Origin of the sequence: Enterobacter sp. PGRG2 (assembly GCF_030291195.1) — a bacterium.
Taxonomy (GTDB): domain Bacteria; phylum Pseudomonadota; class Gammaproteobacteria; order Enterobacterales; family Enterobacteriaceae; genus Enterobacter_D.
Map to the genome: position 1 here is coordinate 2,817,606 of NZ_CP127837.1, position 112,341 is coordinate 2,929,946.

The 112,341-nt window shown below is 55.7% G+C and carries 113 protein-coding genes, 3 tRNA genes, 1 other RNA gene and 2 pseudogenes (1 of these 119 cut by a window edge); 65 read left to right on the forward strand and 54 right to left on the reverse strand.

What is annotated here, in order from left to right; genetic code table 11:
- Positions 1-4: 4 nt before the first annotated feature.
- From ssuB to ssuE, 5 genes are read right to left on the reverse strand one after another with little or no spacing between them, the layout of a single operon-like run.
- On the reverse strand, positions 5-772 hold the full coding sequence (ssuB, locus tag QRD42_RS12395; RefSeq protein WP_072568051.1) for an aliphatic sulfonates ABC transporter ATP-binding protein: 768 nt from the start codon (positions 770-772) through the stop codon (positions 5-7).
- A gap of 3 nt (positions 773-775) precedes the next feature.
- Positions 776-1,558, reverse strand: a complete 783-nt coding sequence (gene ssuC, locus QRD42_RS12400) for an aliphatic sulfonate ABC transporter permease SsuC (protein ID WP_318376028.1) — start codon at positions 1,556-1,558, stop codon at positions 776-778.
- A 9-nt stretch (positions 1,559-1,567) separates the two neighbouring features.
- Entirely contained in the window at positions 1,568-2,713 is a 1,146-nt protein-coding gene (ssuD, locus tag QRD42_RS12405; protein ID WP_321987249.1) for an FMNH2-dependent alkanesulfonate monooxygenase, read from the reverse strand.
- The gene (locus tag QRD42_RS12410; RefSeq protein ID WP_072568054.1) at positions 2,710-3,684 is read right to left on the reverse strand and encodes a sulfonate ABC transporter substrate-binding protein; all 975 of its coding nucleotides are present in this window, start codon (positions 3,682-3,684) and stop codon (positions 2,710-2,712) included. Before QRD42_RS12410 ends, ssuD begins: the two co-directional genes overlap by 4 nt.
- Positions 3,677-4,252, reverse strand: coding sequence for an NADPH-dependent FMN reductase (gene ssuE / locus QRD42_RS12415; protein ID WP_321987250.1), 576 nt, complete (start codon positions 4,250-4,252; stop codon positions 3,677-3,679). The genes QRD42_RS12410 and ssuE overlap by 8 nt, the downstream gene beginning before the upstream one ends.
- 238 nt (positions 4,253-4,490) lie before the next feature.
- Between ssuE and pyrD the strand changes: the two genes are divergently transcribed.
- Positions 4,491-5,501, forward strand: coding sequence for a quinone-dependent dihydroorotate dehydrogenase (pyrD, locus tag QRD42_RS12420; RefSeq protein ID WP_318364413.1), 1,011 nt, complete (start codon positions 4,491-4,493; stop codon positions 5,499-5,501).
- A 166-nt stretch (positions 5,502-5,667) separates the two neighbouring features.
- Positions 5,668-6,210, forward strand: coding sequence for a cell division protein ZapC (gene zapC, locus QRD42_RS12425; protein WP_321987251.1), 543 nt, complete (start codon positions 5,668-5,670; stop codon positions 6,208-6,210).
- Here zapC and QRD42_RS12430 read toward each other — a convergent pair.
- The gene (locus QRD42_RS12430) at positions 6,207-7,316 is read right to left on the reverse strand and encodes a YcbX family protein (protein WP_321987252.1); all 1,110 of its coding nucleotides are present in this window, start codon (positions 7,314-7,316) and stop codon (positions 6,207-6,209) included. The genes zapC and QRD42_RS12430 overlap by 4 nt on opposite strands.
- A 100-nt stretch (positions 7,317-7,416) precedes the next feature.
- Here QRD42_RS12430 and rlmKL point away from each other — a divergent pair, with 100 nt between their 5' ends.
- The 6 genes from rlmKL (at position 7,417) to rmf (ending at position 15,352) form a co-directional block, all read left to right on the forward strand.
- Complete coding sequence (gene rlmKL / locus QRD42_RS12435) at positions 7,417-9,534, forward strand: bifunctional 23S rRNA (guanine(2069)-N(7))-methyltransferase RlmK/23S rRNA (guanine(2445)-N(2))-methyltransferase RlmL (protein ID WP_318364410.1); 2,118 nt, start codon at positions 7,417-7,419, stop codon at positions 9,532-9,534.
- An 11-nt stretch (positions 9,535-9,545) separates the two neighbouring features.
- A complete protein-coding gene (locus QRD42_RS12440) occupies positions 9,546-11,453 on the forward strand; it encodes an ABC transporter ATP-binding protein (protein ID WP_318376023.1) in 1,908 nt (635 codons plus the stop codon).
- Positions 11,454-11,467: 14 nt separating this feature from the next.
- Positions 11,468-12,721, forward strand: coding sequence for a membrane integrity-associated transporter subunit PqiA (gene pqiA / locus QRD42_RS12445; protein WP_321987253.1), 1,254 nt, complete (start codon positions 11,468-11,470; stop codon positions 12,719-12,721).
- Between the two features lie 4 nt (positions 12,722-12,725).
- Positions 12,726-14,366 (forward strand): intermembrane transport protein PqiB, encoded by a 1,641-nt coding sequence (gene pqiB, locus QRD42_RS12450; protein ID WP_318364407.1) that lies wholly within the window; start codon positions 12,726-12,728, stop codon positions 14,364-14,366.
- Positions 14,363-14,929, forward strand: a complete 567-nt coding sequence (gene pqiC, locus QRD42_RS12455) for a membrane integrity-associated transporter subunit PqiC (RefSeq protein WP_321987254.1) — start codon at positions 14,363-14,365, stop codon at positions 14,927-14,929. Before pqiB ends, pqiC begins: the two co-directional genes overlap by 4 nt.
- Positions 14,930-15,184: 255 nt before the next feature.
- The gene (gene rmf / locus QRD42_RS12460; protein ID WP_072568064.1) at positions 15,185-15,352 is read left to right on the forward strand and encodes a ribosome modulation factor; all 168 of its coding nucleotides are present in this window, start codon (positions 15,185-15,187) and stop codon (positions 15,350-15,352) included.
- 56 nt (positions 15,353-15,408) lie between these two features.
- Here rmf and fabA read toward each other — a convergent pair whose 3' ends face one another.
- Both fabA and QRD42_RS12470 read right to left on the reverse strand, forming a co-directional pair.
- Positions 15,409-15,927, reverse strand: coding sequence for a bifunctional 3-hydroxydecanoyl-ACP dehydratase/trans-2-decenoyl-ACP isomerase (gene fabA, locus QRD42_RS12465; RefSeq protein ID WP_072568065.1), 519 nt, complete (start codon positions 15,925-15,927; stop codon positions 15,409-15,411).
- A 69-nt stretch (positions 15,928-15,996) separates the two neighbouring features.
- The gene (locus tag QRD42_RS12470; protein ID WP_321987255.1) at positions 15,997-17,757 is read right to left on the reverse strand and encodes a Lon protease family protein; all 1,761 of its coding nucleotides are present in this window, start codon (positions 17,755-17,757) and stop codon (positions 15,997-15,999) included.
- A gap of 185 nt (positions 17,758-17,942) precedes the next feature.
- On the opposite strand from QRD42_RS12470, the gene matP reads away from it, so the two are divergent.
- Entirely contained in the window at positions 17,943-18,395 is a 453-nt protein-coding gene (gene matP / locus QRD42_RS12475; protein WP_321987256.1) for a macrodomain Ter protein MatP, read from the forward strand.
- 74 nt (positions 18,396-18,469) lie between these two features.
- Here matP and ompA read toward each other — a convergent pair whose 3' ends face one another.
- Positions 18,470-19,528: a porin OmpA gene (ompA, locus tag QRD42_RS12480; protein WP_072569430.1), complete on the reverse strand. Its 1,059-nt coding sequence runs from the start codon at positions 19,526-19,528 to the stop codon at positions 18,470-18,472.
- Positions 19,529-19,883: 355 nt separating this feature from the next.
- Positions 19,884-20,393: an SOS-induced cell division inhibitor SulA gene (sulA, locus tag QRD42_RS12485; protein WP_072568068.1), complete on the reverse strand. Its 510-nt coding sequence runs from the start codon at positions 20,391-20,393 to the stop codon at positions 19,884-19,886.
- Between the two features lie 218 nt (positions 20,394-20,611).
- Here sulA and QRD42_RS12490 point away from each other — a divergent pair, with 218 nt between their 5' ends.
- Positions 20,612-21,241 (forward strand): TfoX/Sxy family DNA transformation protein, encoded by a 630-nt coding sequence (locus QRD42_RS12490; RefSeq protein WP_321987257.1) that lies wholly within the window; start codon positions 20,612-20,614, stop codon positions 21,239-21,241.
- On the opposite strand, the gene yccS is transcribed toward QRD42_RS12490, so the two are convergent.
- On the reverse strand, positions 21,226-23,352 hold the full coding sequence (yccS, locus tag QRD42_RS12495; protein WP_321987258.1) for a YccS family putative transporter: 2,127 nt from the start codon (positions 23,350-23,352) through the stop codon (positions 21,226-21,228). The genes QRD42_RS12490 and yccS overlap by 16 nt on opposite strands.
- An 18-nt stretch (positions 23,353-23,370) precedes the next feature.
- The gene (locus tag QRD42_RS12500) at positions 23,371-23,817 is read right to left on the reverse strand and encodes a YccF domain-containing protein (protein ID WP_321987259.1); all 447 of its coding nucleotides are present in this window, start codon (positions 23,815-23,817) and stop codon (positions 23,371-23,373) included.
- A gap of 122 nt (positions 23,818-23,939) precedes the next feature.
- Here QRD42_RS12500 and helD point away from each other — a divergent pair, with 122 nt between their 5' ends.
- Positions 23,940-25,994, forward strand: a complete 2,055-nt coding sequence (helD, locus tag QRD42_RS12505) for a DNA helicase IV (protein ID WP_321987260.1) — start codon at positions 23,940-23,942, stop codon at positions 25,992-25,994.
- Positions 25,995-26,027: 33 nt separating this feature from the next.
- On the opposite strand, the gene mgsA is transcribed toward helD, so the two are convergent.
- Together mgsA and csgI are read right to left on the reverse strand one after the other, a co-directional pair.
- Positions 26,028-26,486 carry a methylglyoxal synthase gene (gene mgsA / locus QRD42_RS12510; protein WP_072568073.1) on the reverse strand — a complete coding sequence of 153 codons (459 nt, stop codon included), beginning with the start codon at positions 26,484-26,486 and terminating at the stop codon, positions 26,028-26,030.
- A gap of 111 nt (positions 26,487-26,597) precedes the next feature.
- Entirely contained in the window at positions 26,598-27,260 is a 663-nt protein-coding gene (gene csgI / locus QRD42_RS12515; RefSeq protein ID WP_321987261.1) for a curli synthesis inhibitor, read from the reverse strand.
- Between the two features lie 171 nt (positions 27,261-27,431).
- Here csgI and QRD42_RS12520 point away from each other — a divergent pair, with 171 nt between their 5' ends.
- Positions 27,432-27,845, forward strand: a complete 414-nt coding sequence (locus tag QRD42_RS12520) for a CoA-binding protein (protein ID WP_072568075.1) — start codon at positions 27,432-27,434, stop codon at positions 27,843-27,845.
- 28 nt (positions 27,846-27,873) lie between these two features.
- Here QRD42_RS12520 and hspQ read toward each other — a convergent pair whose 3' ends face one another.
- Together hspQ and rlmI are read right to left on the reverse strand one after the other, a co-directional pair.
- Positions 27,874-28,191 (reverse strand): heat shock protein HspQ, encoded by a 318-nt coding sequence (hspQ, locus tag QRD42_RS12525; protein WP_072568076.1) that lies wholly within the window; start codon positions 28,189-28,191, stop codon positions 27,874-27,876.
- Positions 28,192-28,251: 60 nt separating this feature from the next.
- The gene (gene rlmI, locus QRD42_RS12530) at positions 28,252-29,442 is read right to left on the reverse strand and encodes a 23S rRNA (cytosine(1962)-C(5))-methyltransferase RlmI (protein ID WP_072569431.1); all 1,191 of its coding nucleotides are present in this window, start codon (positions 29,440-29,442) and stop codon (positions 28,252-28,254) included.
- Between the two features lie 181 nt (positions 29,443-29,623).
- Between rlmI and QRD42_RS12535 the strand changes: the two genes are divergently transcribed.
- Complete coding sequence (locus QRD42_RS12535) at positions 29,624-30,289, forward strand: hypothetical protein (protein WP_318377556.1); 666 nt, start codon at positions 29,624-29,626, stop codon at positions 30,287-30,289.
- A gap of 56 nt (positions 30,290-30,345) precedes the next feature.
- Positions 30,346-30,636: an acylphosphatase gene (gene yccX / locus QRD42_RS12540; RefSeq protein WP_072568078.1), complete on the forward strand. Its 291-nt coding sequence runs from the start codon at positions 30,346-30,348 to the stop codon at positions 30,634-30,636.
- Here yccX and tusE read toward each other — a convergent pair.
- Together tusE and yccA are read right to left on the reverse strand one after the other, a co-directional pair.
- Positions 30,633-30,962 carry a sulfurtransferase TusE gene (tusE, locus tag QRD42_RS12545; RefSeq protein ID WP_072568079.1) on the reverse strand — a complete coding sequence of 110 codons (330 nt, stop codon included), beginning with the start codon at positions 30,960-30,962 and terminating at the stop codon, positions 30,633-30,635. The two genes, yccX and tusE, sit on opposite strands and share 4 nt — an antisense overlap.
- Positions 30,963-31,049: 87 nt before the next feature.
- Complete coding sequence (gene yccA / locus QRD42_RS12550) at positions 31,050-31,709, reverse strand: FtsH protease modulator YccA (protein ID WP_072568080.1); 660 nt, start codon at positions 31,707-31,709, stop codon at positions 31,050-31,052.
- Positions 31,710-31,982: 273 nt separating this feature from the next.
- Here yccA and QRD42_RS12555 point away from each other — a divergent pair, with 273 nt between their 5' ends.
- Together QRD42_RS12555 and QRD42_RS12560 are read left to right on the forward strand one after the other, a co-directional pair.
- Complete coding sequence (locus tag QRD42_RS12555; protein WP_321987262.1) at positions 31,983-33,611, forward strand: ABC transporter substrate-binding protein; 1,629 nt, start codon at positions 31,983-31,985, stop codon at positions 33,609-33,611.
- 131 nt (positions 33,612-33,742) lie between these two features.
- Positions 33,743-33,830 (forward strand) — tRNA-Ser (locus QRD42_RS12560).
- 171 nt (positions 33,831-34,001) lie between these two features.
- On the opposite strand, the gene QRD42_RS12565 is transcribed toward QRD42_RS12560, so the two are convergent.
- Together QRD42_RS12565 and QRD42_RS12570 are read right to left on the reverse strand one after the other, a co-directional pair.
- Positions 34,002-34,364, reverse strand: coding sequence for a hypothetical protein (locus tag QRD42_RS12565; RefSeq protein WP_415877741.1), 363 nt, complete (start codon positions 34,362-34,364; stop codon positions 34,002-34,004).
- A 244-nt stretch (positions 34,365-34,608) separates the two neighbouring features.
- Complete coding sequence (locus QRD42_RS12570; protein ID WP_072568083.1) at positions 34,609-34,848, reverse strand: DinI family protein; 240 nt, start codon at positions 34,846-34,848, stop codon at positions 34,609-34,611.
- A gap of 397 nt (positions 34,849-35,245) precedes the next feature.
- Between QRD42_RS12570 and agp the strand changes: the two genes are divergently transcribed.
- Positions 35,246-36,487, forward strand: coding sequence for a bifunctional glucose-1-phosphatase/inositol phosphatase (gene agp / locus QRD42_RS12575; protein WP_321987263.1), 1,242 nt, complete (start codon positions 35,246-35,248; stop codon positions 36,485-36,487).
- Positions 36,488-36,525: 38 nt separating this feature from the next.
- Here agp and QRD42_RS12580 read toward each other — a convergent pair whose 3' ends face one another.
- Together QRD42_RS12580 and wrbA are read right to left on the reverse strand one after the other, a co-directional pair.
- A complete protein-coding gene (locus QRD42_RS12580; RefSeq protein ID WP_072568085.1) occupies positions 36,526-36,753 on the reverse strand; it encodes a YccJ family protein in 228 nt (75 codons plus the stop codon).
- Positions 36,754-36,772: 19 nt separating this feature from the next.
- On the reverse strand, positions 36,773-37,390 hold the full coding sequence (gene wrbA, locus QRD42_RS12585) for an NAD(P)H:quinone oxidoreductase (RefSeq protein ID WP_072568086.1): 618 nt from the start codon (positions 37,388-37,390) through the stop codon (positions 36,773-36,775).
- Positions 37,391-37,775: 385 nt separating this feature from the next.
- On the opposite strand from wrbA, the gene QRD42_RS12590 reads away from it, so the two are divergent.
- The gene (locus QRD42_RS12590; RefSeq protein ID WP_072568087.1) at positions 37,776-37,955 is read left to right on the forward strand and encodes a general stress protein; all 180 of its coding nucleotides are present in this window, start codon (positions 37,776-37,778) and stop codon (positions 37,953-37,955) included.
- Positions 37,956-38,058: 103 nt separating this feature from the next.
- Here the strand turns inward: QRD42_RS12590 and lysS are convergent, their stop codons facing one another.
- Together lysS and QRD42_RS12600 are read right to left on the reverse strand one after the other, a co-directional pair.
- Positions 38,059-39,561, reverse strand: coding sequence for a lysine--tRNA ligase (lysS, locus tag QRD42_RS12595; protein WP_321987264.1), 1,503 nt, complete (start codon positions 39,559-39,561; stop codon positions 38,059-38,061).
- 117 nt (positions 39,562-39,678) lie between these two features.
- A complete protein-coding gene (locus QRD42_RS12600) occupies positions 39,679-40,215 on the reverse strand; it encodes a helix-turn-helix domain-containing protein (RefSeq protein ID WP_321987265.1) in 537 nt (178 codons plus the stop codon).
- Between the two features lie 193 nt (positions 40,216-40,408).
- On the opposite strand from QRD42_RS12600, the gene QRD42_RS12605 reads away from it, so the two are divergent.
- The 5 genes and pseudogenes from QRD42_RS12605 to rutR all read left to right on the forward strand — a co-directional run bounded on the left by QRD42_RS12605 (position 40,409) and on the right by rutR (position 43,146).
- Positions 40,409-40,669, forward strand: a complete 261-nt coding sequence (locus QRD42_RS12605; RefSeq protein ID WP_321987266.1) for a helix-turn-helix domain-containing protein — start codon at positions 40,409-40,411, stop codon at positions 40,667-40,669.
- A 95-nt stretch (positions 40,670-40,764) separates the two neighbouring features.
- Positions 40,765-40,920 (forward strand): annotated as a pseudogene (gene potE / locus QRD42_RS12610) (putrescine-ornithine antiporter); the annotation flags it as partial.
- Positions 40,902-41,497, forward strand: a pseudogene (locus QRD42_RS12615) (hypothetical protein); the annotation flags it as partial. The pseudogenes potE and QRD42_RS12615, both read left to right, overlap by 19 nt.
- A gap of 117 nt (positions 41,498-41,614) precedes the next feature.
- Positions 41,615-42,511 (forward strand): DMT family transporter, encoded by an 897-nt coding sequence (locus QRD42_RS12620; protein WP_321987268.1) that lies wholly within the window; start codon positions 41,615-41,617, stop codon positions 42,509-42,511.
- Positions 42,508-43,146 (forward strand): HTH-type transcriptional regulator RutR, encoded by a 639-nt coding sequence (gene rutR, locus QRD42_RS12625; RefSeq protein ID WP_321987269.1) that lies wholly within the window; start codon positions 42,508-42,510, stop codon positions 43,144-43,146. The genes QRD42_RS12620 and rutR overlap by 4 nt, the downstream gene beginning before the upstream one ends.
- Here the strand turns inward: rutR and QRD42_RS12630 are convergent.
- Together QRD42_RS12630 and putA are read right to left on the reverse strand one after the other, a co-directional pair.
- Entirely contained in the window at positions 43,143-43,538 is a 396-nt protein-coding gene (locus QRD42_RS12630; RefSeq protein ID WP_321988759.1) for a lysozyme inhibitor LprI family protein, read from the reverse strand. The two genes, rutR and QRD42_RS12630, sit on opposite strands and share 4 nt — an antisense overlap.
- A gap of 224 nt (positions 43,539-43,762) precedes the next feature.
- The gene (gene putA, locus QRD42_RS12635; protein ID WP_318364389.1) at positions 43,763-47,725 is read right to left on the reverse strand and encodes a trifunctional transcriptional regulator/proline dehydrogenase/L-glutamate gamma-semialdehyde dehydrogenase; all 3,963 of its coding nucleotides are present in this window, start codon (positions 47,723-47,725) and stop codon (positions 43,763-43,765) included.
- 424 nt (positions 47,726-48,149) lie between these two features.
- Here putA and putP point away from each other — a divergent pair, with 424 nt between their 5' ends.
- From putP to phoH, 5 genes are all read left to right on the forward strand, one after another.
- Complete coding sequence (gene putP / locus QRD42_RS12640; protein ID WP_318364388.1) at positions 48,150-49,661, forward strand: sodium/proline symporter PutP; 1,512 nt, start codon at positions 48,150-48,152, stop codon at positions 49,659-49,661.
- A gap of 233 nt (positions 49,662-49,894) precedes the next feature.
- Positions 49,895-50,728 (forward strand): iron uptake transporter permease EfeU, encoded by an 834-nt coding sequence (efeU, locus tag QRD42_RS12645; RefSeq protein ID WP_072568098.1) that lies wholly within the window; start codon positions 49,895-49,897, stop codon positions 50,726-50,728.
- Between the two features lie 51 nt (positions 50,729-50,779).
- The gene (gene efeO, locus QRD42_RS12650; protein ID WP_321987270.1) at positions 50,780-51,907 is read left to right on the forward strand and encodes an iron uptake system protein EfeO; all 1,128 of its coding nucleotides are present in this window, start codon (positions 50,780-50,782) and stop codon (positions 51,905-51,907) included.
- A gap of 6 nt (positions 51,908-51,913) precedes the next feature.
- Positions 51,914-53,194 (forward strand): iron uptake transporter deferrochelatase/peroxidase subunit, encoded by a 1,281-nt coding sequence (efeB, locus tag QRD42_RS12655; protein ID WP_321987271.1) that lies wholly within the window; start codon positions 51,914-51,916, stop codon positions 53,192-53,194.
- Between the two features lie 522 nt (positions 53,195-53,716).
- A complete protein-coding gene (gene phoH / locus QRD42_RS12660) occupies positions 53,717-54,505 on the forward strand; it encodes a phosphate starvation-inducible protein PhoH (protein ID WP_318364384.1) in 789 nt (262 codons plus the stop codon).
- Between the two features lie 106 nt (positions 54,506-54,611).
- Here phoH and QRD42_RS12665 read toward each other — a convergent pair.
- From QRD42_RS12665 to QRD42_RS12675, 3 genes are all read right to left on the reverse strand, one after another.
- Positions 54,612-54,699: transfer RNA gene (locus tag QRD42_RS12665), tRNA-Ser, on the reverse strand.
- 200 nt (positions 54,700-54,899) lie between these two features.
- Positions 54,900-55,037, reverse strand: a non-coding RNA gene (locus tag QRD42_RS12670) — RtT sRNA.
- Between the two features lie 45 nt (positions 55,038-55,082).
- Positions 55,083-55,170: transfer RNA gene (locus tag QRD42_RS12675), tRNA-Ser, on the reverse strand.
- A 280-nt stretch (positions 55,171-55,450) separates the two neighbouring features.
- Here QRD42_RS12675 and ghrA point away from each other — a divergent pair.
- From ghrA to QRD42_RS12695, 4 genes are all read left to right on the forward strand, one after another.
- The gene (ghrA, locus tag QRD42_RS12680) at positions 55,451-56,389 is read left to right on the forward strand and encodes a glyoxylate/hydroxypyruvate reductase GhrA (RefSeq protein ID WP_321987272.1); all 939 of its coding nucleotides are present in this window, start codon (positions 55,451-55,453) and stop codon (positions 56,387-56,389) included.
- A gap of 83 nt (positions 56,390-56,472) precedes the next feature.
- The gene (locus QRD42_RS12685; protein ID WP_072568103.1) at positions 56,473-57,210 is read left to right on the forward strand and encodes a phosphatase; all 738 of its coding nucleotides are present in this window, start codon (positions 56,473-56,475) and stop codon (positions 57,208-57,210) included.
- Positions 57,211-57,231: 21 nt separating this feature from the next.
- Complete coding sequence (locus tag QRD42_RS12690) at positions 57,232-57,786, forward strand: molecular chaperone (RefSeq protein WP_321987274.1); 555 nt, start codon at positions 57,232-57,234, stop codon at positions 57,784-57,786.
- A 101-nt stretch (positions 57,787-57,887) separates the two neighbouring features.
- Positions 57,888-58,370, forward strand: a complete 483-nt coding sequence (locus tag QRD42_RS12695; protein ID WP_321987275.1) for a DUF1097 domain-containing protein — start codon at positions 57,888-57,890, stop codon at positions 58,368-58,370.
- A 44-nt stretch (positions 58,371-58,414) separates the two neighbouring features.
- Here QRD42_RS12695 and csgG read toward each other — a convergent pair whose 3' ends face one another.
- Genes csgG through csgD form a run of 4 tightly spaced genes read right to left on the reverse strand, consistent with a single transcriptional unit; the run spans position 58,415 to position 60,762 of the window.
- A complete protein-coding gene (gene csgG, locus QRD42_RS12700; RefSeq protein WP_072568106.1) occupies positions 58,415-59,248 on the reverse strand; it encodes a curli production assembly/transport protein CsgG in 834 nt (277 codons plus the stop codon).
- Positions 59,249-59,274: 26 nt separating this feature from the next.
- A complete protein-coding gene (gene csgF / locus QRD42_RS12705; protein ID WP_072568107.1) occupies positions 59,275-59,691 on the reverse strand; it encodes a curli production assembly/transport protein CsgF in 417 nt (138 codons plus the stop codon).
- Between the two features lie 26 nt (positions 59,692-59,717).
- Positions 59,718-60,107 carry a curli production assembly/transport protein CsgE gene (csgE, locus tag QRD42_RS12710; protein ID WP_072568108.1) on the reverse strand — a complete coding sequence of 130 codons (390 nt, stop codon included), beginning with the start codon at positions 60,105-60,107 and terminating at the stop codon, positions 59,718-59,720.
- A 4-nt stretch (positions 60,108-60,111) separates the two neighbouring features.
- Positions 60,112-60,762, reverse strand: coding sequence for a biofilm master transcriptional regulator CsgD (gene csgD / locus QRD42_RS12715; RefSeq protein ID WP_072568109.1), 651 nt, complete (start codon positions 60,760-60,762; stop codon positions 60,112-60,114).
- 747 nt (positions 60,763-61,509) lie between these two features.
- On the opposite strand from csgD, the gene csgB reads away from it, so the two are divergent.
- The 5 genes from csgB to QRD42_RS12740 all read left to right on the forward strand — a co-directional run bounded on the left by csgB (position 61,510) and on the right by QRD42_RS12740 (position 64,891).
- Positions 61,510-61,965 carry a curli minor subunit CsgB gene (csgB, locus tag QRD42_RS12720; RefSeq protein WP_072568110.1) on the forward strand — a complete coding sequence of 152 codons (456 nt, stop codon included), beginning with the start codon at positions 61,510-61,512 and terminating at the stop codon, positions 61,963-61,965.
- 42 nt (positions 61,966-62,007) lie between these two features.
- On the forward strand, positions 62,008-62,445 hold the full coding sequence (gene csgA / locus QRD42_RS12725; protein ID WP_072568111.1) for a curli major subunit CsgA: 438 nt from the start codon (positions 62,008-62,010) through the stop codon (positions 62,443-62,445).
- Positions 62,446-62,505: 60 nt separating this feature from the next.
- Positions 62,506-62,829 (forward strand): curli assembly chaperone CsgC, encoded by a 324-nt coding sequence (gene csgC, locus QRD42_RS12730; protein ID WP_072568112.1) that lies wholly within the window; start codon positions 62,506-62,508, stop codon positions 62,827-62,829.
- Between the two features lie 99 nt (positions 62,830-62,928).
- Positions 62,929-63,471, forward strand: a complete 543-nt coding sequence (ymdB, locus tag QRD42_RS12735; RefSeq protein ID WP_321987276.1) for an O-acetyl-ADP-ribose deacetylase — start codon at positions 62,929-62,931, stop codon at positions 63,469-63,471.
- Positions 63,404-64,891 (forward strand): phospholipase D family protein, encoded by a 1,488-nt coding sequence (locus QRD42_RS12740; RefSeq protein ID WP_072568114.1) that lies wholly within the window; start codon positions 63,404-63,406, stop codon positions 64,889-64,891. Before ymdB ends, QRD42_RS12740 begins: the two co-directional genes overlap by 68 nt.
- 23 nt (positions 64,892-64,914) lie before the next feature.
- Here the strand turns inward: QRD42_RS12740 and mdoC are convergent, their stop codons facing one another.
- A complete protein-coding gene (mdoC, locus tag QRD42_RS12745) occupies positions 64,915-66,060 on the reverse strand; it encodes a glucans biosynthesis protein MdoC (RefSeq protein ID WP_321987278.1) in 1,146 nt (381 codons plus the stop codon).
- 270 nt (positions 66,061-66,330) lie between these two features.
- Between mdoC and mdoG the strand changes: the two genes are divergently transcribed.
- Genes mdoG through QRD42_RS12760 form a run of 3 tightly spaced genes read left to right on the forward strand, consistent with a single transcriptional unit; the run spans position 66,331 to position 70,684 of the window.
- Positions 66,331-67,866 carry a glucans biosynthesis protein MdoG gene (mdoG, locus tag QRD42_RS12750; protein WP_158684913.1) on the forward strand — a complete coding sequence of 512 codons (1,536 nt, stop codon included), beginning with the start codon at positions 66,331-66,333 and terminating at the stop codon, positions 67,864-67,866.
- Positions 67,859-70,387 (forward strand): glucans biosynthesis glucosyltransferase MdoH, encoded by a 2,529-nt coding sequence (gene mdoH, locus QRD42_RS12755; protein ID WP_321987279.1) that lies wholly within the window; start codon positions 67,859-67,861, stop codon positions 70,385-70,387. Before mdoG ends, mdoH begins: the two co-directional genes overlap by 8 nt.
- Before the next feature lie 51 nt (positions 70,388-70,438).
- Entirely contained in the window at positions 70,439-70,684 is a 246-nt protein-coding gene (locus QRD42_RS12760; RefSeq protein ID WP_412176332.1) for a YceK/YidQ family lipoprotein, read from the forward strand.
- Here the strand turns inward: QRD42_RS12760 and QRD42_RS12765 are convergent, their stop codons facing one another.
- The 3 genes from QRD42_RS12765 to QRD42_RS12775 all read right to left on the reverse strand — a co-directional run bounded on the left by QRD42_RS12765 (position 70,685) and on the right by QRD42_RS12775 (position 73,452).
- Complete coding sequence (locus QRD42_RS12765; protein WP_072568119.1) at positions 70,685-71,059, reverse strand: MysB family protein; 375 nt, start codon at positions 71,057-71,059, stop codon at positions 70,685-70,687.
- A 90-nt stretch (positions 71,060-71,149) separates the two neighbouring features.
- Positions 71,150-72,370, reverse strand: a complete 1,221-nt coding sequence (gene mdtG, locus QRD42_RS12770; protein ID WP_321987280.1) for a multidrug efflux MFS transporter MdtG — start codon at positions 72,368-72,370, stop codon at positions 71,150-71,152.
- A gap of 161 nt (positions 72,371-72,531) precedes the next feature.
- A complete protein-coding gene (locus tag QRD42_RS12775) occupies positions 72,532-73,452 on the reverse strand; it encodes a Kdo(2)-lipid IV(A) acyltransferase (RefSeq protein WP_321987281.1) in 921 nt (306 codons plus the stop codon).
- A gap of 222 nt (positions 73,453-73,674) precedes the next feature.
- Between QRD42_RS12775 and QRD42_RS12780 the strand changes: the two genes are divergently transcribed.
- Positions 73,675-74,724: a rhodanese-related sulfurtransferase gene (locus QRD42_RS12780; protein ID WP_072568122.1), complete on the forward strand. Its 1,050-nt coding sequence runs from the start codon at positions 73,675-73,677 to the stop codon at positions 74,722-74,724.
- Positions 74,725-74,769: 45 nt separating this feature from the next.
- Here the strand turns inward: QRD42_RS12780 and QRD42_RS12785 are convergent, their stop codons facing one another.
- The 10 genes from QRD42_RS12785 to mdtH form a co-directional block, all read right to left on the reverse strand.
- Positions 74,770-75,345, reverse strand: coding sequence for a YceI family protein (locus QRD42_RS12785; RefSeq protein ID WP_321987282.1), 576 nt, complete (start codon positions 75,343-75,345; stop codon positions 74,770-74,772).
- 2 nt (positions 75,346-75,347) lie between these two features.
- The gene (locus QRD42_RS12790) at positions 75,348-75,914 is read right to left on the reverse strand and encodes a cytochrome b (RefSeq protein ID WP_318374569.1); all 567 of its coding nucleotides are present in this window, start codon (positions 75,912-75,914) and stop codon (positions 75,348-75,350) included.
- Between the two features lie 268 nt (positions 75,915-76,182).
- Positions 76,183-76,299, reverse strand: coding sequence for a YceO family protein (locus QRD42_RS12795; RefSeq protein WP_072568125.1), 117 nt, complete (start codon positions 76,297-76,299; stop codon positions 76,183-76,185).
- Between the two features lie 54 nt (positions 76,300-76,353).
- Positions 76,354-77,475: an N-methyl-L-tryptophan oxidase gene (gene solA / locus QRD42_RS12800; RefSeq protein WP_321987283.1), complete on the reverse strand. Its 1,122-nt coding sequence runs from the start codon at positions 77,473-77,475 to the stop codon at positions 76,354-76,356.
- Between the two features lie 116 nt (positions 77,476-77,591).
- Positions 77,592-77,846, reverse strand: a complete 255-nt coding sequence (bssS, locus tag QRD42_RS12805) for a biofilm formation regulator BssS (RefSeq protein WP_072568127.1) — start codon at positions 77,844-77,846, stop codon at positions 77,592-77,594.
- A gap of 284 nt (positions 77,847-78,130) precedes the next feature.
- Complete coding sequence (dinI, locus tag QRD42_RS12810) at positions 78,131-78,376, reverse strand: DNA damage-inducible protein I (RefSeq protein ID WP_072568129.1); 246 nt, start codon at positions 78,374-78,376, stop codon at positions 78,131-78,133.
- 74 nt (positions 78,377-78,450) lie between these two features.
- Positions 78,451-79,497 carry a dihydroorotase gene (gene pyrC, locus QRD42_RS12815; RefSeq protein WP_321987284.1) on the reverse strand — a complete coding sequence of 349 codons (1,047 nt, stop codon included), beginning with the start codon at positions 79,495-79,497 and terminating at the stop codon, positions 78,451-78,453.
- A 137-nt stretch (positions 79,498-79,634) separates the two neighbouring features.
- Positions 79,635-80,195, reverse strand: a complete 561-nt coding sequence (locus QRD42_RS12820; protein WP_072568131.1) for a lipoprotein — start codon at positions 80,193-80,195, stop codon at positions 79,635-79,637.
- Between the two features lie 126 nt (positions 80,196-80,321).
- Positions 80,322-80,969: a glutaredoxin 2 gene (gene grxB, locus QRD42_RS12825; RefSeq protein WP_072568132.1), complete on the reverse strand. Its 648-nt coding sequence runs from the start codon at positions 80,967-80,969 to the stop codon at positions 80,322-80,324.
- Positions 80,970-81,033: 64 nt separating this feature from the next.
- Positions 81,034-82,242, reverse strand: coding sequence for a multidrug efflux MFS transporter MdtH (gene mdtH, locus QRD42_RS12830; protein WP_321987285.1), 1,209 nt, complete (start codon positions 82,240-82,242; stop codon positions 81,034-81,036).
- A 232-nt stretch (positions 82,243-82,474) separates the two neighbouring features.
- Here mdtH and rimJ point away from each other — a divergent pair, with 232 nt between their 5' ends.
- From rimJ to murJ, 3 genes are all read left to right on the forward strand, one after another.
- The gene (rimJ, locus tag QRD42_RS12835) at positions 82,475-83,059 is read left to right on the forward strand and encodes a ribosomal protein S5-alanine N-acetyltransferase (RefSeq protein ID WP_072568134.1); all 585 of its coding nucleotides are present in this window, start codon (positions 82,475-82,477) and stop codon (positions 83,057-83,059) included.
- Between the two features lie 76 nt (positions 83,060-83,135).
- Positions 83,136-84,059, forward strand: coding sequence for a Gfo/Idh/MocA family protein (locus tag QRD42_RS12840; RefSeq protein WP_318374564.1), 924 nt, complete (start codon positions 83,136-83,138; stop codon positions 84,057-84,059).
- 114 nt (positions 84,060-84,173) lie between these two features.
- Positions 84,174-85,709: a murein biosynthesis integral membrane protein MurJ gene (gene murJ / locus QRD42_RS12845; protein ID WP_072568136.1), complete on the forward strand. Its 1,536-nt coding sequence runs from the start codon at positions 84,174-84,176 to the stop codon at positions 85,707-85,709.
- Between the two features lie 60 nt (positions 85,710-85,769).
- Here the strand turns inward: murJ and flgN are convergent, their stop codons facing one another.
- From flgN to flgA, 3 genes are all read right to left on the reverse strand, one after another.
- Positions 85,770-86,192, reverse strand: a complete 423-nt coding sequence (flgN, locus tag QRD42_RS12850; protein WP_072568137.1) for a flagella biosynthesis chaperone FlgN — start codon at positions 86,190-86,192, stop codon at positions 85,770-85,772.
- Positions 86,193-86,196: 4 nt separating this feature from the next.
- Positions 86,197-86,490, reverse strand: a complete 294-nt coding sequence (gene flgM, locus QRD42_RS12855; protein WP_318364540.1) for a flagellar biosynthesis anti-sigma factor FlgM — start codon at positions 86,488-86,490, stop codon at positions 86,197-86,199.
- Positions 86,491-86,583: 93 nt separating this feature from the next.
- The gene (gene flgA, locus QRD42_RS12860) at positions 86,584-87,243 is read right to left on the reverse strand and encodes a flagellar basal body P-ring formation chaperone FlgA (RefSeq protein ID WP_072568139.1); all 660 of its coding nucleotides are present in this window, start codon (positions 87,241-87,243) and stop codon (positions 86,584-86,586) included.
- A gap of 172 nt (positions 87,244-87,415) precedes the next feature.
- Between flgA and flgB the strand changes: the two genes are divergently transcribed.
- The 11 genes from flgB to flgL all read left to right on the forward strand — a co-directional run bounded on the left by flgB (position 87,416) and on the right by flgL (position 97,313).
- Positions 87,416-87,832 (forward strand): flagellar basal body rod protein FlgB, encoded by a 417-nt coding sequence (gene flgB, locus QRD42_RS12865; RefSeq protein ID WP_072568140.1) that lies wholly within the window; start codon positions 87,416-87,418, stop codon positions 87,830-87,832.
- Positions 87,833-87,835: 3 nt separating this feature from the next.
- Positions 87,836-88,240 (forward strand): flagellar basal body rod protein FlgC, encoded by a 405-nt coding sequence (gene flgC, locus QRD42_RS12870; RefSeq protein WP_072568141.1) that lies wholly within the window; start codon positions 87,836-87,838, stop codon positions 88,238-88,240.
- 11 nt (positions 88,241-88,251) lie between these two features.
- Entirely contained in the window at positions 88,252-88,932 is a 681-nt protein-coding gene (gene flgD / locus QRD42_RS12875) for a flagellar hook assembly protein FlgD (protein WP_072568142.1), read from the forward strand.
- A gap of 24 nt (positions 88,933-88,956) precedes the next feature.
- Positions 88,957-90,231, forward strand: coding sequence for a flagellar hook protein FlgE (gene flgE / locus QRD42_RS12880; protein ID WP_321987286.1), 1,275 nt, complete (start codon positions 88,957-88,959; stop codon positions 90,229-90,231).
- 20 nt (positions 90,232-90,251) lie between these two features.
- A complete protein-coding gene (locus tag QRD42_RS12885; protein WP_072568144.1) occupies positions 90,252-91,007 on the forward strand; it encodes a flagellar basal body rod protein FlgF in 756 nt (251 codons plus the stop codon).
- 15 nt (positions 91,008-91,022) lie between these two features.
- Complete coding sequence (flgG, locus tag QRD42_RS12890; protein ID WP_072568145.1) at positions 91,023-91,805, forward strand: flagellar basal-body rod protein FlgG; 783 nt, start codon at positions 91,023-91,025, stop codon at positions 91,803-91,805.
- A 56-nt stretch (positions 91,806-91,861) separates the two neighbouring features.
- The gene (locus QRD42_RS12895) at positions 91,862-92,560 is read left to right on the forward strand and encodes a flagellar basal body L-ring protein FlgH (protein ID WP_099458759.1); all 699 of its coding nucleotides are present in this window, start codon (positions 91,862-91,864) and stop codon (positions 92,558-92,560) included.
- Between the two features lie 12 nt (positions 92,561-92,572).
- Complete coding sequence (locus QRD42_RS12900) at positions 92,573-93,670, forward strand: flagellar basal body P-ring protein FlgI (RefSeq protein WP_072568147.1); 1,098 nt, start codon at positions 92,573-92,575, stop codon at positions 93,668-93,670.
- Positions 93,670-94,626 carry a flagellar assembly peptidoglycan hydrolase FlgJ gene (gene flgJ, locus QRD42_RS12905; protein ID WP_072568148.1) on the forward strand — a complete coding sequence of 319 codons (957 nt, stop codon included), beginning with the start codon at positions 93,670-93,672 and terminating at the stop codon, positions 94,624-94,626. Before QRD42_RS12900 ends, flgJ begins: the two co-directional genes overlap by 1 nt.
- A gap of 75 nt (positions 94,627-94,701) precedes the next feature.
- Positions 94,702-96,345 (forward strand): flagellar hook-associated protein FlgK, encoded by a 1,644-nt coding sequence (flgK, locus tag QRD42_RS12910; protein WP_072568149.1) that lies wholly within the window; start codon positions 94,702-94,704, stop codon positions 96,343-96,345.
- Between the two features lie 14 nt (positions 96,346-96,359).
- Positions 96,360-97,313 carry a flagellar hook-associated protein FlgL gene (flgL, locus tag QRD42_RS12915; RefSeq protein WP_072568150.1) on the forward strand — a complete coding sequence of 318 codons (954 nt, stop codon included), beginning with the start codon at positions 96,360-96,362 and terminating at the stop codon, positions 97,311-97,313.
- Positions 97,314-97,369: 56 nt separating this feature from the next.
- Here the strand turns inward: flgL and QRD42_RS12920 are convergent, their stop codons facing one another.
- On the reverse strand, positions 97,370-98,581 hold the full coding sequence (locus QRD42_RS12920; protein ID WP_321987287.1) for an MFS transporter: 1,212 nt from the start codon (positions 98,579-98,581) through the stop codon (positions 97,370-97,372).
- A 108-nt stretch (positions 98,582-98,689) separates the two neighbouring features.
- Here QRD42_RS12920 and QRD42_RS12925 point away from each other — a divergent pair, with 108 nt between their 5' ends.
- Positions 98,690-99,619: a LysR family transcriptional regulator gene (locus tag QRD42_RS12925; RefSeq protein WP_321987288.1), complete on the forward strand. Its 930-nt coding sequence runs from the start codon at positions 98,690-98,692 to the stop codon at positions 99,617-99,619.
- A gap of 72 nt (positions 99,620-99,691) precedes the next feature.
- On the opposite strand, the gene rne is transcribed toward QRD42_RS12925, so the two are convergent.
- Complete coding sequence (gene rne / locus QRD42_RS12930; protein WP_321987289.1) at positions 99,692-102,955, reverse strand: ribonuclease E; 3,264 nt, start codon at positions 102,953-102,955, stop codon at positions 99,692-99,694.
- Positions 102,956-103,524: 569 nt separating this feature from the next.
- Between rne and rluC the strand changes: the two genes are divergently transcribed.
- Positions 103,525-104,478, forward strand: a complete 954-nt coding sequence (rluC, locus tag QRD42_RS12935) for a 23S rRNA pseudouridine(955/2504/2580) synthase RluC (protein WP_099458760.1) — start codon at positions 103,525-103,527, stop codon at positions 104,476-104,478.
- A gap of 19 nt (positions 104,479-104,497) precedes the next feature.
- On the opposite strand, the gene QRD42_RS12940 is transcribed toward rluC, so the two are convergent.
- Positions 104,498-105,616 (reverse strand): dienelactone hydrolase family protein, encoded by a 1,119-nt coding sequence (locus QRD42_RS12940; protein WP_321988760.1) that lies wholly within the window; start codon positions 105,614-105,616, stop codon positions 104,498-104,500.
- A gap of 121 nt (positions 105,617-105,737) precedes the next feature.
- Entirely contained in the window at positions 105,738-106,322 is a 585-nt protein-coding gene (locus tag QRD42_RS12945; RefSeq protein ID WP_321987290.1) for a Maf family protein, read from the reverse strand.
- Positions 106,323-106,465: 143 nt separating this feature from the next.
- Here QRD42_RS12945 and yceD point away from each other — a divergent pair, with 143 nt between their 5' ends.
- The 8 genes from yceD to fabF form a co-directional block, all read left to right on the forward strand.
- Complete coding sequence (gene yceD / locus QRD42_RS12950) at positions 106,466-106,987, forward strand: 23S rRNA accumulation protein YceD (RefSeq protein WP_072568157.1); 522 nt, start codon at positions 106,466-106,468, stop codon at positions 106,985-106,987.
- 50 nt (positions 106,988-107,037) lie between these two features.
- Positions 107,038-107,211: a 50S ribosomal protein L32 gene (gene rpmF / locus QRD42_RS12955; RefSeq protein WP_042392755.1), complete on the forward strand. Its 174-nt coding sequence runs from the start codon at positions 107,038-107,040 to the stop codon at positions 107,209-107,211.
- Positions 107,212-107,272: 61 nt separating this feature from the next.
- Positions 107,273-108,307 (forward strand): phosphate acyltransferase PlsX, encoded by a 1,035-nt coding sequence (gene plsX, locus QRD42_RS12960; protein ID WP_318364550.1) that lies wholly within the window; start codon positions 107,273-107,275, stop codon positions 108,305-108,307.
- Positions 108,308-108,313: 6 nt separating this feature from the next.
- Positions 108,314-109,267 (forward strand): beta-ketoacyl-ACP synthase III, encoded by a 954-nt coding sequence (locus tag QRD42_RS12965; protein WP_318374552.1) that lies wholly within the window; start codon positions 108,314-108,316, stop codon positions 109,265-109,267.
- 17 nt (positions 109,268-109,284) lie between these two features.
- Positions 109,285-110,214, forward strand: coding sequence for an ACP S-malonyltransferase (gene fabD / locus QRD42_RS12970; protein ID WP_072568160.1), 930 nt, complete (start codon positions 109,285-109,287; stop codon positions 110,212-110,214).
- 18 nt (positions 110,215-110,232) lie between these two features.
- Complete coding sequence (fabG, locus tag QRD42_RS12975; RefSeq protein WP_088219643.1) at positions 110,233-110,967, forward strand: 3-oxoacyl-ACP reductase FabG; 735 nt, start codon at positions 110,233-110,235, stop codon at positions 110,965-110,967.
- Positions 110,968-111,145: 178 nt separating this feature from the next.
- Positions 111,146-111,382, forward strand: coding sequence for an acyl carrier protein (acpP, locus tag QRD42_RS12980; RefSeq protein ID WP_072568162.1), 237 nt, complete (start codon positions 111,146-111,148; stop codon positions 111,380-111,382).
- A gap of 86 nt (positions 111,383-111,468) precedes the next feature.
- Positions 111,469-112,341, forward strand: partial view of a beta-ketoacyl-ACP synthase II gene (gene fabF, locus QRD42_RS12985; protein WP_321987291.1) — the 5' portion only. It continues 369 nt past the right edge of the window; 873 of the gene's 1,242 nt are visible here — the first part of the coding sequence; it begins with the start codon at positions 111,469-111,471; its stop codon lies off the right edge, out of view.

The window sequence follows — 112,341 nt, forward strand, 5'->3', positions numbered from 1 at the left end:
TCCTTCACCCTGTTTTTACTGCTCTTACCGGCGCATCAATGCGTTTCATCACCCGATCCAGCACTTCTGATTCCAGTTCAGCCAGCCGCACCGAGCCGAGCCTGCGCGGACGCGGGATATCCACCGTCAGATCCAGCCCGATTTTTCCGTCTTCAATCAGCAGGACGCGATCGGCCATCGCCACCGCCTCGCTGACATCGTGAGTCACCAGCAATACGGTGAAGCCCTGGGATTGCCACAGCGATTCGATCAGCGCCTGCATTTCCAGCCGGGTCAGCGCATCCAGCGCGCCCAGCGGTTCGTCCAGCAACAGCAAACCCGGTTTGTGGATCAGCGCCCGCGCCAGCGCCACGCGCTGTTTTTGACCGCCCGAGAGCGCCGCTGGCCACTCGGTCGCGCGATCTTCAAGGCCAACCGCCGCCAGCGACTGACGGGCCGCGTCGCGCCAGTCGCCCTTCAGGCCAAGGCCAACGTTATCAATGACCGATTTCCACGGCAGCAGACGCGCATCCTGGAACATCATTCGCGTGTCGTCCTGAATCTGCGCCAGCGGCGTGGATCCGGCGAGGATTTCGCCGCTTTGCGGTTTTTCCAGCCCGGCCAGCAGGCGTAACAGCGTACTTTTGCCGCCGCCGCTGCGTCCGACCACCGCAACAAACTGCCCGGCAGGAATGTGCAGATCCAGGCCATTGAGAATGGTGTTCTGGCCGTAGCGTTTAGTGACGCCGTTGAGCACCAGCGGCGTACCGCGATTAAGGCGCGCAGTATTCATAGATCACTCCTTCACAGAATAGGCCGGGTTCCAGCGTAACCAGACGCGTTCCAGCAACTGCGCGCTCAGATCTGCCAGTTTGCCCAGCACGGCATAAAGAATGATGGCGACCACCACCACATCGGTCTGCAAAAACTCACGGGCGTTCATCGCCAGATAACCGATCCCGGCGTTCGCCGAAATGGTTTCCGCCACGATCAGCGTCAGCCACATCAGGCCCAGCGCAAAACGCACACCAACCAGAATCGACGGCAGGGCGCCGGGCAGGATCACATGGGCAAAAAGCGCGAAACCGGACAGCCCGTAACTGCGGGCCATCTCCACCAGACCCCGGTCGATATTGCGGATGCCGTGCCAGGTATTGATATAAATGGGGAACAGCGTCCCGAGGGCGACGAGGAAAATTTTGGCGCTCTCGTCGATACCAAACCACAGGATCACCAGCGGGATCAGCGCCAGATGCGGCACGTTACGCAGCATCTGTACCGAAGTATCCAGCAGCCTTTCTCCCCAGCGCGACAGGCCGCTGATCAACCCCAGCGTCAGGCCGATCGACCCGCCGATGGAGAAGCCAATCAGCGCCCGCCATGAACTGATAGCCAAATGCTGCCACAGCTCGCCGCTGGCGGAGAGCGACCAGAATGCTTCCACCACGCCCTCCGGCGAGGGCAGAATGCGGGTGGAGAGCCAGCCGGTTGATGAGGCAATCTGCCAGATCACCACCACGGCTACCGGTAAAAACCAGGGCGCGGCGCGCAGCAGCCACTGACGGGACGAGTCGGACATAGCGCCTCCTTAACTCTGTGAAACGTTGCGCGGAATGTAATCATTCGCCACCGCTTCGCCCTGCGCCTGTAACTGGCGTGGCTGCGGTACGGCGGGAATGGCGACATCCAGATGCGGGAACAGCAGTTCGCCCACTTTGTAGGCTTCCTCCAGATGCGGATAGCCGGAGAGGATAAAGCTGTCGATGCCCAGCGCGGCGTATTCATTAATACGCGCCGCCACCGTCGGACCATCGCCCACCAGCGCCGTACCCGCGCCGCCGCGTACCAGACCCACGCCCGCCCACAGGTTCGGGCTGATTTCCAGATTTTCGCGTCTGCCGTTATGCAGCGCCGCCATGCGCTGTTGACCAACCGAATCCTGACGGGCAAAGGCCGCCTGGGCGATGGCGATGGTTTCATCGTCCAGATGGGAGATCAGCCGATCCGCCGCCTGCCAGGCTTCTTCGTTGGTTTCACGCACAATCACATGCAGGCGGATGCCAAAACGCACGCTGCGCCCGCGTGCCGCCGCTTTGGCGCGCACCTGCTCGATTTTCTCTTTCACCAGTTCCGGCGGTTCGCCCCAGGTGAGATAAAGATCAACCTGCTCGGCTGCCAGATCCTGCGCCACATCTGACGAGCCACCGAAATAGAGCGGTGGACGCGGCTGTTGCACCGGCGGGAAGAAGAGTTTTGCGCCACGCACATGGATATGCTTGCCGTGATAGTCCACGGTGTCGCCCTCCAGCAGACGCCGCCAGACATGGGTGAATTCTGCCGAGGCTTCATAGCGTTCGGTGTGATCGAGGAACACGCCATCGGCGGCCAGCTCCTGCGGATCGCTGCCGGTCACCAGGTTGAACAGCGCCCGGCCATTGGAGAGGCGATCCAGCGTTGCCGCCTGACGTGCCGCCACAGTAGGGGAGGTGACGCTCGGGCGCAACGCCACCAGAAACTTCAGCCGTTGTGTTACCGGGATCAGCGATGCCGCCACCAGCCACGCATCTTCACAGGAGCGACCCGTCGGGATCAGCACGCCGCTAAAACCGATGCGGTCAGCCGCCTGGGCGATCTGCTGCAAATAACCATGATCGACCGGGCGGGCGGCATGTTCAGTGCCAAGATAGTGGCCATCGCCGTGGGTCGGTAAAAACCAGAACAGATTCAGGCTCATGATTTAGCTCCTTGAGTAGTGGCCGGATGCCAGATGCGGGTGCGGATATCCACCTGTTTCGGGACAAGGCGGTTCTGATAAAACAGATCGGCGGTCTGCTGTTGCAGGGCGGCCGTGGCGTCGTTGACCGGCGAAATGCGCGTCGGCGGACGGTGGTCAAAATAGGTGGCGATCACCGGCTCAGGCAGCCCCATGGTTTTCGCCAGTAAGCTGATGCTGGCCTCGCGCTGGCTGAGGGTTAACGCATCTGCTTCGCTGAAGGTATCCAGAACGCCCTGAATAAAAGCGCCATTTTTTTCAGCATAGGGACGGGAGGCGAGATAAAACGAACCTGTCTGCTTCAAATCGGTGCCGTCTTTCAGCACCCGCACGCCACCCTGTAACAGGGCTGCGGAATAGTAGGGATCCCAGATGGCCCAGGCGTCCACATTGCCCTGCGAAAACGCGGCGCGCGCATCGGCAGGCGTCAGATAGGTTGGCTGTATATCGGTAAATTTCAGGCCTGCCTGTTGCAGGGCACGCAACAGCAGGTTGTGGGAACTGGAACCTTTCTGGAACGCGACCTTATGGCCTTTCAGATCGGCAACGGTTTTAATCGGGCTATTTTCCGGTACGAGGATCACCTCGGCTTTCGGCTTTGGCGGCTCAACGCCGACATAGAGCAGATCGGCTCCGGCGGCCTGGGCAAAAATGGGTGGAATATCGCCGGTACTGCCCAGGTCAATACTGCCAATATTCAGGGCTTCCAGCATCTGCGGACCGGCAGGGAACTCCACCCAGGAAATTTTGGTGTCCGGGTAACGTTTTTCCAGCAGCTGATGATTTTTCGCCAGCACCATGCTGACGCTGCCTTTTTGATAGCCAATGCGCAGCGCGTCCGGGGCCGTTTCCGCCGCCTGCGACCAGGCGGAGAGCGTTAACATGCCGCTGAGCGCCAGCCACTGGGCGCGGGATTTGAAAAGGTTAAACATGGACGACTCCTTGCGTGTCGCTGATCGACGGGGCTTTAGGCTCAAGGCGGTGCAGTGCCTGGGTGAAGGTCTCCAGCGCGCTATCAAGGCGGACCTGCAAATGTGGGCTGAAGGTGGCTTTATGCTGGTAATCGGCGATCTGGCTATCATCAGCGAACACCCCCTGCAAAATTTCCTGCGCGCGCAGGGCGCTCAGGACCGGTTTCAGGGCGTAATCCACCGCCAGCATGTGGGCGATGCTGCCGCCGGTCGCCAGCGGCAACACGACTTTCCCCGCCAGCGCGCGCTCCGGCAGCAGATCCAGCAGCGTTTTTAGCGCGCCGGAAAACGAGGCTTTATAGATGGGCGTGGCGACAATCAGTCCATCAGCATCCGTTAACTGTTCGTTCAGCGCCAGCAGCGCCGGGCTGTCAAAACGCGCGTAGAGCAGATCTTCCGGCTCGAAGTTATGCAGATGCCAGTGGCAGACCTCTATCCCCTGGTCGCTTAAGCTTTCGCGGGCGTATTCCAGCAGGGCGCTGGAGCGCGAGGGGAAACGCGGGCTTCCCGCTAATGTCACTACACGCATACTGACTCCTTATAACCAAATGTTTGCTTTTATCTAACATTGATAACAATTTGCCAGAGTGTTTTTATTCCACTAAATGATTTATCTGAACAAGAATTGCCAAAAAACGGCATAAGAAGAGATGAGCAGGTAAACGTTTGCGCTTTTGCGGTTTTTTTTGCCGCAGGTCAATTCCCTTTCGCCGCGGGATGAAACATAATACGCCCCCGGTTTGCACACCGGGAATCCAGGAGAGTTCATGTACTACCCCTTCGTTCGTAAAGCCCTTTTTCAGCTCGATCCTGAGCGCGCTCATGAAGTGACCTTTCAGCAATTACGCCGGGTGTCCGGTACGCCATTTGAAGCACTGGTGCGCCAGAATGTGCCGGTAAAACCCGTCACCTGCATGGGGCTGACCTTCAAGAATCCGCTTGGCCTGGCGGCGGGTCTTGATAAGAATGGTGAATGTATTGATGCGTTCGGCGCGATGGGATTTGGCGCAATTGAAATTGGCACCGTGACACCGCGTCCACAGCCGGGTAACGATAAACCGCGTATTTTCCGCCTCGTTGAAGCCGAGGGATTAATCAACCGCATGGGCTTTAATAACCTGGGCGTTGATAACCTGGTGGAGAACGTTAAAAAGGCGCATTTTGACGGCGTGCTGGGTATTAATATCGGCAAAAATAAAGACACGCCGGTGGAGCAGGGGAAGGATGACTACCTGATTTGCATGGAGAAAGTCTATGCTTATGCCGGGTATATCGCGATTAATATTTCCTCGCCTAACACACCTGGTTTGCGTTCACTGCAATATGGCGAAGCACTGGATGATTTGCTGCTGGCTATCAAAAATAAGCAAAGCGAATTGCAGAATATCCATCACAAATATGTTCCGGTGGCAGTCAAGATTGCTCCCGATCTGAGCGAAGAAGAATTGATCCAGGTGGCTGATAGTTTAGTTCGCCATAATATTGATGGTGTTATTGCCACCAATACTACGCTGGAACGATCGCTGGTGCAGGGCATGAAGCATGGCGATGAAACGGGTGGGTTAAGCGGCCGTCCGTTGCAATTAAAAAGCACAGAAATTATCAGGCGTTTAGCGCTTGAGCTGAATGGCCGTCTGCCGATTATTGGCGTCGGCGGAATCGATTCGGTGATCGCCGCCAGGGAAAAAATGGCAGCCGGCGCAACGCTGGTACAAATCTATTCGGGCTTTATTTTCAAAGGCCCGCCGCTGATTAAAGAAATTGTCACCCATATCTGACGTTTATCCCGCTAAATGACAACCAGGGCTTTATTTCCTGCCCTGGTTGTTTTATATTCCGTCGTTGTTGCTTATTTAAACATTGTGGTCTTTTATTATTTACACAATAAGCGAAGCGGCAAAATGGATAAAAAAGCAACAGGATGCTTGCGGACGGGAGAGGAAGATGCGAATTAAACCTGACGATAACTGGCGCTGGTATTTTGATGAAGAGCACGATCGTATGATGCTCGATCTGGCTAATGGCATGTTATTTCGCTCCCGTTTTCCCCGTCGCATGTTAACCCCCGATGCCTTCTCGCCGACCGGTTTTTGCGTTGAAGATGCCGCGCTCTATTTCTCTTTCGAAGAAAAGTGTCGCTATCTGGATCTGAGCCGTGAACAGCAGGCGGAGCTGGTGCTGAATGCGCTGGTGGCGATCCGTTTTCTGAAACCGCAGATGCCAAAAAGCTGGCACTTTTTAGCACATAACGACCGCTGGGCACCGCTGCCGGGCGAAGCCGCCAGCGTCTGGCTGAGCGACACCGCAGAGCAGGTGAATCTGCTGGTGGTGGAGCCGGGCGATAACGCCGCGCTCTGTCTGCTGGCGCAGCCGGGTGTAGTGATTGCCGGGCGTACCATGCAGCTTGGCGATGCCATCAAAGTGATGAATGACCGGCTGAAGCCGCAGCCGATTGCCGCCAGCTTCAGCCTCGAACAGGCGGTTTAAGGTTCCAGTTTCAGCGCCGTTCTGGGGATGCAGCTACAGCTCAGAATGGTGCCATCCTCACTGATTGCCGACTGTTTCAGCGCACTGACTTCCCCCTCGACTAAACGGATCCGGCAACAGCCGCAGATACCCGCCCGGCAGGAGTAGGGTACACGGATCCCCTGACTTTCCAGTTGTTCGAGTAATACCTGTTGATTATTACCGGTAAATTGCTGTCCCTGAAAATCAATGCTGACGCCTGAGGGATCCGCTTTATCGACGTTAAGCGTTTCAGCAACGTTTCCTGCACCATAGATTTTTCCCGGCGCGCGGGCCAGCACCGTGACTTCATCGCCGACGCGGATCACGCCGCTGTTGCGGGCGATCAAGTTCTGGCCGAAATCCACATCGCCATTATCCTGTGCGGTACGGAAACCCTGTAAGGTGGTGAGCGGTTCTCCGGACGGGTGCTTTTGCCCGCGCTCGGGGCTGACGGTGGTGAATACGCAACGGCTACAGGGTTTAACCACATCGAAAATCACCTCGCCGATGCGCACCACTTTCCAGCCGTCTTCTTCCCAGGCGGCGGCGCCGCTGATCACCAGGTTGGGCCGGAACTGCTCCATTTGCACGCTTGCCGGACAGCGCTGCTGGAGATCCCGTAACGAGGCGTCGTTGACCAGCAGATAGGGAAAGCCGTCGGCAAAAGAGAGCGGCACGCTTTCAAAGCGTTTTACCCTTCGCGTTGGCTGCGGGCCGACCCAGCGCAGCTGGACCTCGCGGGCGAAAAAACCACTCAGCCACTGGTTGATGGCCGCAGGCGCTATAAAGGCCGTAAAATGGTTGCCCCAGACTTCAGTGGGTTGTGGTTGCGGGTCAAAATCCGCAAAGCGCACCAGCGCGCTGCTGCCATCGGGTGCGGTGAGGTGCAGCCCATCGGGTAGCAGGGCGGGCGTGAAGCGTACCATCGCGGGAAACTGACGGGCGGTAATGAAAGTGCCGTCGGGTTCAGTGACCATAAAAATACGATCGAACGCCAAGCCGCTGCTGTCCGCCAGCGCATGGGTAAGACCGGTGCCGCGCATTGATTTAACCGGATGAATAAAAAGCCGCGATAAGGTTGCCACGCCATCCTCTTCTGAATCTGGAAATAAGCGCTCAACTTTATGACATAGCGTTGAGATTAGCTATAATGCGCAACAATTTTCTAAGTGAATAAGTGACGATATGATTTCTCTGTTTGCCAGTACGGCCCGCGGGCTGGAAGAGCTGTTAAAAACTGAACTGGAAAACCTGGGCGGGCAAAACGTCCAGGTGGTTCAGGGTGGTGTCCATTTTGAGGGGGACACCCGGCTTGTCTACCAGAGCCTGATGTGGAGTCGTCTGGCTTCGCGCATCATGATGCCGATGAGCGAGTGCAAGGTGTACAGCGACCTTGATCTCTATCTCGGGGTGCAGGCGATAGACTGGACGGAGATTTTCAGCCCCGGCGCGACCTTTGCCGTGCACTTCAGCGGCCTGAACGACACCATTCGTAACAGCCAGTACGGCGCGCTCAAGGTGAAAGACGCCATCGTCGACAGCTTCACGCGTAAAAATCTGGAGCGTCCGAACGTTGATCGTGAAAAGCCCGATCTGCGTATCAACGTCTGGTTGAATAAAGATACTGCGCATATCGCGCTGGATCTGAGCGGCGAAGGCCTGCACCAGCGCGGCTACCGTGACGGCACCGGCCTTGCGCCCATTAAAGAAAGCCTTGCGGCCGCCATTGTGATGCGATCTGGCTGGCAGCCGGGCACGCCGCTGCTCGATCCGATGTGCGGTTCCGGTACGCTGTTGATCGAAGCGGCGATGTATGCCACCGACCGTGCCCCTGGCCTGCATCGCGGGCACTGGGGATTCGGCGGCTGGGCGCAGCACGACGACGCCATCTGGAAAGAAGTGAAAGCCGAAGCCCAGGTACGCGCCCGTAAAGGCCTGGCGGATTACGGTTCGCGTTTCTATGGTTCCGACAACGACAGCCGCGTGATTGAGCGCGCCCGCAGCAACGCCCGTCGCGCCGGTGTGGCTGATCTGATCGCGTTTGAGGTGAAAGACGTCGCCAAACTCACCAACCCGCTGCCGGAAGGCCCGACCGGAACCATCCTCAGCAACCCGCCTTATGGCGAACGTCTGGACAGCGAACCGGCGCTGATCGCGTTGCACAGCATGCTGGGGCGCACTATCAAAAGTCAGTTTGGTGGCTGGAATTTATCCCTGTTCAGCGCTTCGCCGGATCTGCTCAACTGTCTGCAACTGCGTGCTGACCGCCAGTTTAAAGCCAAAAACGGCCCGCTGGACTGCGTGCAGAAAAACTACGCCATTGCCGTGACCAGCGCCGATGCGCAGAGCAGCGGCAGCGCGTCGATGGCGGAAGATTACGCTAACCGCCTGCGTAAGAACGTCAAGAAACTGGAAAAATGGGCGCGTCAGGAAGGCATCGAATGCTATCGCCTGTATGATGCCGATTTACCGGAGTACAACGTGGCGGTCGATCGTTACGGCGATTCCGTGGTGGTGCAGGAGTACGCGCCGCCGAAAACCGTGGATCCGCAGAAAGCCCGTCAGCGCCTGTTCGATATTATTTCCGCCACTATCGCGGTGCTGGGTATCGCCCCGAACAAGCTGGTGCTGAAAACCCGTGAGCGGCAGAAAGGCAAAAACCAGTATCAGAAGATGAACGAGAAAGGGGACTTCATGCAGGTGAGCGAATATAACGCGCGCCTGTGGGTCAACCTGACCGATTATCTGGATACCGGCCTGTTCCTCGATCACCGTATCGCCCGTCGCATGTTAGGCCAGATGAGTAAGGGTAAAGACTTCCTTAACCTCTTTGCCTATACCGGCAGCGCCAGCGTGCATGCGGGGCTGGGCGGCGCGAAATCCACCACGACGGTGGATATGTCCCGCACCTATCTGGAGTGGGCCGAGCGCAACCTGCGTCTGAATAATCTCAGCGGCCGCGCGCACCGTCTGATCCAGGCCGACTGCCTGGCCTGGCTGCGCGATACCGATGAACAGTTTGATCTGATCTTTATCGATCCCCCCACATTCTCTAACTCAAAAAGAATGGAAGATGCCTTTGACGTGCAGCGGGATCACCTGCGCCTGATGAAAGATTTGAAACGTCTGCTGCGCAAAGGCGGCACCATTATGTTCTCGAACAACAAACGCGGTTTCCGTATGGATCACGACGGTCTGGCTGAGCTCGGACTGAAAGCACAAGAAATCACGCAAAAAACACAGTCGCAGGATTTCGCCCGTAACCGTCAGATCCACAATTGCTGGCTGATCACCTCAGCCTGAAGGAAGAATAAATGTCATTAATTAGTATGCACGGTGCCTGGCTGTCGTTCAGCGATGCGCCGCTTCTCGATAACACCGAACTGCACATCGAAGATAACGAGCGCGTGTGTCTGGTGGGGCGGAACGGCGCGGGTAAATCGACGCTGATGAAAATCCTTAACCGCGAACTGGGTCTGGATGACGGGCGTATTGTCTACGAACAGGATCTGGTGGTGGCGCGCCTGCAACAGGATCCGCCCCGCAATGTAGCGGGTAGCGTGTACGATTTCGTGGCGGAAGGTATCTCGGAGCAGGCGGAATACCTGAAGGCCTATCATGAGATTTCCCATCTGGTGATGACCGATCCGAGCGAAAAAAATCTTAACGAGATGGCGCGCTTACAGGATCTGCTGGACCACCACGGCCTGTGGCAGCTTGAAAACCGTATCAATGAAGTGCTGGAGCAGATTGGTCTGGAAGCGGATATGGCGCTGGCCTCGCTGTCCGGCGGCTGGCTGCGTAAAGCGGCGCTGGGCCGTGCGCTGGTCAGCAACCCGCGCGTGCTGCTGCTCGACGAACCGACCAACCACCTCGACATCGAAACTATCGACTGGCTGGAAGGCTTCCTCAAGACCTTCAACGGCACCATCATCTTTATTTCCCACGACCGTTCGTTTATCCGCAATATGGCGACGCGCATTGTCGATCTGGATCGCGGCAAGCTGGTGACCTATCCGGGCAGCTACGATCAGTATCTGCTGGAGAAAGAAGAAGCGCTGCGCGTGGAAGAACTACAGAATGCGGAATTTGACCGCAAGCTGGCGCAGGAAGAAGTGTGGATCCGCCAGGGCATCAAAGCACGTCGTACCCGTAATGAAGGCCGTGTGCGCGCCCTGAAAGCGATGCGTCGCGAGCGCGGCGAACGCCGTGAAGTGATGGGCAGCGCGAAAATGCAGGTTGAAGAAGCTTCCCGCTCTGGCAAGATCGTCTTTGAGATGGAAAACGTCAACTACGGCGTGGACGGCAAAGTGCTGGTGCGGGATTTTTCCGCCCAGGTGCAGCGTGGCGACAAGATCGCGCTTATCGGGCCGAACGGCTGCGGTAAAACTACCTTGCTGAAGCTGATGCTCGGCCAGTTACAGGCTGACAGCGGCCGCGTGCACTGCGGCACCAAACTGGAAGTGGCCTATTTTGACCAGCACCGCGCGGAACTCGATCCGGACAGAACGGTGATGGATAACCTCTCCGAAGGCAAACAGGAAGTGCTGGTGAACGGTAAGCCACGCCACGTGCTTGGCTATTTGCAGGACTTCCTGTTCCATCCGAAACGCGCCATGACGCCGGTGCGCGCGCTGTCGGGCGGAGAGCGTAACCGCCTGCTGCTGGCGCGTCTGTTCCTCAAGCCCAGCAACCTGCTGATCCTCGATGAACCGACCAACGACCTGGATGTGGAAACCCTCGAACTGCTGGAAGAGTTAATCGATGGCTATCAGGGCACCGTCATGCTGGTGAGCCACGATCGTCAGTTCGTCGATAACACCGTGACGGAATGCTGGATCTTCGAAGGCGAAGGCCGTATCGGTCAATATGTCGGCGGTTACCAGGACGCGCGCGGCCAGCAGGCGGCTTCGCTGGCGCATAAACAGTCAGCGTCGAAAAAAAGTGCCGAAGCGGTGGCCCCTAAAGCAGAAACTGTTAAACGTGCCGGTAACAAACTAAGCTATAACCTGCAACGCGAACTTGAGCAGCTGCCGCAGCGTCTGGAAACGCTGGAAGCGGAACTGAGCGCGCTTCAGGCACAGGTCGCTGACGGTGCATTCTTCAGCCAGCCTCATGACCATACGCAAAAAGTACTGGCCGATATGGCGCAGGCTGAACAGGCGCTGGAAGAAGCTTTTGAGCGTTGGGAATACCTTGAGGCCCTTAAAAACGGCGCGTAATTCAGGATAAACGTATGTGCGATCACCACCATGCCACCCGGCACATTTTGTGTTCTCAGTGTGACTTGCTGGTGGCACTCCCCGCGCTGGAGGACGGTCATAAAGCGGACTGTCCTCGCTGCGGGCATACCCTGACCACAAAATGGGCCGAACCGCGTCAGCGTCCCAGCGCCTGTTCGCTGGCGGCGCTCTTTATGCTGCTGCTGGCCAATCTCTTTCCCTTCGTCAATATGAAGGTCGCCGGTATCACCAGCGAGGTGACGCTGCTGGAAATTCCGCGCGTGATGTTTTCGGAAGATTACGCCAGCCTCGGCACCTTTTTCCTGCTGTTTGTGCAACTGGTACCGGCGTTTTGCCTGGTGACGATCCTGTTGCTGGTCAACCGCGTCACGCTGCCCTGGCGCGTACAGGCTTTTCTGGCGCGGATATTCTTTCAGCTAAAATCCTGGGGCATGGCGGAGATTTTCCTCGCCGGCGTGCTGGTGAGTTTTGTGAAGCTGATGGCCTACGGCGATATTGGCATCGGCAGCAGTTTTGTGCCCTGGTGCCTGTTCTGTCTGCTGCAACTGCGTGCCTTTCAGTGCGTTGACCGGCGCTGGCTGTGGGACGATCTCGCGCATATGCCGCCGGTGGATCAGCCGCTTAAAACGGGCGTCACTGGCCTTCGCCAGGGGCTGCGCTCCTGCCCGTGCTGCACCGCGATTTTGCCTGCGGATTTACGCCAGTGTCCGCGCTGTCATACCCGCGGTTATGTGCGGCGCAAAAACAGCCTGCAATGGACAATGGCGCTGCTGATCACCTCAGTCCTGCTTTATCTGCCCGCTAATATTCTGCCGATCATGATCACCGATCTGCTGGGCGATAAAATGCCCTCCACCATTCTGGCGGGGGTCATTTTGCTGTGGGGGGAGGGATCCTATCCGGTGGCGCTGGTCATTTTTATCGCCAGTATTATGGTGCCGACGCTCAAAATGATCGCGCTTGGCTGGCTGTGCTGGGACGCAAAAGGGCACGGCAGGCGTGACGGCGAGCGCATGCACCTGATTTATGAAGTAGTGGAATTTGTCGGCCGCTGGTCGATGATTGACGTTTTTGTTATCGCTGTGCTGTCCGCGCTGGTGCGCATCGGCGGCCTTATGAACATATACCCCGCAACAGGCGCATTAATGTTTGCGCTGGTGGTCATCATGACAATGTTTGCGGCAATGACTTTCGATCCCCGTCTGTCCTGGGATCGCGAGGCAGAATCAAGCCATGAGGAGCAGTAAAAACATGGAGACGAAAAGTGGGGATGCGAAGGTGCAAAAGGTAAAAAGCTGGTCGCCGGTGTGGATCTTTCCCATCGTGACCGCGCTTATCGGCGCATGGATCCTGTTTTACCACTACAGCCATCAGGGGCCGGTGGTGACACTCATCACCAACAATGCCGAAGGCATCGAAGCGGGTAAAACCACCATCAAAAGCCGCAGTATCAACGTCGGCGTGGTGGAATCCGCCACCCTGGCGGATGACCTTAAGCGCGTGGAGATCAAGGCGCGGTTGAACGCGGATATGAGCAAACTGCTGCATGGCGACTCGGTATTCTGGGTGGTGAAACCCCAGGTTGGCCGGGAGGGGATCAGCGGGCTGGGCACGCTGTTATCCGGTGCTTATATTGAGTTACAGCCGGGCAGTAAAGGGACGCAGCCGGAAAGCTATAAATTGCTGGATTCGCCGCCGCTCGCGCCGCCGGATGCGAAGGGCATCCGCGTGCTGCTCGACAGTAAAAAAGCGGGGCAGCTGTCGCCGGGCGATCCGGTGCTGTTCCGCGGCTATCGCGTGGGCTCGGTTGAAACCAGCACTTTTGATTCGGAAAAGCGCACCATCAGCTATCAGCTGTTTATTAATGCGCCAAACGATCGTCTGGTTACCAGCAACGTCCGCTTCTGGAAAGACAGCGGTATTGCGGTGGATCTGACGTCCGCCGGGATGCGCGTTGAGATGGGATCGCTGACCACGCTGTTTGGCGGCGGTGTCAGCTTTGATGTGCCGGAAGGCATTGACCTGGGCACGCCTGTAGCGGAAAAGACCGCATTCACGCTGTTTGACGATCAGCGCAGTATCCAGGAATCGCTCTATACCGACCATATCGATTACCTGATGTTCTTTAAAGATTCCATCCGTGGCCTGCAGGCGGGCGCACCGGTGGAGTTCCGCGGCATTCGTCTGGGGACGGTAAGCAAGGTGCCGGCAATGATGCCGGGGATGGAACAGGCGCTGGACAACGATTATCGCATTCCGGTGCTGGTGCGTATTGAGCCGGAACGACTGGCCAGCCAGCTTGGCGAAATGCCGGACATGAAATCCCATATCAATGAGTTGCTGAAAAGCGGTCTGCGCGGTTCGCTGAAAACCGGCAATCTGGTGACAGGGGCGCTCTATATCGATATGGACTTCTATCCGAAAGCGCCGCCGGTAACCGGGGTACGTCGTTATGGCGGCTATGAAATTATTCCTACCGTGAGCGGCGGCCTGGCGCAGATCCAGCAACGCCTGATGGATACCCTGGATAAGATCAACAATCTGCCGCTCAACCCGATGATCGAGCAGGCCACGAATTCGCTGAATGAAACCCAGCGCACCATGCGCCGCCTGCAAACCACGCTGGATAATCTCAATAAGATCACCGCCAGCCAGTCCGCGCAGCAACTGCCGGCGGATATGCAGAAAACCCTGCGCGAGCTGAACCGCAGTATGCAGGGCTTCCAGCCAGGATCGGCGGCGTACAACAAAATGGTGGCGGATATGCAGCGGCTGGATCAGGTACTGCGTGAACTGCAACCGGTACTGAAAACGCTGAACACCAAGAGCAATGCGCTGGTATTTGAAGCGAAGGATAAAAAAGATCCTGAGCCTAAGAGGGCAAAACAATGAAAAATGGAGTAGTCATCGCCGTGACGCTGCTGCTGGCGGCCTGTAGCAGCAACGTGGAAGAGACGAATTATTATCAGTTGCCGACGCCGCAACAGAATACCGTGCAGCGCCAGAGCGGTAGCGCCGACCGTCTGCTGTGGGTGGAGCAGGTTTCGGTGCCCGATTATCTGGCGGGTAATGGTGTGGTGTACCAGACCAGCGATGTAAAATACGCTATCGGCACGCAAAACCTGTGGGCCAGCCCGCTCGATCAGCAGCTGCGCACGACGTTGGTGTCCAACCTCAGTCAGCAGTTGCCTGGCTGGGTAGTCGCCTCGACGCCGCTCGGCAACGAGCAGGATACGCTGAACGTGACTGTGACAGGGTTTCACGGGCGCTATGATGGGCGGGTGATTGTCAGCGGCGAGTGGTTGCTCAACCATCAGGGGCAGCTGATAAAGCGGCCGTTCCATATCGAGATGACGCAGCAGCAAGATGGTTACGATGCGATGGTGAAAGTGCTGGGTGAGGCGTGGAGTCGTGAAGCGGGCGACATCGCGCGGGAACTTAACCGTCTGCCCTGATTGCTATTAATCCTAAAAAACCGCCGGTTTGCTCACGCACTGGCGGTTTTTTTTATGTCGGTTTTCCGGGCGTTTACTTGTGCCGTCTCACACTTTTTGTACAAATGAAGTTCTGTGTATCTCACATTTATGACAATGGTATGAATTTTGTGCATTGACGATGCTGTTCATCCGCGTTACAAAAGAGGCGTGATTGCGCATTTTGTAATCACTGTTTTCTTTTCCACCAGACTCAAAATATGAGGGAAACGAGGCATGAAGAGACAAAAACGAGATCGCCTGGAACGGGCACATCAACGTGGGTATCAGGCTGGTATTGCCGGACGCTCAAAAGAACTATGTCCTTACCAGACGCTGAATCAGAGGTCATACTGGCTTGGAGGCTGGCGAGAAGCCATGGAGGTCAGGACAGTAATCGCCTGATTCTGTCTCTTTAGTAAGAAACCTCCGCCTGGCGGAGGTTTCGCCTGTCAGGGCACTCAGAATGCAGACGTATCCTGGAACAGCCCAACTTTCAAATCGTTTGCCGTATAGATCACGCGACCATCGACCAGCACTTCGCCATCCGCCAGGCCCATAATCAGACGACGGTTAACCACACGCTTGAAGTGAATGCGGTAGGTGACTTTTTTCGCCGTCGGCAGAACCTGACCGGTGAATTTCACTTCACCCACGCCCAGCGCACGGCCTTTGCCTTCGCCGCCGAGCCAGCCGAGATAGAAGCCAACCAGCTGCCACATGGCATCCAGACCCAGGCAGCCCGGCATCACCGGATCGCCAATGAAGTGGCAACCGAAGAACCACATGTCCGGATGGATATCCAGCTCGGCTTCAACATAGCCTTTATCAAAGTTACCGCCGGTTTCCGTCATTTTGACGACACGGTCCATCATCAGCATGTTGGGTGCAGGTAACTGCGGGCCTTTTTCGCCAAACAGCTCACCACGACCAGAGGCAAGAAGGTCTTCTTTCGTATAGGATTCGCGTTTATCTACCATGTTTTGAGTAAGCCTTATTGTAAGTTTGGGACGCAGGATAGCTAACACGTGTACGCTGAACAAGTCCGATCAGTTCGGTACAAACCAGTTCAGCCAGCGTAACGGCCACGGAAAGCGATGGCGTGCTTCCTGCTGCGAGGCCTGGGCGATGCGTTCCTGAATGGTCTGAATGAGGGTGGTTTGCCCTTCAGCATCCCAGGCCAGGTTTGTCAGTAAGGGTAGCGCATCTGTCACATCATCGATGGCCCAGATAAAGAATTGTCCGGCTTCCACGGCGTCAAGCAGCGGCTGCGGCAGACACAGATGGCGCACGTTAGCAGAAGGAATGATGATCCCCTGCTTACCGGTCAGACCACGCTGCTGGCAGATACTGAAGAAACCTTCGATCTTTTCATTCAGGCCGCCTACCGGCTGCGCACGTCCGAACTGATCCACCGAACCGGTGATCGCCAGATGCTGATTAACAGGCACGTCCGCCAGCGCGCTGATCAGGGCGCACAGTTCTGCCATCGAGGCGCTGTCGCCGTCCACTTCGCTATAGGACTGCTCGAAGGTCAGCGAGGCAGAGAAGGGGATCTGCTGATCCAGCTGAAGCTCGGCCATTAAGAAGGCCTGCATGATCATCATGCCTTTTGCATGAATATTTCCGCCCAGCTCCGCTTTGCGCTCGATGTCATTAAATTCCCCGTCACCGATATGCACCACGCAGCTGATGCGCGACGGCTCGCCAAAGGCGCGCGGGTGCCCGGGGAATTCGACCACCGAGAGGGCATTGATCTGACCGACGCGCTCGCCTTCGGTTTCAATCAGAATTTGTTCCAGCAGGATCTCATCCTGAATGCGTTCAGGTAAGTATCCTTCACGCCATTCGCGCTGGCTGAGCATGGTCTGCAACTGATGTGCATCAAACGAGGTCTCAGCGCCCAGCGCCGCGACTTCACGCAGCTGGCGCGCCAGCCACAGCGGACACAGCGGCAGCGTTTCCTGATCGCCGGTATAACGCACGGCTTCACGGATCAACACCGGCCATGCATCTTTCGCCGGAATGGGCAGATCGGCGCTGGCAGCCACGTGCAGCACCCACTGGCACCACTGCGCCATGGTTTCCGCATCCGCTATCTGAAGATTATCTTCGTACTCGCTGTAAATGGACTGGGCAGCCAGCTCCGGTTCCATCTCCTGGAATTCGGCCAGTGAATCCCTCTCGCCGACGAGGATCACCTTCAGCTGTAACGGCATTGACGGCACGCTGACCGGTAACGGACGTGACTCGTCAAAGGAGACCCAGTCGAAGCGCTGGCGAGTGATCATGGTTTTCAGGCGCATCCACAGCAGCGGCTGTGCCAGCAGCGTACGCAGGGAGATCACCAGCACGCCGCCGTTAGCCTGATGCACCAGGCCCGGTTGCAGGGCGATCTCATTATTAAACTGACGCAGGCATCCAAAAAGCTGCTCTGCTTCTACCCAGTCGGCAACGACGACCGGATTTTTGGAGACGAAGTCGGCCAGCGGATCCGTTGAGGCTTCAAAGGTGACGCTTCGACCGGCGATTTTATATTGCCCACCAGTAAACGGCTGATCTTCCGGCAGTAATTGACCCACAGCATCAGCAATAATACCCAGATACTCCACTTCCTCCGGCGCTTTTGCCAGCAAAAAGCGTGACGATGCCAGCGGATGAAGCAGTTGCTCCAGCGCGTACTGTAAGCGGGGTTGCGTATCGCCGAGGGATAAATCCTCCTCAGACGGCGAACAAGATTGTGTAAATACCTCCTGATAACTGTCGGTATCAGGGACAAGGTCTTGCCAGGCGAGTTTAGTAATGGTCAAAGTTGAGGTTTTATCGTCAGAAGTAAAGGGCGGAATTATACCGTAAGCGGCAAAGCATCACACCAGTAATACGCGATTTCCTGACCGCAAAGTCGTCTGCGTGTTCACAGGATATGATTTCTTTTCAGCAGATTGCTAAAAAACTGATATTCTGAACTGAGTTACAGGGTAACACTGAGATCGCGATGAAATACCAACAACTGGAAAATCTTGAAAGCGGCTGGAAATGGAAGTACCTGGTGAAAAAGCACCGTGAAGGTGAATTAATCACGCGCTATATAGAAACCAGTGCGGCGAAAGAGGCCGTCGATCAGCTGTTGACGCTCGAAAACGAACCGGTCCGTGTGAATGCCTGGATTGAACAACACATGAATGCGGCATTAATGAATCGCATGAAGCAGACCATTCGCGCCCGCCGCAAACGTCACTTTAATGCTGAGCACCAGCACACCCGTAAAAAATCCATCGATCTGGAATTTATGGTCTGGCAGCGTCTGGCAGGGCTGGCTCAGCGCCGGGGAAAAACGCTCTCAGAAACCATAGTGCAACTGATTGAAGACGCCGAACACAAAGAGAAATACGCCAGTAAAATGTCGACGCTTAAGCACGATTTGCAGGCGCTGTTGGGCAAAGAATAAACCCGCGATATTTTTCGCGCCTGATCGCAGGCAATAAAAAACCCCGCAGCGCGGGGTTTTTTTAAGACGTAAACTTAAGCCTGCGGCTGAGTTACAACGTCTTTGATACCTTTAACTTCGATCTCAACGCGACGATCCGGAGCCAGGCAATCGATCAGCGCAGGGCGCGCTTTCACGTTGTCACAGGTGCTGCCGGTAACCGGGTTAGATTCACCCATACCACGAGCAGAGATCTTGTTGGACGGGATACCTTTAGAGATCAGGTAGTCAACAACAGACTGAGCACGTTTCTCGGACAGACCCTGGTTGTAAGCGTCAGAACCGATGCGGTCGGTGAAGCCCAGAACAACTACGGAACCGTCTTTCGGATCCAGGTTGCTCAGCTGGGAGTACATCTGATCCAGAGCCTGCTGGCCTTCTGGTTTCAGAGTCGCTTTGTTGAAGTTGAACAGTACGTCAGACTTCAGGGTGAAGTGCTTGGTGGATACCTGCGGAGCCGGAGCCGGTGCCGGAGCAACTACCGGAGCAACGTCTTCCTGCTGACCGAAGCGGTAAGAAACACCTAAGCTCAGCAGACCGTTGTCCTGACGGGTACCAACAGTTTGCGCGTCGCCGATGTTGTTAACCCACTGGTATTCCAGACGGGTAGCGATGTCACGGGTAACTGCCCACTCAACACCACCAGCGAATACCGGGGAAACACCGGTGTCGTGGTCTTTAGCGTGGAAATCAGCGCCAGGAACGTTGGCTTTAGCGTCTGCACGCCAAACCATACCACCCAGACGGGTGTAAACGTCCAGATCGTCAGCAACCGGGTAGCTCAGTTTGGTAGTCAGCTGAACGCCTTGAGCTTTGAACGCACCGTTTACGGTGTCGCCTTTATAGGCTTCGCGGCCCAGCCAGTCGTAACCCAGTTCAAAACCAACGTACGGGTTAACCTGATAGCCACCGAACGCACCAGCACCCAGTTGGTCATTACGGGTCGGGCCGTCGTTAGGAATGAAACCAGTGTCGTGGAATTGGGACCAGCCCAGTTTACCACCGGCATACCAGGTATTATCTTTCGGAGCGGCCTGCGCTACAGTAGCGAAGCCAGCCAGTGCCACTGCAATCGCGATAGCTGTCTTTTTCATTTTTTGCGCCTCGTTATCATCCAAAATTCGCCATGAATTTCTCGCCAGAGAAAACACGGTTTAAATCCTTCACCGGGGGTATTGCTCTAAGTATCTCTACCGATATCTTCGGTTTATGCCGAGCACCCCTGGCGATGTAAAGTCTACAACGTAGTTGGAAACTTACAAGTGTGAAGTCCGTCAGGCATATGAAAAAAAAAGCTTTCTGCGTGCATTATTTAACATTTATGACGAGAATATAATCAATGCAAAACAGCGCAAACCGCACCAGACAGGCATTACAGCACGATTTCGCTTAAGAACCGGTCGGCCCAGGAATTCACAAAAAAAATCCCAGGAATTATCTTAAACTGGCTTAATGATACAAATTTGAGTGAATTTTTAGTCCGGAAAGCTGTCTTGTGGCGTGAGGATCCCTCCGCACGGGACGCATAATAAAGCCCATCGCATTACCTTCTTCAGCCGCCTGAACCAGACGCTGATGTTCATCATCCGTCAGTTCTTCTGTATGCCAGCCGATAACAACACTGTAATTGCCGGTGCGTAACGCTCTGATCATGGATTCCAGGGTATCATCCGGGGAAAGCTGGCTGATCTGCATCAGTTTGGTCAACGGCAGCCCTGCCGCCTGAACCCACTGACGGCTTAATTTTTGCTGCGGGGTTAACCATAGCTGCCAGCGCGACTGCTGACCGAGCTGTTGCAGAAGGGGCAGTAACAGCAACTGCGTCATGCCGGGCTGGTCTTCACGATAAACCACTTCGCTGATAAGGCCAGTCGAGTCGCCAGCCGGTTTTGCCTGTGTGCGGTTGCCCGTCATAGCGTTAAGTGTTGATGCACGATTAGCGTAGCCTGAAGTGTACATAATCAATCCAGCCCTGATAGTTACTGTATGGATGTACAGTAACTCCTGGACGTACAAAGATCAACCTCAATTTCTGAAAGCACCTCGCAAATTTGCGGGATATCTGCTGTCCGTTAAAAAATCATCTTGCCCGCCGCGGGCAACTTCCCTATGTTCCTCGTTAACGGATCCGTTACTACCAGAAGATGCCTTTATGCCATGATTTTAAAGGAATAATCATGAAAGATATGTCTTATCAACGGATCCATGAATCACGTGAATACCTCTCAGAGCTGGGTACTATTCGCCATCGAACGCTGTTCGGCGGTTACAGTCTTTCCGTTGATGATACGGTGTTCGCCATGGTGGCAAAGGGGGAGCTCTACCTTCGCGCCTGTGAGCAAAGTGCAGAATACCGCGCGCAACATCCGGCTCCGTTATTGACGATGATGAAAAGGGGCAGGCCAGTAGTACTGAACTATTACCGCGTTGATGACAGCTTGTGGCAGGACAGGGATACGCTGATGAAGCTTTCCACCTGGTCGCTTGCCGCCGCGTGGAAAGAAAAGATGCAGCGCCTCTGCAAGCCCCGGCTTAAAGATCTACCGAACCTGAATTTTCAGCTGGAGATGCTGCTGTGGGAAGCGGGCGTGACGGATGTCCTCACGCTGAAAAAACTGGGCGCTAAAGCGTGCTGGGTCCGGCTACGCACGCTTAATACGCATCTGGGCGTTAACGTATTGCTGGCGCTGGAGGGAGCCATCGAAGGGATGCATCAGGCCGCGCTCCCGGCGCAGCAGCGCCAGGCATTGACGACATGGTTTACAGAGTTTGAGGCGGAGCACCGGAAACATCAGCGGACAACCTGACGCTGCAATCGGCTGATTTCAGGAAGCAGCGCTACCACCAGGCCGATCTGCTGTAAAACCAGCGGTTCTTTACTGTCCGGACGGGACTCCACCCGCGTAATGCGATCGGCCAGCTGTGCCAGCGTTTTCTGGACGCGTTCTTCATCGGCGGGGGCGTGGTGTAACGCGTCGTCAACGTAGCACACCGCGTCGTCCAGCAGTGTCAGGATCTCGGCAGAAGTCAGTTTTTCCCGGTGCGCGCCCAGCGCGGAAATGTAGCTGGTAAAGGTGTGGTTGAGGCACAACAGACGGAATGCGGCATCGCGCAGTTCCGTTGACGCGCCTGGCTCTGTTGACATATTAGATACCACCGAAGCCAGTTCGGCATCGCGGTTATGGGCATCGCGCCTTGCAATACGGTACGCCATGCGGTTATCACGTCCCTGGTGATACTGCTCAAGGATAGCGTCAAGGTAGCGGCAGTTCGCATCAATGGCCCGTTCCAGCACGCGTGGAAGATTACGAAAACGCCAGTCCGGCCAGATAAAGCTCACCGCAGCCCAGGCAATCGCACAGCCGATAAGGGTGTCGATAATACGCGGAATGGCAACTTCAAAGCCTTCCCCGAGCAGATTAAAGCACAGCAGTACCAGCAGGGTAATAAACATGGTGGCATGGGCGTACTGCACATTGCGGAAGGCGAAGAACAGCACGCCGGTAATGACGATCAAAATCAGTTGCCCTTCAATGGACGGCACAAAATAGAGCACCGGCAGGCCAATCGCCACGCCCACCAGCGTGCCGATAATACGCAGCGCCAGACGGTGCCGGGTGGCGTTGTAGTTGGGCTGGCAGACAAAGAGGCTGGTCAGCAGGATCCAGTAACCGTGTTCCAGGCCGGTAAACTGTATAAAAGCGTAACCGACACACAACACCACAGACATGCGTATGGCGTGGCGAAAAAGTGCTGATTCCGGCGACAGATTGCGGCCGAGGCGGGCGCGAATGTCGCTCATGCCGTTAAGACCCTCATCCGCCAGCATGTTATCGGTGTCGTTGCGCGGCAGGGTCTGCGCCTGCTCAGATTCGATCGTCGCCAGCTGTGCGTCAATCGCGCGAAGGTTTTGCAGCAGAAAGCCCAGCGCTTTCATCTGTTCGTCAGACGTGCCGTCGCCGCGGGCACGCTCCAGCGCGGCATCAAGATGGGTAAAAGCGCGCTCGAAGCGGCCATCATGCTGATAGGGCTCGCGTAATAAAATGCAGCGTGATAAATGCGCGCAGGCCTGCGACTGCATGGAGAGCAGGCGCTGAAAGCGGAACATCACGTCGCTGTAGCGAAACTGTTCCCGCAGCGTCTGATACTGGATATGAGACGAACTGGCGCGCTCGTGGATATCCTGCGCGACAAAGTAGTAGTGCAGGGTTCGCCGGGTGCCGCGCTGCCCACGATCACCACGCAGACGCGTTAATAATGAACTTTTCGTCTGGTTCAGCGTGGAAACCAGCTGGCCGTTCGCCAGCGCCAGGTCATACAGCGGCGCCTGGCTTTCATCTTCGATATCGGGATCGAACAGGCGGGATTTCAGCTCCAGAAAATGCGCCAGCTGTTCATAGCAACGCGCAAGGTTATCCTGTAGCGGGCGGATCGGGAAGACCAGATGACCAATCAGCGTCAACAGGTTAAACCAGACAGCCCCCGCCAGCAGCAGAAGGGGTTGCTGATACCATTGCTCGTAAAGCGAGATGCCGAGCATGGTGTAAATGGCGATCAGCAGACCGCCAAAGGCAATAGTCGCGTAGCGCTGCCCAAGCCCGCCCAGCAGAATAAATCCGCTGGTGGAAATGATCAGCCCCAGCGCAAACAGCCACGGCCACGGGAACAGCAGTTCTACCGAGGCGGAGGCGATAAAAAAGGAGATCAGCGTGATCAGCAGATTACGTAAACGGCCGGCGAGGCGGTCGTCCAGATCGGCCAGCGCCGCCGCCACGACGCCAAGCGTCAGCGGGATGGTCAGCTTTACATCACCCATCCACCACGGCAGGGCGGTGGTGCCGCACAGCGCGATAAAAATTCTGGCGTTATAAAGCCAGGTACTGTTCCATGTATAGCGGCGAAGCAGGGGGCTGAGCATCGTGGTTCAGATCCTTAATTATTGAAAGCGGCGACGGGCACTAGCTTCACGTGCCGCTCGCGCCGTTTCCACCGACACCACGCGGCGTCCGACCGGCCACAGGGCAATGCCGGCGATCTTGAAATTCGCAATGCCTACCGGAATACCAATAATCGTCAGACATTGTGCAATACCTGACACAATGTGCATCAGGCAGAGCCACCAGCCGAACAGCACGAACCACAAAATGTTCAGCAGCGTACCGCCGGTGTTCAGGATGACACTGGACTCTCCCGGCGACAGTTCATCAACATGTACCGCCTCATTTCCGTAAGGCAACAGGGAAAGCTTAGTAATTTCCCAGCAGGAGCGCGTCAGCGGCAGCGTAATAATAAGCACAATACTGACCAGCGTTGCCAGCAGCCAGGCGAGAGTGGTGAAAAAACCACCCAGCACAAAATTTAAAATATTCAGTACAGTACGCATAAATCCTCAGGGAAAAGCCGTTAACGAAAAGACCCATCAATAGTAACGATTTTTTGGGCTGGAGCACACATTCTCTGGCGGTTACACTGGCGCATCACGACATGAGTTGAGAACGGCACGTCATGGAACTGAAAGCAACTTCTTTAGGAAAACGGCTGGCGCAGCACCCCTATGACCGGGTGGCGATTTTACACGCTGGTGTCAAAGTGTCTGGCGATCGCCACGAATATCTCATTCCATTCAATCAGTTACTCAGCATCGAATGCAAGCGCGGCCTCGTGTGGGGCGAGCTGGAGTTTGTGCTGGTGGACAGTAAAGTCGTGCGTCTGCACGGAACGGAATGGGCGCAAACCCAGCTGTTCTGGCAACATCTGCATAGCCGCTGGGAGCAGTGGAGCAAAGAGATGAGCGAGGTGGCGGCGGGCGTATTGCAGGCGCAACTGGAGGCGATTAACGGCCATGTTGACCAGGGCAAATGGTTAACCCGCCAGCAGACCGAAGGGTTACAGCAGCAAATCCGTATCGCGTTTGACGCGCTGCCGCTGCCTGTCGCCAGGCTGGCGTCTTTTGACAATTGCCGTGAGCTGTGGCGTCAGTGCCAGGCGTGGCTGGCGGATGTGGAAGGCCGCCGGGCGCAGCATAACCAGGCGTGGACCGATGCCATGCTAAAAAAATATGCTGATTTCTTTGCCGGCATCGAAAGCTCGCCGTTAAACCCGGCGCAGGCGCGGGCGGTGGTGAACGGTGAATCTTCCCTGCTGGTGCTGGCAGGCGCTGGCAGCGGCAAAACCTCCGTGCTGGTGGCGCGCGCAGGCTGGCTTATGGCCCGCGGCGAAGCGGCGCCCGATCAGATCCTGCTGCTGGCCTTTGGTCGCAAAGCAGCGCAGGAGATGGATGAGCGCATTCGTGAACGACTACATACCGACGAGATCACCGCGCGTACCTTTCATGCTCTGGCACTGCATATCATTCAGCAGGGCAGTAAAAAAGTGCCGCTTATCAGCCGACTTGAAAACGATACCGATGCACGGCAGAAACTGTTTATTGAGGCCTGGCAGCAGCAGTGCAGCGAGAAAAAAGCCCAGGCCAAAGGCTGGAGGCTATGGCTGGAAGAGGAGCTTAACTGGACGGTTCCTGAAGGCAATTTCTGGGACGATGAAAAATTGCAGCGTCGGCTGGCGGGCCGTCTCGATCGCTGGGTCAGCCTGATGCGTATGCACGGCGGAGCGCAGGCGGAGATGATTGCCAGCGCGCCGGAAGACATTCGCGATCGGTTTTCGAAGCGCGTAAAGCTGATGGCTCCGCTGTTAAAAGCCTGGAAAACGGCGCTGAAAGCAGAAAACGCCGTCGATTTTTCAGGGCTTATTCATCAGGCCATTAACGTGCTGGAAAAAGGGCGCTTTATCAGTCCGTGGAAACATATTCTGGTGGATGAATTCCAGGATATTTCCCCGCAGCGCGCGGCACTGCTCGCCGCGCTGCGCCGCCAGAACTCCCAAACCTCGCTGTTTGCCGTGGGCGATGACTGGCAGGCGATTTACCGCTTTAGCGGCGCGCAGCTCGAACTCACCACCGCGTTTCATGATTATTTTGGCGAAGGCGATTGCTGCGCGCTTGATACGACTTACCGCTTTAACCAGCGTATCGGCGAGATCGCTAACCGTTTTATCCAGCAAAACCCGGCGCAGATGTCCAAACCGCTGAACAGTCTGACCGCGGGGGAAAAGAATGCGGTTTCGCTGCTCTCTGACGATCAACTGGATGCGCTGCTGGATAAGCTCAGCGGTTTTGCGCTGCCGGATGACCGCATCCTGATCCTGGCGCGCTACCATCATCTGAAGCCCGCCGCGCTGCAAAAAGCCGCAACACGCTGGCCTGAACTGAACCTCGATTTTATGACCGTTCATGCCAGTAAAGGCCAGCAGGCGGACTATGTCATTGTGCTGGGGTTACAGGACGGTCAGGAGGGCTTCCCCGCGCCGGAGCGGGAATCGGTGATGGAGCAGGCCTTGCTGCCGCAGCCAGAAGATTTTCCGGACGCCGAAGAGCGCCGTTTGCTTTACGTGGCGATGACGCGGGCGCGTAAACGCGTCTGGCTGCTGTTTAATAAAACGCAGCCGTCACGATTTGTTGAGGTATTAAAGCGGCTGGACGTACCTGTGGCGCGTAAGCCCTGAAATTATTCAGGCGGTCAGGCCGCCTGAATGTCATTACTTCAGGCGCTCCGCCAGGTAGCGCGGATAGTCCGGGATCATAATGTCCACGCTGTCGCTGAAAGTGGGGGACTGGATAATAAAATCTGCGGTGGAGATGTTGGTGGCCACCGGAATGTTCCACACGGTGGCGAGGCGCAGCAGTGCTTTGACATCCGGATCGTGCGGCACGGCGTTCAGCGGATCCCAGAAGAAGATCAGTACATCAATTTTACCTTCCGAAATCATCGCCCCGACCTGCTGATCGCCGCCCATCGGGCCGCTCAGCATGGCATTCACCTCAAGCCCCGTGGCACGGGAAAGCAGATTACCGGTGGTGCCGGTGGCATAGAGTTCATGCTGTTCCAGGATCGGCTGGTGGCGTTCCACCCAGTTCAGCAACATCTTTTTGCAGTGATCGTGGGCGACAAGGGCAATATGCTTGCGCGCGGGGAGAGTGCGAGTGGTCAGTTCCATAATCATATTCCGCGAATGAATTTCGTTACAGATTACTGGAAGCGTTTGATGCTGCAATAGAAAGGCGCAAAAAAAACCGCTGACGGAATACCTTTGTGAGGGGAACCACGATCAGGACGGCGGCTGCTGTTTTGCCCATTGCAGAAAGCGGTCGCGGGTTTGCGGATCCGCCTGTTCAAACCAGAATTTCAGGCGCTGCTCGGTGAGAGTTTGCGATTGCGGCGGGATCGTATCCAGCTCAGACAGACCGGACAGCAAAGCGCTGTCATCAGCCATGGCAGGCGCAAAGAGCGGCAACGAGGCTGTTTTCCCCGCTTTGTTATAGCGTACGGTTTCGCGCTCATAGTTAATCACTTTCCCCTTATCCCGCAGCGGCAAAATATCGAGCAGCAGCGGTATCGGCGCGGCTTCACCATCCAGCAGGACGATAGCTGGGGCGCTGTCGAATTTTTGCGCGGCTTTCCAGCTATCCAGCGAGGGTAGAGAGAAGTTCACCAGCTTTACCGAACGCGTGTTGAAACTCACGACCAGCGGCGGGGAAATGTAGAGCCGCATTTCATGATTTGCCCCACGGATGGTTTTTTCAACGCGAAACACCAGCTGGTGCGGGCCGTTATCCAGCTCAATGCTGTCCGCGCCGCGCAGCAACAGACTCGACACTTTCTTGCCGTCCAGCACCAGCAAATCAATATCGGTGGAAAGGCGTAAGGTGGTGGCGACGACGGTAACCGGCAACAGGCAAAAGATCATTGTCATCGTCAGGCCGGTTCTCATGGGTGTCTCCTGCACTGTCGGGTGAGTCGCGAGAATCTATAAAGTTTTCAGCACGCTTTTGTTTACTACCATATAGAGAGGCGCAGCTTTTTTCTCTCATGCAGAGGTATGGGATAAATGGTGGCCTGCAGAGCTTTGGCGTACACTGGATCGACTGGCCCGGAGGATAAAATGAAAGAAACCGATATTGCTGGCATTCTGAAATCGACCCATACCATTGCGCTGGTTGGCGCGAGCGATAAGCCCGATCGCCCCAGCTACCGGGTGATGAAATACCTGCTCGACCAGGGCTATCATGTGATCCCGGTATCGCCGAAAGTGGCCGGTAAAACGCTGCTGGGACAGCAGGGATACGGCTCTCTGGCGGAGGTACCGGAAAAAATCGACATGGTGGATGTGTTCCGCAATTCCGAGGCGGCATGGGGGGTGGCGCAGGACGCTATCGCTGTTGGCGCAAAAACCCTGTGGCTGCAGCTGGGCGTGATCAATGAGCAGGCGGCGGTGCTAGCCGGTGAGGCAGGACTGAATGTGGTCATGGATCGCTGCCCGGCGATTGAAATTCCCCGTCTGGGTCTGGCGCGCTAAATAAAAACCCCGCACAGGCGGGGTTTTTTCAGTTGCGCAGGCGCGGTGCCTGAAGCTGTTTACGAATGGTCTGCGCCAGTTCGTCCATTGAGGGCTGTTCAGGATGCTCGTCCTGGATCTCACTGGTAAGTTGCGCTTCCGCCAGATAGGTATGCACCGGCTGACCGTTGTCGTCTTCCATCACCACGTGATACCAGGGCGCATCGCGCAAATCATCATCAACCGCCAGCTCATCCACAGACGGCTTATCAAGTGAATACTCAGGATCAATGTCCACCACCACACCTAAATAGCCTAACAGTGTGTGGCGCACTTGCTGGCCGATACCATATTTGCTGGCAATCATACTCACCTCCGGGGAACCGTTACTGACACCAAATATGTGGGCAACGATCCAGAAATCAAGTTACATGACGCGGCAGGCAAATCCCTTCAGATACAGTCCTTCCGGGTAAGGGGCGATCACCGGGTGATCGGCAGCCTGTCGGAACTGTTCTATAAATTGTACATCACGACCCGCATCTATTGCGGCATCAGCGATGATTTTCTGAAATAAATCGGTGGTCATCAGGCCAGAGCAGGAGAAGGTTAACAGCACGCCGCCAGGATTGAGCAGCTGGATTGCCAGCATATTTATGTCTTTATAACCGCGGCATGCGCCCATCAGCTGGCTTTTGTTTTCGACAAATTTCGGCGGATCCATCACGATAACGTCGAATTTCTCCCCCTGATCGCGGTATTTGCGCAGCAGTTTGAACACGTCGTCGCGCACAAATTCCGCTTTGCTGAGATCGAGTTTGTTAAGCTCAACGTTCTGACGGGCCACATCCAGCGCTTCCTGCGACGTATCAACACTGACCACCTGTGCACAGCCGCCCATCAGCGCAGAAACGGCAAAGCCGCCGGTGTAGGAGAAGCAGTTGAGCACGCGTTTACCCTCAACATAGCGGCGGGTTGCCAGACGGCTGTCGCGCTGATCGAGGTAGTAACCGGTTTTATGACCGGTCTGAATATCCACCAGCAGCTTCATGCCGTTCTCTTCGATTGGCAGCAGCGCGGGCGGCAGATCGCCGACAACCAGACCCTGCGTCAGCTCCATCCCCTCTTTTTTACGCACTGCCACGTCGCTGCGATCGTAAATGGAACAGGACGGATAGCAGGCCTGAAGGGCTGCGATCAGCGCCGGGCGTTGATATTCCGCGCCCGCGCTCAGCAATTGCAGGACAAGAAAATCGCCGAAACGATCGATGGTGATGCCTGGCAGGCCATCAGATTCACCGGCGATCAGACGGTAGCTGTCCAGACCATCACGCGTCGCCAGCCAGTCACGCCACTGCTGCGCCTGCTTCAGACGGCGGGTGAAAAATTCAATATCAATGCTTTCATCTTTATCGAAGGTCCACACACGGGCGCGGATCTGCGATGCCGGGGAGTACGCGCCACGGGCCAACCATTTTCCCTGATGATCGACAATATCAATGGTTTCACCGAGGCTGGCTTTGCCTTCCATGCGCGCAACCGCACCGGAGAAGACCCAGGGATGACGGCGCAGTAACGATTTCTCGCGCCCTTTGGTTAACACTAAACGTACACTCATAATTGGCTTATTTGTCATATTGAAGAAAGTGGCCGCCATTTTCCCGAGTTCAGCCGTGAATTGCAATGTACCGGCAGATAAACCGGCCGCCCATCTCTTATGCCAGGAATGACACGACCTGTCAGCCCGCCTTTATAGAATGCCTCTCAATCGCCAATGCATTCATAATCCTGGATAAAATATGACAACTTCAGCGTATCGCTACTCCTTTATCGCCGAACCGTTCACCAGCCTGGCAGGAAAATTACTGGGTGTGGAATTACAAACCCGCCTTGAAAAAGAGGGGCAGCAGGTGCTGCATCCGGAGTTGATCATCGCGGGCTGGGATACGCAGTCAAAACGCCAGTATTTATATGAACAGCTTGGGCAGGTGGCAAAGCAGAGCGCGTGGATCCGGGATCGCAATGTGCTGGTATCGCTGCCGCTCTATGATGCAGAGTGTGCGGTGTTGTTGAGCTATGACTCCGTACTGCGTGGACTGTTATCCACACTGCCGTTTGTCCGGCTGACGCTGGCGGAAAATATCAGCGACGTGCGCGACGAATTACAGGGGATCCGCAACGCTATGTGGCTGGGGGAGGTGGGCGGCGGCAGAGCAAATGTTCTCGGGCTGATGAGCCAGCAATTTGAAGCGCTGATCCTTAACAGCCATTTTTTTAAGGACGAAGTGATAAAGCCAACCTTCCCGGTATTAATCAAAAATCTTCGACGCTATTGTGACAAGGTGGTGGTGCGCGGCGTGACCGATCGGCGTTATCTGCCGGTATTACAGGAAGCAGAGATCTGGGGCGTGCAGGGATCATTTTATCGCTCCGTGCCACTGGGGAAACTGAACTGGTTACTGTGAAGCCGGCGGTGGGGCGCTAAACTTATCCGTTACCATCATGTTGAAAGGAGAAAAAAATGGAAAACCAGACCTCTCAGGGCGTGAAATGCTGGGTGCACGGCAGTGTGCAGGGCGTGGGATTTCGTTACAGCACGCAGCATGAGGCGCAGCGGCTGGGACTCACCGGCTATGCGCGTAATCTTGATGACGGCAGTGTGGAAGTGGTGGCCTGTGGTGATGCCGGACAGGTTGAGGCGCTGGTGGCCTGGCTTAAGGCTGGCGGGCCGCGCAGTGCGCGGGTTGAGAAGGTGTTAACCGAACCTCATCAACCCACCACAGCCTATACCCGCTTTGATATTCGCTATTAAATGCATTTTACCGGTTTAGGCAAACCAGCAATTTTGGTGGCCTGTTTTGCCGGGCCTTTGGGGAAAAGGCGATACAGATAGCGGCTGTTGCCTTTCTCCTCGCCAAATTTGTTCGCCATGGCTTTCACCAGCATGCGGATCGCCGGTGAGGTATTAAATTCCAGGTAAAATTCGCGAACAAAACGCACCACTTCCCAGTGTTCCGGCGTCAGCGCGATCCCTTCTTTTTCGGCAATCCGTTCAGCCAGCGCCTCGCTCCACACGGTGGTGTCTTTCAGATAGCCTTCGCTATCGGTTTCAATCTCACGGCCTTCATAAGTCAACATAGTGCATCGCAAAGTCAGTCAAAAACGGGGTCAGTTTAGCAAATAAAAAAGCCCCGCATAAGCAGGGCTTCGGTATCAGGCCGCGAGTTAGTCTCTGCTGGAGAAACCAAGAATGCTCAGCAGGCTGACGAAGATATTGTACAGCGAGACGTACAGGCTCACGGTGGCGCGAAGATAATTGGTTTCACCGCCATGAATGATATTGCTGGTTTCATACAGGATGGCGCCGGTTGAAATCAGAATAAACACCGCGCTGATCGCCAGGTGCAGGGCAGGCAGTTGCAGGAAGATGTTCGCCACCATACCAATCAGCACCACCACGATACCCGCCATCAGCATACCGCCCAGGAAGGACATATCCTTACGGGTGGTCAACACATAGGCCGAGCAGCAGAAGAAGGTCAGTGCCGTACCGCCGAGCGCCAGCCCGATCAGATCGCCCATGCCTGCCGACAGATAAGCATTAAGCATTGGCCCCAGGATATAACCCAGGAAACCGGTGAACGCAAAGGCTGCCAGGATGCCGGACGGCTTATTCGCCAGCCTGTAGGTCAGGAACATCAGCCCGTACATGCCGACAATGGTCAGCAGGAATCCCGGCGCCGGCAGGGCGAGCATTGTGCTGAGCGTGGCGGTTAATGCGGAAAACGCCAGCGTCAGGCTCAACATAAAATAGGTATTACGCAACACCTTGTGCGTGCTGAGTAGCGAGGTACGCTCGCGCGAAGAACTTACTATACGATCCATGCGTCACTCTCTTATGACAGATGTAATTAGTTGTGAAGAATAGAAAAAACCAGGCGGCAGGAGATAGCGGTTTTACCCATCTTTACTCTGACAATAATCCCATGACGATAGCATTAAATTCTTTATAAAAAGCGTCTGGCAGCAGGAGTGCGTTTTCCGGGAAAATAATCAGATCAAGCTCTTATAGGTCACTGAAAAATATTGCCTTATTTTGCACCCGTCGCTAAGAGTATTAGTCAGAGTGTCATCTTATACAGGGATAAGGCGAAAACAATGAAATCAGGTAATACGCATATTTTCAGAATGACTCTGCTCGCTGGCGCGGTTTTATGCGCCAGCGCCGTAACCTTTGCCGCTCAGGTGCCGCCAGGTACTGAACTTGCCGCAACGCAGGCGCTGGTCAGAAACAATGGCAGCGAGCCCGCCTCACTCGATCCGCATAAAGTGGAAAGCAATGTCGAATTCAATATTATCAGCGATTTATTCGAGGGACTGGTGGCGGTAAAGGCTGATGGCACTATTGAGCCGCGTCTGGCGGAGAAATGGGAAAATAAAGACAGCACGGTGTGGACCTTCCATTTACGTCCGGGCATTACCTGGTCTGACGGGACGGCAATCACTGCGCAGGATGTGGTCTGGAGCTGGCAGCGGCTGATTGATTCCGCGACAGGCTCTCCGTATGCCAGTTACCCCGGCAATATGCATATTCTGAACGCTGCGGACATTGCACAGGGTAAAAAACCTGCCTCGTCATTAGGCGTGAAAGCGCTGGACGATGCCACGCTGGAAGTGACCCTGACGCAGCCGACAGCCGCCTTTCTGGCTATGCTCGCGCACCCCTCGCTGGTGCCCGTAGATAAAGTGCTGATCGGTCGCTACGGCGATAAATGGACCAAGCCTGAACATTTCGTTGCCAGCGGCGCCTATAAGCTCAGCGAATGGGTGGTTAACGAAAAAATCGTCGCCGTGCGTAATGCGCGCTACTGGGATGATCAGCACACGGTGATTAATACTGTCACCTATCTGCCCATCAATGCGGAAACAGCGGATGTAAACCGCTACAAAGCCGGTGAAATTGATATCACCAATACCATTCCGGTGAATCAGTTCGCCCAGCTGAAAAAGACGCTTGGCGATCAGGTACACATTTCCCCGCAGCTGGCGACTTATTACTATCAGTTCAACACCACCAAACCGCCGTTTAACGATCCGCGGGTGCGCCGGGCGCTGAACATGGGACTGGATAAAGACATCATCGCGACTAAGGTGATGGGGCAGGGGCAGCGCCCGGCGTGGGTCATCAGCCAGCCTGAAATTGGCGGGGTGAGCCTGCACAATCCGGATTATGCCGCCTGGCCTGAAGAGAAGCGGCTGGCGGAAGCCAGACGGCTGCTTAATGATGCAGGATTTAATGACGCCCATCCGCTGTCGTTTAATCTGCTCTATAACACCATGGAAACCCATCAGCGCATCGCCATCGCCGTCAGCTCAATGTGGAAAAAGAATCTGGGCGTGGAAGCGAAACTGCAAAATCAGGAATGGAAAACCATGCTTGATACCATGCATACCGGCAATTTTGACGCGGTACGTTATGCATGGATTGCTGATTATGATGACGCCTCAACATTCCTGAACACTTTCCGCACCGGCGACAGCGAAAACACGACCCAGTACAGTAATCCGGCTTTTGATACGGCAATGCAAAACGCGGCAAAGGCGGCCAACGTTGAAGAGCGCGGAAAATATTATCAACAGGCTGAAGATTTGCTGGCGCAGGACGTGCCCGCGGTACCGGTTTATCACTATGTGAGGACGCATCTGGTGAAACCCTGGGTTGGCGGGTTTGCACCCGATCGCCTCGGCTACTTTTTGACGAAAGATCTTTTTATCAAAAAACACTGAGTTTTATGCTGAATAAATGGTCATTTTGTTGTTATTTCAGTCGATTAAACAGGATTTGATGGTTTTTCAGCCAAACGATAAAAATGGTGCTTTACATGGCGCACCGGTATGTTTATAGTGCGCCTCATTCCGGAAGTGTGGCCGAGCGGTTGAAGGCACCGGTCTTGAAAACCGGCGACCCGAAAGGGTTCCAGAGTTCGAATCTCTGCGCTTCCGCCAGATTAAACAAGGGGTTACCATTTGGTAACCCCTTTGTTTTTCTGGTCTCAGAACTTTTCTCTCCCCGTACCTTTCAGTGTATCCTCCTTGCTTATGCTCCTGTCCAGGACAGGAAAGCCAGGCTGCGCCTGATACCCGGCCCATCATGTACTTACCGCCGGGACGCCATTTTTATTCGCGATAATAGGGAGTATTAATGGGGAAAGTATTGGTAATACTCAAAAGCTGGCACTGGACGAGCTTGCGATGTTCCTCATAATGGAAGTAAAAGGCCTCTCTTGCCTGGTCATAAATCATCTTATCCAGATTCGCAAACTCCACTATTAACAGCGAGCCTTTGCGTAAATGGCCGCCCCCCGTTTCAAAGTTATTCTCACCCCATGCCTCCTGCGTATGTTCATAGCGATGCAGGATGACTTCTATTTGCCCGCGCAGAGGGCAACGTAATCTGATAACAGAATTTTCCAGGGAAAAAGCAAAGGAAGGGGAGGTTAAAATCCACAGGAAAGCGAAGGTTAGAAAAAATCTCATTATTTGAATGCCCTGACTATTTTTCGCTTTTATGGCATTAAAATAAAACCCCGTCCTTGAGCACAATCATATCGTGGGTTTGAGTGATGGCGATATATACAGCTGGTGAATGATTATGACCAGAATGCTATATGCTGCGTTAAGACGGGAAGAGGATGCGGATAAACCAGGCGGAAAAGAGCCATCTGTTGCAGTACTGGCCGGTAAACGCCCGATGCGCCAACCGGCCAGTTAAATAGAGGGTAAATCAGTCAGCGACCAGCCACATATCGGCTTCTTCGAACATCTCTTCCAGCATTCTGTTCAGTTTTTCACGATCGCTTTTACTGGCATCACTATTCAGTGAATTCGCCTGCATCGGTTTAACGCGCACATCGGCATCGGGAAAAATACGATGAACACGATGTGTCAGTTCGTTCAGTATGATTTCACGAGCGCCAGGCAGCCCGGCGACGTTACGCTTATCATAAACTAACTCTACAAACACACTTCCTCCGGAAACTGGTTATTTATACAGTTCTCATCATACGAGGGTTGTTCGCAGAGGTAAAGAGAAAGTCAGGTCATTTGCCGTACCTGCAGGGAAGCGCATCAGTCAGCGGCGAAAAAAACCTCAAAAATGAATAACGGTAGCGTAAGCAGCGCGCCAGCCAGAGTAATGAACGCTACGCCGATCAACAGAATGCTCATCGGATACCTCGCCGTGCAGGGATACCTGATATTAAAAAATATAGCGGCTATGTGACAATAAATTGAAGGTATACATAACTTTACCCATGTTCAGCGGTGATAAATGCAGGCAAAGCCAAACTTTGCGGCATCGCTTCAGGAAAAGCGTCATAAATCTGTCACACTTATTTTCCAACGCAAAAGAGGACGGTGGTATGAAAAAAACAATTCTGGCGGCGACGCTTGCCGCGCTGACCCTGACTATATTGCCTGCGCAGGCGCAGGACGCCCCGCAGGGTTATCAGTTGCAGCAAGTGCTGATCATGAGTCGGCACAATCTTCGCGCTCCGCTGGCAAACAATGGCAGCGTGCTGGAACAATCCACACCAAATAAATGGCCGGAGTGGGACGTGCCCGGCGGACAGCTCACCACCAAAGGCGGCGTGCTGGAAGTTTATATGGGGCACTACATGCGTGAATGGCTGGCGGAGCAAAAACTGGTGACGTCCGGCGAGTGTCCGGCGCCAGAGAGCGTATATGCCTACGCGAACAGCCTGCAACGTACCGTCGCCACGGCACAATTTTTTATCACCGGCGCGTTTCCCGGCTGCGACATCCCGGTACATCATCAGGAAAAAATGGGCACCATGGATCCCGTGTTCAACCCGGTGATCATGGATGACTCTGCGGCTTTTGACCAGCAGGCAGTGCAGGCGATGGAAACGAAGCGTAAAGAATTCCAGCTCGGAGAGAGCTATCAGCTGCTGGAAAAAATCACTCATTATCAGGATTCACCAGCCTGTAAAGAAAAACAGCAGTGCTCGCTTGCCGAAGCAAAAGATGCTTTCAGCGCAAAATATGAGAAGGAGCCTGGCGTCTCCGGGCCGCTGAAAGTGGGTAACTCGCTGGTGGATGCCTTTACGTTGCAGTACTACGAAGGTTTCCCGATGGATCAGGTCGCCTGGGGCGAAATCAAAACCGATCAGCAGTGGCGGGTACTTTCGAAACTGAAGAATGGCTATCAGGATTCGCTGTTTACGTCGCCGGAAGTGGCGCGAAACGTCGCGGCGCCGCTGGTGAAATATATTGAAAAGGCACTGGTGGATGGCGCAGGCGGGCCGGCAAAAGTCACCCTCATGGTCGGGCATGATTCCAACATTGCTTCGCTGCTGACGGCGCTGGATTTCAAACCCTACCAGTTACATGATCAGTATGAGCGCACGCCCATTGGCGGAAAAATTGTCTTCCAGCGCTGGCACGATACCGCGGGCAACCGCGATCTGATAAAGATTGAATACGTCTATCAAAGTGCAAAACAGATCCGTAATGCCGATGTGCTGACCCTCGCCGCACCGGCGCAGCGGGTCACGCTGGCATTAAATGGATGCCCGGTAGATGCGGAGGGTTTCTGTGATATCCAGAAATTCAATGCGGTGCTGAAAGCGGTAACTAAATAAGATGGGAACTCCCCCGCCAGTGGGCGGGGGAAGACAGATCAGACGTTCTTACGTTCGATGGTTTGTTCGCCCCAGAACAACGAATCTTTGTCGGTTTTCTTGAAGGCCAGGATCAACACTTCGTCATTGCCTTCTTCCCAGATTTGCTCTGCGAGCTTTTCGTCGTAGTTGGCGAGTTCGAAAATGGCTTCAGCAATTTCTGGTGAAGTATTACGCAGGGTGGCAAATTCACCCACGCGATGGGCTTTGGCTTCTTGAGTTGGCATGCTACGTCCTCCTGTCAGATTAGTGTTTCAGTTTCACGGCAAGACCGGCCACGTATTCGCCCTGATAGCGGGCAATAGCCAGTTCTTCGGCGCTGGGCTGTCGTGAGCCGTCGCCACCGGCAATCGTCGTTGCACCATAAGGTGTTCCGCCGCGCACCTGTGAAACATCAAAAAGTTCTTTCGCCCCATAACCGATGGGCACAATCACCATTCCATGATGCGCAAGCGTCGTCCATGTGGAAGAGATAGTGTGCTCCTGACCGCCGCCAGTACCTGTAGAACTGAATACGCTGGCGATCTTACCGTGCAGTGCGCCTGACGCCCATAATCCGCCGGTCTGGTCGAGGAAGGTGCGCATCTGGCCCGCCATATTGCCGAAGCGCGTGGGCGTGCCGAAGATAATGGCGTCGTAATCCGCTAATTCCTGCGGTGTCGCTACTGGTGCGGACTGCGCTTTACCCCCTGATTTCGCAAAAAGCTCAGGCGGCATGGTTTCAGGCACGCGTTTGATGGTGACTTCCGCCCCCGCCACTTTTTCCACACCTTCTGCAATGGCCTGCGCCATTGTTTCGATGTGCCCATACATGGAGTAATAGAGCACCAGTACGCGGACATTCGCGCCATCTGTCGTTTGCATGTCTCTCTCCTTCGCTCAACAAATCACAAAATAAGCGTAGCACATGGAGAGTTTTCGCTTATCTATCAGACGGGTCTTAGGAGATCGCCGGGAGTAGTTTGAGCTTCAGATTTAAACGGCAGGCATTGTTGCAAAATGAAACATTTTTGCCGCTTCGGATTTCGCAAGTCATAAGAAAGGCTTATCAATGTCCGCGATAAATTAAATCCTCAACAGCAAGTATGATGTTGCAGAATATTAACAACGGGTAGCCGGATGGCTGATGCTGGCTAAGCTTTAGTCATGCGATGCGATAAACCTTTCCGGTTCGTGTCGTGAATGGGAAGTAATTCCGTGAACGTAATGCAGTATGATGTCTAATGTTTAACAATTCTGGAGGTCAGAAATGGCAAACCATCGTGGTGGATCAGGCAATTTCGCTGAAGACCGTGATCGAGCATCAGAAGCAGGTCGTAAAGGTGGCCAGCAGAGTGGGGGTAATTTCAAAAATAACCCTGAACGCGCATCCGAAGCGGGAAAAAAAGGGGGTAAAAATAGCCACGGCAGCCGCGGTAACAGCGAGTAGCGCTGCGTAGCTAAGACGAGTAACACGCCTGTTGTGTATTATCCCGTGTGAAACGTCCCCGCCGCCGGATTATCCGGCGGTTTTTTTTGCCCGCAATCTGTATTCAGTTAACAGGACGCATTGCCGGAAACAGGATCACGTCGCGGATGGTCGGTGAGTCTGTAAATAACATCACCATTCTGTCGATCCCAATCCCTAATCCTGCGGTCGGCGGCAAGCCATACTCCAGCGCTGTCACATAATCCGCATCATAAAACATGGCTTCATCATCACCCGCATCGCGGGATGCCACCTGCTCCCGGAAACGCTCCGCCTGATCCTCCGCATCATTAAGCTCAGAAAAGCCGTTGCCGATTTCCCGCCCGCCAATAAAGAATTCAAAGCGATCGGTAAAGTGCGGATTATCATCGCTACGACGGGCGAGCGGCGACACTTCTGCCGGGTATTGCGTGATAAAGGTCGGCTGAATAAGCTGGCTTTCCGCTACCGCATCAAATATTTCGGTGATGAGCCGCCCGTGTCCCCAGTTGGCTTCCGGCACAATACCCAGTTTGTCAGCCAGGGCGGCGGTAAGGGCAGGGGAATCCAGCTCTTCCATCAGGATCCCGCTACCGTATTTGACGATGGCTTCTTTCATCGTCAAACGGGTAAAGGGCTTGCCGAAATCAAAGGTGTGATCGCCGTAGGTCACCTCCGTGGCGCCCGTCACCTCCAGCGCCAGCGTCCGGAACAGCGCCTCGGTCAGCTCGATCAGATCCTGATAGTCCGCATAGGCCATGTAGAGTTCCATCATGGTGAACTCGGGATTATGGCGCGGTGAAATACCTTCGTTACGGAAGTTGCGATTGATCTCGAACACCCGTTCAAAGCCGCCTGCCACCAGGCGTTTGAGATAGAGTTCGGGAGAAATGCGCAGAAACATCTGCTGGTCGAGGGCATTGTGATGCGTAATAAACGGGCGCGCCGATGCCCCGCCGGGGATCGTTTGCATCATCGGCGTTTCCACTTCCATAAACTGACGGGCGTGCATAAAGCTGCGGATAGCCGCTATCATTCTGGATCGGATACGGAAGGTGCTGCGCGTTTTTTCGTTAGCGATAAGATCCAGATAGCGCTGGCGATAGCGACGCTCCTGATCGATAAGCCCATGGAATTTGTCCGGCAGCGGCCTGACCGCTTTGGTGAGCAGACGTAATTCAGTACATTCCACTGTTAACTCACCAGTTTGCGTTTTAAACAGCACCCCGGCCGCGCCGATAATATCCCCCTGATCGAACATTCGCAGATGCTGTTCATAGCGCGTCAGACCAATGCCTTTTGCGCTGATATACAGCTGAATGCGCCCGCCCATATCCTGCAACGTAATAAACGCCGCTCTACCCATAATCCGGCGCGTCATCAGGCGGCCCGCTACGCGCACGACGATCTTTTGCGCTTGCAGCGTTTCTTTGCTGAAGGGATCGTAAAGCTGATGCAGGCGGTCGGCCGTGGCATCGCGGCGGAAGTCGTTCGGAAAGGCGTTACCGTTGCGGCGCAACTGCGCCAGTTTTTGCATACGCGCGCTGAACTCATCGTTCAGCGTCTGCGTTTGACCCGTCGTGTCCATACTTGTGTCAGCCTCTTTAATAGTGGTAGCTGATAGGCACTTTACTGCCGGGAGGGCGGGGAATGCAAGCAAAATGATCTTCATGGAGATCGTTTCGATCTCCATTAACGTAACGTGTTACTCGTCTTTCGTACCGTAAGAGTGTTTTATTTCGTCCATCAGTGATGACGCCTGTGCGTAGAAACGCTCGCGCTGGCTGGTGGATAAGCTATAAAGCTGCTGTTCAAAATCACTCTGCAACCGTGAATCATGCAGGATCCCTTTCACTCCTTCCTTGTGAATGACTTTCAGCAACGCCTCCACTTCATTTTTATCCAGCGAGTTAAAAACCATCGACCAGGCGAATTCCAGCGGATCCTTCGCAGGGCGATTATCCCGGGTCGTCTCGCCGTTGTCGGTCAGTAACGCCGGTGGTTCCTTGTGTACGCCAGAGGCCAGCCATTCCACGGAGACGCCTTCCCGGTCAGCGATTTTTTTCGCCATGCTCAGCGAGGGCTCAGTGCCACGGTTGAGGTAATTATTAAGTGTGGAGTAAGAGAGATCCCACGCTTTCGCCACGGAGCGCGTGCTGCGTGGCCCGATGAGCAATCGCAGCCGGTAGGCCAGTCCTTCTACAGACGTATCTTCATCACCAGTCAGGGGTTCATTCTTCATCGTCTTCCATCCTGCCTCATACAACTCTGCAAGTTGATGCGCAAAGCGACCAAAAATATGCGAGACGTGCCGCATTTATCCGATTCAGGACTTTTTATCGCCTCAAAAGAGATCAATGCTATGTCTGCTTCGTTACATTGAGTTCAACCCATAGGGTTATGCCATGGGGTAAAAGAAAGAGGTTAATCGAATAATGGCTACAAATGAAGAGCATAGGGACTGGAACCGGATAGATATTGTCGCCGCGCTGCACAAGCAGGGCGTTTCTATCTGTGAACTCTCTGTGCGTGCCGGGCTGAAACCCGACACGCTAAAAAATGCCTTATCCCGCGCCTATCCAAAAGCTGAACGCATTATCGCCGATGCGCTGGGCGTTGCGCCGGAACATATCTGGCCCAGTCGTTATTTGAATGGCACCCGCAAGTCTGCGGAAGATTCTTCACTGATCAATTAACGCTGAAACAAGGAGGGGCAATGCGCTGAAAATAATAACCGCTACGGCACGATCATTAAATAAACACACAGCTTTTATTATACAGAGATGGAATGATGAATAATCCCGGAAATAAAATGGGAGTCATGCATCTGACCATATTAACCGCGGTTAATATGCTGGGGTCAGGTATTATTATGCTTCCCACTAAACTCGCCGAAGTCGGTACGATGTCTATTATCTCCTGGCTCGTAATTCTGCCTGGGTGCCTTACACCAATTTCAGCCCAATTTATCAGGGGCTCTGCGGCATGAGCGGTAACCGGATACCGGGAAAGGTGATCTACGAAACCCAGTCTACGCACAAACTGCTCTGCTGACGCCGGGTATGGATCGCCTGGGCAACATGGAGGAGCAGGGTATTCCGGCCTCTGTTGTAGCGAAATACCTCGATCAGCAGGGGATTATCGTCGAGAAAACCGGTCCCTATAATCTGCTGTTCCTGTTCAGTATTGGCATTAACAAAACCAAAGCGCTGCGTCTGATGCGGGCGCTGAATGATTTCAAACGCGATTACGACCGCAACCTGCACGTCAAAGAGATGCTGCCTTCGGTATACCATCAGCAGCCCGCGTTTTACGGCAATATGCGTATTCAGGTGCTCGCCAACGGCATTCATGCACTGATCCGTCAGCATCGTCTGCCCGAGCTGATGTTTAACGCCTTTGAAACTCTGCCAACCATGGTGATGAACCCGCACCATTATCCTGGTTTCGAAACCGATATTCATGGCGCGTATCGCCAGCCGGATGGTCGCTATACGGTTAAGGTCATCAAAAATCTGCGTTAATCTCACTATCCGCCGTGCCCGGAACGCGAGGGGCAGGGCGGTTTTTTTTGCTTCCGGTGTTGAACTCCGCAAACCGCCGCCGCACACTACAGCGCTGATTTCATTACTGGTTGTCGCATGGAAACTTTCTTGTCCCGCTATTCGTTCTCCGTTAAACCGCAGGAAGCCCTGCTGATCCTTATCACCATGTTCTGGGGCGGCACCTTCCTCGCCGTGCAATATGCGGTGACGATGAGCGGGCCGTTCTTTTTCGTCGGTCTGCGTTTTGCCACCGCCGCGCTGGCGGTGGCCTTGCTGTCGCTGAAGGTGCTGCGCGGCGTTACCTGGCTGGAAGTGAAAGCGGGCGTGGCGATAGGCGTGTCTATTGCGCTGGGTTATAGCTTACAGACCTGGGGCTTACAGACCATCTCCAGCAGTAAATCGGCCTTTATCACGGCCATGTATGTTCCGCTGGTGCCGCTGTTGCAGTGGCTGTGTCTGGGCAGGATACCGGGGCTGATGTCCTGTATTGGGATCCTGCTGGCCTTTACCGGCTTGATCCTGCTGGCCGGGCCAGGGGGCGATCTGCTGGTGCCGGGGGAGGGGGAGTTGATTACCCTGGCAAGCGCCGTGGCTATCGCTGCAGAAATCATTCTTATCAGCGCCTGGGCCGGAAAAGTAGACATCCGCCGGGTGACCATTATCCAGCTTGCTACCGCCTCGCTGGTGGCATTTTTCGCCATGATCCCCGCCGGGGAATCCGTGCCGCCGTTGTCGCCTGCGCTGCTGGGCGTTGGGCTGGGACTGGGCATTTTCAGCGCCATTATTCAGGTGGTAATGAACTGGGCGCAGCGCAGCGTCTCCCCGACGCGGGCAACGGTGATCTATACCGGCGAGCCGGTATGGGCGGGGATATTCGGGCGTATTGCCGGTGAACGGCTGCCGCTGCTGGCACTGCTGGGCGGCGTCTTTATCGTACTGGGCGTACTGGTCAGCGAGCTGAAGTTCAACAAGAAAAAGGGCGTGAGCGAATGAGCCAGGGCGAAGTAAAAAAGAGCGGTAAACGGTCGCAGGCGGTGAGCGAGAAAAGAGCGGCGATCCTTGCTGCGGCGCTGGCGCTCTTTTCCCGCTCGGGCATCCACGGCACGCGCCTTGAACAGGTGGCCGAGCAGGCGGGCGTCTCCAAAACCAATCTGCTCTATTACTACCCGTCGAAGGAAGCGCTTTATGTCGCCGTACTGCAACAGATCCTCGATATCTGGCTGGCGCCGCTGAAAGCCTTCCGGGAAGATTTTGCGCCGCTGGTGGCAATCAAAGAGTATATCCGCCTGAAGCTGGAAGTCTCCCGCGATCACCCGCAGGCCTCAAGGCTGTTCTGTCTGGAGATGTTGCAGGGCGCGCCGCTGCTGAAAGCGGAGCTGACCGGAGATTTAAAAGCGCTGGTGGACGCAAAGTCGGCGATTATCGCCGGCTGGGTGGAGAGCGGTAAGCTCGCGCCTGTCGACCCGCATCATCTGATCTTTATGATCTGGGCCGCCACGCAGCATTACGCTGATTTTGCGCCCCAGGTTGAAGCGGTAACCGGGGCGACATTACAGGATGCTGAGTTTTTCCAGAGCACGGTGGATAACGTTCAGCGGATGATCATCGAAGGGATCCGCGCGCGTTAATTCCCCGGCGGCAGCGGGCAGCTGAGATCGCCTTCCTCACACTGTAACAGCGAGGCCAGCCAGGCTTCGCGCTCGACGGTTTTATCATGCAGACACTGATTGTTGATCATCGGCTGCACGCTGCCGCCTTCAGTGGCGGAGCTGATAAAGGCGCAGTCGGCATCGCGCATGGTGATCCACGCCTGTTGCGCTTTTTTGAGCAGCTCGCGCTGCGGCGCGTCGGCGCGTTTCATGGCGGTGCTGTAGGTGTCGTTGAGTTTTTTATCCGCCGTCTGATATTGCGTGGCGGTGCAGCTGTTCAGATCGGCCTGCGTGCTGGCGCTGGCGCAGTCATCCGCGAGCGCAGGGGCGCTTAACAGCGCAGCAGCAAAAAAGAGGGATGTGCGTTTCATCATGTCTCCCGGAGTAGCGAAAACAAAAGCCTACACGGTCAGGCATGGCCGGGCAAGCCCGGGCTGACGGGGTTTATGTCGGGTGGCGCTACGCTTACCCGACCTACAGATCGAACGGTGGTTATGTCGGGTGGCGGCTTCGCCTTACCCGACCTACAAACTACAAATCTAATGGTAGATACCGTAGGCCCGGCAAGCCTGCGCCGCCGGGCATTCATCACAACTTAACCGATGGTCATCAGACTGGCGTTGCCGCCTGCCGCTGCGGTGTTCACGCTGAGGGATCGCTCCACGCACAGGCGCTCCAGCAGGATATTGCTTTCGCCGCGGGCAAAGCCCTGCACCGAGACAATCGCCCCTTCACGTTCCGCCACCTGCTCGCACCAGGCGCGCAGCTGATCGGAATCGCCGTGGAAGATCACCGCATCGAATGCCTGGGCCGCGAGGGTTTCCGGCGCGGCAAGCTGAATACGCGCGGTCACCGCCTGCGGCAGACGTTTTTGCAGATCGCGATGCAGACCATCTTCCGGCCACAGCACCTGACTGCCCACCGACAGCACCGCCGCCAGCTGCGTCAGCGCATCCTGTTCGTTATCGGCGAGGCAAAGCACGCGCTCACGCGGTAACAGGGTCCAGGTATTACGCTCACCGGTCGGCCCCGGCAGCACTCGCTGCGTACCACTCTGCGCCTGTTCAGCAAACTGTGCGCACAGCGTCTGCAACTCCGGGTTGTCCTTCGCCCAGCTCTGCAATGCCGCCAGCGGCTGCGCGAGCAGGGTTTTCAGCTGCGTATCCACGGTCTGCCCGGCATCATGACGGGTGAGGGTGGTGGTCACGGCGGTTTCCGGACGGCTGGAGAGCAGGCGGTACAGATACAGCGGGCCACCGGCTTTCGGTCCGGTTCCGGACAAGCCTTCGCCGCCGAACGGCTGCACACCCACCACCGCGCCAACCATATTGCGGTTCACGTACAGGTTACCGACGTGCGCGCTGCCGGTCACTTTGGCAATGGTTTCGTCGATGCGCGTATGCACGCCCAGCGTCAGGCCATACCCGGAAGCGTTAATTTGCCCAATCAGTGCGTCCAGCGTCTCGCGGCGATAGCGCACCACGTGCAGCACCGGGCCAAACACCTCTTTCGTCAGTTCGTCAAAGCGCTCCAGCTCAATCAGCGTTGGCGGAATAAAGGTGCCGGTGTTCCACTCTTTCGCATCTTCACGGTTGTCATACACCGCCTGGAACACCTTGCGGCCTTTGGCGCGCATGGTCTGAATATGATTTTCGATGCTGGCTTTGGCGTCGGCGTCGATCACCGGGCCAACGTCGGTGGAGAGACGCTCCGGATTACCCATGCGGCACTCCGCCATTGCGCCGCGCAGCATGGTCAGGGTGTGATCGGCAATGTCGTCCTGTAAGCAGAGCACGCGCAGGGCCGAGCAGCGCTGGCCCGCGCTGTCAAAAGCGGATGCCAGCACGTCCACCACCACCTGTTCGGTGAGCGCGGAAGAGTCGACGATCATGGCGTTCATGCCGCCCGTTTCGGCGATCAGCGGCGTCGGGCGTCCCTGCGGATCCAGTCTGGTGGCGATGGTGCGTTGCAGCAGCGACGCCACTTCCGTGGAGCCGGTAAACATCACGCCGCGCACGCGGCTGTCGGCGGTCAGCTGCGCGCCAACCGTTTCCCCGCGCCCCGGCAGCAGCTGCACCACGCCCGGTGGCACGCCCGCTTCCAGTAAAATCGCCACGCCAGCCGCGGCGATCAGCGGCGTCTGCTCAGCCGGTTTTGCCAGCACGCAGTTGCCTGCCGCCAGCGCGGCGGCGATCTGGCCGGTGAAAATGGCCAGCGGGAAGTTCCACGGGCTGATACAGACCACCGGACCCAGCGGGCGGTGGGTTTCGTTATCAAAATCGTGGCGCACCTGATCCGCATAGTAATGCAGGAAGTCCACCGCCTCGCGCACCTCGGCGATGGCGTTGCTGAAGGTTTTGCCCGCTTCACGCACCAGAATGCCGATCAGCTGCTGCATCTGGCCTTCCATCAGCATGGCGGCGCGTTCGAGGATCGCCGCGCGCTCCTGCGGCGGGGTGGCGAACCAGATTGGCGCCTGATCCACCGCGCTTGCCAGCGCGCGCTCCACTTCGGCGGCAGTGGCTTCGCGGGTATAGCCGACAATATCTTTCGGCTCGGCAGGGTTAATGACCGGCGTCAGTTCGCCCGTCTCACAGGGCTGCTCCAGCACCGGCAGCGCCTGCCATTGTTGCTGGGCGCTGTTAAGCAGGGCAGAGGAGAGGGACGCCAGACGGTGTTCATTCGCCAGATCCAGCCCGGCAGAATTGACGCGGCCATTGGCGTACAGCTCGCGCGGCAGCGGGATCTTCGGATGCGGCAGTCCCACCTGGCCTTCCTGGGCGGCGAGTTTTTCCACGGCCTTCACCGGATCGGCCACCAGCTCATCCAGCGGCAGGGTGGTATCCGCGATGCGGTTAACAAAGGAGGTGTTCGCGCCGTTTTCCAGCAGACGACGCACCAGATAGGCCAGCAGGGTTTCATGGGTGCCGACCGGGGCATAAATACGGCAGGGGCGATTGAGTTTGCCGTCGGCCACTTTACCCACCACCTGTTCATACAGCGGTTCGCCCATGCCGTGCAGGCACTGGAACTCATACTGACCCGGATAGTAGTTCTGACCGGCAAGCTGATAGATCGCCGCCAGCGTGTGAGCATTATGGGTGGCGAACTGCGGGTAGATCAGGTTCGGCACGCCGAGCAGTTTCTTCGCGCAGGCGAGGTAAGACACATCGGTGTAAACCTTACGGGTATATACCGGATAACCTTCCAGACCTTCCATCTGCGCGCGCTTGATTTCGCTGTCCCAGTACGCGCCCTTCACCAGACGGATCATCAGGCGACGGCGGCTGCGACCAGCGAGATCAATCAGATAATCAATCACAAATGGGCAGCGCTTCATGTACGCCTGGATCACAAAGCCGATGCCGTTCCAGCCCGCCAGCTCTGGTTCGAAGCAGAGTTTTTCCAGCAGATCGAGGGAGATTTCCAGGCGGTCGGCTTCTTCAGCATCAATGTTGATACCAATGTCGTACTGGCGCGCCAGCAGGGTGAGCGACTTGAGACGCGGGTACAGTTCTTCCATCACGCGATCGTACTGGGCGCGGCTGTAGCGCGGATGCAGCGCCGACAGCTTGATGGAAATCCCCGGCCCTTCATAGATCCCGCGACCATTAGAGGCCTTGCCAATGGCGTGGATCGCCTGCTGGTAAGAAACCATATAGGCCTGGGCGTCAGCCGCGGTGAGCGCCGCTTCGCCCAGCATATCGTAGGAGTAGCGGAAGCCTTTATCTTCCAGCTTGCGGGCATTAGCCAGCGCTTCGGAGATGGTTTCCCCGGTAACGAACTGTTCACCCATCAGGCGCATCGCCATGTCCACGCCTTTACGGATCAGCGGCTCGCCGCTCTTGCCGATGATGCGGTTAAGGGAGCGGGAGAGGCTGGCTTCATTATGGGTGGACACCAGACGTCCGGTAAACAGCAGGCCCCAGGTGGCGGCATTGACGAACAGCGACGGGCTGCGGCCAATGTGCGACTGCCAGTTACCGTTGCTGATCTTGTCGCGGATCAGCGCATCGCGCGTGGCTTTATCCGGAATACGCAGTAGCGCTTCCGCCAGGCACATCAGCGCCACGCCTTCCTGGGAAGAAAGGGAAAACTCCTGCAACAGGCTTTGCACCATACCGGCGCGGCCGCTGGCGGTTTTCTGGTTACGCAGTTTTTCAGCCAGTTGATAAGCCAGCGAATGGGCGGCGCTCGCGACCGGCTCTGGCAGGCGCGCCTGTTCAAGCAGCATAGGTACGGCATCGGTTTCCGGGCGGCGATACGCAGCCGTAATGGTGGCGCGGGTCACCGACTGCGGCAGAATGTTTCCGGCAAATTCCAGGAAGGGCTGATGTGGTTCTTCCGTGGCTTCACTAATCTCTTCCGCTTCCGCAGTTTCCGCGTTAAAAGGCGCAGCAAACTCCGCTGGCGTACCCTCGGTTTCCAGCTTTTCAAGGTAATTAAAAATGGCCTGTTTGATCAGCCAGTGCGGGGTACGATCGATACGTGAGGCGGCAGTTTTAATTCTTTCGCGCGTTGCATCGTCCAGCTTAACCCCCATGGTGGTGGCGCCCATGTGCGTGACTCCCTTTATTCTGATGTCATACCGTATTGGTTAACCTGAAATATCCACTATGTTGCAACTTTGTGCAACCATGTTAATTGTGACCTCGCCAGCAAGCTAATAAATGGCTTAATTGTTAATGAAGGGTAATGCTATTTAACGGCCTTGCGTCGCCGTCTCACGCCTTAAAACATGCGGCGCTTAACACTTTTTCAAGGTGCAACCTTTAAAAGCGTGAGCGAGTGCAACCTGGCAATAAAAAGGCAAAAAACAGGGATGAAATTGATGTGAATGGTGTGTTAAATCGATTGTGGTTCAGAAACGCTTCCGGCAGGATACGGTCGCCCCATAAAACAATGACGCTTTTTCCACGTTCCGGAGAAGGTGCCCGCGGCAAGCATTTTATTTGCCGACGAATAAATCTGGAGATCTTTTCATGGCAGTTAGCACACCAATGATGGTGACGTTTTTAATTTATATCTTTGGCATGATCCTGATCGGGTTTGTCGCCTGGCGTTCAACCAAAAACTTTGACGATTATATTCTGGGCGGGCGTAGTCTTGGTCCTTTCGTGACTGCACTTTCCGCAGGGGCGTCCGACATGAGCGGCTGGCTGCTGATGGGGCTGCCCGGGGCGATTTTTATTTCCGGGATCTCCGAAAGCTGGATCGCCATCGGCCTGACGCTGGGCGCATGGATCAACTGGAAGCTGGTGGCCGGGCGTCTGCGCGTGCACACCGAAGCCAACAATAATGCCCTGACGCTGCCGGATTATTTCACTGGCCGTTTTGAAGATAAAAGCCGCGTCCTGCGTATTATTTCCGCGCTGGTGATCCTGCTGTTCTTCACCATCTATTGTGCATCAGGCATTGTGGCAGGCGCGCGTCTGTTTGAAAGCACTTTCGGCATGAGCTACGAAACCGCACTCTGGGCGGGGGCGGCGGCCACCATCATCTATACCTTTATCGGTGGATTCCTCGCGGTAAGCTGGACTGATACCGTGCAGGCGAGCCTGATGATTTTCGCGCTGATCCTCACGCCGGTGATTGTAATTATCTCCGTGGGCGGTTTTGGCGATTCGCTGGAAGTGATCAAACAAAAAAGCATTGAAAACGTTGATATGCTGAAAGGGCTGAACCTGGTGGCGATCATCTCGCTGATGGGCTGGGGTCTGGGCTATTTCGGACAGCCGCATATTCTGGCGCGTTTTATGGCCGCCGATTCCCATCACACCATTGTTCATGCCCGCCGTATCAGCATGGCATGGATGATCTTCTGTCTGGCCGGTGCCGTGGCGGTAGGTTTCTTCGGTATTGCCTACTTTAATAACAACCCGTCGCTGGCGGGCGCAGTAAACCAGAACGCCGAGCGCGTATTTATTGAACTGGCGCAGATCCTCTTTAACCCGTGGATCGCGGGCATTCTGCTGTCGGCTATTCTGGCGGCGGTGATGTCTACCCTCAGCTGTCAGCTGCTGGTGTGCTCCAGCGCTATTACCGAAGATCTGTACAAAGCGTTTCTGCGTAAAAACGCCAGCCAGACTGAACTGGTATGGGTTGGGCGCGTGATGGTGCTGGTAGTCGCGCTGGTGGCCATTGCGCTGGCGGCGAATCCGGAAAACCGCGTGCTGGGCCTGGTGAGCTATGCCTGGGCGGGCTTCGGCGCGGCCTTTGGTCCGGTGGTGCTGTTCTCGGTACTGTGGTCACGCATGACCCGTAACGGCGCGCTGGCGGGTATGGTGATCGGCGCGGTGACGGTGATCGTCTGGAAGCACTTCGAACTGTTCGGCCTGTATGAAATCATTCCGGGCTTTATTTTCGGCAGTATCGGTATTGTGGTGTTCAGTCTGCTGGGCAAAGCGCCATCCGCTGCAATGCAGCAACGCTTCGCGGAAGCGGATGCGCATTACCACTCTAAACCTGGCGCACCCGCGCAGGGCATCCGTTAATTGTAATTTGTGACCTCCCGGGACCCGGCAGCGCTGCGCTGCCGGGCTATTACTTCGTTACCTTTCCACGCTTTCCTGCTTCCTGATCCTTACCCTGCAAAGCATTTACATTCTGTGATTATTCAAATCAGATTTTACTTGTCTTTCCACTTGCCGTAATGATAATCACTATCATTGAAATTTTACTTTTCTTTGCATCAGTTGACAGTCAATAACGTTTAAGGGTTTTCCACATGTTTGTCCCGTTTCTCATTATGTTACGCGAGGGGCTTGAGGCCGCGCTGATTGTCAGCCTGATCGCCAGCTACCTGAAGCGCACCCAACGCGCGCGCTGGTTTGGCGTGATGTGGATTGGCGTTTTTCTCGCCGCCGCGCTCTGTCTGGCGCTGGGCATTATCATCAACGAAACCACCGGCGAATTTCCGCAAAAAGAGCAGGAACTGTTCGAGGGCATAGTGGCGGTGATCGCCGTGGTGATCCTTACCTGGATGGTGTTCTGGATGCGTAAAGTGTCGCGTAACGTCAGGGTGCAGCTGGAGCAGGCGGTGGATGCCGCATTGCAGAAGGGGAACCGTCACGGCTGGGCGCTGGTGATGATGGTGTTCTTTGCCGTTGCGCGTGAAGGGCTGGAATCGGTGTTTTTCCTGCTGGCGGCATTCCAGCAGGATGTGGGGATCTGGCCGCCGATCGGCGCGCTGGCAGGCCTCGCAACGGCTGTGGTGCTCGGTTTTTTACTCTACTGGGGCGGCGTTCGCCTGAATATGGCGGCGTTTTTCAAATGGACCAGCCTGTTTATTTTGCTGGTGGCCGCCGGGCTGTCGGCAGGGGCGATCCGCGCATTTCATGAGGCCGGGCTGTGGAACCACTTCCAGGACGTGGCTTTCGATATGAGCAACACGCTCAGCACCCATACGCTGTTCGGTACGCTGCTGGAAGGGATTTTTGGTTATCAGGAAGCGCCGAGCGTCAGCGAAGTGGCGGTATGGTTTATCTATCTGATCCCGGCGCTGGTGCTGTTTGCGCTGCCCCCCCGTACCGGCACGCAGCCATCGCGCATGGCGCCGTAATTATTTTAAACTTGCTCAACTAGTTACAACATACTATTTAAGGGAAAGGTCATGGCACTTCATTTTCGTCGTACAGCGTTACAGGCGGGTATCGCCACGCTGCTGTCCTGTGCATTTGCTGCGCAGGCTGCGGATGTTCCCCAGGTCAAAGTCACGGTAAACGATAAACAGTGTGAGCCGATGACACTCACGGTAAACGCCGGTAAAACCCAGTTTGTGATCCTTAACCACAGCCAGAAAGCGCTGGAGTGGGAGATCCTCAAAGGCGTGATGGTGGTGGAGGAGCGGGAAAATATCGCCCCAGGCTTCAGCCAGAAACTGACCGCCAACTTACAGCCTGGCGAATACGACATGACCTGTGGTCTGCTGACCAACCCGAAAGGCAAGCTGATCGTCAAAGGTCAGGCCACCGGCGATGCCGCGCAGGGCAACGTGCTGCTCAGCCTGAGCGGGGCGATTACCGACTATAAAACCTATGTCACCAAAGAGATGGACGGTCTGGTTGCCGGCACCAAAGCTTTTACCGATGCGGTCAAAGCCGGTGACATTGAAAAAGCGAAATCCCTGTACGCGCCGACGCGCCAGCATTACGAGCGCATCGAACCTATTGCCGAGCTGTTCTCGGATCTGGATGGCAGCATCGATGCCCGTGAAGATGACTACGAGCAGAAAGCCGCCGATCCGAAATTCACCGGTTTCCACCGTCTGGAAAAAGCGCTCTTTGGCGATAACTCCACCAAAGGCATGGAGCAGTACGCCGATCAGCTCAACAGCGACGTGCTGGAGCTGCAAAAACGCATCAGCGAACTGGCGTTCCCGCCGTCAAAAGTGGTGGGCGGCGCGGCGGGCCTGATCGAAGAAGTGGCGGCGAGCAAAATCAGCGGTGAAGAAGATCGCTACAGCCATACCGACCTGTGGGACTTCCAGGCCAACGTTGATGGCGCGCAAAAGATTGTTGACCTGCTGCGTCCGCAACTGCAAAAGGGCAACAGCGAACTGCTGGCGAAAGTGGATGCGAACTTCAAAAAGGTCGATACCATCCTCGCGAAATATCGCACCAAAGACGGTTTTGAAACCTATGACAAGCTGACCGATGCCGATCGTAACGCGCTGAAAGGGCCGATCACCACGCTGGCGGAAGATCTGGCGCAGCTGCGCGGTGTGCTCGGGCTGGATTAAGCAGAAATGAACCACGACGAAGATTACGGCGTGAGCGAGCCGTCGCGCCGCCGTTTACTGAAAAGTATGGGCGCGCTGGGCGGCGCGCTGGCACTGACCGGCGGCTGCCCGGCGCATGCGGCCAAACCGCAGAGCGCGCCGGGTACGGTATCGCCGGATGCGCGCATGGAAACCCAGCCTTTTTATGGCGCGCATCAGGCGGGCATTCTGACGCCGCAACAGGCGTCAATGATGCTGGTGGCGTTTGACGTGCTGGCGAGCGATAAAGCGGATTTGCAGCGGCTGTTTCGTCTGCTGACGCAGCGCATCGCCTTTCTGACCACCGGCGGCCCGGCGCCGGACACGCCGAACCCGCGTCTGCCGCCCACGGATTCCGGTATTCTCGGGGAGTTTATCGCGCCGGATAATCTGACCATCACGGTATCGCTCGGCAAATCGCTGTTCGACGAGCGCTTCGGGCTGGCCGCCCATGCGCCGCGCAAACTGCAAAAAATGACACGCTTTCCGAATGACTCGCTGGATGCGGCGCTGTGCCATGGCGATGTGCTGCTGCAAATCTGCGCCAACACCGCCGACACCGTGATCCACGCCCTGCGCGACATCATCAAGTACACGCCGGACTTGCTCAGCGTGCGCTGGAAACGGGAAGGCTTTATTTCCGCACACGCAGCACGCAGTAAAGGCAAGGAGACGCCGATCAATCTTCTCGGCTTCAAAGACGGCACCGCCAACCCGGACAGCAAAAATGACGCGCTGATGAAGGAGGTGGTGTGGGTGCAGGCCAGTCAGGATGAACCTGCCTGGACCGCTGGCGGCAGCTATCAGGCGGTGCGCATCATCCAGTTCCATGTGGAATTCTGGGATCGTACGCCGCTGAAAGAGCAGCAGACGATTTTTGGCCGTGACAAGCACAGCGGCGCGCCGCTCGGTATGCAGCATGAGCACGATGTGCCGGACTACAGCCGCGATCCGGATGGCGATGTGATCGCCCTCGACAGCCATATCCGGCTGGCCAATCCGCGCACGCCGGAAACCCGGTCCAGCCTGATGATGCGCCGGGGCTACAGCTATTCGCTGGGGGTTACTAATTCCGGCCAACTGGATATGGGGCTGCTGTTCGTCTGCTATCAGCACGATCTGGAAGAAGGATTCCTGACGGTGCAGAAGCGGCTCAATGGCGAAGCGCTGGAGGAGTACATTAAGCCCATCGGCGGCGGTTATTTCTTTGCGCTGCCGGGGGTGCCTGACGCCGATCATTATCTGGCGCAAGGCTTGCTGGAAGCCTGACGCCGCCAACCCTGCCGGCCACGGCAGGGTTCCTTCCTTACGGATCGCCGCAGCACTATCATTTTTTGCTATGAGCAACTCATTGTTATATTTCTGTAATATAAATGTCAGATGCTCTTAGTCACGGAAGCGCTGGTTGAAGTTATAAAAAAGTAATCTCAATGTTGCACTTGTGCTAAATTGAAAGGTAAGGAAAGCAGCCAGTGTTCCCGGCAGTGATGAGTCCTTTCACTATGGAGATCGCGAATGGTAAGGTCCTGTACCGGACATAACAGCAAATCATCCCGCAAATCCCGGTGCGGTAGATCCTCTACCGGCAATGACTTCCTCACCGCTTTATTTTCCATCCCCTCTGAAATCCCTGATGTATCCGATGCGGCAGATGTCTTATCTGGTCGTTCTGCGGCGTCATGTCCAAAAGCAAGCAATGGCTTACAAGGAAGCCAAACCTCAGACGTTCGTGCGCATAATCGCGTCGCTGTTGACGCGTGTGATGTAAACCAACAACTCAAGGTGCTATCCATGGGAAGACAAAAAGCAGTGATCAAAGCTCGTCGTGAAGCAAAACGTGTGCTGAGACGGGATTCGCGCAGTCATAAACAGCGTGAAGAAGAATCGGTCACCTCGCTTGTGCAGATGAGTGGCGTAGAATCAATTGGCATGGCCCGGGACTGCCGTGATAGTTCGCCAATTGCCGCGCGTAATGAAGCTCAGGCGCACTACCTGAATGCTATTGAGAGCAAGTCCCTTATTTTCGCGACCGGTGAAGCGGGCTGCGGAAAAACCTGGATTAGCGCAGCGAAAGCGGCGGAGGCCCTCATTCATAAGGACGTGGAGAGGATTATCGTCACCCGGCCGGTCCTGCAAGCCGATGAAGATCTTGGCTTCTTACCCGGCGACATCTCGGAGAAGTTCGCTCCTTATTTCCGGCCCGTCTACGATGTGCTGCTGAAACGTCTTGGGGCGTCCTTTATGCAATACTGCCTGCGACCAGAAATCGGCAAGGTAGAAATCGCGCCGTTCGCCTATATGCGCGGACGTACATTTGAAAATGCGGTCGTCATTCTTGACGAGGCTCAGAACGTGACCGCTGCGCAAATGAAAATGTTTTTGACGCGCCTCGGGGAGAACGTGACCGTCATCGTTAACGGTGATGTGACGCAGTGCGATTTGCCGTCGGGCGTTAAGTCCGGCCTGAGCGACGCGCTGGCACGTTTTGAGGAAGATGAAATGGTAGGCATAGTCCGCTTCACGACAGAAGACTGCGTCCGCTCGGCCCTCTGCCAGCGCACGCTGAAAGCGTACTATTAAGACAGTTTTTTGATGACAAAGCCCGGGATACCGGGCTTTGGTTTTTGTAGGGCAAAATAAGGACGAAAAAAAAGCCCGTACTTGCGTACGAGCTCTTCTTTAAATATGGCGGTGAGGGAGGGATTCGAACCCTCGATACGTTGCCGTATACACACTTTCCAGGCGTGCTCCTTCAGCCACTCGGACACCTCACCATATTGTTTTGCTGCCTTCCCGCAGGGGGCAACGGGGCGCTACTATAGGGATTCGGCTTAAATCGGTCAAGCAAATTTTATGCCTGCCGGTGCGTTCGGTTAAGCAGTGAGCGATTGCTATTAATCACTACAGTTTTATTACCTGCGGGTATATACACGCAAAAAAAGCCCGTACGTCAGTACGAGCTCTTCTTTAAATATGGCGGTGAGGGAGGGATTGACTCGCTGCGCTCGCCCTGCGGGCAGCTTCCTCGCAGGCTCGTCAGCTGTCCAAATGCGCAGGCGCATTTGTCGAACCCTCAGTCGGGGGTTCTCATCCCTCCCTCTCCGGGGACTACAAAAGAAAAAAGCCCGTACTTGCGTACAGGCTCTCATCTTGAATATGGCGGTGAGGGAGGGATTCGAACCCTCGATACGTTGCCGTATACACACTTTCCAGGCGTGCTCCTTCAGCCACTCGGACACCTCACCATATTGTCATCCCGTTGTTGCTGGGACGGCGCTAATGTAGGGAAATCCTCACTCAGCGTCAATCAACTTTTTCAATAAATTAGCGCGTTTAGACAAACTTCCAGCAACCTGCTTCTTAATCGCGCGGGAATTGATTTTTTTATCATCAACGCAGATAGCCCCAGCATCAGGAAGAAATTTGTTATGCTGCTACGCTGATAAATCCCCTTCAAAGATAGCCGCGCGGCTGGCTAAAAATCATGCGCTTACCAGTAACAGCGCCACAACATCTGGAGTTGATATGGACATTCTTTTCTGGCATCCGACCTTTGATACCCAATACTGGCTGACCGAACTCAAGCGGGCGCTGCCGCAGGCGCGCATTCGCGAATGGAAACCCGGCGATAACGATCCCGCTGACTATGCGCTGGTCTGGCAACCGCCTGTTGAAATGCTACAGGGCAGGGAACTGAAAGGCGTTTTCTCTCTGGGGGCGGGCGTCGATGCGATATTGAGCAAACTGAAAGCGCATCCGGACATGCTGTTGCCGTCCGTGCCGCTGTTTCGGCTGGAAGATACCGGCATGGGCCTGCAAATGCAGGAATATGCCGTAAGCCAGGTGCTGCACTGGTTCCGCCGCTTTGATGATTATCAGGCGCTGAAACAGCAGGCGAAATGGCAGCCGCTGGAGGAGTATAAGCGCGAAGATTTTACCGTCGGCGTGCTTGGCGCAGGCGTACTGGGATCAAAAGTGGCGGAAAGCCTGCTGGAGTGGGGATTCCCGCTGCGTTGCTGGAGCCGCAGTCCCAAGAGCTGGCCGGGCGTCACCAGCTTTGCCGGCGAGGCGGAGCTTGGGGAATTTTTACGGGGTACGCGGGTGCTGATTAACCTGCTGCCGCGCACCGCCGAAACCGAAGGCATTATTAATCTCAATCTGCTCAACCAGCTGGCTGATGACAGCTACTTCATTAACCTGGCGCGCGGCGCGCATGTGGTGGAAGCCGATCTGTTGCAGGCGCTTGAGCGCGGCAAGCTGAAAGCCGCGATGCTTGATGTGTTCAGCCAGGAACCGCTGCCGGAAACCAGCCCGCTGTGGGCGCATCCCCGCGTAAGCATGACGCCGCACATTGCCGCTGTGACACGCCCGCTGGAAGCCATCGCCTCTGTTGCCTGGACCATTGAGCAACTGGAAGCCGGCAAACCGGTAACCGGGCAAGTGAATCGGGTTCGCGGTTATTGAGGATCGCCCGGCTGTCGCCGGGTTTTCATTATAAAGGCAGGCGATATTTGTTATCCTTGCGGAAATCACCAGAGGAGAGAGCCATGTATCCCGTTGACCTGCATATGCACACCGTCGCCAGCACGCACGCCTACAGCACGCTTCATGACTATATCGCCATCGCGAAAAGCAAAGGCCTCAAGCTTTTTGCCATTACCGATCATGGCCCCGATATGGCGGATGCGCCGCACTACTGGCACTTTGTTAACATGCGTATCTGGCCGCGGGTGGTGGATGGCGTGGGGATCCTGCGGGGTATTGAGGCCAATATTAAAAATACTGACGGCGAGATCGACTGCACCGGGCCAATGCTCACCGCCCTCGATCTGATCATTGCCGGTTTTCATGAGCCGGTATTCGCGCCGCAGGATCAGGCGACTAACACTGAAGCGATGATCGCCACCATGGCCAGTGGTCAGGTGCACATCATCAGCCATCCGGGGAACCCGAAGTATCCTGTGGATATCAAGGCGATTGCCGAAGCCGCCGCCACCCATCAGGTGGCGCTGGAAATCAATAATTCCTCTTTTCTGCACTCCCGTAAAGGCAGCGAAGCCAACTGCCGGGCGATTGCCGCCGCCGTACGTGACGCGGGAGGCTGGGTGGCGCTGGGATCCGATTCCCACACCGCCTTCTCGCTGGGTGATTTTACCGAATGCCGTAAGGTGCTGGACGACGTCGATTTCCCGGAAGATCGTATTCTTAACGTCTCCCCGCGCCGTCTGCTGAATTTCCTGGAATCGCGCGGTATGCCGCCGATCCCTGAATTTGCTGAATTTTAATGTCTGTTATGGAATCAACGAATGAATGAGTTTTCAATCCTCTGCCGCATGCTGGGCTCGCTTTACTATCGTCAGCCGCAGGATCCGGTGCTGGCCCCGCTGTATACGCTGATCCGCGAGGGCAAGCTGGCAGAGAACTGGCCGCTGGAGCAGGATGAGCTGCTGGCGCGCTTACAGGCCAGCGCGGATCTGCCTGCGCTGACCGCAGACTACGACGCGCTGTTTGTTGGCGACGACTGCAAAGTGTCGCCATACCGCAGCGCATGGGTGGAAGGCACAACCCAGGCGGACGTCAGAGCATTTTTGACCGAACGAGGTATGCCGCTGACGGATGCGCCTGCCGATCATTTTGGCCTGCTGCTACTGGCGGCATCCTGGCTGGAGGACAATGCAGGCGAGGATGAGAGTGAAGCGCTGGAAATCCTGTTTGGCGATTACCTTCTCCCGTGGTGCGGCACCTTCCTGGGTAAGGTCGAAGCCCACGCCACCACTCCTTTCTGGCGTACCATGGCATCCCTGACACGCGATGCGCTGGCAGCCATGTGGGACGATTTGCAGGACGATACCGCAGAATAATGTGATCACCATCACTTATTGGATGTAACGAACAATTCGTTATTGCAAATAACGTGCGGCAGATCTCATCTCACCGGCGCGTATCTGCTAAGATGCGCGCCATGAACATACTCTTTTCAATCGCACTCACTACCGGCGTTCTGTCCGCGCTCTGGGGCTGGGTGGCTGTCACGCTTGGACTGTTAAGCTGGGCGGGTTTTCTCGGCTCGACGGCCTATTTCGCCTGTCCGCAGGGCGGGTTTAAAGGCCTGCTTATTACGCTGTGCACGTTGCTGAGCGGTGTCGCCTGGGCGCAACTGATTATCCACAGCAGCGCCATGCTGCCGCAGTTGTCGATCGCCGGCTATGCCATCACCGGCGTGGTGGCCTTTTTCATGTGTATGCAGGCCAAAAATGTACTGTTGTCCTTTGTGCCTGGCACCTTTATCGGCGCCTGCGCAACCTTTGCAGGGCAGGGGGACTGGCGGCTGGTGCTGCCATCTTTACTGGTCGGGCTGCTGTTTGGTTTCGCGATGAAAAATGGCGGACTGTGGCTGGCAGGGCGGCGGGCTAAAGAAAGTTCTGGCGCGGTGGCAGCGGAATAAAAAAGGCGTGACGAAAACCGCCACGCCCGCGCACATTATTATTATCAGGACTCAGGCGGTACGGCCATCTGGCGGTATTTCTGTAGCACGGCGTTTTTCACTTCGCCGGGGCTTTGCAAATCCCACAGCCCGCGATCGATACCGTCATTGATCAGGAAGATCACCCCGGTTTCAATGGCTGACATCAGGCACAGCATTACTGGTTCATTAGCGGTATAGCCAATTTCCCCCTCCAGCAGACGTTGATAATCAATAAAGCGGAACACGCCCGCCTGGACTTCATAAGACAAAATCGTTTTGCTGGTGTTGACTGACGAGAGGATCTCGCCGGTGCTGACGTTAACCACGCGCAGGTTTACCGCCACCTGATCGAGCTGATACTGCGTATCGCCGCCAATACCAAAGTATCGCGCCCCCACGCCGCCCGATTTTACATTGCTTTCATAGCCAATAATCGAGCCTTCGATCATCACGTTTGCCGCCGTCAACGATTGCAGGGGAACGCGATTATTCATCGCCACCGTGCCGTTTTCCTGGGCGGCGCGGATAATCTTGCGCTCGTTTAACAGGTTTTGCAGACCCTGACGCTCCAGCGGGATAAACCAGCGGGAATCCTTCAGCGCCGTGACCAGCATCGCCGTGGCGCTCTGCGGCACCGCCGTGGAGAAGTTACTCGCCGGATAGGCTTTAAACTGCCCGGTTTCATCCTGAATGTTATACACCGACACAAAGACTTTGCCGGAAGGGGGTGGCAGATGCGTTAAGTCGCGAAAACTCTGCGCCCGTGGCATCAGGGTCGGTTTGGCCGCTTCTTTTGGCGGAGCGGTCAAACATCCGCTCAATAAACACACCGCCAGTAAAATAAGTAAGCGCTGCATAGTCATTGTCCTGTAGTAGCTGTGTGTTAAAAATCGGTCGAATTGCTTTGTAAACCGGCCACCTGAATGGTCGATGTTTTGCCCGTTTTACGGTCGGTGACGTTTAGCTGTAATTGCCCGTCGTTATTAGCGATATCGACAATAAAATCGGTGGTGACCATCCGGCCTGGTTTGCCGGTATTTATATTGGTCAGCAGGCCGCCCAACAGCTGCGACTGAATAGCCTGGGTAAAGTTATCCAGCGCTGACGGCGTTTCAATACCAAAATCATCGTCATAACTGGGATCTTTATAAGAGTTTTGCGCCTGGGCGCTATTCAATAAAAACGCGCCGTTATTTGGATTCCCTCCAAAATTAGGATTGCGAAACTGAAAGGTCATATTTCCTGCCGAGCACAGCGGGGAAATAAGCATAAGGGTGACAACGGCACAAGCGATACGCATGACAGCCTCCGGAAAATTATTAGGTTTTAGTATTCGTCTTTCGCCAGATCGCCGGTACTGAGCAGAGCCTGATCAATTTGCCGGCGATCCAGTGCTTCTTCGGTTTGCGCTATCGCGATATTTACGTTGTTGTCGAAATCGCGTTTGGTCGGAAATAAAAAGGTCTGATAAACCAGATCCTGATTAACCGTAATGGTGATCCAGCTGCCCCAGCGCGCACTTGGGCGTTCATTGATGGTTAAATTACCCGTATAACTGCTTTCCCATTTATCGCTAAATGCACGATAGAAATCGTGTCCCACCGATGACACCGTGTGGTCAGTCAGCAATCCCGGCACTTCCACTTCAACCGCGTACAGGTTCCCGGCAGCCAGCAGAAGTTCTGCGGCTGCAAGCCAGGCTATGTAAGGTTTCATGATGCTAACGCCTGAGGTTATCGTTAGCCCAGGAGACCGCCTGCGTACGGTTTTTAACCGAGATCTTTTTAAATAAGTTATACAGATGCGTTTTAACCGTGTTTTCGCTGATAAACAGGGCGCGGGCAATCTCGATGTTCGAGGCGCCGATGCGCAGCTTATTGAGGATCTCTTTCTCACGATGCGTGAGTAAGGCGGACTCAGCGCTGTTATAGCGATAATTACCCGAGTGGGTGATGAGGTAGCTGGCCAGTTTCTGTGAGAAGTAGCATTCGCCGCGCTGGACGCTTTGCAGGCCGTCCACCACATGCGATTCATCTTCGGTCACATAAAAAACCCCGTTGATATGCGGCCAGTTTTCAATGTCGCGGAAGGGGTACTCGTCGGGGGTATTCAGTAACAACAATTTTATATTGTTGTTTTTACGGCTTAAATTTTCCTGCCAGTACTGGATAAGTTTTTTATCCGCTTCCATCATATCAAAGAGGATCACGCTGCCAGGATTAATATCATCCAGAGATCGTTGAATATTATGGAGTTTCCCTGTAATTGCCAGGGAGTTTTTTAAATGTTGTAATAAAGCTGTAGCCTGTAATGAGGGTTTAGTGATCAGCAAGATTGACTGAGCATGTAAACTCTGGACTTCATTAAACATGATGAAACTCCGCATTTAGGTACATCCGCAGCCTATCCCCATGACAATATGGAGACCCAGAAGTACTGACAGATGTTGAACTGCTGTGTGTAATAAAATAATAAGCCCGTTAGTGGGCAAAATTAACAAAGTAAAAACATACTGCTGGTTTCAATCTAGTCATTACCAACCTTAAATCAAGTGTTAAACATGTAACAGAATGTAAAATTAAATTATTAAATGTGTTTTTTGCGTGTTTTTATCCATCCGTTTTAATGGTTAAGTTGTACAAGTTAATACTTGTGTATCAAATTTAATGTCACAAATTTTTCATGTAACTAATTGATAATTAATGCGATATATTAAATATGTTAAAATTTAATTGTGCACTAATATTAAATTACCAATTCCCCTTTTTTAATGTGACCACATCGTAAAGAAAAAGTCGCGTGGTGACAGATTCTGTAAAAATCTTCTTTGTAAACGTTCAAAAGTTCTATGCAAAGCGCGAAAATAATCCTCTGGTATTGTAAAGGTATTGGTGTTTGGTGCGAATTGTGACAGAAGTGCAATAAATGCCAGAAAGCCCTCCGCCCCTTCTCATGCTTTAAGGTGAGCATATGGATAAAAATACGAATCGCAGGTGAGATATTTAAGATATTTCTCCGCACATACTCTCCACTGTTACGAGGCGTTAACAAATATTGAAATACGTTAATGACCCCGGCAGACATTATTTATGAATGACAATCAGGTCCAGGTGACAGCATGAAAAACAGACTGTTATTTATGGTGTTGGCAATGTTGAGTGCGCCTGGAATTACCTTAGCGGCAGGTTACGATCTGGCATCTTCAGAATATAACTTTGCGGTGAATGAACTGAGCAGGGCTTCTTATAACAAAGCAGCCATTATCGGTCAGCAGGGTAACAATAACAGCGCTCAGCTAAGCCAGCAGGGATCGAAATTACTGGCGGTGGTTTCACAGGACGGTGGAAATAACCGGGCACAGGTTCAGCAGTCAGGAAATTACAACCTTGCGTATGTCGATCAGACGGGTAATTCCAATGACGCGACTATTACGCAAGGGGCTTACGGTAATACCGCGATGATTATCCAGAAAGGTTCGGGTAACAGAGCGAATATTACGCAATTTGGTACGCAAAAAACAGCAGTCGTAGTGCAGAGGCAGTCGCAAATGGCTATTCGCGTTACCCAACGTTGAAAGCATTGAGACGCTTACATATCAATCCGATGGGGGTTTACCATGAAATTTATCAAAGTGGCAGTTGTGGCAGCGATCGTTGTTTCTGGCAGTGCTTTTGCAGGCTCCATTCCGCAGTATGGTCACGGCGGTCACAATAGCGGCCCGAATTCAGAACTGGGTATTTTCCAGTACGGTAGCACTAACGCTGCGCTGGCACTGCAAACTGACGCCCGTGATTCCAGCCTGACCATTACCCAGAATGGTACTGGTAACGGCGCTGACGTAGGTCAGGGTTCGGACGACAGCACCATCGAACTGACGCAGACTGGCTCACGCAACAACGCCACTATCGACCAGTGGAACAGCCGTGATTCTGAAATCAACGTCAACCAGCACGGCGTGCTGAACGGCGCGCTGGTTAACCAGACTGCCTCTAACTCCTTCGTGGAAGTTCGCCAGGTTGGTTTTGGTAACAACGCTACCGCTAACCAGTACTAAGACTTCAGCAGTAGAAAAGAACAGGGCTCCGGCCCTGTTTTTTTTCATCCGGAGAAACCTATGCATCCACTATTATTGCTGGCGGCGCTCTCCAGCCAGATAACCTTTGATACCGTACAGAACGGTGACATCTACACCATTACGCCGCAGGTGACGCTCGCCCAGTCCTGTGTCTGCCAGGTGCAGATCAGCGCCGTCCGCACCGGCAACGGCGGACAAAGCACCTCGGTGCAGCGTCATACCGTCACCATCCCGGCGCATCAGCTCACTGCGTTATCCCGTTTACGTATGACGCTTTCACCGCAGGATAACGTCTCCATTACCGTCACCGTTACCGACGGGCAATCACTGCGCCTGTCGCAGCAGTGGGGCGGGACGAGCTGATCTGCTCCTCTTTCAGCAATGACTGGTAAGACAATATCCCTGTCAGCGGTAAAACACTGCTGTACACTTACCCTGTGAACCCGGTTAAGAGAGACGATCATGCACTCGCGTATAAAGGTTATTAAGGGTGACATCACCACGCAACAGGTGGATGTCATAGTCAATGCGGCAAATCCCTCTTTGATGGGCGGTGGCGGTGTGGATGGCGCTATCCATCGTGCGGCGGGGCCAGCTTTACTCGAGGCCTGTAAAGTGGTGCGTCAACAGCAGGGCGAGTGTCCGCCCGGTCATGCGGTGATCACCCTTGCAGGGGCGCTACCGGCAAAGGCGGTGATCCACACCGTAGGGCCCGTGTGGCATGGCGGCGATCACCATGAAGCGCGGCTGCTGGAAGATGCCTATCGCAACAGCCTGAAGCTGGCGGAGGCAAATGGTTATCACTCGATAGCGTTTCCGGCTATCAGTACCGGGATATACGGCTACCCGAAAGCGGCGGCAGCAGAAATTGCGGTCAATACAGTTTCGGAATTTCTCACCCGTCGCCCTTCGTTTGGCGAGGTATACTTTGTCTGTTATGACGATGAAACTACCCGACTTTACCAGCGCCTCCTTACCCAACAGGGAGAAGGAGGCGGCGAATAATACACGACTGGGGCTGGCAATAGCCCCGGTCTGCGCGGCCCATCCAGGGGAGTGCGGTTTACTGGTGCTGGATGACAGCCTCGACGCCTTCGCCGCCCGCTACCGGCTCGTTGAGATGGCCGAACAGACTCTCGACATTCAGTATTACATCTGGGAAGACGACATGTCAGGACGGCTGCTGCTGTCCGTCATCCTGGATGCTGCCAGCCGCGGCGTGAAGGTGCGCATGTTGCTGGACGATAACAATACCGTCGGCATGGATGACACGCTGCGCATTCTGGACGCGCATCCCAACGTCGAGCTGCGCTTATTCAATCCCTTTTCTTTTCGCACCCTGCGGGCGCTGGGCTATCTCACTGATTTTGCCCGCCTGAACCGGCGTATGCATAACAAAAGCTTCACGGTTGACGGCGTGGTGACGCTGGTTGGCGGCAGAAATATCGGCGATGCCTATTTCGGCGCGGGGGAGCAACCGCTGTTTACCGATCTGGATGTGCTGGCGATAGGGCCGGTGGTGAAAGATGTCACCGACGATTTTGAGCGTTACTGGACCTGTAAATCGGTTTCCACGCTACAGGATGTGCTGGATATCGCTGAAGAGGACATCGTCCGGCATATCCGCATCCCGGAATCCTGGTACAGCGATGTCACCGCGAAACGTTACCTGAACAAACTGGAATCCACCCGCTTCGCCACGCTGCTGGAAACCAACTCGCTGCCGATGATGTGGGCGAAAACCCGCCTGCTGAGCGACGATCCGCGTAAAGGTCAGGGTCGGGCGCGAAATCATACGCTGTTGCCGCAGCGCCTCGTCAACGTGATGGGCATGCCGGAGCAGCAAATCGATATCTGTTCGGCCTATTTTGTCCCCACGCGCTCCGGTGTGGCGCAATTGCTGCAACTGGTGCGCAAGGGCGTCAAAATCGCCATTCTTACCAATTCGCTGGCCGCCAATGATGTCGCCGTGGTGCATGCCGGTTACGCCCGCTGGCGCAAAAAATTACTGCGTCACGGCGTGGCGCTGTATGAACTGAAACCCACCCATGAAGGGGGCCGCCATCCCCATGACCGTGGCCTGACCGGTAACTCCGGCTCCAGTCTGCACGCCAAAACCTTCAGCATTGACGAGCGTAAGGTATTTATCGGCTCGTTTAATTTCGACCCGCGTTCGGCGATGCTGAATACGGAGATGGGTTTTGTTATCGACAGCGAACCGCTGGCGGCCCGTATCCACCAGCGCTTTGTGCAAAGCCAGCGGGATGTGGCCTGGGAGCTGCGTCTTGACCGCTGGGGGCGCATTAACTGGATCGAGCAGAAAGACGGGCAGGAAATCGTTCACAAAAAAGAGCCGAAAACCCGCTTCTGGCAGCGTATGCTGGTGCGCTTTGTCTACCGTCTGCCGGTAGAGTGGCTACTCTAGAGGACGAGTAGCCACATAGGTTATCAGGCCTGGCTTTTTACCGGCTGCTGTTGCGGCTTACCGGAGAACAGGAAACGCAACAGCGGAATGCGCAGATGAACTTCATAGAGGATCAGCGCGCCGCCCACCACAAATACCAGTCCCGTCATAAAGCCCAGCAGATTAGAGTGAATGTGCGGGGTGATCCATGCGCCATAAAACAGCGTTAACGGATGGTGCACCAGATAAATAAACAGCGACGCATTGACGAAATAGGTAACGCGGGATGACTGGAAATTCAGCAGACGATGTCCCAGCGAAAACACCACGTTAACCATCCACAGGCCCATCACCATCGTAATCACGCTTTCCGTTTCATACATCCAGGCATCGCCGCTGCCATAGCGCTGATTGAGCAGGTAGGCGCAAAACGCCAGCGCCGAGCCCAGCAGACAGGCGGGGGAGGGAGTGGTAAAGAGATCTTTGAGTCGTGGACTGATAAAGGTCAGCGCGCCCAGCAGAAAGAACGGCACATAAAACAGCGTCTGCATGACGGTGAAATTAAACAGGCCATCGCTGAGGATAGGCGACCAGGCGATTAACAGCGTGCGGCGCAGCGCGGCATAGAGCACGCCGAGCAGCAAAAACAGCAGCGTGAGTTTACCCATGCCGATGTCAGTGAAAAATTTACCGGGTTTGAGACGGCGCTGGATCACGCCAAACAGCCAGACGCCAAGGGTGGTCAGCACCACCAGCACCAGCAGGAACCACAGGTGAGAAATCAGTTCCCAGATCAGGGTGTTGTATTTGTCATAGGCCGACAGCGTATGCCAGCTTTCCGTTTTACCTTTAACATGTTGCAGCATCATAAACTGCGGCAGGGTGAGCAGCGGAATGGCGGTTAACATCGGAATGCCGACACGTTCGACGCGCACTTTCCACCAGCGTTTCACCGGGTAACGCAGAAACAGCATGTAGGAGAAATAGCCGGATATGACAAAAAAGACCTGCATGCGGAACGAATGAATAAAATCATTAAACAGGGTCAGGCCCCAGGACGGGCTGGCGCTGTTAACGTGCCAGACATGGCTGGAGTAAATAAGTGAGATATGAAAGGGGATTCCCAGTAACATCAACCACGCGCGGATGGAATCCAGAAAATACTCACGCTGTGCAGGGATTTTGCTCATATAACTCCATGCAGTATCAGACTTTTCGCCTTATTCCATAGGCTAAATAAAGGGTACATTCGGTGGCAACCCTACACTAAGTCAGACAATCTGTCTCCAGGATAAACGCGTAATTGATAATGGTGGACTTTCATTTGCTTACACACTGAGCCAGCGCGCGAACAAAGCCGGGATTAAGTTGTCGGAATGCCAGAACTTCCATTAAAATGGATGGATCGATTTAAGCACACAAAGGGGGAAGTGCTTAGTTATATGAAACATAAACAACAAGTGATGAAAATGCGTTGGTTAGGCGCAGCGGTACTGTTATCCCTGTACTCCTCATCGGGCTGGGCTTTTACCCTCGATGATGTAGCAAAACAGGCACAGTCATTAGCCGGTAAAGGCTATGAAGCCCCTAAAAGCAACCTGCCTTCTGTTTTCCGCGATATGAAATACGCGGACTATCAGCAGATCCAGTTCAATCACGAGAAAGCTTACTGGAATAACGTTAAAACCCCATTCAAGCTCGAATTCTATCATCAGGGTATGTACTTCGACACGCCTGTCACCGTCAATGAAGTGACCTCGACCGCCGTGCGTAAAATTAAATACAGCCCGGATTACTTCAATTTCGGCAACGTCCAGCATGACAAGGACACCGTCAAGGATCTGGGATTTGCCGGATTTAAAGTGCTGTATCCTATCAACAGCAAAGACAAAAACGACGAAATCGTCAGTATGCTGGGCGCGAGCTATTTCCGCGTTATTGGCGCGGGTCAGACTTATGGCCTCTCGGCCCGCGGTCTGGCTATCGATACCGCGCTGCCGTCTGGCGAAGAGTTCCCGCGTTTTCGCGAGTTCTGGATCGAGCGTCCAAAACCGACCGACAAACGCCTGACCATTTATGCGCTGCTGGACTCCCCACGTGCGGCGGGCGCTTACCGCTTTGTGATCATTCCGGGTCGCGATACCGTGGTTGACGTGCAGTCGAAGGTCTATCTGCGCGACAAAGTGGGTAAACTGGGCGTTGCCCCGCTGACCAGTATGTTCCTGTTTGGGCCGGGTCAACCGTCGCCGACCACCAACTTCCGTCCGGAGCTGCACGACTCTAACGGTCTGTCGATTCATGCCGGTAACGGCGAATGGATCTGGCGTCCGCTGAACAACCCGAAACATCTGGCCGTCAGCAGCTACGCCATGGAAAACCCGCAGGGCTTTGGCCTGTTGCAGCGTGGCCGTCAGTTCTCCCGCTTCGAAGATCTGGATGACCGCTACGATCTGCGTCCAAGCGCCTGGGTCACTCCGCAGGGCGACTGGGGCAAAGGCAAAATCGAGCTGGTTGAAATCCCGACCAACGATGAAACCAACGATAACATCGTCGCTTACTGGACACCGGATCAGCTTCCGGAGCCGGGTAAAGAGATGAACTTCAGGTACAGCATCACCTTTAGCCGCGATGAAGACAAACTGCATGCGCCGGATAACGCCTGGGCGCTGCAAACCCGTCGTTCCACCGGTGACGTCAAGCAATCTAACCTTATTCGTCAGCCGGATGGCACCATCGCTTTCGTGGTGGACTTCGTCGGCCAGGATATGAAAAAACTGCCGCAGGACACGCCGGTGACGGCGCAGGCCAGCATTGGCGATAACGGCGAAATCGTTGAACAAGCCGTGCGCTATAACCCGGTCACGCATGGCTGGCGTTTAACCCTGCGCGTGAAGGTGAAAGATCCTAAAGCGACGACCGATATGCGTGCTGCGCTGGTGAATGGCGAGCAGCCGCTGAGTGAAACCTGGAGCTATCAGCTACCTGCCAATGAATAAGACTACTGAGTATATCGACGTGCTGCCGCTTTCAGATATTGAGAAAGCGGCGCTGCCGACCACGGACCTGCGCGCCGTGCACGAAGCGCTGGATGCTGAGCACCGTCATTTCGAGCGGGACGATGACACCCCGCTCGGCTCGGTGCAGACGCGTCTGCAACAGGTCTGGCCCGAGTCCCTCGGCGAAGGTCAACTGATCAAAGACGATGAAGGACGCACCCAGCTTGAGGCGATGCCGAAAGCCACGCGTTCTTCCATGTTCCCTGAACAGTGGCGTACTAACCCGATTGGTCGTTTCTGGGATCGTCTGCGCGGCCGCGATGTGCCGCCGCGCTACCTGTCCCGTCTGACCAAAGAGCAGCAGGAGAGCGAAAAACAGTGGCGTATGATGGGGACGATCCGTCGCTACATTTTACTGCTGCTGACGATCTCCCAGACGGTGGTCGCCACCTGGTACATGAAAACCATCCTGCCTTATCAGGGCTGGGCGCTGATCAACCCGACCGATATGGTAGGCCAGGATCTGCTGGTGTCAGCCATGCAGCTGCTGCCTTACGTACTGCAAACCGGCATTCTGATCCTGTTTGCCGTGCTGTTCTGCTGGGTATCGGCTGGTTTCTGGACCGCGCTGATGGGCTTCTTACAGCTGCTCATCGGTAAAGACAAATACAGCATTTCGCACTCGACGGTCGGGGATGAACCCCTTAATCCGGAACACCGTACTGCGCTGATCATGCCGATCTGTAACGAGGACGTGGATCGCGTATACGCGGGTCTGCGTGCGACCTGGGAATCGGTTAAAGCCACCGGCAATGCCGCGCATTTTGACGTCTATATCCTGAGCGACAGCTACAACCCGGATATTTGCGTAGCCGAGCAGAAAGCCTGGATGGAGCTAATCACGGAAGTGCAGGGCGAAGGGCAGATCTTCTATCGTCGCCGTCGTCGCCGCGTAAAACGTAAAAGCGGTAACATCGATGACTTCTGCCGTCGCTGGGGTAATCAGTACAGCTATATGGTGGTGCTGGACGCCGACTCCGTGATGACCGGTGACTGTCTGAGCGGTCTGGTGCGTCTGATGGAAGCCAATCCTAACGCCGGTATTATCCAGTCTTCGCCAAAAGCCTCGGGCATGGATACGCTCTATGCGCGCTGCCAGCAGTTCGCCACCCGCGTGTACGGTCCGCTGTTTACCGCCGGGCTGCACTTCTGGCAACTGGGTGAATCCCACTACTGGGGGCACAACGCCATTATCCGCGTGAAGCCGTTCATTGAGCACTGTGCGCTGGCGCCGCTGCCGGGTGAAGGGTCTTTTGCGGGCTCTATCCTGTCTCACGACTTTGTGGAAGCCGCGCTGATGCGCCGTGCGGGCTGGGGGGTGTGGATCGCCTACGATCTGCCTGGCTCTTATGAAGAGCTGCCGCCGAACCTGCTGGATGAACTCAAGCGTGACCGTCGTTGGTGCCACGGCAACCTGATGAACTTCCGCCTGTTCCTGGTGAAAGGCATGCATCCGGTACACCGTGCGGTGTTCCTGACCGGCGTGATGTCCTATCTGTCCGCGCCGCTGTGGTTTATGTTCCTCGCGCTTTCAACTGCTTTACAGGTGGTGCATGCGCTGACCGAACCGCAATACTTCCTGCAACCGCGCCAGCTGTTCCCGGTGTGGCCGCAGTGGCGTCCGGAGCTGGCGATCGCGCTCTTTGCGTCCACCATGGTGCTGCTGTTCCTGCCGAAGCTGCTCAGTATCATTCTGGTGTGGTGCAAAGGGCCGAAAGAGTACGGCGGTTTCCTGCGCGTGACCCTGTCGCTGCTGCTGGAAGTGCTGTTCTCCGTGCTGCTCGCGCCGGTGCGTATGCTGTTCCACACGGTGTTTGTGGTCAGCGCCTTCCTCGGCTGGGAAGTGGTCTGGAACTCGCCACAGCGCGACGACGACTCCACCCCATGGGGTGAAGCCTTTATGCGTCATGGCTCGCAGCTGCTGCTGGGCCTGGTATGGGCCGCCGGTATGGCGTGGCTGGATCTGCGCTTCCTGTTCTGGCTGGCGCCTATCGTTTTCTCGCTGATCCTGTCGCCGTTCGTGTCGGTGATTTCGAGCCGTGCCACTGTCGGTCTGCGCACCAAACGCTGGAAACTGTTCCTTATCCCGGAAGAGTATTCCCCGCCGCAGGTGCTGGTGGATACCGATAAATATCTGACCATCAACCGCGCCCGCGCGCTGGACGACGGCTTTATGCACGCGGTGTTTAACCCGTCATTTAACGCCCTTGCCACTGCCATGGCCACTGCCCGTCACCGTGCAAGCCAGGTGCTGGAAATCGCCCGCGATCGTCATGTTGAGCAGGCGCTGAACGAAACGCCGGATAAACTGACGCGCGATCGTCGGCTGGTGTTGCTGAGCGACCCGGTCACCCTGTCACGTATGCATTACCGCGTGTGGGCGGCCCCGGAGCGTTACTCGTCGTGGATCAGCCATTACGAGGCGCTGCGGCTGAACCCGCAGGCGCTCAACGGTAAGTAAGCCGCACATTAAGGAAAATACCGGCCAGCAGGCCGGTATTTTTTTGTCTGAATGAATAAGGAGGGAGGCGTGAAAATTTTCGCTGTCGCCATTATGGCGCTGTTGCTGAGCGGTTGCGGCAGCATTATCAGTCGTACCCTGCCGGGGCAGGGTCACGGTAACCAGTACTACCCCGGCGTGCAATGGGACGTTCGCGATTCAGGCTGGCGGTACCTTACGGTGCTCGATCTACCGTTCTCGCTGGTATTCGACACGCTGTTGCTGCCGCTGGATGCGCATCACGGCCCTTATGAATAATCAGCGCTGATCCCACTCGTCGGCTGCCGCGCGGCCTTCCTCGGTGTCCAGCGGCGGCTCAAGCTGATATTCGCCTTCGTCCCACTCATGCAGGGTGTTTTCTTCCAGCCACTCCTGACGGATCTCGATCTCATCGAAATCACGGTCAAACACGCTCTGCGCGGCTTCACCGGTAAGCATCGGCAGACATTCACCGTCATCGCTCTCTTCAGCTAAAAACTCTGCCTGCCACATGATCTCACCATCCTGAAGCACATACTTCTGGATGTTAAACTGCTGTATGTTGGCGTTTTCTTCATCCAGTTCCGGATTCGCCGCCAGAAACTCCTCACGTGCAGCATCAATGGCTTCTTCCAGCGTGGCATACATAGTCATTGTCTTCTCCCTGTAATTGGATGTGATGTTCAGGGAAAGAATAGTTGAAGATCGGAAAGTGCAAGGGCGATCAGGCAAAATTAAGCATCATCACATCGCCGTAGCTTCCCGACGACGCCGCCGCAGGCTCAGCCAGGAGTAGATCACGTTGAACATCACCACCGAGGCGGTGACCAGAAATACTGTGCGGAAGCCATAGCTGGCCGAGACCGCCGCGCCAAGCAGCGGGCCGGTGACGTTACCGATATCGCGGAACGACTGGTTATAGCTGAAGATGCGCCCGGCAATCTGATTGGTTGAGTTATAGACCAGCAGCGTCTGTACGGCTGGCAGCAGTGCGCCGTCCGCCGCGCCAAGCAGAAAACGTAATATGCCCAGCTGAACCGGCGTCTGTACAAAGGACATCGGGATCAGCAGCAAAATCGACACCATCAGCGCGGCGATAAGGATTTTTTCCGGCCCGATGCGATCTCCCAGTTTACCCAGCCGCGGGGCGCTGAGCAGCGCCGCCACGCCGGGCACCGAAGCGATCATGCCGCTGATAAAGGCGATGTTGCTGACGTCCCCCGCCAGATCGCGTACGTACAGCGTCAGGATGGGCGCAATGGAGCCGGTGGCAACCTGGATAATCATGGTGGTGACAAACAGGCTCAGCACCAGTCTGGGGCTTTTCAGCGAACCAATGACTTCCCGTACGTGCAGCATCTCTTTCTTCGCCACCGGCGTGAAGTTTTCGCGGATGCAAAACAGCGTCAGTAAAAAGCAGATGAACAGCACGGCGGCGGTGATGAAAAACACCGGGCGCAAACCGTAGCTATCCGCCAGCAGTCCGCCCGCCAGCGGGCCTAACAGCGCCCCGCTGACGCCGCCGGTTGATAGTGTGCCCAGCGCCCAGCCGCTTTTATTGCGCGGCATTTGCGTGGCGATCAGCGCATTGGCGTTAGGGATAAACCCGCCCAGCAAACCGAGACAGGCGCGCAGCGCCAGCAACTGCCAGATATTCTGCGCCAGACCCATCAGCATCATTACCACCGCCATGCCGAGGGCCGAGCGCAGCAGCATCAGTTTGCGGCCTTTACGATCCGCCAGACCGCCCCACAGCGGGGAAGCGACAGCTGAGAAAAGAAAGGTGATGCTGAACACCAGACCGGACCACATATTGAGCGCGCTGTGGCCGCTGACGCCCAGCTGCTCTATGTAGAGCGGCAGAAAAGGCATCACAAGGCTGAAGGCCGCGCCGGTGAGAAAGCAGCCGATCCAGGCAATGGCAAGATTCCGTTTCCAGTTAAGGGGCGTCGCTGAGGGTGACATAACCGTCCGGTTGCAGGCGTTAACAGGTTTAAATAGTAAGCCTGCTAATCATACGCCTGGGGAGAAGGGGCCGCAAACCGGAGAGCGCTTAAAGCTTAAAGCGGGGGGGGGGAGAGAAGTTGCCGGGTGGCGCTGCCGCTTCCCCGGCTTATAGATGAATGCTAATAACGGGAAGGAACGCCTTCCGGACGGGTCTTGAAGCGACGATGCAGCCACATGTACTGCTCAGGGGCCATCATGATGCATTTTTCGATCACGCCGTTCATCCAGGCGGCGGTGGTTTCGGCGTCATCCAGCGGCGGATCGTTTTGCGGATCCAGCATCACCAGTTCGTAGCCCTTACCGCCGGGTTTACGGCGCGGTACAAAGGGAACGATACTCGCCTGGGACATTCTCGCCAGCATCCAGGTGCCGGATGTGGTCGCGGCCTGATCTACGGCGAAAAAGGGCACGAACACGCTGGCGCGCGGGCCATAGTCGTGATCCGGCGCGTACCACACCACTTCGCCGTTTTTCAGCGCCCGCACCATGCCTTTCAAATCCTTGCGGTCGAGCATGGTTTTATTGGAGCGCAGGCGTCCCCAGGTTTGCAGCAGGTCGATTACCGGGTTGTCATTCGGGCGATAAACACCGATCCCCGGCGTCTGCATACCAAACATACGTGCGCCCAGTTCGAGGGTCAGAAAATGCACCCCGATCAGCAGAATGCCGCGTTTCTGACGTTGCAGTTCATAGACCGGCTCAAAGTTGATGATGTCCGCCCAGCGGGCGATACGTTTGTCCGACCAGAACCAGGCCATGCCGGTTTCAAACAGGCCCATGCCCACCGACTCAAAATTCTTTACCACCATGTCGTGGCGCGCCGCCTGGCTCATTTCCGGGAAGCAAAGCTCCAGATTACGGGTAGCGACATGCACACGACGCTTCATCAGGCGCATCGCCAGATGGCCAAGACCTGTACCCATCCGATAAATCACCGGGTAAGGGAGCTGAACCAGCAGCCACAGCAAACCAATACCAAGCCAGGTTAACCAGTAGCGCGGATGAAGTAAGGCGGTGGAAAATTTGGGTAGATGTGTCATGTCATTCCTGTGATTCGACAAGCCGTGCGTTAATGCCTTCGCACTAAGATAAATTCACCGACGTTTATGGCGGAGAAAACGTTCTTTCCAGAGCCTCGTTGCCTGGTATTTTTTCTGGTGAGTGAAATGTAGCGCAAAATGTATGGATGTAAATTAACAGTATTTGCTATATGATGCTGCCCGTTTTTCACCCATCTCTCGTTATTGCAGGATAAGTACACCATGCCAGTGTTACACAACCGCATTTCGAATGAGGAGCTGAAGGCGCGTATGCTGGCGGAAGCCGAGCCGCGCACCACGGTCTCATTCTATAAGTATTTCACTATCTCCGATCCGAAAGCCACGCGCGATGCCCTCTATCAGGCATTAACGGCGTTAAATGTTTTCGGGCGCATTTATTTAGCACATGAAGGCATCAATGCGCAAATCAGCGTGCCGCAAAGTCAGTTTGATGCGCTGCGTGACTGCCTCTATGCCTTTGATCCGGCGCTGGATGGTCTGCGACTGAACGTCGCGCTGGATGATGACGGAAAATCTTTCTGGGTGCTGCGCATGAAAGTGCGCGACCGTATCGTCGCCGATGGCATTGAAGATGAGACGTTTGATGCCAGCAATGTTGGGGATTATCTGAAGGCGGCGGAAGTAAACGCCATGCTGGACGATCCTGACGCGGTATTTATTGATATGCGCAACCACTACGAATACGAAGTGGGGCATTTTGAAGATGCGCTCGAAATTCCAGCGGACACGTTCCGCGAACAGCTGCCGAAAGCCGTTGAGATGATGCAGGAGCACAAAGACAAGAAAATTGTCATGTACTGCACCGGCGGCATTCGCTGCGAAAAAGCCAGCGCCTGGATGAAGCATAACGGTTTCAACAAAGTCTGGCATATCGAAGGCGGCATTATCGAGTACGCCCGTCGCGCCCGCGAGCAGGGACTGCCGGTGCGCTTTATCGGTAAAAACTTTGTCTTTGATGAACGCATGGGCGAGCGTATTTCCGACGATGTGATCGCTCAGTGTCATCAGTGCGGCGCGCCGTGCGACAGCCATACCAACTGTCTGAATGACGGTTGTCATCTGCTGTTTATTCAGTGTCCGGCCTGTGCCGAGAAGTTCAGCGGCTGTTGCAGTGTGTTGTGTCAGGAGGAGCGGGCGCTGCCGGAAGAAGAACAGCGTCGCCGTCGGGCTGGTCGTGAAAACGGCAATAAAATCTTCAACAAATCCCGTGGTCGTCTGAATACCCAGCTTGGGATCCCCGATCCGGAATAAATTGTTGCCGGGTGACGCAGCTGCGCACCCGGCAATCATTCTGCATTACTTCTTACGCACGCCTTCCACCGAAATAATTAGATCCACATCCTGAGACGCCGGACCGAGATCGGTAGTGATGTTGTAATCTTTCAGCTTGATTTTACCCGCCGCTTCAAAGCCCGCGCGTACGCCGCCCCAGGGATCATCGCCCTGACCGATCAGTTTCGCTTTCAGCGTGACAGGTTTTGTGACGCCGTTCAGCGTAAGATCACCGGTAATATCCAGCGCATCGCCGTCTTTCTTCACTGCGGTTGACGCAAAGGTCGCCTGCGGGAATTTCGCCACGTTCAGGAACTCGCCGCTGCGCAGGTGCTTATCACGCTCGGCATGGTTAGTGTCCACGCTGTTGGTATTGATGGTGACGTTCACTTTATCCGCCGCCGGGTTTTTCTCATCGAAGGTGAAAGTGCCGTCAAAGTCTTTAAACGTACCGTACAGCCAGCTGTAGCCCAGGTGCTGAATACGGAAGTTAACGAAGGCGTGCTGGCCCTCTTTATCAATTTTATAATCTGCTGCTACGGCGGAGCCGGTAGTGAACAGCAGGGCGCTCAGGGCGAGGGCGGTAATACTTTTCTTCATCGTCATACTCCGGAGTCAGGGGATGATTTACCCAGCATGCGCTTGAGGGTGTCATCTTTATCAATGAAATGGTGCTTGAGAGCGGCAAGCGCATGCAGCGCGGAGAAGATCACCACGCCCCAGGCCAGCCATAGATGGATTTCACCTGCCAGATCCGCCTGAACCCCGGCGTCGGCAAAGGTGGCGGGGATCTCGAACCAGCCGAAAACGCTGATGGGTTTTCCGTCGGCGGTGGAGATCAGGTAACCACTGAAAACAATGGCGAACAGCAGAGTATAGAGTGCGACATGTCCGGCGACGGCGGCCAGACGGGTGGTGCGCGACCAGGATTTCAGCGCCGCAGGCGGCGGCGAGATCCAGCGCCAGAGCAGACGCACCACCAGCCCCATCATCAGCAGAATGCCGATGCTTTTGTGCAGTTCAGGTGCCTGGTGATACCAACCGTCATAATAGCTGAGCGTCACCATCCATAATCCCAGGGCAAACATGCCATACACCACCAGCGCCATCACCCAGTGGAGTGTCATCGACAGCACGCCGTAACGGCGGGGAGAATTACGCCATTGCATATAAATGTCCGTTTTAAATAACAAGGTGAAAGTAAAATGGCGCGGCGAAAATAATATTGCAACTTATAAATAACAAAAATAAACAATATTTTTACTTGTTCATTTTTATTGATGTATTGATGGCTTTGGCATTCAATGATTTCGTTATAAATTGCGGTCCGGAGTGGTGGCAGGCGCTACAACAGGGGGTTATAAGTTATAACCCTCATTCAAAAATACTGGCCAGAAAAGTGCAGATCTTCAGGAAATGTCAATTTTTGTCAGGGGATTAATCAATATAAAAGAGGTAGATAATATCCAGTATGCCCAGCACCAGCCAGAAAATGAGATAGAGCATAAAATGCTCGCGGATATTATTCATAAAAAATTCAAATATACGACGCATCGCGTTACCGGGGATCAGATAATGAAAACAGGCCCGACGGGCGGGCCTGCGGTATCAGGATTTATCGAAACGGCTAAGGGCGAAAGGCGTCAGATCAAAAGATGGCGTCTGCCCGGCGGCAAAACGGGCGGCAATTTCACCCAGCACCGGCGCGAACTTGAAGCCATGCCCGCTCAGTCCGCTGACCAGCAGCGTGTTGTCATGGCCCGGCAGGGTGTCGATGATAAAGTCCTCGTCCGGGGAATTATCATAGGTGCAGGCCGCGCCGTGCAGACAGCAGCCAATGCCCGGCAGGAACTGACGCAGGAAAGGAAAGGCTTCCGAACCATCGGTAGCCACGCTGCCAAAGGGCGTGCGCTCCTCTTCTGAAGCGATAATCTGTCCGCCGTTATGCCTGCCGATCTTCAGCGCGTCATCCTCAGCCGGAAAACCGTAGAACTGATCGCCGGAGGGCATCTCGCCGGTAAAGGCCGGGAAGTTGTTTTTGGCGCTGTAACGGCCATCGGCCTGATACCAGGCGAAAATCTTGCGTACCGGCTGCACCGGCAGGGAGGGGAGCAGCCGCGTGACCCAGGTGCCGGCGCTCACCAGCAGCTTCGCGCCGCTGTACTGACCGTCGGCGGTGTCAATGGTGACGCCGTCATCATGATGATGGATAGCGGTAACCGGGCAGTTAAACAGCTGGGCGCAGCCCGCTTCACGGGCGAGGCGGATCCAGGTTTTCACCGCCAGTTCGCTGCGCAGAAAGCCGGACTGTGACTCAAACAGACCGATATACCCTTCAGGGACGCGGATCTCCGGCCAGCGCGCCATCAGCGCTGCCGCATCGAGGCGTTCGACGTCAAGATTAAATTCACGGGCGCTTTGCGCCACGTTTGCGAGGAAAGCGGAATCCGCAGGACCCAGGTTGATGACGCCGGTGCGTTCAAAGACCGCTTCACCGCTGTCAGCGGCAAGCTCATCCCACAGGCTCTGGGCGCGCAGCACCAGCGGAACATATTTCTCGCCTTCACCATAGGCGTGGCGGATAAGGCGGGTGTCACCATGATGGCTGCCGTGCTGATGAGGCGGCAGCCAGGCGTCGGTCATCAGGACATTCAGCCCGGCGCGTGTGGCATAGTAGCCTGCCGCAGCCCCTACAGAGCCGCTGCCGACGATAATCAGGTCATATTTCATTACGCTCTCCTGGCAAATTCTTCAGGCAGGAGAGTAATTAACCTGTATGGGATATACAAGCCAGAAATAAATCAGGCACCCGAATGGGTGCCTGGAGGACAGAAGATACTCACGATCTAGTGTCTGCGATACTCATCTGCCTGATAGTCACCGGATTCGATCTTGGCGATCCCTGCTTCCAGAATCGAAATAAACTGACGGGCAACTTCAGTGGTGAGCCACAGCGTCTGGCCGACCTCAGTGTCATCACGGTCGGGCTGGCTTGGGGTCTGATAGTGCAAACGCAGCATCATGGCATCGTAACTGTCTACGGTGCTGATGTCCCACCCTACGAGCGGATGAGTTTGAATGACTTCATTATTTTTAACCATTTCAACCCCCATTTGCGTACGTGAATACAACGATTATTGAGGTTCAATGCGTGTTTTTCTGAAGCAGCTTAAGTATATCAATAATTAACGTGAATGCGTTAATTATTAGAACTATCGGCAATTCCGTCTTTTTATTTAAATTTTTTTGAAAGAAACGGGCAGGAGATACGGGCTGTTTTTCACCATCCTCTGATTTCAATAAGGAAATGGCGGAAAAAAATGCAAAAAAGCCGGGGCGACCCGGCAAGAAGAACAATGAGGGTACTGCTTAGTGAGGTTGTAGTTTAATCCTGTCTGAACCAGTCATCGGCGCTTTCCCAGGTTTCCTGGAGAATTTCGCTGACGCGGTCTTTATCTTCTTTCGCTGCGCCGAACACCGTCAGGCTGTTGGCGGCGGCGAAACGTACTGAAACTTTGCCTTCGCTGTGCGGATAGTCGTCACAGACGCGGCGGGAGAGTTCCTGAGCCAGCGCATCAATAGCGCCCGGCGGTAAGGCGGTGGTTCTGGCGATAGTCACTTCGATACGCATAGTAGCCCCCTGTATAATGTACTGGTTATTTATACAGTCATTACCCTGCATTTACAACAGGGGGCAGCGAATTTTTAACGCTTCACGCGCCAGCGCACGGTTTCTCCGGCGAGGAAGGGCACCAGGGTGTCATCGGTAAGGGCAATGCTTTCCGGCACCTGCTCCTCCTGACGCTCCAGCTCCACGAAACTCTCATTGACCGGCAGGCCGTAAAAACGCGGACCATTCAGCGAGCAGAAGGCTTCGAAGTGCGCAAGCGCCCCCATCTCCTCAAACACCGTGGCATAGCTTGCCAGCGCCGTCGGCGCGTTAAAGCAGCCTGCACAACCACAGCTTGCTTCTTTACGATGACGGGCATGGGGGGCCGAGTCGGTGCCAAGGAAAGCGCGCGTAAAACCGCTGGCGACCAGTTCACGCAACGCCTGCTGGTGGATATTACGCTTTAGGATCGGCAGGCAGTACAGGTGCGGGCGCACGCCGCCCACCAGCATATGGTTGCGGTTAAACATCAAGTGCTGTGGGGTAATGGTGGCGGCCAGCAGCTCATTGCCGTCGCGCACATAGTCGGCGGCATCTTTGGTGGTGATGTGTTCAAACACCACTTTCAGACCGGGCAGACGCTGACGCAGCGGCTCCATCACGGTGTCGATAAAGCGCGCTTCCCGGTCAAAAATATCAATGTCCGCGTGCGTGACTTCACCGTGCACCAGCAGCGGCATGCCCAGTTTTTCCATACGCGTCAACACCGGCATAATGGCGTCAATGCTGGTCACGCCGTGGCTGGAGTTGGTGGTGGCGTTAGCCGGGTAAAGCTTGGCGGCGGTAAACACCTTTTCGTTAAAGCCGCGCTCGATTTCGTCCGGATCCAGCGTATCGGTCAGATAGCAGGTCATTAATGGCGTGAAGTTATGTCCGGCGGGGACAGCGTCCAGAATGCGCTGACGATAGGCGATGGCGGCATCAACGGTAGTGATGGGCGGCACCAGGTTCGGCATGATGATCGCCCGGCCATACAGCTCACTGGTGTAGGGCACGACCGTTTTCAGCATATCGCCGTCACGAAGATGAATGTGCCAGTCGTCTGGGCGGCGGATTTTCAAAACCTGGGGTTGTGCTGTCATGAGTGCGCTCCGGCTTGCGTGGTAATCAGTCAGTGATGGCTGGTTTTATGCCGGGCACAAAGGATAGGCGTAAACGTTTTCGTTTGCATCCCTTTTCCGCACAGGACGCATAAAAAAGGGCGCCTGGCGCCCCTGGGTTAGTCAGTAAAAGGGATGACGATTTCGCCGGGTTTGACTTCAAGCCCTTTCGCAAACTTCTTCGCCAGCGCTTCCCCCTGGCTGCTGTCTTCCCTCAGCACATAGGCGGGTTGCTGGTTAAAGTAGTTACGCAGCGACTGATTAAGATAGGGCATTAACGTCTGAATGACGCTCTGCATTTTCTGCGGCGTGACGGTGGCATCCACCACTTCCATCTCCTGCAGGTAGATTTCGCCTTTCTCTTTATTGAAAACCGGCAGCGCTTTCAGCTTCAGCGCAATGGTGGCCTTCTGGCTGCCGAAAAGGGAATTCATATCCAGATTCGCATCGCCGGTAAGGGTGACTTTATTGGGCTCTTCGCGGCCAATCGCGCTGCTCAGATTACGCAGCACAATGTGCGCGTCCGCCACGCCCGGCACGCCAATATCGCGGGAGAAATCGTTACGTTTTTGCAGCGCCTGATTAATTTCCTGCTCACTTACGGTGTACTGGGTTAACGGATTACACCCGGCGAGTAAACCACTCACAATCAGCGTGGCGGCTAAGACTATCTTCTTCATCGGTTTCCTCAACATGACACCTTTATGCCAATCGTGACATAAAGGAGCATCCCGCACCAGTGCGGCACATGCCAGCAGAAAACACCGAAAAGCATGACGGGCGCTTTCGCACCCGTCCCGTTACACTCAGATTGCCATGGATGAGAGCAGATTAATCTGCGTCTGTTTGGCCATATTGTCGCGGTAATCCGCCACGCGGGTCGGCCAGGTGATGCCTGACACCAGCGTCAGGTTACGCAGCAGCGGGAAGAGATGAATGTCATCTTCAGAGAGTTCGCCATTAACGGCGTTAGGCTTGACGATGAGCTTATCCAGCGCCCGCAGGTCGTCGCTGATGTTCTTAACCAGCCCGGCGGAGTGGGCGAGGTGCTCCGCAAAATCGCCGATAGCCGCCTCCTTTTTCGCCACAAAATACGCGCGCGCTTCCGGCGTGGCGAACTCATCAAAGGGGGATTTGGCAAAGCGCGGGATCAGCAGGCGATTCACATAGCCATTCACCTTGCGCAGCCAGTCGGCAATGGCCGGATTCTGCGCGCCGGTGAGCAGCGGCTGATGGTCAAGCTGATCAACATAGTGGACGATATCCATGCTTTCCGGCAGATAGCGGCTGTCGTCCTTTTGCAGGATCGGCGCCATCTTCTGACCAATCATACGCACCGGCGTGGCTTCGTCATCGTTGAGTAACACGTTCAGTTCGACGGGGAGATTCTTCAGGCCGAAAATCATGCGGGCTTTAAGACAGAACGGACAGTGATCGTAGATATAGAGCTTCACGTTTCTCCTCCAGATGATTGTGGTTCTCACTTTCAGTATGGAAGAGAAAAATGCGGCTTTCAAATCAGATGCCTGGCTCCGGCACCTCTGTGCGGGCGCTTTTCTGGCTGAACTGCCACCACAAGGCAACAAAGGTGGCAAGACCGATTAGCCCCAGCATCAGCCAGGGCAGCTCCGGTTGCGCCGACAGTTTTCCGGCGTCAAACAGCCAGCCGCCGCCCGCGTAGCCCAGCGCGCCGCCAAAAGCCAGCCCCAGTCGACTAAAGCCCATATAGCTGCCCCGCGCACGGGCGTCAGCCAGATCCGCCCCCAGGGTTTCCCGCGCCGGTTCGGCGATAATAGCGCCGAGATAAAACAGACAAATCAGTATAAACAGCTGTTGCAGCGAGCCGACCAGACCTACCGGCAACAGGCTGAGCGACATCAGCAGCAGCCCGGCCATCAGGCGATGCTCAAGGCGAAAACGCTTCTCGCTCCAGCGGGCGATGGGATAGAGCAGGGTCAGCGACAGGCAGGCTTCAATGGCGTACATCCATTTCACCGCGGCAGGGGATCCGGCGATATCGTTGACCATAATCGGCAGCATCAGCATCACCTGTACCGCCAGCATGTAATAACCGGTCAGGGTCAGCACGTAGGTCACAAAGCGTTTATCGCGCAGCACCCGCTGTAGCCCTTCGCGCACCGGCGTCTTCACTGTCGACAGCTTCCACGCCGGTAACAGCCAGGCGTTAAAGCCCGCACAGAGGATAAACAGCACCGCGCCGGTGGCGCACACCAGGCGGAAATCGTACTGCAACAGCCAGCTTCCCAGCAGCGCGCCGATCACCGCCCCGGCGCTGTCCTGCATCATCAGCAGCGAGAAAAAGCGGCCGCGCTGCCGGGGACGTACCAGTTTGACCACCAGCGCCGAGCGCGGCGGATCGAACAGCGTTCCGCCAAGCCCGGAAAGAATACAGGAAAACCACAGCAGCCAGGGCTCATGCGCCACCGCCATGGCGGCAAATCCGGCGGCGCGCAGCAGCATACCGGTGACGATCATCGGCTTGGCGCCAAAGCGATCCGCCACCGCGCCGCCGAAAATCCCCAGCCCCTGCTGGACAAACTGACGCAGGCCGAGGGCAATACCCACCATCAGCGCCGCCCAGCCAAGCTGATCGACAAAACGAATAGAGATAAGCGGGAAGACGACAAAGAAGCCCAGCACCACCAGCATATTGTCGATCAGCAGGAAATATTTACCCAGGCTCCGTGCCTGCGATACGCGGGACATCTCCCCTCCGGGGAACAAAAAATCACCCGCTTATTCTGCGGGGTGGCGCAGCATTTTCCCACCCGCCGCAGCGACAATATTTTTTCATCAAACCACCGCTTTGATTGATGACCTTCATCGAAACTCCATTCCGGCGCAGAAAATGGTATGTTGCTGTTTTCACAGACCGGCATTGCGCAGGTATAGTTAAGGAAAAGGGGTAACAAGACGTGAGCGGAAGGAGTGGTTATTGATGTTTGGCTATCGCAGTAACGTACCTAAAGCACGCCTGACCACCGATCGCCTGGTAGTGCGTCTGGTGCATGAGCGTGATGCCTGGCGGCTGGCCGATTATTACGCAGAAAATCGCCAGTTTCTGAAACCCTGGGAGCCGATCCGCGATGACAGCCATTGTTATCCTTCCGGCTGGCAGGCCCGCCTCGGCATGATCAACGAATTCCATAAACAGGGCAGCGCTTTTTACTTTGCGCTGCTCGATCCCGAAGAAAAAGAGATCATCGGCGTGGCGAACTTTTCCAACGTCGTACGCGGATCCTTTCACGCCTGCTACCTCGGCTACTCTATTGGTCAGAAATGGCAGGGGCAGGGGTTAATGTTTGAAGCCTTAAGCGCGGCGATCCGCTATATGCAGCGCACGCAGCATATGCACCGCATCATGGCCAATTATATGCCGCACAATAAACGCAGCGGCGATTTGCTGGCGCGTCTCGGTTTTGAAAAGGAAGGCTACGCCAAAGCCTATCTGCTGATCGACGGCCAGTGGCGCGATCACGTGCTGACGGCGTTAACGGCCACCGACTGGACCGCAGGGCGTTGACGACTATGCATCATCTGCTGAACAACGAGGCCGCTTTAGCCTCCGTATCCATTACTCACACAGACGGGAGAGTGAAGTGAGCCGATTACGAATTGGTGTGGTAGGGCTTGGCGGCATCGCGCAAAAAGCCTGGCTGCCGGTGCTGGCGGCGGCAACGGACTGGACGCTACAGGCGGCCTGGTCGCCGACGCGGGAAAAAGCGCTGCCGGTATGTGAAAGCTGGCGTCTGCCCTATGCCGACTCGCTGGCGCATCTTGCCAGCCAGTGCGATGCGGTCTTTGTGCATACCTCGACTGCTTCACATTATGCAGTGGTCAGCGAGCTGTTAAATGCCGGGGTGCACGTCTGCGTCGATAAGCCGCTGGCGGATAATCTGGCGGATGCCGAGCGGCTGGTGGAGCTGGCGGCGCGCAAAAAGCTGACGCTGATGGTTGGCTTTAACCGCCGCTTTGCGCCCCTGTACCGCGATCTGAAAACCCGGCTGGAAAAAGGGGCGTCGCTGCGCATGGATAAGCATCGCAGCGACAGCGTCGGCCCGCACGATCTGCGCTTTACGCTGCTTGATGACTATCTGCATGTGGTGGACACCGCCCTCTGGCTGGCAGGCGGCATGGCTCAATTGCAGGGCGGCGTGCTGCACACCAATGACGAAGGGCAGATGTGCTACGCCGAACATCACTTTAGCCGCGATCAGTTGCAGATCACCACCAGCATGCATCGCCGCGCCGGCAGCCAGCGCGAGTGGGTACAGGCGGTGACCGACGGCGGCCTGTATGACATTACCGATATGCGCGACTGGCGGGAGGAGCGCGGGCAGGGGGTGATCCTTCGTCCAGTGCCCGGCTGGCAGAGCACGCTTGAGCAGCGCGGATTTGTAGGTTGCGCCCGTCATTTCATCGAATGCGTGCAAAATCAGACGGTTCCCGAAACCGCCGGTGAACAGGCCGTGCTGGCGCAGCGCGTGATTGAAAAGCTCTGGCGCGAGGCGATGACGGAGTAACCGCCCGTAACATAAGCCGGTAGTATTTCACCGCAATCCAGGTAGACTACCCGCCATACCCCCCGACGCCTGCTCTGCAGGCGTTTTGCCGTCAGGTTGTGGACGAACAACGTAATGAATTTATTAAAATCGCTGGCCGCAGTCAGCTCGATGACCATGTTTTCCCGTGTACTGGGATTTGCGCGGGACGCCATTGTGGCGCGTGTTTTTGGGGCCGGGATGGCCACCGATGCCTTTTTTGTGGCGTTCAAATTACCTAACCTGCTGCGGCGTATTTTCGCCGAAGGCGCGTTCTCGCAGGCCTTTGTGCCGATCCTCGCGGAATACAAAAGCAAGCAGGGCGACGACGCCACCCGCGTGTTTGTCTCCTATGTGTCCGGTCTGCTGACGCTGGCGCTGGCGGTGGTGACCGTGCTGGGGATGCTGGCCGCGCCCTGGGTGATCATGGTGACGGCGCCTGGCTTTGCCGATACCGCCGACAAATTCGCCCTGACATCAAAACTGCTGACTATTACCTTTCCGTATATCCTGCTGATCTCGCTGGCCTCGCTGGCGGGGGCGATCCTCAATACCTGGAACCGTTTTTCGGTACCGGCGTTCGCGCCCACCTTTTTAAACGTCAGCATGATTGGCTTCGCGCTCTTTGCCGCGCCTTACTTTAACCCGCCGGTGCTGGCGCTGGCGTGGGCCGTCACCGTGGGCGGCGTGCTGCAACTGGTCTATCAGCTGCCGCACCTGAAAAAAATCGGCATGCTGGTGCTGCCGCGCATTAATCTGCGCGACGCCGGGGCGATGCGGGTGGTGAAACAGATGGGCCCGGCTATTCTGGGCGTGTCGGTAAGCCAGATTTCGCTGATCATCAACACCATTTTCGCCTCCTTTCTGGTTTCCGGTTCCGTCTCCTGGATGTACTACGCTGACCGCCTGATGGAGTTTCCCTCCGGCGTGCTGGGCGTGGCGCTGGGCACCATTCTGCTGCCGTCGCTGTCGAGAAGTTTTGCCAGCGGCAATCAGGACGAATATTGCCGCCTGATGGACTGGGGGCTGCGTCTGTGTTTCCTGCTGGCGCTGCCGAGCGCGGTGGCGCTGGGTATTCTGGCGAAACCGCTCACCGTGTCGTTATTTCAGTACGGTAAATTTAACGCCTTCGATGCGCTGATGACCCAGCGTGCGCTGGTGGCCTATTCGGTGGGGCTGATCGGGCTTATCGTGGTGAAAGTGCTGGCGCCGGGCTTCTACTCCCGCCAGGACATCAAAACGCCGGTGAAAATCGCTATCGTCACGCTGATCATGACCCAGGTGATGAACCTGATATTCATCGGCCCGCTGAAGCACGCCGGGCTGTCGCTGTCGATTGGTCTGGGTGCCTGTCTGAATGCTTCCCTGCTGTACTGGCAGCTGCGTAAGCAGAACATCTTTACGCCGCAGCCGGGCTGGGCGCGCTTTCTGCTGCGTCTGATTGTTGCGGTTGCGGTGATGTCCGCCGCGCTGGTGGGCATGATGATGGTGATGCCGGAGTGGTCGCAGGGCACCATGGCCTGGCGTCTGCTGCGCCTGATGGCGGTGGTGGTAGTGGGCGTGATCGCCTATTTCGCCACCCTGGCGGCGCTGGGATTCAAAGTGAAAGAGTTTGCGCGTAAGACGGTATAAAAACAGCAACAGAGAGTCAAATGACTCCCTGTCTGTAACTGGTAACGCGTACGGTCACGATCAGATGGAGATTTTCTTGCCGCCGCGCGTGGTCGAGGACGTCTGTCCGTTGGCCCCGTATAACCCTGGCTCCTGATGCGGTTTCAGCACCTCAAGCGCTTGCTGGTTACGGATAATCTGGCCTTCAAGCAACCAGCCGTTGTGCTGGTTAAGATCGCGTAAATGCTGTGTCTTGGCGGTAATGGACTGCCAGCGTTCTGCAACATCATCATTGGAAGCGCGTCTGGCGTTCTGCTCCGCGCGTCTCTGTTGCTCCAGATAGTCCAGCGTAGCGAGCAACGAGCTCTTTTCTTCCGTAATGCGCTGCAGGGCGCTGCCATTGAAGTGGCCTGCGGAAAGTTGCTGTTGCTCAGCATCCATCACGACTTTCAGATCGTTCAGGATAACTGTCATCTTATCCAGTATTTCTGACAGTTGATTCATACGCTTATTTACTCTGTAAGAAACTCTGTGCTTCCTGAATCAGCGCATCGGCGATTTTGCCGGTGTCCATTTTCAGTTCGCCGTTGCGGATCGCGGCCTTCAGGCTTTCTACGCGCTCAACATTAATATCGTCGTCACCGGACTGGACCAGACGGGACTGGGCATTGCTGATGGTAACGTTAGTGCTGTTAGCAGTAACCGGTTTTTCCAGGCGCGTTTTGGCTGCCTGAGTTTCGTTGCTTTCGCGCTGTTGAACAGTGTTGACCGGCTTCAGGGGCGATGTACGTTCAATGCTCATAGTGTGGTCCTCATCGAGGTTTTGCGGCGCAGACGCCTGCCATTCATCATATGTTGATTATTTATCGGCAGATGCCGCAAATTCTTTAAAGAATTATAGATTAATAAGAATATTCCCATCAGGACCGACCATCCCGCTCACCACCTGGCCTGACGCCATGCGAACCCGGGCGTTTTGCGCCACGGCAGCGTTATTCATCGCCTGGCCTTCGCCGTTAACGCTAAAGCCGTCGCCCTGTGCGATAACCTGCACTTTCTGACCGGCTTTGATACGCCAGGCCTGGCGCAGCATCGACAGCTGGATCGCCTGACCGGGGGCGACGTCGCGTAAACTTACCGCATCCTGCGCCTGATTGATATCCAGCATGGTACGCGGCGGCAGCTGATCGAGACGACCACGGGTGAGGGTGACGCTCCCCGGTTGCAGCGTACTGCCACGGGTTATCGGCTGCGCGGCGACGACATAATTGCCTGTCGCCTGCACCTGCACCTGAACGTAACGTTTTTCATTGGCGCACTGCGCCAGCACGTTCACATTCCCCCAGAGTTTAGCACTTCCCGCCACGCTGAGCGCTGGTTGTTCGCAGGCGGGCAGCAGATTTGGCGCGCTGCGGACCTTTACCACCACCTCATCGCTGAAGCCTGCCAGCCGCTGGGCAAAAAACGCCGTCAGCTGCGCATTGAGATCCGCCGCCAGCAGCGACGCGCTAAAAAACAGTAAGGTCGCGGCTAAACCGCCTTTCAGGGTGTTCATCGCAGACTCCTGCCTGTTTAAAGAATGCCGAGATTCTACCCGCACAATAAATCTATCAACGCAATAAATAGCGACGCATTTTGCGCTTATTCAGACGATGACGCATGGACAACGCCATTTAAGCTGTCACCTGTCAATTTATCATCAGCGTAATGTCATCAGCGGGGGAGACATGCTCGATAAACTCGATGCCGCGCTACGTTTTCAGCAGGAAGCGTTAAATCTGCGCGCGCAGCGCCAGGAAGTGCTGGCGGCCAATATTGCCAACGCCGATACCCCGGGGTATCAGGCGCGCGATATGGATTTCAGCAGTGAACTCAAAAAGGTGATGGAGCGCGGTCGTGCTGAAAATAGCGGTGTAGCCTTGCAGCTGACCTCTGCCCGTCATATTCCGGCTCAGGCAATGACCGCGCCGTCTGCCGATCTGCTGTACCGCATTCCGGACCAGCCTTCGATGGATGGTAATACCGTCGATATGGATCGCGAACGTACACAATTCGCCGATAACACCCTGAAATACCAGACCGGTCTGACCGTACTGGGTGGGCAGATCAAAGGCATGATGAGCGTATTGCAGGGGGGGAATTAACAGATGGCATTACTGAACATTTTTGATATTGCCGGTTCCGCGATGACCGCCCAGTCCAAGCGTCTGAACGTGGCGGCCAGTAACCTGGCCAACGCCGACAGCGTCACCGGACCGGATGGCCAGCCTTATCGCGCAAAACAGGTGGTATTTCAGGTAGACGCTGCGCCAGGCGCGGCGACCGGTGGGGTGAAGGTCTCTGAAGTGATCGAAAGTCAGGCCCCGGACAAACTGGTGTACGAACCGGGTAACCCGCTTGCCGATGCAAAAGGGTATGTGCGTATGCCGAACGTCGATGTGGTGGGCGAAATGGTCAACTCCATGTCCGCCTCCCGCAGCTACCAGGCAAACGTCGAAGTGCTTAACACCGTCAAGAGCCTGATGCTCAAGACCCTGACCCTCGGCCAGTAAAGGAACAAGGCATGTCTATTTCCGTTAACGTTAATGACACTACCGCCGCCGCCGGTACTTCCGCCGCCACGGGCAACAGCTCGCTGACCGGCAGTAAAGCAGAAGATTTACAGGGCAGCTTTTTAACGCTCTTGGTCGCACAGCTGAAAAACCAGGATCCGACCAATCCGATGCAGAACAACGAACTGACCACACAGCTGGCGCAAATCAGCACCGTGAGCGGCATCGAAAAGCTGAACACCACGCTTGGCTCTATCTCCGGTCAGCTCAATAACAACGCCTCGTTGCAGGCCAGCACGCTGATTGGGCATGGCGTGATGATCCCTGGCACTACGATACTGGCGGGTAAAGAGACCACTACGCCGTTTGGCGTTGAGCTCCAGCAGGCCGCCGATAAAGTCACCGCCACCATTACCGATAAAGCCGGTGTGGTGGTGCGCACCATCGATATAGGCGCGCTGAAAGCTGGCGTCCACAGCTTCAACTGGGACGGCACCCTGGCGGACGGCACGGCAGCGCCGGACGGTTCTTATAACGTGGCGATTAACGCCAGCAACGGCACCACTCAGCTGGTTGCCCAACCGCTACAGTTTGCGCTGGTGCAGGGTGTTACCCGCGGCAGCAACGGCAACTTGTTAGATTTGGGTACCTACGGTACCACCACCCTCGACGAAGTACGGCAGATTATCTAAGCCTTCATTTATCAGGAGTAAGTCATGGCCTTTTCACAAGCGGTCAGCGGCCTGAATGCTGCGGCCACCAACCTCGATGTCATCGGTAACAACATCGCCAACTCCGCCACTTACGGCTTTAAATCTGGCAGTGCGTCCTTCGCTGACATGTTTGCTGGTTCTAAAGTCGGTCTGGGCGTAAAAGTTGCGGGTATCACCCAGGACTTTAACGACGGCACCACCACCAATACCGGTCGTGGCCTGGACGTGGCAATCAGCCAGAACGGTTTCTTCCGTCTGGTCGACAACAACGGTTCTGTTTATTACAGCCGTAACGGTCAGTTCAAACTGGATTCCGACCGTAACATCGTTAACATGCAGGGTCTGCAACTGACCGGCTATCCGGCAACAGGTACGCCGCCGACCATCCAGCAGGGCGCGAACCCGACCGCCATCTCCGTGCCAAACACGCTGATGTCGGCGAAAACCACCACCACTGCGGCGATGCAGATCAACCTGAACTCGTCTGACAAACTGCCGACCATTGCCACCTTTGATCCGACCAACGCGGACTCTTACAACAAGAAAGGGTCGGTGACGGTATATGATACCCAGGGTAACGCCCATGACATGAACGTTTACTATGTCAAAACGGCAAACAACCAGTGGGATGTGTGGACCCAGGATTCCAGCGTCACAGGCGCAACGCCGGTGAAATCTGCCCAGATGGCCTTTGACACCAATGGTAATCTGGACGAAGTGCGTAACTACACGCTGAACACCACCACCACCCCTGCAAGCTGGGATCTGGCCGCTACGCCGAATGCACAGCCGCAGGTCAATATCGTCACGGGCGCACTGAACGGCGCGATCCCGGCGAGCTTCTCGCTGAGCTGGCTTGGCTCCATGCAGCAGAACACCGGTTCTAACAACATCGTGGCGACCAGCCAGAACGGTTACAAGCCGGGCGACCTGGTGAGCTACCAGATCAACGATGATGGCACCGTGGTGGGTAACTACTCCAACGAACAGACCCAGCTGTTAGGTCAGATCGTGCTGGCGAACTTCGCCAACAACGAAGGTCTGCAATCCGAAGGCGATAACGTCTGGTCCGCCACCGGCGCATCTGGTGTGGCGCTGCTGGGTACCGCGGGTACCGGTAACTTCGGTTCGCTGACCAACGGCGCGCTGGAGTCGTCGAACGTTGATCTGAGTAAAGAGCTGGTGAACATGATCGTCGCGCAGCGTAACTACCAGTCGAACGCGCAGACCATCAAAACTCAGGATCAGATCCTCAACACGCTGGTTAACCTGCGCTAATCGTCTGACGGGATGGCTTCATGGATCACGCAATATATACCGCGATGGGCGCGGCAAGTCAGACGCTCAATCAGCAGTCTGTTACCGCCAGCAACCTCGCGAACGCGTCAACACCCGGTTTTCGCGCCCAGCTGAATGCGCTGCGAGCGGTACCCGTTGAAGGATTGTCACTGCCGACGCGTACGCTGGTGACGGCGTCCACGCCCGGCGCGGATATGACGCAGGGTCAAATGGACTACACGTCGCGTCCGCTGGACGTGGCGTTGCAGCAGGATGGCTGGCTGGCGGTACAGGCGCCGGATGGCACCGAAGCTTATACCCGCAACGGTAACATCCAGGTTAACCCGGCAGGTCAGCTGACTATTCAGGGTAATCCGGTAATGGGCGACGGCGGCCCGATCGCCGTGCCGGAAGGCGCGGAGATCACCATCGCTGCCGACGGTACCGTGTCGGCGCTTACCCCAGGGGATCCGCCGAATACCGTGTCGCCTGTTGGCCGTCTGAAGCTGGTCAAAGCGGAAGGCAGCGAAGTGGTGCGCGGTGACGACGGCATGTTCCGTTTAAGCCAGGCCGCGCAGGCGACCCGTGGCGCGACCTTACAGGCCGATCCGACCATCCGCGTGATGTCCGGCGTGCTGGAAGGCAGTAACGTGAAGCCGGTAGCGGCGATGACCGACATGATTGCCAGTGCGCGTCGTTTTGAGATGCAAATGAAGGTGATCAGCAGCGTTGACGAAAACGACCAGCGCGCCAACTCGCTGCTGTCAATGAGCTAATAAACAGGAACACCCATGATCAACTCATTATGGATTGCCAAGACCGGCCTTGATGCCCAGCAAACCAATATGGACGTTATCGCCAACAACCTGGCGAACGTCAGCACCAACGGTTTTAAGCGTCAGCGTGCGGTCTTTGAAGACCTGCTCTACCAGACCATTCGTCAGCCGGGGGCGCAATCCTCCGAACAGACGACGCTGCCGTCAGGCTTGCAGATCGGTACCGGTGTACGTCCGGTCGCCACTGAGCGCCTGCACAGCCAGGGTAACCTGTCGCAGACCAATAACAGTAAAGACGTGGCCATCAAAGGCCAGGGTTTCTTCCAGGTGATGCTGCCGGACGGTACCGCCGCCTATACGCGCGATGGCTCGTTCCAGGTCGATCAAAATGGTCAGTTAGTAACGGCCGGTGGTTTCCAGGTGCAGCCTGCGATCACCATTCCGGCGAACTCCCTGAGCATCACTATCGGTCGTGACGGTGTGGTGAGCGTGACCCAGCAGGGTCAGGCCGCGCCGGTGCAGGTCGGCCAGCTCAACCTGACGACCTTTATGAACGACACCGGTCTGGAAAGTATTGGTGAGAACCTCTACACCGAAACCCAGTCTTCCGGCGCGCCAAATGACACCACGCCAGGCCTGAACGGCGCGGGTCTGCTGTATCAGGGTTATGTGGAAACCTCTAACGTCAACGTGGCGGAAGAGCTGGTAAACATGATCCAGGTTCAGCGCGCGTATGAAATTAACAGTAAAGCGGTATCGACGACCGATCAGATGCTGCAGAAACTGACGCAACTCTAAGGCGTGATCCGGTGCGCTAACCCCGCACCGGCACCCTGTTTTTGAAGATGAAAGCAATGTACAAAACCGCCGCGTTTCGTTATCCGCTTCTGGCTCTGCTGGCAACCTCCCTTACCGGATGTGCCTTGATCCCTTCGACACCGCTGGTGCAAGGGGCGACCACCGCCCAACCGACGCCTGGCCCGGCGCCGATTGTCAATGGCTCCATTTACCAGTCTGCGCAGCCTGTGAACTATGGCTACCAGCCACTGTTTGAAGATAGACGTCCGCGTAACGTTGGCGACACGCTGACCATCGTGCTGGCGGAAAATGTCAGCGCCAGTAAAAGCTCCTCGGCGAATGCCAGCCGCGACGGCAAAACCAGCTTCGGCGTCGATACCGCTCCACGCTATCTGCAGGGCCTGTTCGGTAATGCGCGCGCGGATGTGGATGCCGACGGCAGCAACAGCTTTAACGGTAAAGGCGGCGCAAACGCCAGCAATACCTTTAGCGGCACCTTGACCGTCACCGTCGACCAGGTTCTGGTCAATGGCAACTTACACGTTGTGGGTGAAAAACAGATCGCCATTAATCAGGGCACTGAATTCATCCGCTTCTCCGGTGTCGTGAACCCGCGCACCATCAGCGGCAGCAACACGGTTCCGTCTACCCAGGTGGCAGACGCGCGTATCGAATATGTTGGCAATGGCTACATAAACGAAGCGCAGAATATGGGCTGGCTGCAACGATTCTTCCTTAATTTATCGCCGATGTAACTGAGGTATCCCATGTTTAAATCTCTGATTGGTATAGCGCTGGTGCTGGTGGCAACGATTGCCCAGGCCGAGCGTATCCGGGATCTCACCAGCGTACAGGGCGTACGTCAAAACTCCTTAATTGGCTACGGCCTGGTGGTCGGTCTGGATGGTACAGGTGACCAGACGACCCAGACGCCGTTCACCACCCAGAGCCTGAACAACATGCTCTCGCAGATGGGGATCACCGTGCCGCCGGGCACCAACATGCAGCTGAAAAACGTGGCGGCCGTGATGGTCACCGCGCAGCTGCCGCCTTTTGCACGTCAGGGTCAGAACATCGATGTGGTGGTGTCCTCCCTCGGTAACGCCAAAAGCTTACGCGGCGGTACGCTGGTAATGACCCCGCTGAAAGGCGTGGACAGCCAGGTCTATGCGCTGGCGCAGGGTAACGTGCTGGTCGGCGGCGCAGGCGCATCAGCCGGCGGCAGCAGCGTGCAGGTGAACCAGCTTAACGGCGGCCGCATCACCGGCGGCGCGGTAGTGGAACGTGAACTGCCAAGCCAGTTCGGCGCAGGCAACACCATTAACCTGCAACTGAACAATGAAGACTTCACCCTCGCGCAGCAGATCACCGACACCATCAACCGCTCCCGCGGCTACGGCAGCGCCACGGCGCTGGATGCGCGTACCGTGCAGATCCGCGTGCCCGCGGGTAACAGTTCGCAGGTGCGTTTCCTCGCGGATATTCAGAATATGGAAGTGGGCATGACGCCGCAGGACGCGAAGATTGTCATTAACTCCCGTACCGGCTCGGTGGTGATGAACCGCGAAGTCACCCTCGACAGCTGCGCGGTGGCGCAGGGCAACCTTTCTGTGACCGTGAACCGTCAGGCGAACGTCAGCCAGCCGGATACGCCGTTTGGCGGCGGTCAGACGGTGGTGACGCCGCAGACGCAAATCGATCTGCGTCAGAGCGGCGGCTCGCTGCAAAGCGTGCGCTCCAGCGCCAACCTGAACAGCGTCGTACGCGCCCTGAACGCGCTGGGCGCCACGCCGATGGATCTGATGTCCATCCTGCAATCAATGGAAAGCGCGGGTTGCCTGCGCGCGAAACTGGAAATCATCTAATGTTGACCGACAGCCGACTGGCGGCGAGCGCGGCATGGGATGCGCAATCGCTGAATGAACTGAAATCGAAAGCCGGGCAGGATCCGGGGGCGAACCTTCGTCCCGTGGCCCGCCAGGTGGAAGGGATGTTTGTGCAGATGATGCTGAAAAGCATGCGTGAAGCCTTGCCGAAAGACGGCCTGTTCAGCAGTGATTCCACGCGCCTGTACACCAGCATGTATGACCAGCAGATCGCCCAGCAAATGACCGCCGGTAAGGGCCTCGGCCTTGCCGATATGATGGTCAAACAGATGGGCGGGGAGCAGGCGGCGCAGGCGGCCGCGTCTGAACCTGAGCAGGTGCCGATGAAGTTCCCGCTGGAAACGGTCACCACCTATCAGAACCAGGCGCTGACGCAAATGGTGCGCAAGGCGATGCCGAAAGCCCCGGAAGTCAATGATGAGCCGCTGACCGGCGACAGCAAAGACTTCCTGGCCCAGCTTTCGCTGCCTGCCCGACTGGCCAGCCAGCAGAGCGGCGTGCCGCATCACCTGATCCTCGCCCAGGCGGCGCTGGAATCCGGCTGGGGCCAGCGGCAGATCCGCCGTGAGAACGGCGAGCCAAGCTTTAACATTTTTGGCGTCAAAGCCACCTCAAACTGGAAAGGGCCGGTCACCGAGATCACCACCACCGAATTTGAAAACGGCGAAGCGAAGAAAGTGAAGGCGAAGTTCCGTGTCTACAGCTCCTATCTCGAAGCGCTGTCGGACTACGTGGGCGTGCTGACCCGCAATCCGCGCTACGCTGCCGTGACCACGGCCGCTACCGCCGAACAGGGCGCTCAGGCATTGCAGAGCGCCGGTTACGCCACCGATCCAAACTATGCGCGTAAGCTGACCGGCATGATCCAGCAGATGAAAGCGATGGGTGAGAAGGTGAGTAAAGCGTACAGCAACGATATCGAAAATCTGTTCTGAAAACTCTCAAGTTCAGAAAGGCGTTGCCGATAATCTCTATCAGGATTCATGTCTGACAGTTTATAAGGAACCTCCATGTCCAGCTTGATCAACAGCGCCATGAGCGGGCTTAGCGCAGCTCAGGCTGCACTGAATACCGCCAGTAATAACATCTCCAGTTATAACGTGGCGGGCTATACCCGTCAGACGACGGTCCTTGCGGCAGCAAACAGTACCCTGGGCGCAGGCGGCTGGACTGGCAACGGCGTATACGTGTCGGGCGTCCAGCGTGAATATGACTCGTTCATCACCAACCAGCTGCGTGCGGCGCAAACCCAGAGCAGCGGTCTGACAACGCGCTACGAGCAGATGTCCAAAATCGACGATATGCTCTCCGGCAAAACCAATACGCTGTCCGCCACGCTGCAGGACTTCTTTACCAGCTTACAGACGCTGACCAGCAACGCCGAAGATCCGGCTGCCCGTCAGACGCTGCTAGGTAAAGCCGACGGCCTGGTTAACCAGTTTAAAGTGACCGATGAGTATCTGCGCGACCAGGATAAGCAGGTTAACCTGTCTATCACCTCCAGCGTCGATCAGATCAATAACTACACCAGGCAAATCGCCACCCTTAACGATCAGATTTCCCGTCTGACCGGCGTGGGCGCAGGCGCATCGCCAAACGACCTGCTCGATCAGCGCGACCAGCTGGTCAGCGAACTGAACAAAGTCGTCGGCGTGGAAGTGAGCATTCAGGATGGCGGTACCTATAACCTGACCATGGCGAACGGTTATACGCTGGTGCAGGGCAGCAACGCCCGCCAGCTGGCCGCCGTACCATCATCCGCCGATCCGGCGCGTACCACTGTGGCTTACGTCGATGCGACGGCAGGCAACATTGAGATCCCGGAAAAACTGCTGACCAGCGGTTCGCTGGGCGGTCTGCTGACGTTCCGTTCCACTAACCTGGATCAGACCCGCAACACGCTGGGACAGCTGGCGCTGAGCTTCGCGGATGCGTTTAACACCCAGCATAAAGCCGGTTTTGACGCGGATGGCAATGGCGGTAAGGATTTCTTCACCATCGGCACGCCGACCGCGCTGACCAACAGCAAAAACACCAGCGGTACCACGCTGAACCCGACGGTCAGCGACAGCACCAAAGTACAGGCGACCGACTATAAAGTGGCCTACACCAGCACCGGCTGGCAGGTGACGCGTCTGTCGGATAACACTGCCTTTAACGTCACGCCAGACACTACCGACGGCACCCTGAACTTCGATGGCCTGAAAATTGGCGTATCAGGTACGCCTAATGTCAACGAAAGCTTCACCGTGAAACCGGTGAGCAACGCCATCGTCAACATGAAGCTGGCGATCTCCGACGAATCCAAAATTGCTCTTGCGCAAACCGCGACCGGCGGCGACAGCGATAACCGTAACGGTCAGGCGTTGCTGGATCTGCAAAAAAGCAAAGTGGTCGGCGGCAACAAAACCTTTAACGATGCTTACGCCTCCCTGGTCAGCACCGTCGGCAGCACCACCGCGACGCTGAAAACCAGCAGCACCACCCAGAACAATGTGGTGACGCAGTTAAGCAATCAGCAGCAGTCGATCTCCGGCGTCAACCTTGATGAAGAGTACGGCAACCTGCAACGCTACCAGCAATATTATCTCGCCAACGCTCAGGTATTACAGACAGCCAGCACGCTGTTTGATGCGTTGCTGAGCATACGCTAAGTAAGGGGTGAATGATGCGTATTAGTACTCAGATGATGTATGACCAGAGCATGCGGGGCATTACCAACTCGCAGAGCGAATGGCTGAAGTTCGGCGAGCAGATGTCTACCGAGCAGCGTGTTAACCGCCCGTCAGACGATCCGATCGCCGCGTCGCAGGCGGTTGTGGTTTCCCAGGCGCAGGCGCAGAACAACCAGTATGCGCTGGCCCGTACCTTCGCCTCGCAAAAGATTTCGCTGGAAGATAACGTGCTGTCGCAGGTGGCGACGGCGATCACCTCGGCCCAGACCAAAGTGATCAACGCCGGCAACGACGCATTGAGCGATGATGACCGCGCCTCGCTGGCTACCGATCTGCAGGGTATTCGCGATCAGCTGATGAACCTGGCGAACAGCACTGACGGTAACGGTCGTTATATTTTCGCAGGCTACCAGACGGATAAACCGCCGTTTGACGCCGCGACCGGTGCCTATAACGGCGGCGCTCAGGCTATTACCCAGCAGGTTGATGCCGCCCGTACCATGACTATCGCCCATACCGGCACTCAGGTCTTTGACACCCTGACCGGCAATGCGGTGAAAGAGCCTGATGGTTCTGCACCGGAAACCAGCCTGTTTAAAATGCTGGATACGGCCATTGCAGCGCTGAAAACCCCGGTCAGCGGCGACGATGCCGCCAAAGCGACCTCTCAGGCGGCGCTGGATAAAACCAACCGTGGTCTGCGTAACTCCCTGAACAACGTGTTGAGCGTGCGCGCGGAAGTGGGTACCCAGCTTGATGAGCTGGATAAGCTCGACGCCCTGGGCACTGACCGTCAGTTAGGGTTATCGTCGCAGATGAGCGCGCTGGTGGACGTGGACTGGAGTTCGGCGATTTCGTCCTACACCATGAAACAGGCTGCGTTGCAGGCGTCTTATAAAGCCTTTACCGATATGCAGGGTATGTCGTTATTCCAGATGAACCGCTAAGTATCCTGATGTAAGAAAGCCCGCGCCATCACAGCGCGGGCTTTTTTTATGCCGGTTTACGGCTGTGTCTGTACCTGCGTACGGGTTTCCCCGGCGCGCAGGCGGATAGCCAGCGCAATCACCCCGCAGACCGTGGCAAGAGCCACCACCGCAGGCCAGCCCGCCATTGAGTAGACTTTACTGCCCAGCGCCGAGCCTGCGGCCATGCCGATAAACACCACGGTAAACAGCAGGGCATTCAGGCGGCCACGCGCTTTAGGTTCAAGGCTGTACACCAGATTCTGATGCGCCACCAGGCTGGACTGCAAACCTAGATCAAAACCAATGGCCGACAGGGCAATCACCACCAGCTGCGCTTCAGTGGACAGCAGCGGCATGACAAACATCAAAGCAAAGGCGACGGTGACCAGCAGAGCGCCCAACTGCGTAACGCGTGACGCCCCCACTTTATCCGCCAGGCCACCGGCCAGCGGCGCGGCTAATGCACCTGCCGCACCGGCGATGCCAAAGGTACCGGCCACCGCGCTGCCAAGGTGATAATGCTCCAGCAGCATCACCGCCAGGGTTGACCAGAAGGCGCTGAACGAGACGGAGAGAAAGCCCTGAGCCAGCGCCGCACGGCGCAGGGCTGGGTAACGCTGCCACAGCTGCACCGTGGATTTCATCAGCGCCGGGTAGCTAAGCTGCGAGTGGACAGCGAAACGCGGCAGTACGCACCACAACACCACGCCAATAAAGGCAATGCTGGCAGCGGCGAGCTGATACATCACGCGCCAGCCAAAAGCTGCGCCAACAAAGCCGCTGACGGTACGCGACAACAGGATCCCCAGCAGCAGGCCGGTCATCACTGTGCCAACGGTTTTACCCTGTTTGCCTTCCGGCGCCAGGATCGCGGCGGCGGGCACGATGTCCTGCGCCATGGTCGCCGCCATACCGACCAGCAGACTGACCACCAGCAGGGTGTTCAGTTCCGACGTCAGGCTACAGGCCAGCAGAAACACCGCCAGCGCCGCGCTTTTCAACAGGATCAGCAGACGGCGATCGTAGCGGTCGCCCAGCGGCAGCAGAAATAAAATTCCCAGCGCATAGCCCGCCTGCGTCAGCGTCGGCACCAGTCCCATACCATTGATGGTGAGATGCAGGTCACTGCCCATCAGCGGCAGCAAAGGTTGCGCATAGTAGATCGCCGCGACGCTGAAACCCGCGCCGATAGCAAGAATAAAAATCAACCAGCGTGGTACATCAAAAAGGGGGGAATGACCGTTCATAATAGTGTCCTCGATAAGGTGTAGGGTCATTTTTCCCTGTTCCGGGGTAGCGCGGTAGCCAGCGCAGTGGTAAAACGGTTATACGTTAAGCGTATAGGCGTGAGAATTATGAAACGCACCGAGCGTATAGACAGGGTGGATCTGATGCGGACTTTTGTACGCATCGTGGAAAGCGGTTCCCTTTCTGCCGCCGCCCGCCAGCTGGTCACCACCCAGGCCACCGTCAGCCGTCGGTTACAATCGCTGGAAACCCTGCTCGGCGCAAAATTGCTGCTGCGCACCACCCACGCCATGAAGCTGACCGATGACGGCGAGCGCTGCTATCAGCATGCGAAAAACGTCATCGACGCCTGGACGACGCTGGAAGATGAGCTGAGCCTTGCCGGAGACGAGCCGGTGGGCATGTTACGGGTGCGCGCGCCCCATGCCTTTGGTCAGGAACAGCTGCTGGCGCCGCTGACGGCATTTTTGCAGCAGCATCCGAAGTTGTCAGTGGAGTGGTTTCTTAATGATAAAAGCGTCGATTTTCTTAGCGACAATATTGACTGCGCGATCCGCGTGGGCGCTGAAGTGGATCCGTCCACGGTGTCGGTGATGCTGGCGGAAGTGCCGCGTCGCGTGGTGGCGGCGCCCTCGCTGCTGGCAAATTACCCGCCGGTGGAAAGGCCGCAGCAGTTGGCGGCGCTGCCCTGGGTGGCGCTCAGCACCTTCTATCAACACGAGGTGGTGCTGACCGACCGGCATGGCGCGGTGGAGCATATCCCGATCACGCCACGGCTTTTGACCGACAGCCTCTATGCCACGCGTAATACCGCACTCACCGGGCTGGGCGCGGCCATTGTCTCCGGCTGGACGGTGGAAGAGGATATTCGCGCCGGGCGGCTGGTGGAACTGGTGCCCGACTGGCAGCCCGCGCCGCTGCCGGTACATCTGGTTTATCCCTGGGCGCGTTATTATCCGGCGCGGTTACGGGCTTTTTTACAGTTAATGCGTGATGTGATGCCCGGACTTGCGGGAATGCGGGTACCTGGCGGGTAAGCTGGATAATTCTGCGATGTGAGATATAAAAAAAGCCGACCCGAAGGTCGGCTTTTTTACGCAGGCTGAGGATTACTCAGGCTGTTGCGGGCGGGTGGCCGGTGCTGACGCGTGATGCGTTGCACTGTGACCACCAGCCGCGCCTTTACCGCTGAACTCAAAGGCCGGGCGTACCCAGTCGCTGTGACGCGGCGCTTCCGGAACATACTCCGGCGCTGGCGCACGGGTCATAGGCGCGGTGGCGGCTGGCTGGGCGCTGTGCGCTTTCACCGGCTCTGCGGCAGGAGCGGCAACAGGCGCTGCCACTTCTTCTGCTTTCACCGGCGCAACCGGCTCCGCTTTCACCTCTTCTGCTTCAACCGGCAGGGCTGCTGGCGCTGCAACGTCTTCCGCTTTAGCGGTTTCCGTTTCAGCGGCAGGTTCCGCAGCGGCAATGATTTCTTCAGCGACAGCTTCATCGGCTTCATCAATCAGCTGCGGCTCGGCTGCAACCGGGGCGGCAATGGCTTCGGGATGGGTGGTTTCAACCACAACCGGCTCAGGCGCGCTGACCGGAGTCTGCGGCTCAACCACCTGCGGCTCACTCATCTGCGGTTCTGCTGCCTGCGCTTCAGTGGTCACGGTTTCCTGCGCGACTTCCGCCTGCTCAGCTGCGGCGGCAACCGGCAGTACAGTCTGCTCGATCTGCTCCGCGATGGCTTCTACCGGCGCGTTGTCAACGATAGCCTCTTCCTGTACCGGTTCCACGCTCTGGGCGACCGGATAACGGATCCATACCTTGCCGGAGGCCATTTCTGGCGACGCGCAGGCGACGGTCATCGGCATCGGCGACTGGGTCGGGTAACGCTCGTCACGATAACGACGACGGCGCTGGCCGCTGACGCGCAGGTGACGAGGAGAACGGCGTGAACGACGCGGCATTCCCGCATTGTCACGGGATTCCGTCGACTCTTCCCCGGCAGCCTGTTCTGTTACCGCAGGCAGATCCACTTTTGCGATTTCGGTATGTGCCGCTGGCGCGTCCTGAACCGGCGCGTCTGTAACCTCTTCGGTCACCGCAGGGGCTGCTTCGCCGAAGCGTACTTTCTGGCTCAGCTGGCGCTGTTTACGGCGCGGCAGCGTCTGCACACGCTCTTCCTGCTCAACCACATCCTGCTCAGCTTGCGGCTGCGGCTCATCGCCATTCAGCACTTTAACTTCCTGCTGCGCCTGACGCTTGTCATCGTTACGACGACGGTTGCGCTCGCGGCGGGACTGCTGCTGCTCGTCACGGGATTTGGTTTTATCCGCCTCTTCAACCGCAGCGACCGGCTGGCGATTTTCACGCGCTTCACCGTTCTGCGACTGCTTCTCGCGACGGTTACGACGGTTATCTTCGCGGCCTTCACGATTGTCGCGGGCTTCACGATTATCGCGTCCTTCGCGGCTATCGTTACCCTCATTGCGATCGCGATTATCACGGTTATCGCGATTATCACGGCGATCGTTGCGGTCGCGGCGATTGTTCTGGCGCGGCTTACGACGCTCCTGTGAACGCTCCGGCTTCACGTCTTTAACTTCAGCTTCCGCTTTCACTTCAGCCGGTTTGGCAGGTTCGTCGTCGGCAAAGAGTTTTTTCAGCGCGCCAAGTATACGGCTGATGAGGCCAGGCGCTGCTTTTTCAGCAGGCGCGGCGGCGGCAGGCTTATCAGCCGGCGCTGCCACAGTGGCTTCAGGAGCTGGCGGAATTTCCGGCATGGCGAAGGTGGCCAGCGCAGGTTGTTCCGGCTGTTTACGCTCGGCGTACTCTTCTTCCGACGGCATCGCCATCGCTTCTTCGTGCAGTTTAGGCAGCTTGTAGCTCAGGGTTGAGGTTTCTTCACCCTTACGCACACGCAGCACAGAGTAGTGAGGCGTTTCCATCTGATCGTTAGGCACGATCACACATTTGATACCGCCCTGGCGCGCTTCGATTGCGCTTACCGCTGCACGTTTTTCGTTCAGCAGATAGGAGGCAATCGGCACCGGAACGATGGCGTGAACTTCCTGGGTATTCTCTTTCAGCGCTTCTTCTTCAATCAGACGCAGAATGGAGAGGGACAGGGATTCGTTGTCACGAATGGTGCCCGTACCGCTACAGCGTGGGCAGACGTGATGGCTGGACTCGCCCAGCGACGGGCTCAGGCGCTGACGGGACATCTCCAGCAGGCCGAAGCGTGAAATATGGCTGATCTGGATACGCGCGCGATCCTGACGCACGGCTTCGCGCAGACGGTTTTCCACCGCGCGCTGGTGGCGCACCGGGGTCATATCGATAAAGTCGATAACGATCAGGCCGCCGAGGTCGCGCAGACGCAGCTGACGGGCAATCTCGTCTGCCGCTTCCAGGTTGGTGTTGAACGCGGTTTCTTCGATGTCGCCGCCACGGGTTGCCCGCGCGGAGTTGATGTCGATGGCGGTCAGGGCTTCGGTGGAGTCGATAACAATAGAGCCACCGGACGGCAGACGCACTTCACGCTGGAAAGCGGATTCAATCTGCGATTCGATCTGGTAATGGCTGAACAGCGGAATTTCACCGGTGTACAGTTTGATTTTGCTGCTGAAATCAGGACGACCCAGCGCAGAAATGTGCTGACGCGCCAGCTCCAGCACTTTCGGGTTATCGATGAGGATCTCACCAATATCCTGACGCAGGTAATCACGGAAGGCACGCACAATCACGTTGCTTTCCTGATGGATCAGGAACGGAGCAGGGCGGCTTTCAGCGGCTTTCTGAATGGCTTCCCAGTGCTTCATACGGAAGCTGAGATCCCATTGCAGCGCTTCGGCTGATTTACCCACACCGGCGGTGCGAACAATCAGACCCATGCCGTCCGGCAGTTCAAGACTGGCCAGCGCTTCTTTTAATTCGGTACGATCGTCGCCTTCAATACGACGAGAGATGCCACCCGCGCGCGGGTTGTTCGGCATCAGGACCAGGTAGCTCCCTGCAAGACTGATAAAGGTGGTCAGTGCCGCACCTTTGTTGCCACGCTCTTCTTTGTCGATCTGTACAATAACTTCCTGGCCTTCGCGCAGCACATCTTTGATGTTTGGACGACCGTGGGAGCTGTAATTAGAAGGGAAATATTCGCGGGCAATCTCTTTGAGAGGTAAAAAGCCGTGGCGCTCGGCACCGTAATCTACGAATGCGGCTTCCAGGCTCGGTTCAATACGGGTGATTTTGCCTTTGTAGATGTTCGCTTTTTTCTGTTCATGTCCAGGACTTTCAATATCCAGGTCGTACAGACGCTGCCCATCAACGAGGGCGACACGCAACTCTTCCTGCTGAGTTGCGTTGATTAACATTCTTTTCATCGTAACTTACTCATTATTCTTACATTGACGACTAAGCTACGGGCAGAGTATCGCCTTTCCGGGTGTGAACCGATGGCCTCGTGTCTGTTCACGTCGCCAACCTCACGGTTGTCGTACGCTTAAGAGGCGCAGAGTGTCGGTTGCCTGTATTTCATACGGAAAAACAGCGCAATTATTCGGGGAACAGCCTGGGAAAACTCTCCAGAGAAGATTCCGTCTACCGGTAAGGACTGCAACCCGCAGCCCGCTAACTGCCTGAACGATCAATACGTCTTACGCCATTGCTGCGTGGATGAACGAACGGGCAAAATTGGTGATTCCGTAAAATTCATTGTTATAACAAGCTTGAACACGGAAAGCGTAAACATTATTCCTTGCTAACCCTGTTATAGCAAGATGACTTTTACCATTTATCACCCGGTTACTCACAGTTTTTTCACCGCTGCTTCGAGATTGTTCTAAAAGCCATCAAAAAGCATAACGATGCGCAAACCCTACCGGGTAATCCTAAATATAAGCATAGAAAAATGAGTGGCGCTATTCGGCGTGGCTATTTAGAATCGCCAACCATGAAAACAGAGACTCCAGCCGTAAAAATGGTTGCTATTTCGGCTGACGAAGCCGGGCAACGAATCGACAACTTTTTGCGTACCCAGTTAAAAGGGGTACCGAAGAGCATGATTTACCGCATTCTGCGTAAAGGCGAAGTGCGGGTGAACAAAAAACGCGTCAAACCGGAATACAAACTGATGGATGGCGATGAAATTCGTATCCCGCCGGTACGGGTTGCCGAACGTGATGAAGAAGCCGTGTCGCCCCATCTGCAAAAAGTGGCGGCGCTGAGCGATGTCATTCTTTATGAAGACGATCATATTCTGGTGCTTAACAAGCCGTCCGGCACCGCCGTACATGGCGGCAGCGGCCTGAGCTTTGGCGTGATTGAAGGCCTGCGCGCGCTGCGTCCGGAAGCCCGTTTCCTTGAGCTGGTGCATCGTCTTGACCGCGACACCTCCGGCGTCCTGCTGGTCGCTAAAAAGCGCTCGGCGCTGCGTTCGCTCCATGAACAGTTGCGCGAAAAGGGTATGCAGAAAGATTATCTGGCGCTGGTACGCGGCCAGTGGCAGTCGCATGTGAAAGTGGTGCAGGCGCCGCTGCTGAAAAATATTCTGCAAAGCGGCGAACGTATTGTGCGCGTAAGCCAGGAAGGTAAGCCGTCCGAGACGCGCTTCAAAGTGGAAGAGCGCTATGAACATGCCACGCTGGTACGCTGTAGCCCGGTGACGGGCCGTACGCACCAGATCCGCGTCCATACGCAGCACGCCGGGCATCCTATCGCCTTTGACGATCGCTACGGCGATCGCGATTTTGATCGCCAGCTTGCCGGCACCGGTCTGAATCGCCTGTTCCTGCACGCTGCGGCGCTGAAATTTACGCATCCGAATACGGGTGAAGCGATCCGCATCGAAGCGCCGCTGGACGATCAGCTCAAACACTGCCTGCAGGTGTTACGCAACGCGAAGTAACACCCGACAGGACGAGGGCTTATGGCCTGAGCCATTTATCCAGCCAGGGGTAAACCTCGTCCTGTTGTTGCTGATAAAAAACATGCCCGAGTTCCGGCCAGCTTTTGGTCACTAATCTGTCATCCGCCTGTTGCGACGCCCAGACCTCTCGGGCGCGGGCAAAGGCATCCTCGACCGCCTGTGGCGGAAATAACTTATCTTTGCCGCCGCTAAAAATCAGCATGGGTTTCGGCGCGGCAATGCTGGCGACATCGGGAATATCGAGATGGGCAGGCATACCGGGATGAAGCATATAAAAGGCGGACTGCCCGCGCAGCACGTTATTGCCCGGCTGCATCAGGCCGTCATAGGTGCCAAACCAGGAAATTACTGCCGTGGCCGCCACCTTGTCCGACAGGGCAGCCAGCTGCCAGGCGCGGAAACCGCCCATTGAGAAGCCCAGCACGCCAATGCGTTTGCTGTCGACGTTATTAAGCGTGGTGAGAAAATCCACGGTGCGCATATCTTCATAGGCCATTTCACCGGCCAGCGAGCGGCCAAGGTTAAAATAGTTGCTCGCCAGCGCCTGTTGCTGTTCGTACACCAGCGGGCCACGCTCGCCCCAGCCGGTGCTGTCGATGGCGATCACCACATAGCCACGCCTGGCCAGCTCATCGCCGGGAAAACGCCCGCTGAAGAACTTGTCGGCCCACGCCTGCGCGCTGGCGAGCGTTTCGGCATCCCCCCACGGGCGGATGACTTTCTCTTTGCCAATATCAAACTTCGAGCCGTGATCGTGCAATAACACCACCGCCGGATGCGGCCCCGCTGCTTTGGGGAGCAGCATCAGGGCGTTAATACGGTTGTCGTCGGTGATATTCAGGGCGATTTTGCGGGCGAGGTAACTGCCACGATCCTCCTCCATCAGCGTCTGCGGCGCAAATGGCTTATGTGAATCCGGCGTCAGCAGGGCGCTGCGCAACAGCTGGCGGGCGTGCTGCTGCCAGCGGGTGAAGTCAGAGAAATGGCCGGACTGCCAGGCGTCGGGATAGGTCATCTGCGCTTTTAACGCCGCCACGTTGGCCGGGAGATTACCTTCGATAATGCCGGTCGGCGGTTTATTTTCCGCCATACCCGGGCCGCTGGTTACAAATAACATCACTGCCAGAAATGCTTTTGCTGAATATTTCATCACCCACCTTTAAATTAAAACGCGGTTTTAAAAAGTCAGGTGATGAATAATAGAGCAATGCCGGTGTTAAACCGTGATCCTTAAAGCATTAATATAATAACGGATTACTGTTTTCCCGGCGCAGCATCTGGCACAGGGCGATGAGCGGCAGACCCACCAGCGTATTGGGGTCGCGCCCCTCAAGGCGTTCAAACAGGGTGATGCCAAGGCCCTCGCTTTTAAAGCTGCCTGCACAGTTCAGCGGACGCTCTTTACGCAGGTAATCGCCGATCTCCTGCTCGCTGAGGTGGCGAAAATGCACATCGAAAGGCTCACATTCGGTTTGCAGATGACCGGTGGCGGAATTATAAAGCGCAAGGCCGGTATAAAAAGTAACGATATTGCCCCGCGCCTTCATCAACTGGCGGTAAGCATTTTCTTCTGTCAGCGGTTTACCGGTAATTTCACCATCCAGTACGCACACCTGATCGGAACCGATAATAAGATGCGCCGGATAACGTTCGGCAAGGGACTGCGCTTTCGCCTGCGCCAGCCGCAGCACCAGCTGACGCGGGGTTTCGCCCGCCTTTGGCGTTTCATCGACGCCAGGGGCGGTGCACTCAAAAGGCACGCCAATTTTTTCCAGCAGCGCGCGACGATAAGGCGAAGTGGAAGCGAGCACGAGATTTGACATATTTTTTCCACCTTTTATATAGCGTAACCAGGTCAGGCATTTTAAACTACAGGCCGCAATGTGTGCGAATAATTGGCAAAAGGCAACCGCAGGCTGCCTTTTTCTTTGACTCTATGACATTACAAAGTTAATATGCGCGCCCTATGCAAAAGGTAAAATTACCCCTGACTCTTGATCCGGTCCGTACGGCTCAAAAACGCCTTGATTACGAGGGAATCTATACTCGCGATCAGGCTGAGCGTGTCGCCGAATCCGTAGTTAGTGTGGACAGTGATGTGGAATGCTCCATGTCGTTTGCTATCGACAACCAGCGTCTGGCGGTATTAACCGGCGATGCGAAGGTATCGGTAACGCTCGAATGCCAGCGTTGCGGGAAGCCGTTTCCCCATCAGGTCTACACACAGTATTGTTTTAGCCCGATCGTCAAAGACGAACAGGCCGAAGCACTCCCGGAAGCGTACGAGCCAATTCAGGTCAACGAATTTGGTGAAATCGATCTGCTGGCGCTGGTGGAAGATGAAATTATCCTCACCTTGCCGGTAGTTCCGGTGCATGATTCTGAACACTGTGAAGTGTCCGAGGCGGACATGGTGTTTGGTGAATTGCCTGATGAAGCGCAAAAGCCAAACCCATTTGCCGTATTAGCCAGCTTAAAGCGCAAGTAACAGGTTCTGCCTGTTCTTACGTGGATAACCGTAATTGAGGAGTAAGGTCCATGGCCGTACAACAAAATAAACCAACCCGTTCCAAACGTGGCATGCGTCGTTCCCATGACGCGCTGACCGCAGTCACCAGCCTGTCTGTAGACAAAACTTCTGGTGAGTCTCACCTGCGTCACCACATGACCGCTGACGGTTTCTACCGTGGTCGCAAGGTAATCACTAAGTAATCACGCTTTTGCGTGATGAAGCTTAGTGAGGATTTCCCCGTGTAAGCGGGGATATACCGCCTTGACACGTCTAACCCTGGCGTTAGATGTCATGGGGGGCGATTTTGGCCCTTCCGTGACGGTGCCTGCAGCATTGCAGGCACTGAATTCTAATTCACAACTCACTCTTCTTTTAGTCGGCGATCCCGACGCAATCACGCCATTACTTGCCAGAGCTGATTTCGAACAACGTTCGCGTCTGCAGATTATCCCTGCGCAGTCAGTTATTGCCAGTGATGCGCGCGCCTCGCAGGCGATACGCAATAGCCGTGGCAGTTCGATGCGCGTTGCGCTGGAGCTGGTAAAAGAAGGGCGCGCCGAGGCCTGCGTGAGCGCAGGGAATACCGGCGCGTTGATGGGGCTGGCTAAACTCCTGCTCAGGCCGATTGACGGCATTGAGCGTCCGGCGCTGATGACGGTATTACCGCATCAGCAGAAGGGCAAAACGGTGGTGCTGGATTTAGGCGCTAACGTGGATTGCGACAGCACGATGCTGATGCAGTTCGCGTTGATGGGTTCGGTGATGGCGGAAGAAGTGCTTGGCATTCCTCATCCCCGCGTGGCATTGCTGAACATTGGCGAAGAAGAGACCAAAGGTCTCGACAGCATTCGCGATGCCGCAGCCTTGTTAAAATCCATCCCGTCGATTAACTATATTGGCTATCTTGAAGCTAACGAATTACTCACCGGCAAAACGGATGTGCTGGTATGTGACGGTTTTACGGGAAACGTCACATTAAAGACCATGGAAGGTGTGGTCAGAATGTTCCTTTCGCTGCTGAAATCGCAGGGCGAGGGGAAAAAACGGTCGTGGTGGCTGATTTTATTAAAGCGTTGGTTACAAAAAAGCCTGAGCAGGCGATTCAGTCACCTCAACCCCGACCAGTATAATGGCGCGTGTCTGTTAGGATTGCGCGGCACGGTGATTAAGAGTCATGGTGCAGCCAATCAGCGAGCGTTTACAGTCGCGATTGAACAGGCAGTGCAGGCGGTGCAGCGACAAGTCCCTTCGCGGATTGCCGCTCGCCTGGAATCTGTGTTACCGGAAAAAGACTGAGCGTACATGCATACGAAGATTATTGGTACCGGCAGCTATCTGCCTGAACAAGTGCGAACCAACGCCGACCTGGAAAAAATGGTGGATACCTCCGACGAGTGGATTGTCACGCGCACGGGTATCCGCGAACGCCGCATTGCCGCGCCTGATGAAACCGTGTCTACCATGGGCTTCGAGGCGGCAAAACGCGCGCTGGAAATGTCAGGTATTGATAAGAATGAAATTGGCCTGATCATCGTGGCAACGACATCAGCGACGCACGCCTTTCCGAGCGCGGCCTGCCAGGTGCAGAGCATGCTGGAAATTAAAGGCTGTCCAGCCTTTGACGTGGGCGCGGCCTGCGCAGGTTTCACCTATGCCCTGAGCATCGCCGATCAGTATGTAAAAACCGGCGCCGTGAAATATGCTCTGGTGATCGGTTCCGACGTGCTGGCCCGCACCTGCGATCCGGCGGATCGTGGCACCATTATTATTTTTGGCGATGGTGCGGGTGCCGTGCTGCTCGGCGCGTCTGAAGAGCAGGGCATTATCTCCACCCATCTGCACGCTGACGGCAGCTACGGTGAATTACTGACGTTGCCGAACATTGATCGCGTGACGCCGGACAACCCGACTTATCTGACGATGGCCGGTAACGAAGTCTTTAAAGTGGCCGTGACGGAACTGGCGCACATCGTCGAAGAAACCCTGGCGGCGAATAACCTCGACCGCAGTGAACTCGACTGGCTGGTGCCGCACCAGGCTAACCTGCGTATTATCAGCGCGACAGCCAGAAAACTGGGCATGTCGATGGATAACGTTGTCGTGACCCTGGATCGTCATGGCAATACCTCTGCGGCTTCGGTGCCATGCGCCTTAGACGAAGCCGTCCGGGACGGACGCATCAAGCCGGGGCAGCTGGTGCTGCTTGAAGCCTTCGGCGGCGGGTTCACCTGGGGTTCCGCACTGGTTCGTTTCTAAAATTTAAGGATAAAAACATGACGCAATTTGCATTTGTGTTCCCGGGACAGGGCTCTCAGGCCGTTGGCATGCTCGCTGAACTGGCTGCCGACTATCCGGTGATTGAAGAAACTTTCCGCGAAGCGACAGCGGTGCTGGGCTATGATCTGTGGGCGCTGGCTCAACAGGGCCCGGCAGAAGAACTGAATAAAACCTGGCAGACGCAGCCTGCGCTGCTGACGGCTTCCGTGGCGCTGTGGCGCGTATGGCAGCAGGCGGGCGGTAAAACCCCTGCCATGATGGCAGGCCACAGTCTGGGTGAATACTCTGCGCTGGTGTGCGCGGGCGTTATTGATTTCGCTGATGCGGTTCGCCTGGTCGAGCTGCGCGGTAAATTTATGCAGGAAGCCGTGCCTGCGGGTACGGGCGGCATGTCCGCTATTATTGGCCTGGACGATGCAGCCATCGCTAAAGCCTGCGAAGAATCTGCCGAAGGGCAGGTGGTTTCACCGGTGAACTTTAACTCGCCGGGCCAGGTGGTGATCGCCGGTCATAAAGAAGCGGTTGAACGTGCGGGCGCAGCCTGTAAAGCGGCGGGCGCAAAACGCGCGCTGCCGTTGCCGGTCAGCGTACCGTCACACTGCGCGCTGATGAAGCCTGCGGCAGAGAAGCTGGCGGCAGAGCTTGAGAAAATCACCTTTAACACTCCGTCAGTTCCGGTTGTGAACAACGTGGATGTGAAATGTGAAACCACGCCTGCGGCCATCCGTGATGCCCTGGTTCGCCAGCTGTACAGTCCGGTACAATGGACGAAGAGCGTTGAATTCATGGCTGCGCAGGGCGTGGAGCACCTGTATGAAGTCGGTCCTGGCAAAGTATTGACCGGACTGACCAAACGTATTGTTGACACCCTGACAGCGTCGGCCATTAACGAGCCGGCGGCGATGTCAGCGGCGCTTGAGCAATAACAGAGGAAAACCAAAACCATGAGTTTTGAAGGAAAAGTTGCACTGGTTACCGGTGCAAGCCGTGGCATTGGCCGCGCAATCGCTGAAACGCTGGTCGCCCGCGGCGCGAAAGTTGTCGGTACGGCAACCAGCGAAAGTGGCGCACAGGCGATCAGTGATTATTTAGGTGCTAACGGTAAAGGTCTGATGTTAAACGTGACCGATCCGGCATCTATTGAATCTGTACTGGAAAATATTCGCGCGGAGTTTGGCGAAGTGGACATCCTGGTCAATAATGCCGGGATCACTCGCGACAACCTGTTAATGCGTATGAAAGATGATGAGTGGATCGATATTCTCGAAACCAACCTTTCATCTGTTTTCCGTCTGTCAAAAGCGGTAATGCGCGCTATGATGAAAAAACGTCATGGGCGGATTATCACTATCGGTTCTGTGGTCGGTACCATGGGAAATGCAGGTCAGGCCAACTACGCTGCGGCGAAAGCGGGTCTGATTGGCTTTAGTAAATCGCTGGCGCGTGAAATCGCGTCCCGCGGTATTACGGTAAACGTTGTTGCTCCGGGCTTTATTGAAACGGACATGACGCGTGCGCTCTCTGACGATCAGCGTGCGGGTATTCTGGCGCAGGTTCCTGCGGGTCGCCTCGGTGGCGCTCAGGAAATCGCCAATGCGGTTGCATTTTTAGCTTCAGACGAGGCGAGTTACATCACGGGTGAAACTTTGCACGTCAACGGCGGGATGTATATGGTTTAACCACGTTATTTCCTAAAACACATTTAGGGAATAATTTTATTTGCGTTATCAGGCCAAAAGGCCTCAAAATAGCGTAAAATCGTGGTAAGAACTGCCGGGATTTAGTTGCAAATTTTTCAACATTTTATACACTACGAAAACCATCGCGAAAGCGAGTTTTGATAGGAAATTTAAGAGTATGAGCACTATCGAAGAACGCGTTAAGAAGATTATCGGCGAGCAGCTGGGCGTTAAGCAGGAAGAAGTGACCAACAATGCATCTTTTGTTGATGACCTGGGCGCAGATTCTCTTGACACCGTTGAGCTGGTAATGGCTTTGGAAGAAGAGTTTGATACTGAGATTCCGGACGAAGAAGCTGAGAAAATCACTACTGTTCAGGCTGCCATTGATTACATCAACGGTCACCAGGCGTAAGTGAACATCTCCAGGCGGTCATTCGACCGCCTGAGTTTTATCTTTTAGTCCCACAAAATCTTTTTTTCCCTCCCTGGAGGACAAGCGTGTCTAAGCGTCGTGTAGTTGTGACCGGACTCGGCATGTTGTCTCCTGTCGGCAATACCGTAGAGTCCACCTGGAAATCTCTCCTTGCCGGTCAGAGTGGCATCAGCCTGATCGACCATTTCGATACTAGCGCCTATGCAACGAAATTTGCTGGCTTAGTAAAGGACTTTAACTGTGAAGACATTATCTCGCGCAAAGAACAGCGCAAGATGGATGCCTTCATTCAATATGGAATTGTTGCGGGCTGGCAGGCCATGCAGGATTCTGGCCTGGAAGTCACTCCGGAGAACGCAGGGCGCATTGGCGCGGCGATTGGCTCCGGTATTGGCGGTCTTGGCTTAATCGAAGAGAACCACTCTTCCCTGGTGAATGGTGGTCCACGCAAAATCAGCCCGTTCTTCGTGCCGTCAACGATTGTGAACATGGTGGCCGGTCATCTGACCATTATGCTTGGCCTGCAGGGTCCGAGCATCTCCATCGCCACGGCCTGTACCTCTGGCGTGCATAACATCGGTCATGCGGCGCGTATCATTGCTTATGGCGATGCTGACGTGATGCTGGCAGGTGGCGCTGAGAAAGCCAGTACGCCGCTGGGCGTGGGTGGTTTTGGTGCAGCACGTGCGCTGTCGACGCGTAACGATAACCCGCAAGCGGCAAGCCGTCCGTGGGATAAAGAGCGCGATGGTTTTGTGCTGGGTGACGGCGCAGGCATTATTGTGCTTGAAGAGTACGAGCACGCGAAAAAACGCGGCGCGAAAATTTATGCGGAACTGGTGGGTTTTGGTATGAGCAGCGATGCTTACCATATGACCTCACCGCCGGAAAACGGCGCAGGCGCGGCACTGGCGATGGCCAATGCGCTGCGTGACGCG

Excerpts from the sequence above, each read along its gene's own strand:
- ssuB (WP_072568051.1), bottom strand. The coding sequence starts at position 772 with ATGAATACTGCGCGCCTTAATCGCGGTACGCCGCTGGTGCTCAACGGC.
- ssuC (WP_318376028.1), bottom strand. The coding sequence starts at position 1,558 with ATGTCCGACTCGTCCCGTCAGTGGCTGCTGCGCGCCGCGCCCTGGTTT.
- ssuD (WP_321987249.1), bottom strand. The coding sequence starts at position 2,713 with ATGAGCCTGAATCTGTTCTGGTTTTTACCGACCCACGGCGATGGCCAC.
- QRD42_RS12410 (WP_072568054.1), bottom strand. The coding sequence starts at position 3,684 with ATGTTTAACCTTTTCAAATCCCGCGCCCAGTGGCTGGCGCTCAGCGGC.
- ssuE (WP_321987250.1), bottom strand. The coding sequence starts at position 4,252 with ATGCGTGTAGTGACATTAGCGGGAAGCCCGCGTTTCCCCTCGCGCTCC.
- pyrD (WP_318364413.1), top strand. The coding sequence starts at position 4,491 with ATGTACTACCCCTTCGTTCGTAAAGCCCTTTTTCAGCTCGATCCTGAG.
- zapC (WP_321987251.1), top strand. The coding sequence starts at position 5,668 with ATGCGAATTAAACCTGACGATAACTGGCGCTGGTATTTTGATGAAGAG.
- rlmKL (WP_318364410.1), top strand. The coding sequence starts at position 7,417 with ATGATTTCTCTGTTTGCCAGTACGGCCCGCGGGCTGGAAGAGCTGTTA.
- QRD42_RS12440 (WP_318376023.1), top strand. The coding sequence starts at position 9,546 with ATGTCATTAATTAGTATGCACGGTGCCTGGCTGTCGTTCAGCGATGCG.
- pqiA (WP_321987253.1), top strand. The coding sequence starts at position 11,468 with ATGTGCGATCACCACCATGCCACCCGGCACATTTTGTGTTCTCAGTGT.
- pqiB (WP_318364407.1), top strand. The coding sequence starts at position 12,726 with ATGGAGACGAAAAGTGGGGATGCGAAGGTGCAAAAGGTAAAAAGCTGG.
- pqiC (WP_321987254.1), top strand. The coding sequence starts at position 14,363 with ATGAAAAATGGAGTAGTCATCGCCGTGACGCTGCTGCTGGCGGCCTGT.
- rmf (WP_072568064.1), top strand. The coding sequence starts at position 15,185 with ATGAAGAGACAAAAACGAGATCGCCTGGAACGGGCACATCAACGTGGG.
- fabA (WP_072568065.1), bottom strand. The coding sequence starts at position 15,927 with ATGGTAGATAAACGCGAATCCTATACGAAAGAAGACCTTCTTGCCTCT.
- matP (WP_321987256.1), top strand. The coding sequence starts at position 17,943 with ATGAAATACCAACAACTGGAAAATCTTGAAAGCGGCTGGAAATGGAAG.
- ompA (WP_072569430.1), bottom strand. The coding sequence starts at position 19,528 with ATGAAAAAGACAGCTATCGCGATTGCAGTGGCACTGGCTGGCTTCGCT.
- sulA (WP_072568068.1), bottom strand. The coding sequence starts at position 20,393 with ATGTACACTTCAGGCTACGCTAATCGTGCATCAACACTTAACGCTATG.
- QRD42_RS12490 (WP_321987257.1), top strand. The coding sequence starts at position 20,612 with ATGAAAGATATGTCTTATCAACGGATCCATGAATCACGTGAATACCTC.
- yccS (WP_321987258.1), bottom strand. The coding sequence starts at position 23,352 with ATGCTCAGCCCCCTGCTTCGCCGCTATACATGGAACAGTACCTGGCTT.
- QRD42_RS12500 (WP_321987259.1), bottom strand. The coding sequence starts at position 23,817 with ATGCGTACTGTACTGAATATTTTAAATTTTGTGCTGGGTGGTTTTTTC.
- helD (WP_321987260.1), top strand. The coding sequence starts at position 23,940 with ATGGAACTGAAAGCAACTTCTTTAGGAAAACGGCTGGCGCAGCACCCC.
- mgsA (WP_072568073.1), bottom strand. The coding sequence starts at position 26,486 with ATGGAACTGACCACTCGCACTCTCCCCGCGCGCAAGCATATTGCCCTT.
- csgI (WP_321987261.1), bottom strand. The coding sequence starts at position 27,260 with ATGAGAACCGGCCTGACGATGACAATGATCTTTTGCCTGTTGCCGGTT.
- QRD42_RS12520 (WP_072568075.1), top strand. The coding sequence starts at position 27,432 with ATGAAAGAAACCGATATTGCTGGCATTCTGAAATCGACCCATACCATT.
- hspQ (WP_072568076.1), bottom strand. The coding sequence starts at position 28,191 with ATGATTGCCAGCAAATATGGTATCGGCCAGCAAGTGCGCCACACACTG.
- rlmI (WP_072569431.1), bottom strand. The coding sequence starts at position 29,442 with ATGAGTGTACGTTTAGTGTTAACCAAAGGGCGCGAGAAATCGTTACTG.
- QRD42_RS12535 (WP_318377556.1), top strand. The coding sequence starts at position 29,624 with ATGACAACTTCAGCGTATCGCTACTCCTTTATCGCCGAACCGTTCACC.
- yccX (WP_072568078.1), top strand. The coding sequence starts at position 30,346 with ATGGAAAACCAGACCTCTCAGGGCGTGAAATGCTGGGTGCACGGCAGT.
- tusE (WP_072568079.1), bottom strand. The coding sequence starts at position 30,962 with ATGTTGACTTATGAAGGCCGTGAGATTGAAACCGATAGCGAAGGCTAT.
- yccA (WP_072568080.1), bottom strand. The coding sequence starts at position 31,709 with ATGGATCGTATAGTAAGTTCTTCGCGCGAGCGTACCTCGCTACTCAGC.
- QRD42_RS12555 (WP_321987262.1), top strand. The coding sequence starts at position 31,983 with ATGAAATCAGGTAATACGCATATTTTCAGAATGACTCTGCTCGCTGGC.
- agp (WP_321987263.1), top strand. The coding sequence starts at position 35,246 with ATGAAAAAAACAATTCTGGCGGCGACGCTTGCCGCGCTGACCCTGACT.
- QRD42_RS12580 (WP_072568085.1), bottom strand. The coding sequence starts at position 36,753 with ATGCCAACTCAAGAAGCCAAAGCCCATCGCGTGGGTGAATTTGCCACC.
- wrbA (WP_072568086.1), bottom strand. The coding sequence starts at position 37,390 with ATGCAAACGACAGATGGCGCGAATGTCCGCGTACTGGTGCTCTATTAC.
- QRD42_RS12590 (WP_072568087.1), top strand. The coding sequence starts at position 37,776 with ATGGCAAACCATCGTGGTGGATCAGGCAATTTCGCTGAAGACCGTGAT.
- lysS (WP_321987264.1), bottom strand. The coding sequence starts at position 39,561 with ATGGACACGACGGGTCAAACGCAGACGCTGAACGATGAGTTCAGCGCG.
- QRD42_RS12600 (WP_321987265.1), bottom strand. The coding sequence starts at position 40,215 with ATGAAGAATGAACCCCTGACTGGTGATGAAGATACGTCTGTAGAAGGA.
- QRD42_RS12605 (WP_321987266.1), top strand. The coding sequence starts at position 40,409 with ATGGCTACAAATGAAGAGCATAGGGACTGGAACCGGATAGATATTGTC.
- QRD42_RS12620 (WP_321987268.1), top strand. The coding sequence starts at position 41,615 with ATGGAAACTTTCTTGTCCCGCTATTCGTTCTCCGTTAAACCGCAGGAA.
- rutR (WP_321987269.1), top strand. The coding sequence starts at position 42,508 with ATGAGCCAGGGCGAAGTAAAAAAGAGCGGTAAACGGTCGCAGGCGGTG.
- QRD42_RS12630 (WP_321988759.1), bottom strand. The coding sequence starts at position 43,538 with ATGAAACGCACATCCCTCTTTTTTGCTGCTGCGCTGTTAAGCGCCCCT.
- putA (WP_318364389.1), bottom strand. The coding sequence starts at position 47,725 with ATGGGCGCCACCACCATGGGGGTTAAGCTGGACGATGCAACGCGCGAA.
- putP (WP_318364388.1), top strand. The coding sequence starts at position 48,150 with ATGGCAGTTAGCACACCAATGATGGTGACGTTTTTAATTTATATCTTT.
- efeU (WP_072568098.1), top strand. The coding sequence starts at position 49,895 with ATGTTTGTCCCGTTTCTCATTATGTTACGCGAGGGGCTTGAGGCCGCG.
- efeO (WP_321987270.1), top strand. The coding sequence starts at position 50,780 with ATGGCACTTCATTTTCGTCGTACAGCGTTACAGGCGGGTATCGCCACG.
- efeB (WP_321987271.1), top strand. The coding sequence starts at position 51,914 with ATGAACCACGACGAAGATTACGGCGTGAGCGAGCCGTCGCGCCGCCGT.
- phoH (WP_318364384.1), top strand. The coding sequence starts at position 53,717 with ATGGGAAGACAAAAAGCAGTGATCAAAGCTCGTCGTGAAGCAAAACGT.
- ghrA (WP_321987272.1), top strand. The coding sequence starts at position 55,451 with ATGGACATTCTTTTCTGGCATCCGACCTTTGATACCCAATACTGGCTG.
- QRD42_RS12685 (WP_072568103.1), top strand. The coding sequence starts at position 56,473 with ATGTATCCCGTTGACCTGCATATGCACACCGTCGCCAGCACGCACGCC.
- QRD42_RS12690 (WP_321987274.1), top strand. The coding sequence starts at position 57,232 with ATGAATGAGTTTTCAATCCTCTGCCGCATGCTGGGCTCGCTTTACTAT.
- QRD42_RS12695 (WP_321987275.1), top strand. The coding sequence starts at position 57,888 with ATGAACATACTCTTTTCAATCGCACTCACTACCGGCGTTCTGTCCGCG.
- csgG (WP_072568106.1), bottom strand. The coding sequence starts at position 59,248 with ATGCAGCGCTTACTTATTTTACTGGCGGTGTGTTTATTGAGCGGATGT.
- csgF (WP_072568107.1), bottom strand. The coding sequence starts at position 59,691 with ATGCGTATCGCTTGTGCCGTTGTCACCCTTATGCTTATTTCCCCGCTG.
- csgE (WP_072568108.1), bottom strand. The coding sequence starts at position 60,107 with ATGAAACCTTACATAGCCTGGCTTGCAGCCGCAGAACTTCTGCTGGCT.
- csgD (WP_072568109.1), bottom strand. The coding sequence starts at position 60,762 with ATGTTTAATGAAGTCCAGAGTTTACATGCTCAGTCAATCTTGCTGATC.
- csgB (WP_072568110.1), top strand. The coding sequence starts at position 61,510 with ATGAAAAACAGACTGTTATTTATGGTGTTGGCAATGTTGAGTGCGCCT.
- csgA (WP_072568111.1), top strand. The coding sequence starts at position 62,008 with ATGAAATTTATCAAAGTGGCAGTTGTGGCAGCGATCGTTGTTTCTGGC.
- csgC (WP_072568112.1), top strand. The coding sequence starts at position 62,506 with ATGCATCCACTATTATTGCTGGCGGCGCTCTCCAGCCAGATAACCTTT.
- ymdB (WP_321987276.1), top strand. The coding sequence starts at position 62,929 with ATGCACTCGCGTATAAAGGTTATTAAGGGTGACATCACCACGCAACAG.
- QRD42_RS12740 (WP_072568114.1), top strand. The coding sequence starts at position 63,404 with ATGACGATGAAACTACCCGACTTTACCAGCGCCTCCTTACCCAACAGG.
- mdoC (WP_321987278.1), bottom strand. The coding sequence starts at position 66,060 with ATGAGCAAAATCCCTGCACAGCGTGAGTATTTTCTGGATTCCATCCGC.
- mdoH (WP_321987279.1), top strand. The coding sequence starts at position 67,859 with ATGAATAAGACTACTGAGTATATCGACGTGCTGCCGCTTTCAGATATT.
- QRD42_RS12760 (WP_412176332.1), top strand. The coding sequence starts at position 70,439 with ATGAATAAGGAGGGAGGCGTGAAAATTTTCGCTGTCGCCATTATGGCG.
- QRD42_RS12765 (WP_072568119.1), bottom strand. The coding sequence starts at position 71,059 with ATGACTATGTATGCCACGCTGGAAGAAGCCATTGATGCTGCACGTGAG.
- mdtG (WP_321987280.1), bottom strand. The coding sequence starts at position 72,370 with ATGTCACCCTCAGCGACGCCCCTTAACTGGAAACGGAATCTTGCCATT.
- QRD42_RS12775 (WP_321987281.1), bottom strand. The coding sequence starts at position 73,452 with ATGACACATCTACCCAAATTTTCCACCGCCTTACTTCATCCGCGCTAC.
- QRD42_RS12780 (WP_072568122.1), top strand. The coding sequence starts at position 73,675 with ATGCCAGTGTTACACAACCGCATTTCGAATGAGGAGCTGAAGGCGCGT.
- QRD42_RS12785 (WP_321987282.1), bottom strand. The coding sequence starts at position 75,345 with ATGAAGAAAAGTATTACCGCCCTCGCCCTGAGCGCCCTGCTGTTCACT.
- QRD42_RS12790 (WP_318374569.1), bottom strand. The coding sequence starts at position 75,914 with ATGCAATGGCGTAATTCTCCCCGCCGTTACGGCGTGCTGTCGATGACA.
- QRD42_RS12795 (WP_072568125.1), bottom strand. The coding sequence starts at position 76,299 with ATGCGTCGTATATTTGAATTTTTTATGAATAATATCCGCGAGCATTTT.
- solA (WP_321987283.1), bottom strand. The coding sequence starts at position 77,475 with ATGAAATATGACCTGATTATCGTCGGCAGCGGCTCTGTAGGGGCTGCG.
- bssS (WP_072568127.1), bottom strand. The coding sequence starts at position 77,846 with ATGGTTAAAAATAATGAAGTCATTCAAACTCATCCGCTCGTAGGGTGG.
- dinI (WP_072568129.1), bottom strand. The coding sequence starts at position 78,376 with ATGCGTATCGAAGTGACTATCGCCAGAACCACCGCCTTACCGCCGGGC.
- pyrC (WP_321987284.1), bottom strand. The coding sequence starts at position 79,497 with ATGACAGCACAACCCCAGGTTTTGAAAATCCGCCGCCCAGACGACTGG.
- QRD42_RS12820 (WP_072568131.1), bottom strand. The coding sequence starts at position 80,195 with ATGAAGAAGATAGTCTTAGCCGCCACGCTGATTGTGAGTGGTTTACTC.
- mdtH (WP_321987285.1), bottom strand. The coding sequence starts at position 82,242 with ATGTCCCGCGTATCGCAGGCACGGAGCCTGGGTAAATATTTCCTGCTG.
- rimJ (WP_072568134.1), top strand. The coding sequence starts at position 82,475 with ATGTTTGGCTATCGCAGTAACGTACCTAAAGCACGCCTGACCACCGAT.
- murJ (WP_072568136.1), top strand. The coding sequence starts at position 84,174 with ATGAATTTATTAAAATCGCTGGCCGCAGTCAGCTCGATGACCATGTTT.
- flgN (WP_072568137.1), bottom strand. The coding sequence starts at position 86,192 with ATGAATCAACTGTCAGAAATACTGGATAAGATGACAGTTATCCTGAAC.
- flgM (WP_318364540.1), bottom strand. The coding sequence starts at position 86,490 with ATGAGCATTGAACGTACATCGCCCCTGAAGCCGGTCAACACTGTTCAA.
- flgA (WP_072568139.1), bottom strand. The coding sequence starts at position 87,243 with ATGAACACCCTGAAAGGCGGTTTAGCCGCGACCTTACTGTTTTTTAGC.
- flgB (WP_072568140.1), top strand. The coding sequence starts at position 87,416 with ATGCTCGATAAACTCGATGCCGCGCTACGTTTTCAGCAGGAAGCGTTA.
- flgC (WP_072568141.1), top strand. The coding sequence starts at position 87,836 with ATGGCATTACTGAACATTTTTGATATTGCCGGTTCCGCGATGACCGCC.
- flgD (WP_072568142.1), top strand. The coding sequence starts at position 88,252 with ATGTCTATTTCCGTTAACGTTAATGACACTACCGCCGCCGCCGGTACT.
- flgE (WP_321987286.1), top strand. The coding sequence starts at position 88,957 with ATGGCCTTTTCACAAGCGGTCAGCGGCCTGAATGCTGCGGCCACCAAC.
- QRD42_RS12885 (WP_072568144.1), top strand. The coding sequence starts at position 90,252 with ATGGATCACGCAATATATACCGCGATGGGCGCGGCAAGTCAGACGCTC.
- flgG (WP_072568145.1), top strand. The coding sequence starts at position 91,023 with ATGATCAACTCATTATGGATTGCCAAGACCGGCCTTGATGCCCAGCAA.
- QRD42_RS12895 (WP_099458759.1), top strand. The coding sequence starts at position 91,862 with ATGTACAAAACCGCCGCGTTTCGTTATCCGCTTCTGGCTCTGCTGGCA.
- QRD42_RS12900 (WP_072568147.1), top strand. The coding sequence starts at position 92,573 with ATGTTTAAATCTCTGATTGGTATAGCGCTGGTGCTGGTGGCAACGATT.
- flgJ (WP_072568148.1), top strand. The coding sequence starts at position 93,670 with ATGTTGACCGACAGCCGACTGGCGGCGAGCGCGGCATGGGATGCGCAA.
- flgK (WP_072568149.1), top strand. The coding sequence starts at position 94,702 with ATGTCCAGCTTGATCAACAGCGCCATGAGCGGGCTTAGCGCAGCTCAG.
- flgL (WP_072568150.1), top strand. The coding sequence starts at position 96,360 with ATGCGTATTAGTACTCAGATGATGTATGACCAGAGCATGCGGGGCATT.
- QRD42_RS12920 (WP_321987287.1), bottom strand. The coding sequence starts at position 98,581 with ATGAACGGTCATTCCCCCCTTTTTGATGTACCACGCTGGTTGATTTTT.
- QRD42_RS12925 (WP_321987288.1), top strand. The coding sequence starts at position 98,690 with ATGAAACGCACCGAGCGTATAGACAGGGTGGATCTGATGCGGACTTTT.
- rne (WP_321987289.1), bottom strand. The coding sequence starts at position 102,955 with ATGAAAAGAATGTTAATCAACGCAACTCAGCAGGAAGAGTTGCGTGTC.
- rluC (WP_099458760.1), top strand. The coding sequence starts at position 103,525 with ATGAAAACAGAGACTCCAGCCGTAAAAATGGTTGCTATTTCGGCTGAC.
- QRD42_RS12940 (WP_321988760.1), bottom strand. The coding sequence starts at position 105,616 with ATGTTATTTGTAACCAGCGGCCCGGGTATGGCGGAAAATAAACCGCCG.
- QRD42_RS12945 (WP_321987290.1), bottom strand. The coding sequence starts at position 106,322 with ATGTCAAATCTCGTGCTCGCTTCCACTTCGCCTTATCGTCGCGCGCTG.
- yceD (WP_072568157.1), top strand. The coding sequence starts at position 106,466 with ATGCAAAAGGTAAAATTACCCCTGACTCTTGATCCGGTCCGTACGGCT.
- rpmF (WP_042392755.1), top strand. The coding sequence starts at position 107,038 with ATGGCCGTACAACAAAATAAACCAACCCGTTCCAAACGTGGCATGCGT.
- QRD42_RS12965 (WP_318374552.1), top strand. The coding sequence starts at position 108,314 with ATGCATACGAAGATTATTGGTACCGGCAGCTATCTGCCTGAACAAGTG.
- fabD (WP_072568160.1), top strand. The coding sequence starts at position 109,285 with ATGACGCAATTTGCATTTGTGTTCCCGGGACAGGGCTCTCAGGCCGTT.
- fabG (WP_088219643.1), top strand. The coding sequence starts at position 110,233 with ATGAGTTTTGAAGGAAAAGTTGCACTGGTTACCGGTGCAAGCCGTGGC.
- acpP (WP_072568162.1), top strand. The coding sequence starts at position 111,146 with ATGAGCACTATCGAAGAACGCGTTAAGAAGATTATCGGCGAGCAGCTG.